General features: G+C 67.5%; 96 protein-coding genes and 1 pseudogene (1 of these 97 cut by a window edge). 58 read left to right on the top strand and 39 right to left on the bottom strand.

Annotated elements, in window-relative coordinates; translation table 11 throughout:
* The first annotated feature begins 176 nt into the window (after positions 1-176).
* On the top strand, positions 177-1,181 hold the full coding sequence (locus ABD104_RS19580; RefSeq protein WP_087838701.1) for an aldo/keto reductase: 1,005 nt from the start codon (positions 177-179) through the stop codon (positions 1,179-1,181).
* A gap of 15 nt (positions 1,182-1,196) precedes the next feature.
* Here the strand turns inward: ABD104_RS19580 and ABD104_RS19575 are convergent, their stop codons facing one another.
* Complete coding sequence (locus ABD104_RS19575) at positions 1,197-2,135, bottom strand: LysR family transcriptional regulator (RefSeq protein ID WP_176400718.1); 939 nt, start codon at positions 2,133-2,135, stop codon at positions 1,197-1,199.
* Between the two features lie 134 nt (positions 2,136-2,269).
* Here ABD104_RS19575 and ABD104_RS19570 point away from each other — a divergent pair, with 134 nt between their 5' ends.
* The 5 genes from ABD104_RS19570 to ABD104_RS19550 all read left to right on the top strand — a co-directional run bounded on the left by ABD104_RS19570 (position 2,270) and on the right by ABD104_RS19550 (position 7,228).
* A complete protein-coding gene (locus ABD104_RS19570; protein ID WP_087838699.1) occupies positions 2,270-2,797 on the top strand; it encodes a carboxymuconolactone decarboxylase family protein in 528 nt (175 codons plus the stop codon).
* Positions 2,798-2,837: 40 nt separating this feature from the next.
* Positions 2,838-3,920, top strand: a complete 1,083-nt coding sequence (locus tag ABD104_RS19565; protein ID WP_087838697.1) for an NAD(P)-dependent oxidoreductase — start codon at positions 2,838-2,840, stop codon at positions 3,918-3,920.
* Positions 3,921-3,977: 57 nt separating this feature from the next.
* Positions 3,978-4,946: a Bug family tripartite tricarboxylate transporter substrate binding protein gene (locus ABD104_RS19560; protein ID WP_087838696.1), complete on the top strand. Its 969-nt coding sequence runs from the start codon at positions 3,978-3,980 to the stop codon at positions 4,944-4,946.
* A gap of 237 nt (positions 4,947-5,183) precedes the next feature.
* On the top strand, positions 5,184-6,161 hold the full coding sequence (locus tag ABD104_RS19555; protein WP_176400717.1) for a Bug family tripartite tricarboxylate transporter substrate binding protein: 978 nt from the start codon (positions 5,184-5,186) through the stop codon (positions 6,159-6,161).
* Positions 6,162-6,235: 74 nt separating this feature from the next.
* Positions 6,236-7,228 carry a substrate-binding domain-containing protein gene (locus tag ABD104_RS19550; protein ID WP_087838694.1) on the top strand — a complete coding sequence of 331 codons (993 nt, stop codon included), beginning with the start codon at positions 6,236-6,238 and terminating at the stop codon, positions 7,226-7,228.
* Positions 7,229-7,244: 16 nt separating this feature from the next.
* Here ABD104_RS19550 and ABD104_RS19545 read toward each other — a convergent pair whose 3' ends face one another.
* The 3 genes from ABD104_RS19545 to ABD104_RS19535 all read right to left on the bottom strand — a co-directional run bounded on the left by ABD104_RS19545 (position 7,245) and on the right by ABD104_RS19535 (position 10,143).
* A complete protein-coding gene (locus tag ABD104_RS19545; protein ID WP_254914589.1) occupies positions 7,245-8,057 on the bottom strand; it encodes an amidohydrolase family protein in 813 nt (270 codons plus the stop codon).
* 13 nt (positions 8,058-8,070) lie between these two features.
* Complete coding sequence (locus tag ABD104_RS19540) at positions 8,071-9,042, bottom strand: Bug family tripartite tricarboxylate transporter substrate binding protein (protein ID WP_176400716.1); 972 nt, start codon at positions 9,040-9,042, stop codon at positions 8,071-8,073.
* A gap of 114 nt (positions 9,043-9,156) precedes the next feature.
* On the bottom strand, positions 9,157-10,143 hold the full coding sequence (locus ABD104_RS19535) for a LysR family transcriptional regulator (protein ID WP_243724487.1): 987 nt from the start codon (positions 10,141-10,143) through the stop codon (positions 9,157-9,159).
* Positions 10,144-10,225: 82 nt separating this feature from the next.
* Here ABD104_RS19535 and ABD104_RS19530 point away from each other — a divergent pair, with 82 nt between their 5' ends.
* Together ABD104_RS19530 and ABD104_RS19525 are read left to right on the top strand one after the other, a co-directional pair.
* Positions 10,226-11,215, top strand: coding sequence for a Bug family tripartite tricarboxylate transporter substrate binding protein (locus tag ABD104_RS19530; protein WP_132979568.1), 990 nt, complete (start codon positions 10,226-10,228; stop codon positions 11,213-11,215).
* 11 nt (positions 11,216-11,226) lie between these two features.
* Positions 11,227-12,135, top strand: coding sequence for an amidohydrolase family protein (locus ABD104_RS19525; protein WP_343928052.1), 909 nt, complete (start codon positions 11,227-11,229; stop codon positions 12,133-12,135).
* 76 nt (positions 12,136-12,211) lie between these two features.
* On the opposite strand, the gene ABD104_RS19520 is transcribed toward ABD104_RS19525, so the two are convergent.
* Positions 12,212-12,682, bottom strand: a complete 471-nt coding sequence (locus tag ABD104_RS19520; RefSeq protein WP_343928051.1) for a MarR family winged helix-turn-helix transcriptional regulator — start codon at positions 12,680-12,682, stop codon at positions 12,212-12,214.
* A gap of 255 nt (positions 12,683-12,937) precedes the next feature.
* On the opposite strand from ABD104_RS19520, the gene ABD104_RS19515 reads away from it, so the two are divergent.
* The 4 genes from ABD104_RS19515 to ABD104_RS19500 are packed head-to-tail and all read left to right on the top strand — an operon-like array spanning position 12,938 to position 16,836.
* Positions 12,938-13,903 (top strand): Bug family tripartite tricarboxylate transporter substrate binding protein, encoded by a 966-nt coding sequence (locus tag ABD104_RS19515; RefSeq protein ID WP_343928050.1) that lies wholly within the window; start codon positions 12,938-12,940, stop codon positions 13,901-13,903.
* Positions 13,904-13,948: 45 nt separating this feature from the next.
* Entirely contained in the window at positions 13,949-15,715 is a 1,767-nt protein-coding gene (locus ABD104_RS19510) for an FAD-dependent oxidoreductase (RefSeq protein WP_343928049.1), read from the top strand.
* Positions 15,708-16,010 (top strand): 4Fe-4S dicluster domain-containing protein, encoded by a 303-nt coding sequence (locus tag ABD104_RS19505; RefSeq protein WP_343928048.1) that lies wholly within the window; start codon positions 15,708-15,710, stop codon positions 16,008-16,010. Before ABD104_RS19510 ends, ABD104_RS19505 begins: the two co-directional genes overlap by 8 nt.
* Positions 16,000-16,836 (top strand): alpha/beta fold hydrolase, encoded by an 837-nt coding sequence (locus tag ABD104_RS19500; protein ID WP_343928047.1) that lies wholly within the window; start codon positions 16,000-16,002, stop codon positions 16,834-16,836. The genes ABD104_RS19505 and ABD104_RS19500 overlap by 11 nt, the downstream gene beginning before the upstream one ends.
* 23 nt (positions 16,837-16,859) lie before the next feature.
* Here ABD104_RS19500 and ABD104_RS19495 read toward each other — a convergent pair whose 3' ends face one another.
* The 6 genes from ABD104_RS19495 to metK form a co-directional block, all read right to left on the bottom strand.
* On the bottom strand, positions 16,860-17,750 hold the full coding sequence (locus ABD104_RS19495; protein WP_343928046.1) for a LysR family transcriptional regulator: 891 nt from the start codon (positions 17,748-17,750) through the stop codon (positions 16,860-16,862).
* A gap of 59 nt (positions 17,751-17,809) precedes the next feature.
* Positions 17,810-18,772, bottom strand: coding sequence for a Bug family tripartite tricarboxylate transporter substrate binding protein (locus ABD104_RS19490; protein WP_343928045.1), 963 nt, complete (start codon positions 18,770-18,772; stop codon positions 17,810-17,812).
* A gap of 31 nt (positions 18,773-18,803) precedes the next feature.
* Positions 18,804-19,805, bottom strand: coding sequence for an FAD-binding oxidoreductase (locus tag ABD104_RS19485; protein ID WP_343928044.1), 1,002 nt, complete (start codon positions 19,803-19,805; stop codon positions 18,804-18,806).
* A gap of 4 nt (positions 19,806-19,809) precedes the next feature.
* Positions 19,810-20,298, bottom strand: a complete 489-nt coding sequence (locus tag ABD104_RS19480; protein WP_343928043.1) for an aromatic-ring-hydroxylating dioxygenase subunit beta — start codon at positions 20,296-20,298, stop codon at positions 19,810-19,812.
* Positions 20,295-21,629 (bottom strand): aromatic ring-hydroxylating oxygenase subunit alpha, encoded by a 1,335-nt coding sequence (locus ABD104_RS19475; protein WP_343928042.1) that lies wholly within the window; start codon positions 21,627-21,629, stop codon positions 20,295-20,297. Before ABD104_RS19475 ends, ABD104_RS19480 begins: the two co-directional genes overlap by 4 nt.
* Positions 21,630-21,894: 265 nt before the next feature.
* Complete coding sequence (gene metK / locus ABD104_RS19470) at positions 21,895-23,058, bottom strand: methionine adenosyltransferase (protein WP_343928041.1); 1,164 nt, start codon at positions 23,056-23,058, stop codon at positions 21,895-21,897.
* Positions 23,059-23,323: 265 nt separating this feature from the next.
* On the opposite strand from metK, the gene ABD104_RS19465 reads away from it, so the two are divergent.
* Positions 23,324-24,169, top strand: coding sequence for a lysophospholipid acyltransferase family protein (locus ABD104_RS19465; protein ID WP_087838689.1), 846 nt, complete (start codon positions 23,324-23,326; stop codon positions 24,167-24,169).
* 10 nt (positions 24,170-24,179) lie between these two features.
* Here the strand turns inward: ABD104_RS19465 and ABD104_RS19460 are convergent, their stop codons facing one another.
* The 4 genes and pseudogenes from ABD104_RS19460 to ABD104_RS19450 all read right to left on the bottom strand — a co-directional run bounded on the left by ABD104_RS19460 (position 24,180) and on the right by ABD104_RS19450 (position 25,323).
* Positions 24,180-24,581, bottom strand: a complete 402-nt coding sequence (locus ABD104_RS19460) for a cupin domain-containing protein (RefSeq protein WP_087838688.1) — start codon at positions 24,579-24,581, stop codon at positions 24,180-24,182.
* The gene (locus ABD104_RS19455) at positions 24,565-24,984 is read right to left on the bottom strand and encodes a nitrilase-related carbon-nitrogen hydrolase (protein ID WP_343928040.1); all 420 of its coding nucleotides are present in this window, start codon (positions 24,982-24,984) and stop codon (positions 24,565-24,567) included. Before ABD104_RS19455 ends, ABD104_RS19460 begins: the two co-directional genes overlap by 17 nt.
* Positions 24,983-25,057, bottom strand: a pseudogene (locus ABD104_RS30345) (hypothetical protein); the annotation flags it as partial. The pseudogene ABD104_RS30345 and the gene ABD104_RS19455, both read right to left, overlap by 2 nt.
* A 104-nt stretch (positions 25,058-25,161) precedes the next feature.
* Positions 25,162-25,323, bottom strand: coding sequence for a 3-keto-5-aminohexanoate cleavage protein (locus ABD104_RS19450; protein WP_279815779.1), 162 nt, complete (start codon positions 25,321-25,323; stop codon positions 25,162-25,164).
* Between the two features lie 68 nt (positions 25,324-25,391).
* On the opposite strand from ABD104_RS19450, the gene ABD104_RS19445 reads away from it, so the two are divergent.
* From ABD104_RS19445 to ABD104_RS19425, 5 genes are all read left to right on the top strand, one after another.
* Positions 25,392-26,213, top strand: coding sequence for a Bug family tripartite tricarboxylate transporter substrate binding protein (locus tag ABD104_RS19445; protein WP_343928039.1), 822 nt, complete (start codon positions 25,392-25,394; stop codon positions 26,211-26,213).
* Positions 26,183-27,385, top strand: coding sequence for a CaiB/BaiF CoA transferase family protein (locus ABD104_RS19440; protein WP_279815783.1), 1,203 nt, complete (start codon positions 26,183-26,185; stop codon positions 27,383-27,385). The genes ABD104_RS19445 and ABD104_RS19440 overlap by 31 nt, the downstream gene beginning before the upstream one ends.
* The gene (locus ABD104_RS19435; protein WP_279815785.1) at positions 27,382-27,831 is read left to right on the top strand and encodes a hotdog family protein; all 450 of its coding nucleotides are present in this window, start codon (positions 27,382-27,384) and stop codon (positions 27,829-27,831) included. The genes ABD104_RS19440 and ABD104_RS19435 overlap by 4 nt, the downstream gene beginning before the upstream one ends.
* A 7-nt stretch (positions 27,832-27,838) precedes the next feature.
* Positions 27,839-28,171 (top strand): MaoC family dehydratase, encoded by a 333-nt coding sequence (locus ABD104_RS19430; protein ID WP_279815786.1) that lies wholly within the window; start codon positions 27,839-27,841, stop codon positions 28,169-28,171.
* Between the two features lie 207 nt (positions 28,172-28,378).
* On the top strand, positions 28,379-29,167 hold the full coding sequence (locus ABD104_RS19425; RefSeq protein ID WP_279815788.1) for a citryl-CoA lyase: 789 nt from the start codon (positions 28,379-28,381) through the stop codon (positions 29,165-29,167).
* A gap of 45 nt (positions 29,168-29,212) precedes the next feature.
* Here ABD104_RS19425 and gcvA read toward each other — a convergent pair whose 3' ends face one another.
* Positions 29,213-30,142, bottom strand: coding sequence for a transcriptional regulator GcvA (gcvA, locus tag ABD104_RS19420; RefSeq protein ID WP_279815790.1), 930 nt, complete (start codon positions 30,140-30,142; stop codon positions 29,213-29,215).
* Between the two features lie 200 nt (positions 30,143-30,342).
* Between gcvA and ABD104_RS19415 the strand changes: the two genes are divergently transcribed.
* Positions 30,343-31,326 (top strand): Bug family tripartite tricarboxylate transporter substrate binding protein, encoded by a 984-nt coding sequence (locus tag ABD104_RS19415; protein ID WP_279815792.1) that lies wholly within the window; start codon positions 30,343-30,345, stop codon positions 31,324-31,326.
* A 153-nt stretch (positions 31,327-31,479) separates the two neighbouring features.
* On the opposite strand, the gene ABD104_RS19410 is transcribed toward ABD104_RS19415, so the two are convergent.
* On the bottom strand, positions 31,480-33,126 hold the full coding sequence (locus ABD104_RS19410; RefSeq protein ID WP_279815794.1) for a DEAD/DEAH box helicase: 1,647 nt from the start codon (positions 33,124-33,126) through the stop codon (positions 31,480-31,482).
* A gap of 89 nt (positions 33,127-33,215) precedes the next feature.
* Between ABD104_RS19410 and dapF the strand changes: the two genes are divergently transcribed.
* The 11 genes from dapF (at position 33,216) to hslU (ending at position 42,483) form a co-directional block, all read left to right on the top strand.
* Positions 33,216-34,091: a diaminopimelate epimerase gene (dapF, locus tag ABD104_RS19405; protein ID WP_087838675.1), complete on the top strand. Its 876-nt coding sequence runs from the start codon at positions 33,216-33,218 to the stop codon at positions 34,089-34,091.
* 70 nt (positions 34,092-34,161) lie between these two features.
* Positions 34,162-34,830 carry a DUF484 family protein gene (locus ABD104_RS19400; protein ID WP_279815796.1) on the top strand — a complete coding sequence of 223 codons (669 nt, stop codon included), beginning with the start codon at positions 34,162-34,164 and terminating at the stop codon, positions 34,828-34,830.
* A gap of 65 nt (positions 34,831-34,895) precedes the next feature.
* A complete protein-coding gene (gene xerC, locus ABD104_RS19395; protein WP_087838753.1) occupies positions 34,896-35,855 on the top strand; it encodes a tyrosine recombinase XerC in 960 nt (319 codons plus the stop codon).
* A gap of 119 nt (positions 35,856-35,974) precedes the next feature.
* A complete protein-coding gene (locus ABD104_RS19390) occupies positions 35,975-37,168 on the top strand; it encodes a class I SAM-dependent rRNA methyltransferase (RefSeq protein ID WP_087838673.1) in 1,194 nt (397 codons plus the stop codon).
* 306 nt (positions 37,169-37,474) lie between these two features.
* On the top strand, positions 37,475-37,963 hold the full coding sequence (locus tag ABD104_RS19385; RefSeq protein WP_132979578.1) for a Fur family transcriptional regulator: 489 nt from the start codon (positions 37,475-37,477) through the stop codon (positions 37,961-37,963).
* Between the two features lie 35 nt (positions 37,964-37,998).
* The gene (locus ABD104_RS19380; RefSeq protein ID WP_279815800.1) at positions 37,999-39,129 is read left to right on the top strand and encodes a CobW family GTP-binding protein; all 1,131 of its coding nucleotides are present in this window, start codon (positions 37,999-38,001) and stop codon (positions 39,127-39,129) included.
* Positions 39,130-39,359: 230 nt separating this feature from the next.
* A complete protein-coding gene (gene dksA, locus ABD104_RS19375; RefSeq protein ID WP_370282629.1) occupies positions 39,360-39,785 on the top strand; it encodes an RNA polymerase-binding protein DksA in 426 nt (141 codons plus the stop codon).
* Between the two features lie 104 nt (positions 39,786-39,889).
* Positions 39,890-40,120 (top strand): hypothetical protein, encoded by a 231-nt coding sequence (locus ABD104_RS19370; protein ID WP_087838667.1) that lies wholly within the window; start codon positions 39,890-39,892, stop codon positions 40,118-40,120.
* Between the two features lie 3 nt (positions 40,121-40,123).
* A complete protein-coding gene (locus ABD104_RS19365) occupies positions 40,124-40,504 on the top strand; it encodes a type II toxin-antitoxin system death-on-curing family toxin (RefSeq protein WP_087838666.1) in 381 nt (126 codons plus the stop codon).
* A gap of 120 nt (positions 40,505-40,624) precedes the next feature.
* Positions 40,625-41,161 carry an ATP-dependent protease subunit HslV gene (gene hslV, locus ABD104_RS19360; RefSeq protein WP_087782942.1) on the top strand — a complete coding sequence of 179 codons (537 nt, stop codon included), beginning with the start codon at positions 40,625-40,627 and terminating at the stop codon, positions 41,159-41,161.
* 5 nt (positions 41,162-41,166) lie between these two features.
* A complete protein-coding gene (gene hslU / locus ABD104_RS19355) occupies positions 41,167-42,483 on the top strand; it encodes an ATP-dependent protease ATPase subunit HslU (RefSeq protein ID WP_087838752.1) in 1,317 nt (438 codons plus the stop codon).
* Positions 42,484-42,486: 3 nt separating this feature from the next.
* Here hslU and ABD104_RS19350 read toward each other — a convergent pair whose 3' ends face one another.
* Positions 42,487-42,780 (bottom strand): copper-binding protein, encoded by a 294-nt coding sequence (locus ABD104_RS19350; protein WP_087838665.1) that lies wholly within the window; start codon positions 42,778-42,780, stop codon positions 42,487-42,489.
* A gap of 98 nt (positions 42,781-42,878) precedes the next feature.
* Entirely contained in the window at positions 42,879-43,310 is a 432-nt protein-coding gene (gene cueR / locus ABD104_RS19345) for a Cu(I)-responsive transcriptional regulator (RefSeq protein WP_087838751.1), read from the bottom strand.
* A 416-nt stretch (positions 43,311-43,726) separates the two neighbouring features.
* Between cueR and argB the strand changes: the two genes are divergently transcribed.
* From argB to slmA, 3 genes are all read left to right on the top strand, one after another.
* A complete protein-coding gene (argB, locus tag ABD104_RS19340) occupies positions 43,727-44,656 on the top strand; it encodes an acetylglutamate kinase (protein WP_087838664.1) in 930 nt (309 codons plus the stop codon).
* A 149-nt stretch (positions 44,657-44,805) separates the two neighbouring features.
* Positions 44,806-45,528 (top strand): pyrimidine 5'-nucleotidase, encoded by a 723-nt coding sequence (locus ABD104_RS19335; protein ID WP_254914585.1) that lies wholly within the window; start codon positions 44,806-44,808, stop codon positions 45,526-45,528.
* A gap of 69 nt (positions 45,529-45,597) precedes the next feature.
* Positions 45,598-46,176 carry a nucleoid occlusion factor SlmA gene (gene slmA / locus ABD104_RS19330; protein ID WP_343928038.1) on the top strand — a complete coding sequence of 193 codons (579 nt, stop codon included), beginning with the start codon at positions 45,598-45,600 and terminating at the stop codon, positions 46,174-46,176.
* 21 nt (positions 46,177-46,197) lie between these two features.
* On the opposite strand, the gene ABD104_RS19325 is transcribed toward slmA, so the two are convergent.
* The 5 genes from ABD104_RS19325 to gpmA form a co-directional block, all read right to left on the bottom strand.
* Positions 46,198-46,593: a VOC family protein gene (locus ABD104_RS19325; RefSeq protein ID WP_087838662.1), complete on the bottom strand. Its 396-nt coding sequence runs from the start codon at positions 46,591-46,593 to the stop codon at positions 46,198-46,200.
* A 31-nt stretch (positions 46,594-46,624) separates the two neighbouring features.
* Positions 46,625-47,395 (bottom strand): HesA/MoeB/ThiF family protein, encoded by a 771-nt coding sequence (locus ABD104_RS19320; protein ID WP_087838661.1) that lies wholly within the window; start codon positions 47,393-47,395, stop codon positions 46,625-46,627.
* Positions 47,392-48,906 carry a S41 family peptidase gene (locus ABD104_RS19315; RefSeq protein ID WP_132979583.1) on the bottom strand — a complete coding sequence of 505 codons (1,515 nt, stop codon included), beginning with the start codon at positions 48,904-48,906 and terminating at the stop codon, positions 47,392-47,394. Before ABD104_RS19315 ends, ABD104_RS19320 begins: the two co-directional genes overlap by 4 nt.
* Positions 48,907-49,038: 132 nt before the next feature.
* The gene (locus ABD104_RS19310; RefSeq protein ID WP_087838659.1) at positions 49,039-50,397 is read right to left on the bottom strand and encodes a murein hydrolase activator EnvC family protein; all 1,359 of its coding nucleotides are present in this window, start codon (positions 50,395-50,397) and stop codon (positions 49,039-49,041) included.
* Entirely contained in the window at positions 50,394-51,146 is a 753-nt protein-coding gene (gene gpmA / locus ABD104_RS19305) for a 2,3-diphosphoglycerate-dependent phosphoglycerate mutase (RefSeq protein WP_132979584.1), read from the bottom strand. Before gpmA ends, ABD104_RS19310 begins: the two co-directional genes overlap by 4 nt.
* Positions 51,147-51,497: 351 nt before the next feature.
* Here gpmA and ABD104_RS19300 point away from each other — a divergent pair, with 351 nt between their 5' ends.
* The 6 genes from ABD104_RS19300 to ABD104_RS19275 all read left to right on the top strand — a co-directional run bounded on the left by ABD104_RS19300 (position 51,498) and on the right by ABD104_RS19275 (position 55,562).
* Positions 51,498-51,845, top strand: coding sequence for a rhodanese-like domain-containing protein (locus tag ABD104_RS19300; protein ID WP_132979664.1), 348 nt, complete (start codon positions 51,498-51,500; stop codon positions 51,843-51,845).
* Positions 51,846-51,849: 4 nt separating this feature from the next.
* Positions 51,850-52,125 (top strand): glutaredoxin 3, encoded by a 276-nt coding sequence (grxC, locus tag ABD104_RS19295; RefSeq protein WP_087838657.1) that lies wholly within the window; start codon positions 51,850-51,852, stop codon positions 52,123-52,125.
* A 116-nt stretch (positions 52,126-52,241) separates the two neighbouring features.
* Positions 52,242-52,748 carry a protein-export chaperone SecB gene (gene secB / locus ABD104_RS19290; RefSeq protein ID WP_087838656.1) on the top strand — a complete coding sequence of 169 codons (507 nt, stop codon included), beginning with the start codon at positions 52,242-52,244 and terminating at the stop codon, positions 52,746-52,748.
* Positions 52,749-52,762: 14 nt separating this feature from the next.
* Positions 52,763-53,920, top strand: a complete 1,158-nt coding sequence (locus ABD104_RS19285; RefSeq protein ID WP_343928037.1) for an NAD(P)H-dependent glycerol-3-phosphate dehydrogenase — start codon at positions 52,763-52,765, stop codon at positions 53,918-53,920.
* 11 nt (positions 53,921-53,931) lie between these two features.
* The gene (locus ABD104_RS19280) at positions 53,932-54,516 is read left to right on the top strand and encodes an LOG family protein (RefSeq protein WP_132979586.1); all 585 of its coding nucleotides are present in this window, start codon (positions 53,932-53,934) and stop codon (positions 54,514-54,516) included.
* Between the two features lie 44 nt (positions 54,517-54,560).
* Positions 54,561-55,562: a Bug family tripartite tricarboxylate transporter substrate binding protein gene (locus tag ABD104_RS19275; protein WP_087838653.1), complete on the top strand. Its 1,002-nt coding sequence runs from the start codon at positions 54,561-54,563 to the stop codon at positions 55,560-55,562.
* 234 nt (positions 55,563-55,796) lie between these two features.
* Here the strand turns inward: ABD104_RS19275 and ABD104_RS19270 are convergent, their stop codons facing one another.
* Positions 55,797-56,573, bottom strand: coding sequence for a DUF899 domain-containing protein (locus ABD104_RS19270; RefSeq protein ID WP_087838652.1), 777 nt, complete (start codon positions 56,571-56,573; stop codon positions 55,797-55,799).
* Between the two features lie 120 nt (positions 56,574-56,693).
* Between ABD104_RS19270 and ABD104_RS19265 the strand changes: the two genes are divergently transcribed.
* Positions 56,694-57,914, top strand: coding sequence for a helix-turn-helix domain-containing protein (locus ABD104_RS19265; RefSeq protein ID WP_087838651.1), 1,221 nt, complete (start codon positions 56,694-56,696; stop codon positions 57,912-57,914).
* Between the two features lie 50 nt (positions 57,915-57,964).
* Entirely contained in the window at positions 57,965-58,603 is a 639-nt protein-coding gene (locus tag ABD104_RS19260) for a Vgb family protein (protein ID WP_279815822.1), read from the top strand.
* 39 nt (positions 58,604-58,642) lie between these two features.
* Here ABD104_RS19260 and ABD104_RS19255 read toward each other — a convergent pair whose 3' ends face one another.
* Positions 58,643-59,359, bottom strand: a complete 717-nt coding sequence (locus ABD104_RS19255; RefSeq protein WP_087838650.1) for a FadR/GntR family transcriptional regulator — start codon at positions 59,357-59,359, stop codon at positions 58,643-58,645.
* 260 nt (positions 59,360-59,619) lie between these two features.
* Here ABD104_RS19255 and ABD104_RS19250 point away from each other — a divergent pair, with 260 nt between their 5' ends.
* From ABD104_RS19250 to ABD104_RS19235, 4 genes are read left to right on the top strand one after another with little or no spacing between them, the layout of a single operon-like run.
* Positions 59,620-60,606: a Bug family tripartite tricarboxylate transporter substrate binding protein gene (locus tag ABD104_RS19250; protein WP_087838649.1), complete on the top strand. Its 987-nt coding sequence runs from the start codon at positions 59,620-59,622 to the stop codon at positions 60,604-60,606.
* Entirely contained in the window at positions 60,603-61,583 is a 981-nt protein-coding gene (locus ABD104_RS19245) for an ornithine cyclodeaminase family protein (RefSeq protein WP_087838648.1), read from the top strand. Before ABD104_RS19250 ends, ABD104_RS19245 begins: the two co-directional genes overlap by 4 nt.
* A gap of 24 nt (positions 61,584-61,607) precedes the next feature.
* Positions 61,608-62,636: a dihydrodipicolinate synthase family protein gene (locus tag ABD104_RS19240; protein ID WP_087838647.1), complete on the top strand. Its 1,029-nt coding sequence runs from the start codon at positions 61,608-61,610 to the stop codon at positions 62,634-62,636.
* Between the two features lie 19 nt (positions 62,637-62,655).
* A complete protein-coding gene (locus ABD104_RS19235; protein WP_087838646.1) occupies positions 62,656-64,101 on the top strand; it encodes an NAD-dependent succinate-semialdehyde dehydrogenase in 1,446 nt (481 codons plus the stop codon).
* A 37-nt stretch (positions 64,102-64,138) separates the two neighbouring features.
* On the opposite strand, the gene ABD104_RS19230 is transcribed toward ABD104_RS19235, so the two are convergent.
* The 5 genes from ABD104_RS19230 to ABD104_RS19210 form a co-directional block, all read right to left on the bottom strand.
* Entirely contained in the window at positions 64,139-65,263 is a 1,125-nt protein-coding gene (locus tag ABD104_RS19230; RefSeq protein ID WP_132979590.1) for a cobalamin-independent methionine synthase II family protein, read from the bottom strand.
* Between the two features lie 27 nt (positions 65,264-65,290).
* Positions 65,291-65,761, bottom strand: coding sequence for a tRNA (cytidine(34)-2'-O)-methyltransferase (locus ABD104_RS19225; RefSeq protein WP_087838644.1), 471 nt, complete (start codon positions 65,759-65,761; stop codon positions 65,291-65,293).
* 62 nt (positions 65,762-65,823) lie between these two features.
* On the bottom strand, positions 65,824-68,166 hold the full coding sequence (locus tag ABD104_RS19220; RefSeq protein WP_343928036.1) for a cytochrome P450/oxidoreductase: 2,343 nt from the start codon (positions 68,164-68,166) through the stop codon (positions 65,824-65,826).
* A gap of 90 nt (positions 68,167-68,256) precedes the next feature.
* On the bottom strand, positions 68,257-69,096 hold the full coding sequence (locus ABD104_RS19215; RefSeq protein WP_087838642.1) for an IclR family transcriptional regulator: 840 nt from the start codon (positions 69,094-69,096) through the stop codon (positions 68,257-68,259).
* 66 nt (positions 69,097-69,162) lie between these two features.
* Positions 69,163-69,603: a MarR family winged helix-turn-helix transcriptional regulator gene (locus ABD104_RS19210; protein ID WP_087838641.1), complete on the bottom strand. Its 441-nt coding sequence runs from the start codon at positions 69,601-69,603 to the stop codon at positions 69,163-69,165.
* Between the two features lie 118 nt (positions 69,604-69,721).
* Here ABD104_RS19210 and ABD104_RS19205 point away from each other — a divergent pair, with 118 nt between their 5' ends.
* The gene (locus ABD104_RS19205) at positions 69,722-70,075 is read left to right on the top strand and encodes a DUF1428 domain-containing protein (RefSeq protein WP_087838748.1); all 354 of its coding nucleotides are present in this window, start codon (positions 69,722-69,724) and stop codon (positions 70,073-70,075) included.
* A 14-nt stretch (positions 70,076-70,089) separates the two neighbouring features.
* Here the strand turns inward: ABD104_RS19205 and aac(6') are convergent, their stop codons facing one another.
* From aac(6') to ABD104_RS19175, 6 genes are all read right to left on the bottom strand, one after another.
* A complete protein-coding gene (aac(6'), locus tag ABD104_RS19200) occupies positions 70,090-70,560 on the bottom strand; it encodes an aminoglycoside 6'-N-acetyltransferase (protein WP_087838640.1) in 471 nt (156 codons plus the stop codon).
* Entirely contained in the window at positions 70,557-72,113 is a 1,557-nt protein-coding gene (locus ABD104_RS19195; RefSeq protein WP_087838639.1) for an efflux transporter outer membrane subunit, read from the bottom strand. Before ABD104_RS19195 ends, aac(6') begins: the two co-directional genes overlap by 4 nt.
* On the bottom strand, positions 72,110-75,226 hold the full coding sequence (locus ABD104_RS19190) for a multidrug efflux RND transporter permease subunit (protein ID WP_132979593.1): 3,117 nt from the start codon (positions 75,224-75,226) through the stop codon (positions 72,110-72,112). Before ABD104_RS19190 ends, ABD104_RS19195 begins: the two co-directional genes overlap by 4 nt.
* Positions 75,223-78,339 (bottom strand): MdtB/MuxB family multidrug efflux RND transporter permease subunit, encoded by a 3,117-nt coding sequence (locus ABD104_RS19185; protein ID WP_087838637.1) that lies wholly within the window; start codon positions 78,337-78,339, stop codon positions 75,223-75,225. Before ABD104_RS19185 ends, ABD104_RS19190 begins: the two co-directional genes overlap by 4 nt.
* The gene (locus tag ABD104_RS19180) at positions 78,336-79,655 is read right to left on the bottom strand and encodes an MdtA/MuxA family multidrug efflux RND transporter periplasmic adaptor subunit (protein WP_087838636.1); all 1,320 of its coding nucleotides are present in this window, start codon (positions 79,653-79,655) and stop codon (positions 78,336-78,338) included. The genes ABD104_RS19185 and ABD104_RS19180 overlap by 4 nt, the downstream gene beginning before the upstream one ends.
* Positions 79,656-79,794: 139 nt before the next feature.
* Positions 79,795-80,595, bottom strand: coding sequence for a ComFC family protein (locus tag ABD104_RS19175; protein ID WP_140416858.1), 801 nt, complete (start codon positions 80,593-80,595; stop codon positions 79,795-79,797).
* 102 nt (positions 80,596-80,697) lie between these two features.
* Here ABD104_RS19175 and ABD104_RS19170 point away from each other — a divergent pair, with 102 nt between their 5' ends.
* The 7 genes from ABD104_RS19170 to ABD104_RS19140 all read left to right on the top strand — a co-directional run bounded on the left by ABD104_RS19170 (position 80,698) and on the right by ABD104_RS19140 (position 86,606).
* Entirely contained in the window at positions 80,698-81,645 is a 948-nt protein-coding gene (locus ABD104_RS19170) for a methyltransferase domain-containing protein (RefSeq protein ID WP_087838635.1), read from the top strand.
* A 190-nt stretch (positions 81,646-81,835) separates the two neighbouring features.
* Entirely contained in the window at positions 81,836-82,996 is a 1,161-nt protein-coding gene (coxB, locus tag ABD104_RS19165; protein ID WP_087838634.1) for a cytochrome c oxidase subunit II, read from the top strand.
* 111 nt (positions 82,997-83,107) lie between these two features.
* Positions 83,108-84,709: a cytochrome c oxidase subunit I gene (ctaD, locus tag ABD104_RS19160; RefSeq protein WP_087838633.1), complete on the top strand. Its 1,602-nt coding sequence runs from the start codon at positions 83,108-83,110 to the stop codon at positions 84,707-84,709.
* Positions 84,710-84,820 carry a cytochrome oxidase small assembly protein gene (locus ABD104_RS19155; protein ID WP_217896306.1) on the top strand — a complete coding sequence of 37 codons (111 nt, stop codon included), beginning with the start codon at positions 84,710-84,712 and terminating at the stop codon, positions 84,818-84,820. It abuts the gene before it with no gap.
* A 25-nt stretch (positions 84,821-84,845) separates the two neighbouring features.
* Complete coding sequence (locus tag ABD104_RS19150; RefSeq protein ID WP_132979595.1) at positions 84,846-85,445, top strand: cytochrome c oxidase assembly protein; 600 nt, start codon at positions 84,846-84,848, stop codon at positions 85,443-85,445.
* A complete protein-coding gene (locus ABD104_RS19145) occupies positions 85,442-85,657 on the top strand; it encodes a DUF2970 domain-containing protein (protein ID WP_087838631.1) in 216 nt (71 codons plus the stop codon). The genes ABD104_RS19150 and ABD104_RS19145 overlap by 4 nt, the downstream gene beginning before the upstream one ends.
* A gap of 73 nt (positions 85,658-85,730) precedes the next feature.
* Positions 85,731-86,606 (top strand): cytochrome c oxidase subunit 3, encoded by an 876-nt coding sequence (locus ABD104_RS19140; RefSeq protein WP_087838630.1) that lies wholly within the window; start codon positions 85,731-85,733, stop codon positions 86,604-86,606.
* A gap of 270 nt (positions 86,607-86,876) precedes the next feature.
* Here the strand turns inward: ABD104_RS19140 and ABD104_RS19135 are convergent, their stop codons facing one another.
* A complete protein-coding gene (locus tag ABD104_RS19135; protein ID WP_087838629.1) occupies positions 86,877-87,077 on the bottom strand; it encodes a twin transmembrane helix small protein in 201 nt (66 codons plus the stop codon).
* A 93-nt stretch (positions 87,078-87,170) separates the two neighbouring features.
* Between ABD104_RS19135 and ABD104_RS19130 the strand changes: the two genes are divergently transcribed.
* From ABD104_RS19130 to ABD104_RS19110, 5 genes are read left to right on the top strand one after another with little or no spacing between them, the layout of a single operon-like run.
* Entirely contained in the window at positions 87,171-87,956 is a 786-nt protein-coding gene (locus ABD104_RS19130; protein ID WP_087838628.1) for an SURF1 family protein, read from the top strand.
* Positions 87,928-88,572, top strand: a complete 645-nt coding sequence (locus ABD104_RS19125; protein ID WP_343928035.1) for an SCO family protein — start codon at positions 87,928-87,930, stop codon at positions 88,570-88,572. The genes ABD104_RS19130 and ABD104_RS19125 overlap by 29 nt, the downstream gene beginning before the upstream one ends.
* Positions 88,573-88,581: 9 nt before the next feature.
* Positions 88,582-89,631 carry a COX15/CtaA family protein gene (locus ABD104_RS19120; RefSeq protein WP_087838627.1) on the top strand — a complete coding sequence of 350 codons (1,050 nt, stop codon included), beginning with the start codon at positions 88,582-88,584 and terminating at the stop codon, positions 89,629-89,631.
* Between the two features lie 15 nt (positions 89,632-89,646).
* Positions 89,647-90,531 carry a heme o synthase gene (gene cyoE, locus ABD104_RS19115; protein WP_087838626.1) on the top strand — a complete coding sequence of 295 codons (885 nt, stop codon included), beginning with the start codon at positions 89,647-89,649 and terminating at the stop codon, positions 90,529-90,531.
* Between the two features lie 60 nt (positions 90,532-90,591).
* Positions 90,592-91,191 (top strand): SCO family protein, encoded by a 600-nt coding sequence (locus ABD104_RS19110; protein ID WP_343928034.1) that lies wholly within the window; start codon positions 90,592-90,594, stop codon positions 91,189-91,191.
* Positions 91,192-91,803: 612 nt separating this feature from the next.
* Here the strand turns inward: ABD104_RS19110 and rpoH are convergent.
* A protein-coding gene (gene rpoH / locus ABD104_RS19105; protein ID WP_087838624.1) for an RNA polymerase sigma factor RpoH crosses the window boundary here: on the bottom strand, positions 91,804-92,207 show its final stretch. 511 nt of this gene lie beyond the right edge of the window; only the last 404 of its 915 coding nucleotides appear in the window; its start codon lies beyond the right edge, outside the window; it ends in the stop codon at positions 91,804-91,806.

The following is a 92,207-nucleotide window of genomic DNA, read 5'->3' as shown; positions in this document are numbered from 1 at the left end:
TCGGTGTTCGGCAGGCGATGATCTTGGCGGCTCCCAGCGGCCTGGGGTCGGTCAGCAGCGGCTTCGTCTGCGAAAATGAATAAATCAGGTCCGACTACTTCGAACGATTGGTTCCAGGAAGCGCCGGGGTGTTCTAGCATAGTCGGTTCCTTCCATTCTCCACCGACGCATCCATCATGACCTTGGCCACCACCCGCCTGGGCCGCACCGGCCTGACCGTCAGCCGCCTCGCGCTCGGCACCATGACCTTCGGCCTGCAGACCGAGGAATCCGTCGCCCGCCAGATCCTGGACAAGGCGGCCCAGGGCGGCATCAACTTCCTGGACACCGCCGACGTCTATCCGCTGGGCGGCGGCTTGAACACCATAGGCGCCACCGAGGAAATCCTGGGCCGCTGGCTGCGCGACGCGCCGGGCGGGCGCGCCGGCTTCGTCGTGGCGACCAAGGCCTTCGGCCGGACCGGTCCGCACCCCTGGGACCAGGGATCGTCGCGCAAGCACCTGTTGGATGCGATCGACGCCTCGCTCGCGCGTCTGCAGACGGACTACGTCGATCTCTACCAGCTGCATGGCGACGACACGCGCACGCCGCTGGACGAGACCCTGGAGGCCCTGGATACCATCGTGCGTTCCGGCCGCGCCCGCTATGTGGGCGTGTCCAACTTCCTGGCGTACCGCCTGGCCCGCGCGCTGGGCAAGTCCGAGCTGCATGGCCTCGTGCGCTTCGTCTCGGTGCAGCCCCGCTACAGCCTGCTGTTCCGCGAGATCGAGCGCGAACTGCTGCCGCTGGCGCAGGAAGAGGGCCTGGGCGTGATTCCGTACAACCCGCTGGCCGGCGGCCTGCTGACCGGCAAGCATCGCCGCGGCGCGCCCACCGAAGGCACCCGTTTCACGCTGGGCACCGCGGCCGAGCGCTACCAGGAACGCTACTGGGCTGACCGGTATTTCGACACGGTCGATGCGCTGCAGGCGCTGGCCAAGGAGGCGGGCGTGTCGTTGACGACGCTGTCGGTGGCGTGGGTGCTGGCCAACCCGGCCGTCACCGCGCCGCTGCTGGGCGCGAGCCGGCCCGGTCAACTGGACGATACGCTGGCGGCGGCGGACTACGTGCTGGACGCGGACCTGAAGCAGCGGCTGGACGAACTGACCCAGGTCTATCGCTGGGGCGATTCGGCGCGTTAGCTCCGGCGCGTTTGCTCAGGGGGCGCGCACCGCCTGGGCGATCGTCTGTATCGCTTGCCGGAACCAGATGTGAGCCGGGTCCCGGTGGTTCAATTCGTGCCAATACATGCTGATGTCCGGGTTGGCGATCTTGAACGGCGGCTGGACGGCCTTGATGTCCAGCCGCTTGGCGGCTTCGCGGGCGATGCGCAGCGGAACGGTGGCGATCATGTCCGTGGCCGCCACCACCGCCGGCACGATAAGGATGTTCGGCACCCGGATGGCGTGCCTGAACGGATGCCTGGCGTTGCCCAAGGCGCGTGCGACCGACGTCTCGATGGACCGATAGGAGGTTTCGTCGGCGCCCCAGACCACGTGGGGATACGCGAGGAACTGCCGCAAGGTGATGCGCCCGTCGATCTCGGGGTGCCGGCCGCTGACGATGCAGCACGCGCTCTGGGGATAGATGAGCTTCTTCCTGAGGTCCGACGGCGGATGCAGGATGTGGCCGATGGTCAGGTCGCATGCCTGGTCCCGCAGCGCTTCGACCGTGCCACGCATGTCCGAGGGCTGGATCGTGAGCCGAATGCCGGGCGCATGCTGCCGCAGATGGCTGGCGATCGGGGGCGCGAGCAATAGCGCCAGGCCTTCCGTCGTAAGGATGCGAAAGTGCCTCTCGGATGCCTGCGCACGGAACGTGCGTTCATGCAGGCGGCCCGGTTCGAGCAATTCCAGTGCGACCCGGGCGCGTCTGGCCAGTTCCAGTGCCTTGGCCGTGGGTACCATGCCCTTGGCCGTCCTGATCAGCAGCGGATCGTCGAACTGCCGGCGCAGCCTGGCCAGCGCCGCGCTCATCGTGGACTGGCTGATGCCCATGCGCTCGGCGGCACGGGTGACGTGGCGCTCCTGTATCAGCGCTTCGAACTGCACGAGCAACTGCAAGGTGACGGGAGAAACCGGGGAGCGGCCAGGCATGCGAGGCCTCCTGCCAAGGTCGGAATCATGGAATGGAATGAATAATGCCATCGATTCGACGCTATCGATCATCAGGCTTCCGGCTGCTTAAATCTGCTCCATGAAAAGACCATGAAACGGGACGGAGACAGACGATGGCCAGGGTTTCCTATGTGGATGAGCGTTCTCATCCCGAGCTGGCGGCGTTGATCGGACAGATAAGACAGGAGCGCCGGGGCAAGCTGATTCCCGTCTATGGGCTGCTGTTGCACAGCCCTGACGTGGCGCGCGCCTGGATGGCGCTGATCAACGCGGTGCGCTGGAGCACGCGGCTCGATGCCCGCGTGCGTGAACTGGCGATTCTCCGCGTTGCCGCCTTGAACGGCGCGTCTTACGTAATCGACGTGCATCGCCGTCATTTCACCGACGCGGACGGCCTGGCCGCCGCCGAATGCGATGCCCTGTGCGCGCCACGGGTGCCGCCTGGCGTGTTCGGCGCGGCGGATACGGCGGTCATTGCCTACGTGGATGAATCGACCTGCGGTGCGAAAGTGCCGGCGCAGGTGTTCCGCCGCGCGCGGGAGTTCCTGGACGAGCGCCAGATGGTCGAGCTGACGGTGTTGGTCGGCGCCTACAACATGCACACCCGCGTCATCAACGCGCTGGAAATCGATCCCGAATAGCCGCAGGCCGGCGCCTATCCACCTCATCATCGGAAGTCACATGTCCAGCCCTCGCATCGTCGTCGAAGAAGACGTATTCACGCGCGTCCTCGGCGTTATTCTCGACCCTTGCACCGAGGCCGCACGTATCGCGGCCTTCGAAGATTTCTTCGCCCACGACGTTCCCGATTTCCGTGCTTGGCTCGACACCGTGCGCGCGCGCTGCCAGCGGGTGTTTCCCGCTACGGTGGTGTTCGTGGCCTCGCCTTCGGAACTGCAAAGGGAACTGCCGCAGGCTGACGCGGTGCTGGTCGAATCGCTGACGGTGGGGCGTCGGGAACTGGAACTCGCGCCACGGTTGCGCGCCGTCCAGAAGTACGGTGTGGTGACCCGCAACATCGACGTGCAAGCATGCGGGCGCCAGGGGGTTGCGGTGCTGACCTTGCGCAGGCGCGCCAATATCGCCTGCGCGGAGCAGGCCATGATGATGGTGCTGGCATTGGCCAAACGGCTGCCGGAATTGAACGGGCGCACGACGGTTCGTCGTCTGCGCGACGCAGGCTTCAAGCCCGGGCCGTTCGACCGGGCGCATACCCCGAGTTCCAACTGGGCTCGTGTCTCGGGCATTTCCATGCTCAACGGCGCGACCATGGGCATCATCGGCATGGGCGAGATCGGGCGGGAAGTCGCCCAGCGCGCGCGGGCCTTCGGCATGCACGTCGTCTACACCCAGCGCACTCGGCTGGCGGCCGGGGACGAAGCGGCGCTGGGGGTCCAGTATCTGGAGATGGATGAGTTGCTTGGCCGAAGCGATTGGCTCGTGCCGCAATTGCCGGCCACGCCTTCCACCGAAAGGCTGCTGGATGCGGCCAAGTTCGCCAGGCTCAAGAAAGGCACGCGCGTGGTGAACGTGTCCCGTGCGCAGGTCATGGACCGGGAAGCGACGCTGGCCGCTCTACGCGACGGAACCCTGGCGGGCCTGGGCCTGGACACGCTCTGGAGCGAGCCGGGCGAGGACGACGACGAATTGCTGGGGTATCCCCAGGTCGTGCTGACGCCCCACATGGCGGGCAGCCCTCGCTTGAACGCCACGGCCGATTTCGAGGAACTGGTCGCCGGGCTTGACCGGGCGCTGGCGCGCTGAGGCGGTCGGGGACGTTTGGAACAAACAGGCGCCTACTGCGCCAGAGGAGGAGATTCCATGAGTCGATGCACAGCGGGTTGGGCGGCGGCACTGGCAGCGGTTTGCACGCCGGCCCTGGCCCAGGATGCCTGGCCGGAGCGGCCCGTGCGGATGATCGTGCCGTTCCAGGCCGGCAGCGCGACCGACTCGGCGGCGAGGGTGGTGGGCCTGCGCATGGGGGCGTTGCTCAAACAGCCTGTCATCGTCGAAAACCGGGTCGGAGCGAGCGGCCTGATCGGGGCCGAGGCGGTCGTGCGCGCGGCGCCCGATGGCTACACGATCCTGCTCGGCACGGTCAGCACTCAATCCGTGTCGGTCGGATTGGGCAGCAAGATGTCCTTCGATCCGGTCCGGGACCTGGCGCCTGTGGGCCTGATAGGCGCCTCTCCCTATGTGTTGGTCAGCGCCTCGCGCATCGCGGCCAAGGACCTGAACGCCTTTGTCGCCGAGGCGCGGGCCCAGCCCGGCAAGCTCACCTACGCCTCCGCGGGCAACGCCAGCATGGCCAACCTCGCCGCCCAATTGCTGGCTTATCAGGCGGGCATCCAGTTGGCGCACATTCCCTACAAGAGCTCGGCGCAATCGGTCACCGACACGATCAACGGCACCATTGCGTTGCAGTTCGGGTCGGTCATGCCCGTCTTGCCCTACGTCAAGAACGGTGCGCTCAAGGCCTTGGCGGTAACCGGCGCGCGGCGGCTGCCTCTGCTGCCCGATGTGCCGACGGTGGCCGAATCCGGATTGCCCGGCTATCGCGCTGAATTATGGATGGGACTCTTCGCGCCCAAGGATACGCCGGCGGATGTGCTGGACAGGTTGTCCCGCACGTTGAACGCCACGCTGGCCGACAGGGAGGTGGCAGACAGCCTGCTCGCTCAGGGCATACAGGCAACTCCCCTGGACCGCCGGGCCTTTGCCGGCTTCGTCCAGGCCGAGACAGCGAAGTGGAGCAAGGTGGTCAAGGATGCCGGCATCACAGGCGAATGACCGCCGGCCCCCTTCCCCGGTACGGGGCAGGGGGCAAACAGATGGCCCGCAATTTGCTTGGATGGCCGTCGGGGGATGAAGCTCCGGCTGGTCCCCGCAGGTGCACCACATTGGAATTGCCATGCCTGCGGCGTCGTGCGCATTGAGCCGACATGGGGCATTTTTTTGGCATGTTCAGTCTCAAAAAAGAGATTCATGAGAATTTCTTTAACACCGACTCTTGGGGATTCAGATATCATGAACCGCGTTTTCCGCCTTTTCTATACGGCCGTGGCCGCGTCGCTCCTGCCCTGCCTGGCCAGTGCGCAGACGTATCCCAATCGTCCCGTCAAGATCGTGGTGACGTTCACCCCCGGAGGCGCGGCCGATGTCACGGCCCGTGTGTTCTCCGAGAAATTGGCGGAGCTTTGGAAGCAGGGTGTGGTGGTCGAGAACCGCCCCGGGGCCGGCGGCTCGATCGGCGCCGAAGCGGTGCTGCGAGCGCCGGCGGACGGCTACACCTTGCTGCTCGCGACCAATACGCACGTCATCAATCAGGTCGTCTATCCCAACCTGGCGTTCGATTTCACCAAGGACTTCGCGCCGTTGGGGCTATTGACTTCATCACCGATGATGCTGGTGACCAATCCTTCCCTGCCGGCCAGGAACATGAAAGAGTTCACGGCACTCCTGAAGGCCAATCCGGGCAAGTATGAGATTGCCAGTTGCAATGTCGCCAGTCCTCATCATTTCGGCCTGGAGATGTTCAAGCATGCGATGAACATCAAGGCGTTGCATGTTCCGTATCGCGGCTGCACGCCCGCCGTCGCCGACGTGCTGGCAGACCATGTCCACGCGGCAGCGGTATCGGCCCCGGCCGCCATCGCTTTCACCAAGAACGGCAGGCTGAACGCGCTGGCGCTGTTTTCCACCGAGCGTAGCGAGTCGGCCGCCGGCGTGCCGACGATACGCGAGTCGGGCATTTCCGAACTGAAGGACTTTTCGCTGGACAACTACTATGGACTGATGGCGCCTCCTGGCACGCCGGCTCCTGTGCTCAAGAAGATAGAGGAAGATATGCGCCGCGTGGCCGCGATGCCGGACGTACAGAAGCGCTTGAGGGACGCGGGGCTGGACATGCTCGTGATGAATCCCGAGGAGATGATGAGGCTGGTGCGCGCGGATTACGAGAAGTACGCGCGTGTCGCCAGGGACGCGAATATCCAGCCCGAGTGATCCGTCCGTGCCGCCGCCATCACCGGCCGGGGCGGCCCGGTTCTTCCCATTGGATTTCGAAACCAGGAGACCACATGTCCACCTTGCAGCTCAGCCTAGGCTGCTGCGACTACGACCGCACGCGCGCATTGTTCGATGGCCGGGTGGCCGTCGAAGGATGCGAGCTCGTTCCGCTCGCCCTGCATCCCGAAGAGATCTTCCATCGCGCCTTCAACGGCCAGGAGTTCGATATTTCCGAACTTTCCTTGAGCAGCCATACGGTCATGACGGCGCGCGGCCAAACCGACTACGTCGCCATTCCCGCGTTCGTCTCGCGTGTATTCCGTCATTCCGGCATCTACATCCGGACCGATCGGGGCATTGACAGTCCCGCGGCGCTCAAGGGCCGGAAAATAGGCGTGCCTGAATACCAGATCACCGCCAACGTCTGGATCCGGGGCATGTTGCAGGACGAGTTCGGGCTTCATCCGCGCGACGTGCATTGGCGCCGGGGCGGAGTGGAGCAGCCAGGCCGCGAAGAGCGAGCACCGATCGATCTGCCGCCCGACATCGACGTGCGCCAGATCGGCAATGACGAGACCTTGTCGGGGCTTCTGGAGTCGGGGGAACTCGATGCGGTCTTCAGCGCCAAGGCACCGTCTTGCTTTCAGCGCGGGGCGCCTGGCGTGGGCCTGATGTTTCCCGATTTCCGCGCGGTCGAGCGGGATTATTTCGCCCGTACGCGCCTTTTCCCCATCATGCACGTGGTGGGCATCCGCCGCGCGCTGGTGGAGAAGCACCCCTGGCTGCCGGTCAGCGTCTACAAGGCGTTCGTCCAGGCCAAGCGCCTGGCCATGGAAGAGCTTGCCCAGATCGGGCATCTCTATGCCTCGCTGCCCTGGGGCGTGGCCGAGTACCAGGCATCGCGCGAGTTGATGGGGGACGATTTCTGGAGCTACGGACTCGAGCCGAACCGGCACGTCCTCGAGACTTTCACTCGCTATCATCACGAGCAGGGACTCTCGCCACGCCGCGTGGCCCCGGAGGAACTGTTCCACCCTGGCGTGCTGAACCTCTCGAAGAACTGACGTACCAGATGGCGGCTCAGGAGAAATAGAAGCGCAGCGCGGTGTCGCCGAATATCCGGCGACGGATGGCGGGATCGGCAATGGTGTCGACCAGCCAGTCGATCGCGGCCGGGTAGCTCATGGTCGATTCGGCGCCAACGAAGGGGCAGTCGCTGGCCCACATCAGGCGCTCGTGGCCCGCTTCGCGGCACAGGGCCTGCGCGCACTCGCGAGCGTTGGCGCCCAAGCGGTAGGCGCCCGACAGCTTGACCCAGGTCCTCCCCTTTTCCACCGCGCGCAGCATGGCCCGGAAGCCTTCGCTGTCGACGCCGGCGACCGGATCCGGTCGCCCGATGTGGTCGATGACGATCTTGACGCCCGAGCGTTGCAGCGCAGGCAGCACTTCAGGAAGACGCGGTCCTTCGATATGGACGTGAACGTGCCAGTCGAGATCGGTCAGGCGGCGCAGGAATTTGCGGTAATCCCAGGAATCCAGGTCGGGCAGGCGGTCCAGGCTGATGAAAGGCAGGCGTACGCCGCGCATGCCCGCCGCATGCATGGATTCCAGAACCTGCCGTTCGATCGAGGGTTGCACGATGACCGTACCGCGCAATCGCGCCGACTTGCCCAGAGACTCGAGCACGTAGTCGTTGTAATCCCCCCAGGGACTGGCGGCGGCGATGACGGCGTAGTGCACGCCATGCCGGTCCATGGTGTCCAGCAGTTGCTCCACCGTGAAGCTGTAGTCCGGGCTGTGCCGCGGGTTGGGCACGAGCGGCATGTCGCGCGTGAAGACGTGGACGTGGGCATCGACCAGTACCGCGTCGGCCGGGGAAGTCGCGAAGGTCACGGAAAAGCTCCTGCTAGTTCTGTTGCATGGGAATGCCCGCCTTGCGGATGACGTCGGCCCACTTGGCGATGTCACGCTTGAACACGTCCGCCAGCTCCTCGCGCGTGCTGCCCTGGGCCTGCGTGCCGAGTTCCTCCAGGCGCTGGCGGATGGCGGGTTCGCGCAGTACTTCGTTCAGCGCGGCGTTCAGGCGGTCCAGCCTGCGGGGCGGCGTGCCGGCCGGTGCGAACAAGGCGTTCCAGCCGGCGACTTCGTAGCCGGGCACGCCGCTCTCGGCCACGGTGGGCACCTTGGGCAGCCAGCTCGAGCGGCGGCTGCCGGTGGCCGCGATCGGCGTTGCCTGGCCCGACGTGATGGCGCCCTTGAGCGCCGCATAGGACTCGAACATCACGTCGACGTCGCCGCGCAGCAAGGCGGTCAGCACTTCGGGCGTGCTCTTGAAGGGCACGACCATGGCATCGATGCCGGCCATGGACTTGAACAGTTCGGCCGACAGGTTCTGCGTGCTGCCCGGGTTGATGGTGCCCAGCACCAGTTGGCGTTTCCTGCCCTCGGCCAGCAGCGCGGGCAGGGATTGCAGCTTGCCCTTGGCGTTGGTCAGCAGCACCAGGTCGAAGTAGGCGACGGTGGAGACGGGTTCGAAATCGGCGACGAGGTCGTAGGGCAGCTTGAAGAGGGTCTTGCTGATCGCCGTGCCGTTGGCGAACACCGCGAGCGTATAGCCGTCGCGCGGCGCGCCCAGTACGGCGTTGGCGGCCACCACGCCGCCCGCGCCGGGCTTGTTCTCGACCACGACCTGCTGGCCCAGGCGTTCGGACAGGCGCTGCGTGACCAGGCGCAGCGAGATGTCGGCCAGCCCGCCGACGCCGAAGGGCACGACCACGCGTATGGGCTGCTCGGGGTAGCGGTCGTCCTGCGCGTGTAGCGGGGCGGTGGCGGCGAACATCAGCGCGGCGGCAATGGGCCGCGCGGCGCGGTGGAACATGGCGGTCTCCTCGTGGCGCGGTCCGGGCCCGTGCCGAGGCATGCGGGAGGACCGTCGATTCGCCGCCAGTCTAGGCAACCGGGGTGGCGCGGACAAATGAATTGTTTGGCGGATTCATGCGCGCCGTTCATGGACGGCCGTCAGGCGGTCCCGGATCTCGGCCACCAGCAGGTCGCGCATGGCCTGCGCGGCCGGAGCGAGCACGGCGCCGTGGCGCGTGACCACCGCCAGATGACGTGCCACCGAGGGACCGGCCAGCGGCCGCGTGACCACGCCGGGCGCCCTGGTGGCCGACAGCGCCGGCACCACGGTCAGCCCCAGCCCGTTGGCGACGAAGTCCAGTGCGATCGACGTGTGCTGGGCCTCGTAGGCCCAGCGGAACTGCAGGCGGCGATCGCCCAGCGCATCGTCGATGGTGGCCGCGTTGCCGGCGGGCAGGCTGATGCGGATCAGGGGTTCGCCGCGCAGGCGCTCCCAGTCCACTTCCCTGGCTCGCGCCAGGCGGTGGCGGGGCGGGCAGGCCAGCACGAACGGTTCTTCGGCGAACACGTCCATGTCCAGCCCGAACCGGTTCGAGCTGGCCAGCGACACGCCGAAGGCCGCGGTGCCGTTGTGCACGTGCTCGGCGATCTCGCCGATGGAATCGTCCAGCACGCGCACCGAGATGTCCGGATGCTGCGTCGCGAAGCGCAGCAGCGCCGGCGACAACTGGGTGGCCGCCAGGGTCGGCAGGCAGCCGAACACCAGCCAGTGCGGCGCGCTGCCCGCGTGCTGGCGCACGGTATCGTAGGACAGCTCCAGCTCCTGCATGGCCTTGCGCACGCGCGGCAGCAGGGCGCGGCCGGCATCGGTCAGCGTGATCGCGCGCGTGGTGCGCGTCAGCAGCTTCATGCCCAGGCTGTCCTCCAGCTTGCGCAGGCGATGGCTGACCGCCGTCTGGGACAGGTTCAGGTGCGTGGCGGCCGGCAGGAAGCCGCCTTGCTCGACGATGCAGAGAAAGGCCTGCATGCCGAGGAAATCGATTTGCATGGATGCCTCGTCGGAAGGAAAACGGCACAGCGACATCATCATCACGAGCGGGGCGGCATGCAAGGAATTCATGGACTGGTGCAAAACAATCATTTGAGGCGGGTCGGCCACCGCCTCTAAGCTCAGCGTCCCGCAAACCAGGAGGCGAGACCCGATGCCGTGCCCATACCCTGTCCGTCGCGCGTGGCTGCATGCCACCGCCTGCCTCGGCGCCAGCCTGGCACTGGCCGCGCCGGCCCAGGCTTCCCGCTATCCGTCCCGGCCGGTCACGATGGTGGTGCCGTTCTCGGCCGGCGGTTCGGTGGACGCCGTGGCGCGCATGCTGGCCGCGCAGCTCGGCCGGCGGCTCGACGCTCAGTTCGTGGTCGAGAACGTTCCTGGCGCCGGTGGCGTGATCTCCACCCAGCGCGTCGCCCGCGCGGCGCCCGACGGCTACACGCTGCTGTTCACCACGCCCAACCACACCATCAATCCGGCGATCACGCCACGCCTGTCCTTCGATACGGAAAAGGACTTCGCGCCCATCGGACTCATCGCGCAGATCCCCGAGCTGCTGGTGGCCAACGGCCAGCAGCCCTTCGACGACTTCAAGGGCTTCGTCGATTTCGCCCGCAAGAACCCGGGCAAGCTGACCTACGGTTCGGCAGGCAACGGCACGCTGCCCCACGTCACGATGGAACTCCTGCTGGAGAGACTGGGCATCCAGGTCGTGCACGTGCCCTACAAGGGGGCGGCGCCGGCGCTCAACGACCTGCTGGGTGGCCAGATCGCGGTCAAGATGGACACCGTCACCACCTCGCAGCCGCATTTCGCCAGCGGACGGATCAAGCCGCTGGCCATCGCCAGCGCGAAGCGCTCCGCGTTGCTGCCCGAGGTGCCGACCATCGCCGAGTCCGGCGTGCCGGGCTACGAAGGCATCCTGTGGCTGGGCGTGCTGGCGCCGGCGGGCACGCCGCGCGAGGTGATCGACGTGTTGCACCGGACGATGGCGGATATCGGCAAGGACCCCGCCTGGAACAGCCAGTTGCAGGCGGCGGGCGTGGAGCCCAGGACCAGCACGCCCGAGGACTTCGCCGGCATGATCTCGGCCGAGATCCGGCAATGGAAGGACGTGGTGCGGCGTGCCCGCATCACCGCGAACTGATGGAGAACCCCATGTCCGGCCAGGACGCGCTTCCGCTGACGCCGCCGCCCGACCCGCACCCGCGCAAGCCCCGGCTGGCCGCGCCGGCGGGCGCCATCGATTGCCATGTGCACTTGTTCGGACCCGCCAGCCGCTATCCGTTCCACCCGGGCAGCAAGTACCGCTCGGCGGACGCGCTGCCCGAAACCAACATCGCCTTGCAGGACACCTTGGGATTGTCCGGCGCGGTGGTGGTCAGCGGCGCCGGCTACGGCCAGAACCCGGACCACCTGGCCGAAGTGCTGCGGCGCTTCCCGGACCGCTTTCGCGGCGTGGCGCTGCTGCCCGACGACGTGGACCGCGCGCGCGTGGCCGAGCTCGACGCGCTGGGCGTGCGCGGCGCCCGCTTCGTCAGCCACGGCCATCGCGGCGCCTTGCCCCGATTGTCGTCGCCGCGCATCCCCGAGCTGATCGCCGAGTTCGGCTGGCACGTCCAGTTCTATCCGCATGGCACCGACCTGGTCGAACATGCCGATGCGCTGCTGCGGCTGCCCAACCGCATCGTGCTGGACCACTTCGCCTGCATTCCCGCCGCGGGCGGGGTGGAGCAGCCGGCCTTCCGGCGGCTGCTGGAGCTGCTGGATACCGGGCGTGTCTGGGTGAAGATCTCCGGCCCCATGCGCTGCACGGCACAGGACTACCCCTATGCCGCCGTCACGCCTCTGGCGCGCGCGTTGGTGCGGCACGCCCCGGAGCGGCTGCTGTGGGGCAGCGATTGGCCGCACACCAACATGCAGGGCAGGGCCATGCCCAACGACGGCGACCTGTTCGATCTGCTGGGGGAATGGGTGGACGAGCGCCCGGTGCTCGAACGCATCCTGGTGGGCAACCCGCGCGAGGTCTACGGCGAGTTCGGCCAGGACGCCGCGGCGCGGGACTGACGGGCCCGCCCGGGAGCGCTTGCGCGAGCGCGCCGGGCGGCGCCGGCGGACACCCCCTGGACGGGGCGCAGACCGCTCATTCCAGATTGCGCTGGATTTTCAGCAGCAGCTCCATCAGCTTGTCGGTCTCCTCCCGCGATATGCCCGCCAGCGATGCCTGGTTCACCTCGATCGCGAACGGGATCAGTTCATGGGCCAGTTGCTTGCCGGCATCCGTCAGATAGACGTGGACATTGCGTTTGTCCTCGATGCTGCGTTCCCTTCGCACGTAGCCGTTTCTTTCCAGGATGCTGATGGCCGGCACGGCGGTGGTCTGGTGAACACCGACGCGCTCGGCCACGTCCTTCTGATTGAGCCCGTCTTCGTTCCATAGTATTCGCAGAAAGATCCACTGCGCGGAGGTGACGTGACGCTCGCGCAGCTTCTGGTGCAGCTTGTTCTTGAAGGCCAGGTGGGTGCGGCGGATTTCCGCCCCGACAGGGGGCAGATCGCTCGCCCGCCGCGTGCGTTTCGAGGCGGGCGAGCGGCTGGCGGAGGGCAACTCCATGTAAGGCAGTTGCGGGTCGGCGGCTTCGGGCCGGGGTCCGGTCTGCCTGCTTCGACGAGGAGGGGTCATGGATCGGGATGAACGAGGGTTGCTGGCGGAACGCCTTGTTATACCAGCTCGCCTCGTCCGTTGCTCCCGGCTGGCCAAGGCTTGACGAGCATGAGTCGCGGAATTAAATTGATATTAAATCATTTGATATAAATGTAATTTCGAGACCGGGTCGAAGCCTTTTCACCGGCACACAGGAGACAACAGATGAAGCGCATTCTTTTCCGGGGGCTGCTGCTGGCAGCCGCGGCAGTCGTCCTGCCGGCCCATGCTCAGCACTACCCTTCCAAGCCCGTCAAGATCGTCGTGCCCTTTCCGCCCGGCGCCCTGACGGATACGCTGGCGCGGTTGCTGGCCGGACGGCTGCAGGAAAAATGGGGCCAGTCGGTGATCGTGGACAATCGGGCGGGCGCATCGGGCAATATCGGCACCGAATCGGTGTTCAGGTCCGACCCCGACGGCCACACGCTATTGTTCACGCCCCAGGCGCCGCTGGTCATCGCCAAACTTCTGAATCCCAAGCTCGCCTTCGATCCGGACCGCCTGGCGCCGGTTGCCGTGGTCACGCGCAGCACGGTGGTCGTGGTGGCCAACCCCAAGACGCCTTTCACCAATATCCGGCAGTTGATCGACTACGCCAAGGCCAATCCGGGGCGGCTCAATTTCGCGTCGACGGGATTCGGCAGCACGGCCCACTTGTCCAACGAGCTGCTGTTCGAGATGAGCGGCATCAAGGGTGTCAACGTCCCGTATCAGGGCATCACGCCGGCGTCCACCGCCCTGCAAGCCGGCGAGGTCGACGTATTGTTCGATGCCATGGGCCACGCGCTGACCAGCATCCAGGCGGGCAAGCTGCGCATTCTCGCCGTTGCCGGAGCTGCCCGCAGCGACGCCCTGCCCGACGTGCCGACGGTCGCTGAAACCCTGCCCGGCTTTCTCTCCACCCTGTGGACCGGCGTCGTCGCGCCGCCCGGCACGCCGGCCGGGATCGTGAACAAGATTTCGGCCGATATCGCCGAGGCGCTCAAGCATCCGGAGTTCGCGGGGCGGATCGACAAGCTGAACGGCATCGAGGCCGTAGGCAGCACGCCTGCCGAGATGAACGAAGTGATGCGGGAAGAGCGGGAGCGTTGGGCGCGCGTCATCCGGGTCACCGGAGTGAAAACGGAATAGACCCGCGCACGATGCCGATCCCATCTTTCACCCGCCGGAATTTCCATGTATCCCATCGATTCGATTGACGCCGACGTGCTGGTGGTCGGCGGCGGCTTCGCCGGCGCCTGGGCCGCCTTGCGAGCGGCCGAATCCGTCCCGCGGGTCGTTCTCGTCGAGAAAGCCTATGTGAGCCGTAGCGGCGCCTCGACGATGTCGGGCGGCGTGACGACCTGTCCGCTGCCCGGCGACGACCTGGACGAATGGGTGCGCGAATTCGTCGAGCGCGGCGACTACATGTGCGACCAGGACTGGACGCGCAAGCTGCTGGAGGGACAGCGGCAGCGCGTCGCCGAACTCGCGCAGTGGGGCGTGCCCATATCGCGGGACGATCGAGGCGCCATCCGGCAGTTTTCCAGCCGCGGCATGGTGGCGGTCCGCTGCATGCAGTACAGCCCGAAGCAGGCCATGGAGGCGCTGCGGCGGCAAGCGATGGCGCGCGGCGTGCGTATCGTCGACCGCTGTTGCGTGACCGAGCTGATCTCGAGCGATGGCGCCTACCCCACCGGCGGCGCGGTCGCCGGCGCATTCGGCTTCGACGTCAAGACCGGCCGGTGCATGGCTTTTCGTGCCAAGCGGACGATCGTGGCCACGGGCCAGCTCAGCATGAAGGGCGTGCACCACGTCGACAACGATACCGGGGACGGCGTCGCGATGGCCGCGCGCGCCGGCGCGCGGTTGCTCGATCTGGAGTTCTCCTTCGGCGGCACGTTTTCCGTGCTGATGAAACGCTACAACCTGGGCAGCTACAACGTCGCCATCGCGCATGGTGCCAGGCTGATCAACCGGCTCGGCCAGCGCTTCATGGAGCGCTACGACCCGGTGCGCTTCGAGCGCAGCGAACTGTCGCGAGTGGTGGCGGCTTTCGTCAAGGAGGTCGTGGACGGCAACGGACCGGTATGCCTGGACCTGCGCCACTGCGACGAATCGTACTGGACGGATCTGCGCGGCATGTCCATGGCCAGCGGCGGCACCGTGCTGCTGTCGGACCGCATTGCCGATCCCCGGGTCCATCCGATTCCCATCGAGCCGACCTGGGGCCTGTGGAGCGGCGGCCGCGGCGGCGTGGAAATCGACATCCACTGCCGCACGACGCTGCCCGGCCTGTACGCGGCCGGCGCCACCGCCAAGAATCCGGCCACCGGCACGCATGCCAGCGCGGGCGCCCCCACCGCGTTTGCCATGAACTCCGGCTACTACGCCGGCGAACATGCCGCCCGGGAGGCCCGGCAAAGCGCGCTGCCGGCCATTCCAGCGGCCACGCTCGAGCAGCTCGCGCACCGGGCGGTCGGCCCTCTGGCGCACGCCGGCGCGGGTCCGGGCGCGGACGCGCTGCACGATCGCCTCGGTATGCTGGGCGGCTCCATCGTCGAGTCGATGGACCTCCACCAGGCCAAACTGGAACGGTTGATCGGCCGCTCGCTCGAACTGCACGCCGACGCGCTGGCGGCGGGCGCCGCGAACGTCCATCAACTGATCAAGGTGCACGAAGCGCGCAACATCGCCGAGAACTGCCTGATGCTCTACCGCTGCGCGCTCGACCGCACCGAAAGCCGGGAGCAGTTCTACCGTTCCGACCACCCCGAAACCGATGACGAGAACTGGTTCTGCCTGCATGGCATCAGCCGCACGCCGGCCGGCGACAGGCTCGAGCGCATTCCGATCCGGATCGACCGGTTCGCGCTGCAGCGCCGCCCCAAGCCTCGCCGCCCCAGCCCCAGCCCCATCGCCGCCATCTTTGCCGGCACGTACGACCCTGCCGACTATGACTGACACGAACGTACGCCCCGTCACGCTCGACGCGAGCGTCTGCACCGACTGCCGGCGATGTCTGGATGCCTGCCCCACCGGGGTCTTCCAGCCGGATCCGGAAAGCGGCCGTGTCCGCGTCGTGTATCCGGACGACTGCCACGTATGCTTCTTGTGCGTGCCCGATTGCCCGGCCGGCGCCATCGCCGTGTCGTGGGATGCTCCCAATCCCCGCCTGCGCAGCATCTACGACACCCTGGACATCGTGCTGGCCGAGCCTGCCCGCCACGAACGGAGGCTTGCCGACGATGAAAACTGAGTCGCCCTGGGTAGGGCTGCACGTGGCGGTGGCCGGCTCGAAAATGTTCGTCCGGGTCCAGGGAAACGGCCCGCCGGTCCTGTTGCTGCATGGCGGCGGCCCGGGCACCTGCGGCGAGGGCTGGACTCCGTTCGTCGCGGCCTGCTCCGGGCAGCGGCAATATCTGGCGCCCGACCACCTCGGGTTCGGCTACAGCGATGTGCCGGATATCGACTACGGCGGCAACATGCTTGCGCAGCGCGTCATCGAGCTGATGGATACGCTGTGCCTCGGACGGGTTGCGCTCGTGGGCCATTCGATGGGGGCCGCCGTTGCCGCCGCCGTCGCCGCCGCGCGCCCGGAATCGATCAGCCACCTGGTGCTGATCGCGCCGGGGGGAGGCACATATGGACTCGCCTATCGGTCGCCGGGCATCGAGCAGATCGCGCGTATCGTCGACATCCCGTCTCGGGACAACATGCGGGCGCTGGTGCGGTTGATGAGCAATTGCCCCGCGAGCCACGATCGGCAGGTGGAGCAGCGCATGCGGCTCGTCGCCCGTCCTGGGTTGATGGACGTGCAGCGTCGCCTGCTGCAGGCCCGCAGCGGCGTGTCCGCCGCGGAACGGGCGGAGCTGGCCGGGAAGCTGCGGGCCCTGACCCAGCCGGTCGCGCTGGTGTGGGGGGAAGAGGAACGATTCAACCCCGGCGGCCTGGGCCCGCTCATCAGGGAAAAACTGCCGCCCCAGACCACCTACCATGTGATTCCCGGGGCGGGGCACAACGTGCAGTACGACGAGCCGGAGCGCGCGGCAAAGGTGCTGGACGAGGTGCTCGGCGCATCGTAGCGCCGAGCCGGCGGTCTGCGTCGTCAGCGCGCTGATCTCGCCCGCGCCACTCTGGGGACTTCGTCGAACAGGGCCGCCGCCGCTGCCGACATCGGCAGAATGGATGATGCACACAGCCACAGCGTGCGCGACAAAGCGGGCTTCACGATGCGACGGGCATGAGCAGCACCCAAACCTCCGTGGATTCCGAGCGCGCATGCGGGCACGATGGTCGAGATGGCGCCCGATGATGCCGCCACCAGGAGTGAAATGACGGATTCGAATTCCGCCACCACTTTCGCCTGGTGACCAATGGTGTTGAAGGACCGGTCTATCTGATCGCGGATCGCGTTGCCCTTGACTGGCAGTGCCAGAGCTTGGCCGGCCAGAGCCGCCAGTGAAATGTCGGAATCATTCTCGGTACTGCACGAAACAAAGAAGAAACGTTCGGCCCGCAAACGGATGGACCGGGTATCGGCGGGTGGTGTGTCGGCCGTGATCAGGCCCAGGTCAAGGTTGCCGCGGTGCACCCCTTCCAGAATCGAGGCGGTCGGTGCTTCGACGACCTGGAACTGGACCTGGGGCCATTTTTTCAATATGTGGGCTACCAGCGGCACACCGAGCGACTGTGCAAGGCTCGGCAGCACCCCCAGCGCGACGATGCCGGCCGGTATGCTTGGCAGCTCGCGCGCCGCGCTCAACAGTTCCCGTTCCTGACGCAGCATTGCCTGGGCGTGATTCAACACCCGTATCCCCGCGGGTGTGAGGCGTACGCCGCGGGCGTTCCGTGTGAGCAACTGCGCGTGCAATTCGGATTCGAGCAGCGCAATCTGTTTCGATAGGCTGGGTTGGACCATGCCCAATTGGCGTGCGGCAGCCGAAAAGCTGCCGCATTCCACGATTCGCACCAGGTATTTCAGCTGCCGCAGGTCCATCTCAAGGGAGCGAGTGACGTTGGCGCGTATTCTAGCCTGCCCATGTCGGGTTCATGAGTTCAGTCGGCGCGCATATCCGCCTGTTCGGCCACTGCTTTCCAGTGTGCCCGGGTGCGGTCGAGCCAGGAACGGGAGGACGCGGGATCGAGGCCCGCGGCACGCCAGTCGTTGGAACGCAGGCGTTCGACCGCCTCGGGCGTCCGCAGGGCTTCTATTGCCTTTGCGCTCAATAGCTGCATCGTCTGGTTTGGAACATTGCGTGGTGCGAACAATACGAAAGCAAAGGCGACCTCGTAGCCGGGATAGCCGAGTTCTGCGACTGTCGGCACTTCGGGCAGCAGCGCCGAACGTTCGTGGCCCGAAGATGCCAAAGGCCTGACCCGTTTCGCGGTGATATGTGGCATCGCACCCGCCGTCACAACGAACGAGGCGTCGACGCGTCCTGCCGCGACATCAGTAATTGATTGCACGGCCCCTTTGTAGGGGACGTGGATGCCGCGCAATCCGGTCACTTGCTGCAAGCTTGCCATGGCCAAATGGGCGGGGCTGCCGACTCCCGCAGTCGAGTACGAGATGGGGCGTTGCTTGGACAACCCGACGAGTTCGGCGAGAGTGGCTGCGGGCAGCTTCTCATGCACAATCAGTGTGTGCTCGTTGGTGGCGAGGATGGATATCGGCACCAGGTCGTCGCGTGGATCGAACGGCAGCCCCGTATATAAGCTTGGATTGACGGTCACGGTGGTGTCCACTGCCATCAATAGGGTGTAGCCATCGGGCTGTGCCCGGGCTAGCGCCTGCGCGGCGATGTTGCCTCCGGCTCCTGGCAGATTCTCGACTACGACGGATTGCCGCAATGACTGTGACATGCCGGCAGCGATCGTTCTCGAAAAAGTGTCGAGCGGACCGCCGGCTGTCGTGGTGACCAGCATCCGTATCGGTTTGGCCGGGAATTCGCTCGCCCCCACGGGCGCGAGACAAACACTGCCAATCAGCAGGGTCATGCCAAGTATTCTTTCAAACATGTGCGTCTCCTCTTGTTGGTATGCCTGCCGGTCAGCTGGGCAGAAATTTTTCGGTGAAGATACGAAGCGGCCCGCCCTGCCATTGCGTTAACCGTTCCTGGGCTGCATCCAGCATGCCCGGCGGGCCGCAAAGATAGGCGTCGCAGGGGCCATCCGTAGCAGTTCGGACATGGTCAGTCACGAGTCCAGATTTACCTTGCCAGCCGGGGCTGGTCTCGGTGGGTACCAGATGGATGCTCAGGCCCGGCAACGCAGCCGCCAACACGTCGAGCCGGTCCAGCCCGAACAAATCGGCCTGCGTACGGGTGCCGAAGTACAAGTCCACCTGCGGGGCCGTCTCTTCAAGCACTGGAGACGCCAGCATGGCAAGCATCGGTGCCAGCCCGGTTCCGCCGGCAACCATCACTATTCGCCCGGCAGGCCGACGTAGGTAGAAATGTCCGAATGGTCCGGCAACTAGCATGAGATCGCCTGGTTTGGCGCGCTGGAGGTATTCGCTCATCGCACCGCCGGGCAGCGCTCTGATGAAGAACTGCAGCGGGCCATGGCTGGTGCATGGCGTGGCGAACGAATAGCTGCGCCATAGCGATGTGCCGGGCACTTGCAGATGGGCGTACTGGCCTGGCAAGTACGAAAGCGGCTGCTCCGCAGTTTCGAGATCGAGCCGGAAGACCGAAGCTCCCGTCCGCTCCACGGCAACGACCCGGGCCTCGAATTCTTTTACCGCCGCACCGCTCAGGGCGAACCGCGCAGCGTACGGCACCTCGATCACACAGTCTCCCAGCGGCCGCGCTTGGCAGGCCAGCAGCATGCCAGCCTCTGCTTCAGCGGGCGACAGTGCGTCGGCGGAGACGTCGCCGTGATCCCAGTTGCCGTCGGCGCAGCGCATTTTGCAGGTTGCACACGCGCCTTCCAGACAATCAGTCTCGAGCCTTATGCGATTGCGCAGAGCAGCCGAATAAAGCGTTTCACCGGATAGCGCCTGGATGCTGCGCATGACGCCGTCTTCGAATACGAAGTTGACAGTCGGCATGCGGTTATCCAATGTGATAGAGATCGATGGGACCATCGATGCGGTCGTCGATCAGTTTCATGACCTTGCGTACGATTACCAATGTGTTGTTCTCGCGCGCCAGATCATGGCGGCAGGTCCCGGCGAGTATGCGTTGCCCGCGTGATCCGAAAGCATGGTTCGACCAGTTGCTGTGAACGCGCAGGACATTTTCGGTTTCGACTTCGAGCTGGATGTTGGACGTGATACGGACAGTGCGGTCCAGCGGAAACGACGCGAATGAGTCTCCGGACTCGATTCGGAAGATCCGATCCCGAATCTCGCCCTTGCCGGTCAGGTAAAGCAGCGAAAGCTCCGTAGCGGGATCGCTGGTCAATTCTTCCTCGCTGGCCCATGCAGGCATCCAGATCACGGCATCGTCGTCGAACAAATTCAGCCAATCGTCCCATTGACGCTTGTCCAGGTACGAGGCTTCCTTCAGAAGAAAGGCAGTTACCTCATCGAGCGGATTCATTGTGCAGCCCCCCCGATTGCCGAAAGCCAGTGTCGATAAAAGCCATAGAACGGCGTGTCGTGATCCCAGCTCGTCTCACTGGCGATGGGCTCGATGCCCAAGGCGAGCGCTTCGTCGTCGGGGCCGTTCATGCTGCTGGCCAGACCCCGCACGTAGTCATGCCATTCTTGCGCCAGGCCGTTGGCGCCTTCTTGAGCAGCGTCGAGCGAAACTACGTCATCCGAGGTAGCCATGCCGGTCACCAGGAAGAAATCTTCGAATTTGCGCAGTCGGGCTGCACGTGCCTCGGAGGTTTCTCCGCGCGGTGCGATACACCAGAGATTGATCTCGGTCCTATCGTGTCCCAGTGGCCGCAAGGTACGAAGATGAGTGGATGCGAGGTCGTTCAGGACCAGATTCGGGAAGATCATCAAGTTGCGGCCGCGCCGGAGTATCCAGTGGCTCTTCGTTCCGGGGAAGCGTTGCTCAAGCGCTTGCGTTTCCGGATAGATGGGGGCGACATGTGGAGAGGCGCGGTCGGCCCAGGTCAACATATGGCCGTTGCCGAGGTCGTAGCCGCCCGTCTTCACGACTCCTCGGATGCGGCCGGTCTCCGTGCCCAACAGGCCGTCGTAACCGCCTCGCGCCTCGCGTTGGACAATGGTCGTATTGAAGACGCGATGCACGGTCGGGACGTGATAACCGTCGTTGACATTTTCTGCTTCGATTTTCCAGTTGTGACGAACGACGTAGGTGGATTTGCCGCGTAGCAATTCCAGGCCATGTGGCGACTGGTCTGCCAGCATATCCATGAAGGTTGTTGCCGCCCCCAGGTGATCTGTGAGCGCCGGTACGTTTTCGGCCAGGCTGCCGAATATCCAGCCTCGATAATCGTCCACGCGTGCCAGGGACTTCAGTCCATAGTGTTCCCGATCGTGATCGGCCGGGTAATTGCCGCGCTCTTCGGACTTGATCTTCTGGCAGGCGCCGTCCAGTCCGAATACCCAGCCGTGGAAGCGGCAGGTTACGGCGCTTTTTGCTTTGCCCTGCGCGAGTGGCAGCAGTATCGAAGCTCGATGCGGGCAGGCGTTGAGGAATGCTTTGACACTGCCGTCACGCTGCCGGATTACGACGACAGGCTGTCGGCCGACGTACGTGGTTGCGTAAGATCCCGGCTCCGGCAACTGGCTTTCATGGCAGAGGTAGACCCAGCGGCGCTCGAAGATTTCGCGCATTTCGCGCTCGAACGTGTCCGGGTCGGTGAATGCCCGCCGATTGACCCGGAATATGCCTTGATCCAGCCGGTCGTCGACTAGGGCGCCGGTGGCCGGCGTCATGGTATTGCCCATCATGTCTCCCAAAATTCAATGACTGTGGGGGCATGATAGGCAGCGCCGATTATGTTGAAAATTGCATGCGCAAGGCATAGGTATTCCCTGCGGCGATGGCTGGAGGCTCACAAAACGCCCCCATGCCAGGCCTTGCAGGCCGTCGCTACCCCCCCGGGGGGGGGGGGCGTTTTTTTGTCTTGGAACGGCCTGGCGACAAAAAAATTGCGCCGCAGGGAGCCGCGGGCGTTGACGAGTCGAGGTTACGGTCGCCTACCCTCGGATCTCGTCAGCGCGCCACGGCGCGCAGCGCCGCCGCCTTGTCGGTGGCTTCCCAGCTGAACTCGGGTTCGGCGCGGCCGAAGTGGCCGTAGGCGGCCGACTTCTGGTAGATCGGACGCAGCAGGTCCAGCATGTTGACGATGCCCTTCGGACGCAGGTCGAAGTGCTCGCGCACCAGCTTGGCGATCTGGTCGTCGGGGATGACGCCGGTGCCGTAGGTGTCGACCGTGATGTTGATGGGCTCGGCCACGCCGATGGCGTAGCTGACCTGGATCTGCGCGCGCGCGGCCAGGCCCGCGGCGACGATGTTCTTGGCCACGTAGCGGGCGGCGTACGCGGCCGAGCGGTCCACCTTGGACGGATCCTTGCCCGAGAAGGCGCCGCCGCCGTGCGGGCATGCACCGCCGTAGGTGTCGACGATGATCTTGCGCCCGGTCAGGCCGCAGTCGCCCTGCGGGCCGCCGATGACGAAGCGGCCGGTGGGGTTGACCAGGTAGCGCGTCTTGTCGGTGATGAGGCCGTCGGGGAAGGTCTTCTTGATGATCTCCTCGATGACCGCTTCGCGGATGGTTTCCTGGCTGACTTCGGGCGCATGCTGGGTGGAGAGCACCACGGTGTGGACCTCGACCGGCTTGCCGTCGGCGTAGCGGAAGGTGACCTGCGACTTGGCGTCGGGACGCAGCCACGGCAGGCGGCCGTCCTTGCGCAGTTCGCTCTGGCGCTGGACCAGGCGGTGCGCATACCAGATCGGGGCGGGCATGAGGTCGGGCGTTTCGGTGCAGGCGTAGCCGAACATCAGGCCCTGGTCGCCCGCGCCCTGGTTCAGGTAGTCGTCCGAGGCGCGGTCCACGCCCTGGGCGATGTCGGGCGACTGCTTGTCGTAGGCCACCAGCACCGCGCAACCCTTGTAGTCGATGCCGTAGGCGGTGTCGTCGTAGCCGATGCGCTTGATGGTGTCGCGCGCGACCTGGATGTAGTCGACGTTGGCGCGCGTGGTGATTTCGCCCGCCAGCACCACCAGGCCGGTATTGCACAGCGTTTCGGCGGCGACGCGCGAAGTCGGATCCTGCGCCAGCAGGGCGTCCAGGATGGCGTCCGAGATCTGGTCGGCGACTTTGTCCGGGTGTCCCTCGGAGACGGATTCCGAAGTGAAGAGGTAGGAATTGGCCACTCGATAGTCCTTTGAAAGCTGACCGGCAGGCACGCCGGCTATCGGTTCCGCGGCGTGTTGCACGTTGCTGGGTCTTGGACCTGTGGCGAGCAGCGACGCTTTAGCGGCATTTATGCGCGCACCGGACGGGCCGGCGCCGCGATCGCCCCGCAAGTTGTCTGTTAACTCGGCGATCTTTTCCATTTTAGGGGAAAATCCCGATGGAGCCCACCCCCCAGCCGGCAACGTGGCCGCGGGGCCTGTTCTTCGAGGTTCGGATCGTTCGATGCTGCTGACTTTCTATCGTTTGCTCGCGCGGCTGCCGCTGGGCTGGCTGCACCGCCTGGGGCGCTGCCTGGGGCTGCTGGTGTATCGCAGTTCCGCCGACTATGCCGCGCGCCTGCGCGCCAACGCCGCCCTGGGCGGCTATGAAGGCGAGGATTTCGCGCGCCGCTCGGCCGCCGCCGCGGGGGAGGGCGCGCTGGAGATCCCGCGCGTCTGGTTCCGTCCCGACCGGGCGCTGGCCGAGTGCCGCACCGACGACTGGGACGCGGTGCAGGGCGCGCTGGACGAGGGCAAGGGCATCCTGTTCCTGACGCCGCACCTGGGCTGCTTCGAGGTCGCGGCGCGTTACTACGCCCACCGGGGCGGCCCCATCACGGTGCTTTACCGGCCGCCGCGCAAGGCCTGGGTATCGCAGCTGGTCGAGGGCGGCCGGCGCGGTCCGAACCTGGACACCGCGCCCGCCAACCTGCAGGGCGTGCGCCAGCTGGTGCGGGCCCTGCGCCGTGGCGAGGCCATCGGCATCCTGCCGGACCAGGTGCCCGGCAACGGCGAAGGCGTCTGGGCGCCGTTCTTCGGCAAACCCGCTTTCAGCATGGTGCTGCCCGGCCGGCTGGCGGCGCAGACCGGCGCCGCCGTGGTGCTGGCGGCGGGCGAGCGACTGCCCGGCGGGCAGGGCTGGAAGGTCCATTTCGTGCGGCTACCCGGCCCGGTGCCCGAGACGGCCGAAGACCAGGCCGCCTGGGTCAATGCCGGCATGGAGGCCATGATCCGGCGTTGTCCCGAGCAATACCTGTGGGGCTACAACCGCTACAAGGCGCCACGCGGCGAGACCCCGCCGGCGGCATGACGCGCGGGCATCACTCGGTGAAGAACTTCGCCCCGCCGAAGAAGCGGTTGGGCTTCATGAAGACCGAGAGGAAGGTCGCCCCTTCCGGGGCGCGGGCGATGTGGATGTTGCCGCCCGGCCGCCAGACGAAGCCCCCCGGACCCACCTCGCCCTCGTCGTCCACCAGGCGTCCGGACAGGATGTAGGTTTGCTCCAGCGCCGTGTGCTCGTGCAGGGGCACGACCGAACCGGGCGCCATCCGGAACAGGATGGTCGACATGCCGCTGTCGGCATCGGCATACAGGATCTTCATGTCGATGCCGGGGAAGTCCGTCGGGTGCCAGGCCATGGCGGCGGCATCGACGTAGCGCGAGCGAAGGTTCGGGGGCTGGCTCGGCCGGGCGGGCGAGCGCTGTTCATGCGGTTGTGTCATGAGGCATTCCGTCGGAGGGAACAAGTGGGGAAGGGCCCGCCAGCCGCAGGCTGAACGCGCGCTCGTGGGACAGGCCGGGCAGCTCCGCGCGGACCCGGGTCACGGCGGCCAGGTCCAGCGGCACGGTCAGGCAGTCGGGCTCGTCGCCCAGTTCGCCCAGCGTGTCGCCCCAGGGGCCCAGCGCCAGGCTGTGGCCGTAGCTGGCCCGGCCGCCGGGGCTGTCGCCGCAGGTCGCGGGCGCCAGCACGAAGGCGCCGTTCTCGATGGCGCGGGCGCGCAGCAGCGCATGCCAGTGGGCGGCGCCGGTGGCGCGGGCGGGGGACCACGAAGATGCGCGCGCCGGCCAGCGTGGCGTCGAACAGGTGGAGCTTGTCGTAGCGGGCGGCCAGGCGGCCTGCGGCATCGAACAGCAGGCTGCGGTTGAACATGTGGCGCGGTCCGTCGGGAACCACGAGCGAGCCCAGCAGCACCCACATGTCCAGCTCCCGCGCGAGGTTGCGCACGGCGGTTTCGACGTCGTCGGCACGGTCCGGACCCGGCCGCACCTGCGCCAGCGCGACGCGCAACGGTTCTTCCGTGGTCATCGCGGCGGCAGGCCGATCAGGCGCCGCGCCTCGTCGGGCGCGGCCGGGTCCATGTCGAGCGCGTGCAGGATCTGCACCGCGCGCTCGACCAGTTCCGCGTTGCTGCGGGCCTGCACGCCTTGCGACAGGTACAGGTTGTCCTCCAGCTCCACGCGCACGTGGCCGCCCTAGCCCCAGGCGTGCCACCAGCCCGGCGCAACCGCCGCCTGGCGACGAGGAGATCTTCATGCATTCCCTGCTACGCTACGTCCCGCTTGCCTGCGCCATCGCGTTCGCCGGTCCCGCGCCGGCCCAGAATGGTTATCCCTCCAAAGCCGTGCGCATCATCGTCGGCGCCGCGCCCGGCGGCCCGACCGATCTGGTCGCACGGCTGCTTGGGGAAAAGCTGTCGCAGGACATGGGAGTTCCTTTCATCGTGGAGAACCGCGGAGGGGGCGTCGGCGTGATCGCCTCCGAGACCGTCGCGCGCGCCGAGCCCGACGGCTACACGCTGCTGATGGGTTCAGTCAGCACGCATGGCATCAATCCCGCGCTGTATCGCAAGCTCAATTACGACGCGTTGAAGGATTTCGCGCCAATCTCCCAGGTGGTGTCCTATCCGCTGGTGCTGCTGGTCAATCCGACCACCGTGCCGGTGTCCAATATGGGCGAGTTCCTGGCTTACGTCCGCAAGCATCCGGGCAAGGTGAATCGCGGTTCGGCCGGCAATGGCACCTCGATGCACATTGCCGGCGAACTCTTCAATAGCCTTGGCTCAAGTCATGCAGCCCGTGGGCGATTCGCCCGAATCCTTCAGCCGCTTCATCCGGAGCGAGATCGCCAAGCGGGGGGCGGTGGTGAGGGAGTCGGGCGCGACGGTGGATTGAAGACTTTCGCTCCGCTGCCGGGCACGAGGCCGCCAGCCCCTCCACGTGAGTTTTCCTCACGCCCCTCCCCGACTTATTCGATTGAGCGCGGCGTCCGCCCTGCGCATGATCTCTCCACCGGCAAGCCATCGTGCCGGAGCACGGAGAGAGCATGCTTTCATCATTCACTGTCCTGGACCTGACCTGGGTGCTCGGCGGCCCGTTCGCCGGCCAGTTGCTGGCGCAGCTCGGCGCCGAGGTCATCAAGATCGAGCCGCTCGAAGGCGACATGGCGCGCCAGGTGTCGCGCCATGCCATGGAGTTCGAGGGCGACCCGGGCTTTTTCCTGTCGGTCAACCGGGGCAAGTCCAGCCTGGCGCTGGATCTCAAGAACCCGAAGGGCCGCGAGGTGTTCTACGATCTGGTGCGCCGCAGCGACGCCGTGCTCTACGGCTTCGCGCCCGACGTGCCCAGGCGGCTGGGGCTGGACCGCGACACCTTGCTGGCCATCAACCCCCGGCTGTGCATCGCCCAGTTGATCGGCCTGCATGACCAGCCCCCCTATGCCAGCGCGCCGGCCTTCGATCTGATCGTTCAGGCGCTCAGCGGCGTGATGAGCGTGACGGGCGAGCCCGGCGGCCGGCCGGTGCGGGTGGGCTACCAGATCGCCGACCTGGCGGGCGGGCTGTATCTCGCGCTGGCCTGCGTGGGCGGCATGCTCAAGGCGCTCAAGTCGGGCCGCGGCGATCTGGTGCAGGTCTCGCTGCTGGATTGCCAGCTCGCGCTGCTGACCTGGCAGGCGCAAAACTATTTCCTGTCTGGGGAGGTGCCAACCGCCAACGGCGCGCGCCACCCGGTCATCGCGCCCAGCGACATCTACCCGTGCCTGGACGGCCGCTTCATCGCGGTCTCGCCGACCGGCCAGCAGTTCTGGCAGACCTTTTGCGCGGCCATCGGCCGCACCGATCTTGCCGAGGATCCGCGCTTCAAGCTGGCCAAGGACAGGGTGGAGAACGTCGAGGCGCTGACCGCCATCCTGAACGAGGTATTCGCCGCGCGCGCCTCGACCGAGTGGGCCGAGCATTTGTTCGCGTCGCGCGTGCCGGCGGCGCCGGTGAACAGCGTCGCCGACGCGGTCGAGCAGCCGCTCGCCCGGCTGCGCGCCATGGTCGAGGAACTGCCACATCCGCGCTCGGGCAAGACCTTGCGCTTCCTGGGCAATCCCTTCAAGTACGCGGGGGCCGAACCCCTGTCCTATCCCCCGGCGCTGGGCGCGGACTCGCGCGCCACGCTGCGGCGCCTGTGCGGCTACGACGATGCCGCCATCGACCAGCTCGTTCAACAACGTGTCATTTCCGAAGGAGGACCAGCATGACGCGACCCAGCGAAGTCAAGCCCCGCGAAGGGGACCTGCCCGCCGCCCTGTTCAAGGATTGGCAGATCGGCGCGGAGTTTCCCGAACTGCGCTTCACCATCACGCCGGACGTGATCGACGAATACCTGTCGGTGGTCAGCGGCACGCCCGAAGCCTACGTGATCGACGGCCGCCGCGCCGCGCCGCCCAATGTGGTGGCGGTCTACCTGATGGCGGTGATGTACCGCAAATATCCGCCGCAGCAGGGCGGCATCATGATCGGCAATACCTTCTCCTTCCATCACCCGATCTGGGCCGACGAGGAAACCGAAGTCATCGGCTCGGGCCGGCTCGAAGACAAGTACGAGAAGAAGGGCCGCAAGTACATCTGCTATTCGGTCGACTTCCGCCGCGCCGACGGCCAGAAACTGACCAGCATCGTACACACCTCCGCCTTTCCCGAATGAGGACGCCATGGAACGCACCATCCCGCAGACCCAGGAAATGTTCGACGCCTACGGCCGCCTGAACGGCGACAACGACATCCTGCACTACGACGACGAATACGCCAAAGCGCGCGGCTTTCGCGGTACGCTCGGGCACGGCCTGATGTACCTGGGCTACGTGGCCGACCTGGCCGCGCGCAAGTACGGCAAGGACTGGCACACTCGCGGCGAGATCTCGGTCAAGTTCGTTGCCCCGGTCTGCCCCGGCGACGAGTTGAAGGTCTCCATCGACGACGATGGCCATGCCCAGTGCGAGTCGCAGTTCGGCAAGACCTTGGTGGGCTACGCAAAACTGGTATAGCCCTGGAGATGACCTCCCCTACGCGCTGACGCGCGGCCCCCAGAGGGCGGCACTGGCGGACCGGAAGGGAAGCCCACCTCTACGCGGCTACGCCGCGCCCCTCAAGGGGCGGCACTGGCGGACCGGCAAAGCCGGATCCGCGGTGCCCTGGGAAACCATACAGTGCATCGCGTGGCTAATGAGGGACGAACGGAAAAGGGAGTCGTGATGGCTGACCGGGGTGCCGAGGGGCCTTATACGCATACGGGGTATTCGGATGCGACGTCGGTGCGGGTGCGGGGCAAGGACCTGATCAATGAGCTGGTGGGGCATTGCAGCTTCACCGAGATGCTGTATTTCCTGACTTGCGGGCGCATGCCGCAGGCGGGGCAGGTGCGGGTGCTGGATGCGTGCCTAGTGACGCTGATGGAGCATGGGCTGACGCCGAGCGCCGTGATCGCCCGGCTGATGGCCGATAGCGTGCCGGAGGAGCCGCAGGTGGCGGTGGCGAGCGGGTTGCTGGCCATCGGCAGCGTGTTCGCGGGCACGACCGAGAATTGCGCGCGCCTGTTGCTGGAGATCGAGGCCGCGGCGCCGGCCGAGGAGCTGGAGCAGGCCATGGAGACGCGCGTCGCCCGGTTGCGCGGACAGCGCCTGCCAGCGCCGGGTTTCGGCCATGCCACGCACAAGCCCGACGATCCGCGCACGCCGCGCCTGCTGCAGGTCGCCCGCGAGGCCGGCCAGGCCGGCCGCTACGTGGCGCTACTGGAGCAACTGGGCGGGGTGGTCGATCGCGTCTACGGCCGCCACCTGACCATCAACGCCACCGGCGCGATGGGCGCGCTGTTCCTGGAGATCGGTATCCCGGTCGAGGCGATGCGCTGCTATTCGGTGGTGTCGCGCGCCGGCGGCCTGGTCGGCCATTTGCTGGAAGAGCGCGCCGTGCCCTCGGCGCGCATGATCTGGCGGATGAGCAAGCAGGCCGTGCCCTATCGCGAGCCGCCGGAAAGCGTGTAGCGCGTGTCGCGCCGGCACGACCCGCGTGTCCGCCGACGCATGGCCTTAGCGGCGATGCCGCTGGCCCAGCACCTCGACGCACAGGCGATCGGATTCGTCGCCCTGCTCGCACAGCCACTCGGTGAAGTCGTCCAGCAGCGCCCGGTGGGTGGTGTGCGGCGACGCGATCAGGTAGTAGCTCGGGTCGTAGACGCGCGGTGCGCCCAGCGGCGCCGCCAGCCTTCCCGCGGCGATGTCGTCCACCGCCAGCGGCTCCGGCACCAGCGCGATGCCCAGACCATCGACCGCGGCCTGGAGCGCGAAGTACATCTCCTCGAACATCAGCAGCCCGCCCGGCGTGATCGCTTCCAGGCCGGCCGCCGCGAACCATTGTTCCCAGGCATGCGGATGCGTGGACGCGTTGATCAGCGTATGCCGCGCCAGGTCCTGGCTGCCGCGGATGGACGCGCGCTCGAGGATCTCGGGCGCGCATACCGCCACGAGGTTGGTGCGCAGGAATTCGCGGCTGTCGAAACGGGCCAGCGGCGCGGGCAGCCGGCGGATCACCGCATCGAGTTCGGGCAACGCCATGGACTCCACCGGCGCGATGCTGGTGGTCAGGCGCAATTCCACCTCGGGATGCCGGCGCTGAAAGCCCGACATGCGCGGAATCAGCCATTTCATCGTGAACGTGGGTGGAGCGTTGATCGAAAGCACCACCCGGCCGGCCTTGCGGGTCAGCGCATAGGTGGACAGGGCGATGCGGTCGAGCGCCGGGCCGACCTCGGCCAGCAGCGTGCGGCCCTCGTCGGTGAGCTGTATCTGGTGGTTGAGCCGGCGGAACAGCTGCAGGCCCAGGTGGTGTTCGAGCGCCGCGACCTGCCGGCTGACGGCGCCGTGCGTGACGCAAAGCTCACTGGCGGCCTTGGTGAAGCTCAGATGCCTGGCGGCGGCTTCGAAGGCGCGTATGGCGTTCAAGGGGGGCAGACGGCGCATCGTTTGTGATGAAAACTCACGCTCCCATGAGCTTAAATGGATTGTGCCCGCATCGCTTATTCAACACATTAGGGGCTGACCCTGGCCGGATGCCGATGCCGTCTTCGTCGGCCCGCATTTCGCACCCGGCCGGCCCGCGCGGTGCGTTCCGGCCGAGCGGGCGGGCTCTCACGATAACAGCCATTCCGGAGACACCGATCATGACGGTTCGCACCCTTTTCGCCAGGCGGATGTGCCTGCTTTCCGTATGTGTGTTCTCGTGCGCGGCGCTGCCCGCGGCGGCGGAGTATCCCGACAAGCCCTTGCGCATCATCTGCGCGCACGCGCCCGGCGGGGCGGCAGATCAGCTGTCTCGCATCGTGGCCGACCGGCTGGGCCACGAACTGCACCAGACGGTCATCGTCGAGAACCGACCCGGCGCCAGCACCATGCTGGCCGCCGAGCAAGTCGCCCGATCGCCGGGCGACGGCTACACACTGCTGATGGCCACGGTGACGACGCTGTCGATCAACCCCTATCTGTACGGTCAGTTGCGCTACGATCCGGTGCGGGATTTCGAGCCGGTCACCGTGGTCGCTTCCACGCCGTTCTTCCTGGCGGTAAACGCCGGTGTCCCGGCCGCCAGCGTTTCGGAGCTGGTGGCGCTGGCCAAGCGCGAACCGCGCAAGCTGAACGTGGGCTCGTCCGGCAACGGCACCTCGTCGCACCTGGCGGCCGAGCTGTTCAACGACATGGCGGGCGTGCAGACCGTGCACGTGCCCTATAAGGCGACCGCCACGCGCAACAACGAACTGGCGGCGGGCGTGATCCAGATGGTGTTCGGCAACGACGTCATGCCCATGGTCCAGGCCGGCAAGGCGCGGGTCCTGGCCGTGACATCCAACAAGCGCCTGTCCGGCTATCCCGACATTCCCACCGTGGCCGAAAGCGGGGTGCCCGGGTTCGAGGCCAGCGTCTGGTACGGGCTGGTGGCGCCAAAAGGCACGCCGGACGCCGTCGTGCAGAAACTGCACGCGGCGCTGGCCAGGGTTCTTTCCACGCCGGACGTCAGGCGTCAGGTCATGACCTCGCTGGGCGGCGACGTCGTTGCCAACACGCCTGCGGAGTTCGCCGCGCTGATCCGCAGCGACGGGGAAAAGTGGCACCGGGTGATCCAGCGGGCCGGGATCAAGGTGACGGAATAGCGCCGCGCCGCCGGGAAGAGATCGCGTTACCGCGGCGCGGCCGATTTTGCCAGCCCGTCCCGGACCGCCGCCATCAGCGATCGCACCCGGATAGGCTTGGCGCAGTGGGCCTCCAAGCCCACCTCCATCGCCATCTGCAGATCCTGCCGGCTGTCAGACGACGTCCTGCAGCAGCGCCCCCAGTCCATGTTCCATCGCGTGTCGCGAAACGACCAGCTCCAGCCGCAGCATGGCCCGGGTCGCTCCCACGAACAGCTTGCGCGCCGTGCGCTCGTCGAGCTGGTCGAAATCCACTTCGGTGAACACGATGGCCGGCGCGGCCTGCCCCTTGAAGCGATAGACCGAGTCCATGAGCACTTCTCCGGCCGAGAACTCGGGTTTGCCGAACAGGTCGTAGCGGCCGCTGAAGGTCCGCATGGCATGGGGTCCGAGTTGCGGCTGGCCGAGCAGCGCGGAACTATCGCGCCCGCGGAAACTGACGACGGCGATGTCCGAACGCTGGAAGCCCGCGGCCAGGCATTGCGAGATGGCCTTCTTGGTTTGAGCCAGCAGTTCCGCTTCATTGCCGTAGACCTGCACGTGCAGGCCGCCGGCCGCGATGGGGCCGCGCGCCTCGATGCGTTGCCCATCGGGCGCGAGGCGGTTCAGCAGCTTGACGATGCTGCGCGGGCTTCGATAGTTGCTGTCGGCGCGCAGCGTGACCCACCCCGGCAGATGCACGGGCGGCTTGCCATACAGGTTCTGCATGGGGTCTTCGAGCCAGATCATGCGGGAGTGGGGCCGCGCGTGGCGCAGTACCTGGTCACGCCACTCGTCGGTGAAGTCCTGGCCCTCGTCGACGATGATGGTGTCGAAGCGCAGCGAATCGGGAACTTCTTCGCGCGCCGCGCGCGCCACCAGGGTGTCGAAGGCGTCCGGACCGGAGAAGTCCACGGGTTGGCCGGCGGCGTGCAGCACCTTGTCGCACAGCGTGTGGAAGGTGCAGGCCAGGCCGCCTTCGGGCGCGATGCCGTTGAAATGATCGGCCAGGGGCCGGTTGAAACACACGTACAGCGGCCGGCGCCCGGCATCGATCGTCGCGCGGAATTCGGCTTGCGACAGCTGGGTCTTGCCCGAGCCCGCCGTACCCACCACATGCAGCCGGAACGGCTCGAACTCCAGCCGCCGCGCCCAGTGCGCCAGGCCGCCCGAAATGCGGGTGACCAGCGCCCGCGCCTGCCCCACCAGGGCGTTGGCGTCGGGTTCGAGCTGGATGATGTCGTCCAGGAAGCGCCGCACGGCCGGCGCGGCCTGGGTGGCGGGCGCCTGCGGCAGCGCGAGCTGGATGACCGCGCACAGGCGGTCGCGTTCGGCGGCATCGACGATGCGTTCGGACGACAGGCCGGCGGTTTCCGGGTGGCGCACCGAGTAGTCCGGGCAGTACAGCAGGTATTCGACGCGGATGGCGTCCAGGTGCGGGCGCCGGGCCAGCCGGCCGCGCAGCACCGCCAGCTGGCGGGCGATCTGTATCGGCACGTTGGTGCTGTGGCTGGGGTATTTCTTGCAGAGCCCCTCGGGCGTTTCCTCCAGAAACCCGCTGACCTGCTCGATCAGCAGCAGGTCGCCGGCGGCGTTGACGATGGCGAAGTCGATGTCGCCATAGACGGAGAAGCCGTGCTCGACGTTGGTCCAGTGGACGGCGTGGTAGACGGTGTAGGAATCGGGCAGGCCGCGTTCGAGCGTGGCCAGGGTTTCGATTTCCCGGCGGGCGGCGCCGGTGGCGTTGATTTCCCGCCAACCGTCGGGGACGATACGAGCCATTGCGAGTTCCAGTAGACCGGCCAGTCGCCAGAATACCAAGCTCCGCCCCCGGCGGCGCGTGGTGCCTGGGCGCGGACTATAATTCCGGCATGACCTGGCACTTCACCAAAATGCATGGCGCGGGCAATGATTTCGTCGTCCTGGACGGCGTGCGCCAAGATATCCGGCTCACCCCCGAGCGGGCGCGCAAGCTCGCCCATCGGCAGTTCGGGATCGGCGCCGACCAGATCCTGCTGGTCGAGCGGCCCACCCGTTCCGATGCCGACTTCCGCTATCGCATTTTCAACGCCGACGGCGGCGAGGTCGAACACTGCGGCAACGGCGCCCGCTGCTTCGTGCGCTTCGTGCACGAGCAGGGGCTGACCGACCGCAATCCGGTGCGCGCCGAGATCTGCACCGGCATCATCGTGCTGAACGAACAGGACGATGGCGAGGTCAGCGTCGACATGGGCCGCACCAGTTTCGATCCGGCCGCCGTGCCGTTCGATCCGGCGGGCCTGACGCCGCGGCGTGAAGGCGCGGACGACGTCTGGCCGCTGGATGTGTCGGCGCCGGGCGAGGCCGAACGCATCGTCTGGGTGTCGGCCGTGGGCATTTCCAACCCGCATGCGGTGCAGGTGGTCGACGACGTCGACGCGGCGCCGGTGGCGTCCGTCGGTCCGCGGGTCGAGAGCCATCCGCGCTTTCCCCGCCGGGTCAATGCCGGCTTCATGCAGGTCGTCGGTCGCCACGACATCCGGCTGCGCGTCTACGAGCGCGGCGCGGGCGAGACGCTGGCCTGCGGCACGGGCGCTTGCGCGGCGGTGGCCGCGGGCATCCGCCGGGGGCTGCTGGAGTCGCCGGTGCGCGTGCAGACGCGGGGCGGCGTGCTGACCATCGCCTGGGACGGCGAGCAACTGCTGATGACCGGCCCGGCCGTGACCGTGTTCGAAGGCACTGTCGACGTCGACCGCCTCCTGGGCTAGAGGGGGGGAATCCACCCCCCACGCGCTTCGCGCGCCCTTGCCTTAATCAACAATGAATTCCGGAACGTACATGGACGCCAACGAAGTCGCGCAATACCTCAAGGACAACACCGATTTCTTCGAACGGCACGCCGAGCTGTTCTCCACCATGAAGGTGCCCCATCCCCACGAGGGCAAGGCCGTCTCGCTGGCCGAGCGCCAGGTGCTGGCGCTGCGCGAGCGCGTGCGCGGCATGGAGCTGCGGGTGTCGGAACTGGTGCGTGCCGCTTCCGAGAACGAACACATCTCCGACCGGTTGTTGCTGTGGAGCCGGGGCCTGCTCAAGGAGAGCGATCCGCAGGCGCTGCCCGCCGCCGTTGCCGGCGGCCTGGGCGAGATCTTCAGCGTGCCCGACGTGGCGCTGCGCATCTGGGCCGAGACCGCCCCGGGCGATGCCGAGGCCCCCTGGCGCGGAGAAGTCTCGGCCGATGCGCGAACCTTCGCCAATGGACTGATGTCGCCGTACTGCGGCCCCAACTCGGGCTTCGAGGCCGCGGCCTGGCTCGATCGCGAAGTGCGTTCGCTGGCCCTGATCCCGCTGCGCGTGGGCATCGCGCCCGAAGCCTTCGGCCTGCTGGTGCTGGCATCGCCCGACGCCGAGCGCTTCACGCCCTCGATGGGCACGACCTTCCTGACGCGCATCGGTGAACTGGCCAGCGCGTCGCTCTCGCGCCTCCTGACCGAGGCGCCGCGCGCCTGACCCATACCGTGGCCGACGATCCCCGTCCCGGTTCCGAGGCCACGGGGCCGGCGCTGGCCCGGCCCATGCTGGAATGGCTCGAACACCTGGGTTCGGGCCGCCGCTATTCCCCCCATACCCTGGCCGCCTACCGGCGGGACCTCGTCCACCTGGTCGAACTGGCCGATGACGTGCCGCTCGAGCGCGTGTCGCAGGGGCACGTGCGTCGCTACCTGGGACAACTGCACGCGCAGGGCATGAGCCCGCGCAGCCTGGCCCGCCTGCTGGCCAGCTGGCGCGGCTTCTACCAATGGTGGGCGCCGCGCGTGGGCATGCCCGGCAATCCGGCCGCGGGCGTACGCGGCCCCAAGGCGCCGCGCGGCCTGCCCAAGGCCTTGTCGGTGGACCAGACGCAGGCCCTGCTCGATCACACCCCGCCCGTCGCGGCGGAAGTCACCGGCCAGAGCGCCGAGCAGCGACATGCCATCGAATTGCGCGACACCGCCATGTTCGAACTGTTCTATTCCAGCGGCCTGCGCCTGTCCGAACTGGTGGGCCTGGACCTGGCCTACGCGCGCGAACCCGGCTACGAATCATCCAGCTGGCTGGACCTGGCCGAGGCCGAGGTCAGCGTGCTGGGCAAGGGCAGCAAACGCCGCATCGTGCCGGTCGGCACCCAGGCCTGCGAGGCCCTGCGCGCCTGGCTGGGCGCGCGTCCCGTTCTGGCCGCGGGCGGCGATGCCCACGCGCTGTTCGTCGGACTGCGCGGCCGCCGCATCTCGGCCCGCGTCGTCCAGGCGCAACTGGCCAGGCGCGGCCAGGCCGCGGGCGTGCCCACCCACGTGCATCCGCACGTGCTGCGCCACAGTTTCGCCAGCCACGTGCTGCAATCGGCCGAGGACCTGCGCGCGGTGCAGGAGATGCTGGGCCACGCCAGCATCTCGACCACCCAGATCTATACCCGGCTGGATTTCCAGCACCTGGCCAAGGTGTACGACAAGGCGCATCCGCGGGCGGGTCGCAAGGAACCCGGGAAGAAGGAATAGGGCGGATCCGTTCCAGGCCCTGCCAGGCGTGCGCGGGGAGCAATTTGGGCCTGGCGCCCGGCGGCGGTACCATGGCGGCCTGCCATCCGGCCCCATCCCTCCGCTTTGAAGAAGTCCCGATGAACGACGTCGTTCTCAAGCCCGGCAAGGAAAAGTCCCTGCTGCGGCGCCATCCCTGGGTCTATGCCACGGCCGTGGCGCAGGCCGTCGGCCGGCCGCTGGCCGGCGATACCGTGCGCGTGGTCGACAGCCGCGGCAATTTCCTGGCCTGGGGCGCCTACAGTCCCGATTCGCAGATACGCGTGCGCTGCTGGACCTTCCGCGAGGATGAGCCGGTGGATGCCGGGTGGATGGCCGCCCGGGTGGCCGACGCCGTGGCTCGCCGCGCGGCGCTGGCCGGCCGCACCGACGCGGTCCGGCTGGTGTTCGGCGAGGCCGACGCCCTGCCGGGTTTCGTGGCCGATCGCTATGCCGGCCAACTGGTGGTCCAGTTCCTGGCTGCCGGGGTCGAGCGCTGGCGCGAGGCCCTGGTCGATGCGCTGGTGGCCGCGACCGGCTGCGCCGACGTGTACGAACGCTCCGACGCCGCGGCGCGGGAACGCGAAGGCCTGGCACCCCGCACGGGCGTGCTCCGGGGGGCGGAGCCGCCCGCCGAGGTCGAGATCGTCGAGGATGGCGTGCGCTACGGCGTGGACGTGGTCCATGGCCACAAGACCGGCTTCTACCTGGACCAGCGCGAGAGCCGGCGCCGGGTGGCGGAGCTGGCCGCGCTGGTCGGGCCCGGCGCCACGGTGTTGAACTGCTTCTCGTACACGGGCGGTTTTTCGCTGGCGGCGATGCGCGCCGGGGCGGCGCGCGCCGTGTCGGTCGATTCGTCGGCCGACGCGCTGGCGATGGCCGCGCGCAACGCGGTCCGCAACGGCCTGCCGGAAGCGGCCTTCGAGTGCCGGGTGTCCAAGGTGGCCGAGGCGCAGAAGGCGCTGGCCGCCGAGGGACAGTTGTTCGATATCGTGGTGCTGGACCCGCCCAAGTTCGCCCCCTCGGTGCACCACGTGGACAAGGCGGCGCGCGCCTACAAGGACGTCAACCTGAAGGGCATGAAGCTGGTCAAGCCGGGCGGCTACCTGCTGACCTTCTCGTGTTCCGGCGCCATCAGCGTGGACCTGTTCCAGAAAATCGTGGCTGGCGCCGCGGTGGATGCGCGGCAGGACTTCGTGCTGCTGGAACGGCTGGCGGCCGGCATCGACCATCCCATGCGCATGACCCACCCCGAAGGCGAGTACCTGAAAGGGCTGCTGCTGCAGCGGGTCTAGCGGCGCGGCCGGAGCGGGCCAGGTGCCTGCCCGGATGGCCCGTTTCAGGGCGTATGTGCCCGCTGCCGTCGCAAACGGTTACCAAAATCGGCCGAAAGGCTTGAATTCCCCCAAAACGACCCCACATGTCGCGTTTGCCGGTGGCGATTCGTGGTACACCGTCCGGTGCTTTTTGTCTGGGGTCGCCTCCAGCGGAAAGCAATTGCGCCGCGGGGGCCTACCGGGGGTTAGTCCGGGTTTGCCCAGGCAAAGCGGCTTGTGCTGTAATCCGGCCCCGCTTGGCGGGCCGAACGGAAGGAGCGACGCGTGGAGGATCTGGCCCGCGAGGCGATACGTGCCCAAGGCGCACGAGTCACCGCGACACGGGTGCATGTCTTGGCAACCCTGATGGAGGCGGCAAGCGCGCTGTCGCACCAGGAGTTGTTCGACCGCATCGGGTCGTCGGTGTCGGTCGACCGGGTCACCGTGTACCGCGTGCTGGAATGGCTGGTGCAGTCCGGCCTCGCGCACCGCATCGCCGGGGAAGACCGCGTCTGGCGTTTCAGCGTCGCCCGGCCCGGCGACGAAGCGGGAGCGCCCCATGCGCACCACCACCACGGCGAGCCGCATGGGCACTTCCAATGCGATGTCTGCCGACGCATGTTCTGTATCGATGCACCGGTGGGTATCCAGCAGAATCTCGATCGCCTGCCCGACGGTTTCGAAGGGCGCGATGTGGAAATGGTCGTTCGCGGGCGCTGTCCCGCCTGCGTCCAGGCCGGCCGCGAAGCCGGCGACGAACGCAAAACGCATTGACGCGTCCCCGGACGCATGTGCAAGGAGCTGTATAGATGAAGGCTGCGGACAAAACACCGAAGCAGATTCCGGTAACTGTCCTGACGGGGTTCCTGGGCGCGGGCAAGACGACGCTGCTCAACCGGATTTTGAACGAGCATCATGGCCGCCGGATCGCCGTGATCGAGAACGAGTTCGGGCCGGAAGGCGTGGACAACGATCTCCTGATCCAGGACCGCGACGAACAGATCATCGAGATGAACAACGGCTGCGTGTGCTGCACGGTGCGCGGCGATCTGGTGCGCATCCTGATCGACCTCAAGGACAAGCGGCGCGCGGGCGCGCTGGACTTCGAGCGGGTCATCATCGAGACCACCGGCATGGCCAACCCCGGCCCGGTGTGCCAGACCTTCTTCATGGAAGACGAGGTGGCCAGCTACTTCAGGCTGGATGCCGTCATCACCGTGGTGGACGCCAAGCACGGCATGCAGACGCTGGACGAGCAGCCCGAGGCGCTCAACCAGGTTGGGTTCGCCGACCGCCTGCTGGTTTCCAAGGTGGACCTGGTCGAGGACGCCGACTACCAGGCCCTGCGTTCGCGCCTGGTCCACATCAACCCGCGCGCCACGATCACGCCGGTCAATTTCGGCGAAGTCGACCTGAAGGAAATCCTGGACATCAATGGCTTCAACCTGAACGCCATCCTGGACATCGATCCGGAGTTCCTGGCCGACGAGCATCCCGATGCCGCGACGCACGACCACGATCATGACCATGGACACGACCACGATCATGGCCACGGCCACGAGCACGGCGAGCACTGCGCGGTAGACGGCTGCGACGATCCCAGCCACCATCATGCGCACGGCCATCACCACCACCATCACGACGACGCCATCGGCGCCTTCGTCTTCAAGTCGGACAAGCCGTTCGATCCCATGCGCCTGGAGGAATTCCTGGGAGGCGTGGTGCAGGTGTACGGAACCGATTTATTGAGGTACAAGGGTATTCTGTACATGAGTGGCGTGAACCGCCGGATGCTGTTCCAGGGCGTGCACATGCTGATGGGCGCCGATGCCGGCCGGGCCTGGGCGCCGGGCGAGAAGCGCGGCAGCAAGCTGGTCTTCATTGGTCGCAACCTGCCTCGCGACGTCTTCATGCACGGCCTGGAGCAATGCCTAGTGTAGGTCGCCCCCCTACGCGCTGACGCGCGCCCCCAGGGGGCGGCGCTGGCGGACCGGCGGAGCCGGATCCGCGGCGCCCATGGTGGGATACCCGGCTCGCCGGGAGCGATTGGAATATGCGGTGCTGTGTGGGAATTGGAAAGCCTTATTGATTCGCGCGGAGCATTTTCATGGCAACGAAAGCGTCGAGCAAAACCTTAAAAGTCACTCAGGAGGACGCGTTGGAAAACGTGATGACCAAGCCGGCCGAGGCCGTGCTCTCTGAAAAAGAGTTGTTGGCCATGCCCGAGGCCGACTATATGAACGAAGCGCAGCTTGCCTTTTTCAAGAGCCGGCTCCAGGAAATCGAGCGCGAACTGCTGCAGAACGCCGGTGAAACCACCGAGCACCTGCGCGAGACGCCTTTCGTGCCGGATCCGGCCGATCGCGCCACGATCGAGGAAGAGCATGCGCTGGAACTGCGCACGCGCGACCGCGAGCGCAAGCTGCTGAAGAAGGTCCAGCAGGCGCTGGGCCGCATCGAGTCGGGCGAGTACGGCTGGTGCGAGGAAACCGGCGAGCCCATCGGCGTCGCCCGGTTGCTGGCGCGGCCCACGGCCACGCTGTCGCTGGAGGCGCAGCAACGCCGCGAATTGCGGCAGAAGCTGTACGGCGACTGACGCGATCGTCCGCGCGATCCGTATGAACGGCGCCTCTGGCGCCGTTTTTTTCGCGAAAACTTGCTTTATCATGAAGTATCAAGATGAATCATGATGGAACGGCCATGACCACAACCGTTCGGGAGAAATTCTCCTCTCAAGCCGCCCCTGAAGTGCTCGCCGCCTTGCGCCAGATCGCGGAAACCCAGGGACGCCAATTCCAGGCAGTGCTGGATGACGCATTGCGCGATTACATCGACAGGCAGCAAAAAGAACGTCCCCGCCGCCACGTCATGGCTGCGTTCGCGTCGAGTGTGGACGAATTCGACAGTCTGTATCGCGAACTGGCCAAGTAGACCGTGTCGCACGATTATCTGACCGTGGCGGACGTGCTGGGCATGCATGCGCTATTGATGCAGCGCTACGGTGGCGCGCCGGGCGTACGTGATCCGGGTGCAATCGAAGCGGCACTGTTTCGGCCGCAAACCGGCTATTACGAGGATATCGTGGCCGAAGCCGCGGCCCTGATGGAAAGCATGGCGATCAATCATCCGTTCGTGGACAGCAACAAGCGCATCGCTTTCGCCGCGGCCGACGTGTTCCTGCGCATCAATGGCTGGCGCCTGCAACGGCGACCGGCGCGTATCCACAAGGAGACGATGCAGATGTTCGAGGCAGGAACGTTCGATATTGCCCATCTCGATCCGTGGCTGCGCGGGTTTGCGGTTTCCGGGGAATAAGGCTCAGGGCGGGAGACCCACCTCTTGAATCGGGCCCCGTCGCCCCCACTATCCAGAAGTCGTTTTCGCTCGCCGGCCCGGCGCGCCAGCGCGGGGCCTCGGGCCCATCAGGAAGAGCAAATGGAACAATTCCACGGCACGACCATCATCAGCGTGCGCCGCGGCAACCGCGTTGCCCTGGGCGGCGACGGGCAGGTCACCCTGGGAAACATCGTCATGAAGGGCAGCGCCCGCAAGGTGCGGCGCCTGTACAAGGATTCGGTGCTGGCGGGTTTCGCCGGCGCCACGGCCGACGCCTTCACGCTGATCGAGCGTTTCGAAGGCAAGCTGGAAAAACACCAGGGCCACCTGCTGCGCGCGGCGGTAGACCTGACGCGTGACTGGCGCACCGACCGCGTGCTGCGCCGGCTCGAAGCCATGCTGATCGTGGCCGACCGGGAATCGACGCTGGTGCTGACCGGCAACGGCGACGTGCTGGAGCCCGAGCACGGCCTGGCGGCCATCGGTTCGGGCGGCGCCTATGCACAATCGGCCGGCCTGGCACTGCTGCAGAATACCGACATGGCACCCGAGGACATCGTCAGGAAGTCGCTGGCGATCGCGGGCGATCTTTGCATTTACACCAACCAGCATCACACCGTCGAGGTACTGGAATGAACATGATGACCCCCGGTGAGATCGTCTCCGAACTGGATAAATACATCGTCGGCCAGGACCGCGCCAAGCGTTCCGTGGCCATTGCGCTGCGCAACCGCTGGCGTCGCCAGCAGGTGGCCGAGCCGCTGCGCCACGAGATCCATCCCAAGAACATCCTGATGATAGGCCCGACGGGCGTGGGCAAGACCGAGATCGCCCGCCGCCTGGCCAAGCTGGCCGATGCGCCCTTCGTGAAGGTCGAGGCCACCAAGTTCACCGAGGTGGGCTACGTGGGCCGCGACGTCGACACCATCATCCGCGACCTGGCCGAGGTGGCCGTCAAGCAGGTGCGCGAAGCGGAAATGCGCCGCGTGCGCACGCAGGCAGAGGACGCCGCCGAAGACCGCATCCTGGACGTGCTGGTGCCACCCGCGCGCGACGCGATGGGCAACCCGCAGCGCGACGACAATGCCGCGCGCCAGACCTTCCGCAAGCGTCTGCGCGAAGGCCAGCTCGACGACAAGGAGATCGAGATCGAAGTGGCCCAGCCGGTGCCGCAGATGGAGATCATGTCGCCGCCGGGCATGGAGGAAATGACCGAGCAGATCCGCGGCATGTTCGCCGGCCTGGCCCAGGGCAAGAAGAAGGCGCGCAAGCTGCGCATCAAGGAAGCCTTCAAGCTGCTGGTGGACGAGGAGGCCGGCCGCCGCGTGAACGAGGAAGAGCTGCGCACCAAGGCGTTGGCCAGCGTGGAACAGAACGGCATCGTGTTCCTGGACGAGGTCGACAAGATCGCCACCCGCCAGGAGACCAGCGGGTCGGACGTCTCGCGCCAGGGCGTGCAGCGCGACCTGCTGCCGCTGGTCGAGGGTACGACCGTCAACACCAAGTACGGCATGGTCCGCACGGACCACATCCTGTTCATTGCGTCGGGAGCCTTCCACCTGTCGCGGCCGTCCGACCTGATCCCCGAGCTGCAGGGGCGCTTCCCGATCCGGGTCGAGCTCGATTCGCTGTCGGCCAAGGATTTCGTGCGCATCCTGTCCGAGACCGATGCGTCGCTGGTCAAGCAGTACACCGCGCTGCTCGAAACCGAGGGCGTCAGGCTGGAATTCACCGACGATGGCATCGAACGCCTGGCCGAACTGGCCTTCGCGGTGAACGAGAAGACCGAGAACATCGGCGCGCGCCGGCTGTACACGGTGATGGAAAAACTGCTGGAGGAACTGTCGTTCGACGCGACCCGCAAGAGCGGGGAAGTGGTGCGCATCGATACCGACTACGTCAACCGGCAGCTGGAAGAAGCCGCGGCGCACCAGGACCTGGCGCGCTACGTGCTGTAAGCCTTATTTCGGCTGGATGGCCGTGATCGTGTATTGGCCGTTGATTTTTTCGGCGGCGAACCGCACGTTGTCGCCGGCCTTGATCTGGCTCAGCATCGAGGGGTCGGCCACCTTGAAGACCAGCGTCATGGCCGGCAACTGAAGGTTGGAGATCGGGCCGTGCTTGAGGGTGACCTTGCCGTTCGCCGCGTCGATGCGGCGCACCTCGCCTTCGGCATTGAGCGCCTGCGCAAGCGCGGCGCCCGCGGTCAGCGCGAGCGCGGCGACCGTGGCGATCAGGGCGAGTAGACGTTTCACTGCATTCTCCTTCTTGCGATAGACGCGGCGGGCAAGCCGCCGATACCCGAAATGCTAACAGGGTCGACCGGCGGGCTACCCGGGCATGGGGATTGGTTTCATCCGTTGCAGGTATGCTCGGCCAGGCCGCGCGTGCCCATGCCCGGGGTCGCCAGCCCGCTCAGGATGGGGCAGTCCGGACGGTGGTCCCCATGGCAGTGGGAAGCAAGCTGCTCCAGCGTGGCCTTCATGGCCTGTAGACCCCGGATCTTCTCGTCCAGTTCATCGATGTGGGCGCAGGCCAGGCGCTTGACCTCGGCGCTGGGTCGGCCGCGGTCATTCCAGAGTTCCAGCAGCGTTCCGATCTGCGGGATCGAAAAGCCCAGGTCGCGCGCATTGCGAATGAACTGCAGCGTATGGACATCGCTTTCGCCGTAGAGCCGGTAGCCGGATTCGGTGCGGTGGGCGGGCGGTATCAATCCTATGGATTCGTAATGCCGGATCATCTTGGCCGAGACGCCCGATGCCTCCGAAGCCTGTCCGATGTTCAACGCCTGCATGGTGATCTCCTGACCTGGAATGGGACGATTCTAGACCTTCCCATCATGTCAAGGTAAATACGGCCAATCCGCGGTATTTCAAGCTTCGCGCCTTTTGTGGACAACCCTGGGGGCAAGGCTGTGGAAGACCGTTGGAAACCTATGTGGACAACATGTGGGCAACCTTGTGGAAAGGCTGTGGGCAAGCTGTGGGTTTCCTGGGGAAATGCAGTGGAAAACCGGGGGCGTTCATGTGGAGAAGCTGTGTGGAACCCTGTGGGGAAGCCGTGGACAGCCCTGCGGACAAGCCTGGGGAAAAGGCCGGGACAAGCGGGGGATAACGGCGGGATATCCTGTGGACGGAATCCGGCTGGCGCAGTGGCTACAATTGAGCCTGTTTGTCCATTCCTTCCCTCAGGCGCGCCGCCATGACCGACACCCATCAAGCAGATTCCTCGTCTCCCGAACACGGACCGCTGGCTACGCTCACGCCCCGGATCAAGGCCGGCGTGCTGGCCGAAGCCCTGCCGTACATCCGCCGTTTCCACGGCAAGACCATCGTGGTCAAGTACGGCGGCAACGCCATGACGGAAGAACGCCTGCAACGCAGCTTCGCGCATGACGTGGTGCTGCTCAAGCTGGTGGGCCTGAACCCCATCGTCGTGCATGGCGGGGGCCCGCAGATCGACGACGCGCTCAAGCGCGTCGGCAAGCAGGGCAGCTTCGTGCAAGGCATGCGCGTGACCGACGCCGAGACCATGGAAGTGGTGGAGTGGGTGCTGGGCGGCCAGGTCCAGCAGGACATCGTGATGATGATCAACGAGTTCGGCGGCAAGGCCGTGGGCCTGACCGGCAAGGACGGCGGCCTGATCCGCGCCCGCAAGATGCTGATGCCGGACAAGAACAACCCCGGCGCGCAACTGGACCTGGGCTTCGTGGGCGAGATCGCGTCCGTCGACCCGTCGGTGGTGAAGGCGCTGCAGGACGACCAGTTCATCCCTGTCATCTCGCCCATCGGCTTCGGCGAGGACGGCATGGCCTACAACATCAACGCCGACCTGGTGGCGGGCAAGATCGCCGAGGTGCTGCACGCCGAGAAGCTGATCATGATGACCAACACTCCGGGCGTGCTGGACAAGAACGGCAACCTCTTGACCGGCCTGACCGCCAGCAAGATAGACGAGCTGTTCGCCGACGGCACCATCTCGGGCGGCATGCTGCCCAAGATCTCGTCGGCCCTGGAAGCCGCCAAGAGCGGCGTGAATTCCGTGCACATCGTCGACGGCCGCGTCGAACACTGTCTGCTGCTGGAAATCCTGACCGCGCAAGGCGTGGGAACCATGATCAAAAGCCACTGATGGGGGCCATGTTCGCCGGTCCGCCCGCATCGCCCCCTGGGGGGCGCGCGCAGCGCGTAGGGGGGGACCTCTACGTAAGTGAAGTTGCCGCGGCGGTTACTGGGGTACCTTCGGTGGCGTCGGCGCCGCGGCGGCAGGTGCGGCGGCCGTTGAGCCGCGTGCGGGTGACGCGGCGGCCGGCGGGCGCGGGGAAGGGGGAGCCGGTCTGGTTCTTCGACCTGGACAACACGCTGCACGATGCCTCGCACGCCATCTTCTCGCACATCGACCTGTCCATGACCCAGGCGGTCATGGAGACACTGAACGTGTCCGAGGAAGAGGCCCACGTGCTGCGCAAGCGCTACTGGCAGCGCTACGGCGCGACGCTGATCGGCATGGTCCGGCACCACGGCGTGTCGCCGGCGGAGTTCCTGCACCGCAGCCACAGCTTCGACATCCGCCCGCTGGTGCGCGCGGACAAGGATTTGCGTAACCGGTTGTCACGGCTGCCCGGACGCAAGATCCTGTTGACGAACGCGCCACACAATTACGCCCGCACCATCCTGCGCCATCTCGGCATCCTGCACTGCTTCGACAGCCTGTGGGCGGTCGAGGACATGCGCTTCCATGGTGAATTCCGGGTCAAGCCTTCGCCGGCTTTGATGCGCCACGTCATGGCCATGGAGGGAGTAAGCGCTAACAATTCAGTGCTGGTCGAAGACACGTCCGCCAACCTGCGCGGCGCTCGCAAGGCCGGCATGCGCACCGTCTACGTCCGCCATCCGGGCACGCCGTTCGCCAAGACGCATCGAGGACGCCCGCTTTTCATCGACCTTCAAGTAAACTCCGTCAGTCACTTGTTGTTACAGCGTCGCGCCCTGCGCCGTAGTTAGCCGTTTCCGTCTGGGGCGGCCCTGCGAAGCGGGCGATTTTTCCTCCTTTGCACGGAAACCCACCGCGACATGGCCTCTAGCAAGACGAGCGAGCGCAAGACCCAGATCCTCCAGATGCTGGCCGAAATGCTCGAGCATCCCAAGGGCGAACGCATCACCACCGCGGCGCTGGCCGCGCGTCTCCAGGTTTCCGAAGCCGCGCTGTACCGGCATTTCGCCAGCAAGGCGCAGATGTTCGAGGGCTTGATCGAGTTCATCGAAAGCTCGGTGTTCGGCCTGTTCAACGTGATTTCCGAATCCGAGACCAGCGGCCTCGCGCAGGCGCGCAAGGCCATCGTGATGCTGCTGACCTTCGCCGAGCGCAACAAGGGCATGACGCGGGTGCTGATCGGCGATGCGCTGGTGTCCGAGGACGAACGCCTGCAGGAACGCATGAACCAGTTCCTGGACCGCATCGAGGCCTCGCTGCGGCAGCGCCTGCGCAACGCGCTGGCCTTGAACGAGCTGCCTCCCACCGACGACATCCATGCCCGCGCCAGCCTGATCCTGCATTTCATCCTGGGACGCTGGCAGCGCTACGCCAAGAGCGGCTGGAAGAAGTCGCCGTCGGAATTCCTGGACGTGCAGATCCAGATCATGCTGGCCTGACCGCCGCCGTCCGGTGGCCAGTCAGTCGCGGCCGGTGCCTTCCCAGCCGCTTTTCGAGATGTCGAACACCACGCCGAAGGGGTCCTTGAACTTCTTCTCGAAGTTCTTCTTTTCCGGATCGTTGCCCAGCGAGAAGAAGAACTTGCCGCCGGCCGCCTCGATCCGGCGCTCGGCCTCGGCCAGGTCGTCGACCTGGAAGCCGAAGTGGTGCACGCCCGCAAAACCGCTGGACGGCGCCAGCGGATGGCCTTCTTTGTACTGCAGCAGGGCCAGGTTGGTGCTGCCGTCCGACAGGTAGATGCCCGAGCCCATTTCCAGGTCGTCGCGCCCGACGCGCTTCATGTCGAACGCGGTTTCGTAGAAGGTGGCGGCTGCCTCGAGATCGGGGACGACCAGCGCGATGTGCTTGATCTTCATGGGGACCTCCCAGGGCGGGCGCCGATACCGTTCAGGAGGCGGGTGGATGCGCGGGACGCCCGCCGCACACCGGGCAGCCCGCGTCCCGGCCCACCCGCACTTCGTGCCATTTCATCGCCAGCGCGTCCAGCATCAGCAGGCGCCCCGACAGGCTGGTGCCGATGCCCGCCAGCAGCTTGATCGCCTCGGCCGCCTCGGTCGAACCGACGATGCCCACCAGCGGCGCGAATACGCCCATGGTGGCGCAATTGACTTCGTCGACGTCCTCGCCGTCGGGGAACAGGCAGTGATAGCACGGCGCATCGCCGCGCCGCAGGTCGAACACGCCGACCTGGCCGTCGAACCGGATGGCCGCGCCCGAGACCAGCGGCTTGCGGTGCCGGACACAGGCGCGGTTGATGGCGTGGCGGGTGGCGAAGTTGTCGGTGCAGTCCAGCACGATGTCGGCGGCGGCCACCTGGGCGTCCAGCGCCTCGTCCATCAGCCGCTGGGTCAGGGCCTGGACGGCGACCTCGGGGTTGATAGCGGCCAGGGTCTGCTTGCCGGATTCGGCCTTGTAGCGGCCCACGCGGTCGGTGGTGTGCAGGATCTGGCGTTGCAGGTTGGTCAGGTCGACGGTGTCGTCGTCGGCCAGTACCAGGTTGCCCACGCCTGCCGAAGCCAGGTAGAAGGCGGCGGGCGAGCCGAGTCCCCCCGCCCCGACGATCAGGGCACGCGCCTCCAGGAGGCGCTGCTGCCCTTCGATGCCGATTTCGTCCAGCAGCACATGCCGCGAATAGCGCAGTAGCTGCTCGTCGTTCACTTGGCCGGCGCGGGAACGGGTTGCTCGGGCGGCGCGGGGACGGGCGCGGCGGGCTTCTCGTCCTTCGTGGCGTCCTTGGCCTTTTCGGCGGGAGTCTTGTTCCGCTCGGCCAGTTCGGCGGCGGCCTTGGCCACGTCTTCGGCCTTGGCCAGCTGCACCGGCTTGCCGGCCAGCAGGTTCAGCGCCTGCGCGAGCTGGAAGTCGTCGGCGCTGCCGAACTCGATCGGCTTGATGGTCTTGCGCTCGGCGGCCTTGGCCGGATCCTGGGCGGCCGACTTGATCTCGCCGTTTGGATCCTTGTCGTTCAGCAGGTGCTTGGCCAGGTCGGCTTCGCGCGGCCGCTCGTACAGGTCGCCCTCGGGCGTGTCGGTGACCGGGTAGTCGGGCACGATGCCCTTGGCCTGGATGGACCGTCCGTTGGGCGTGTAGTAGCGCGAGGTGGTCAGCTTGATGGCCGAGTCGCGCGAGATCGGCAGGATGACCTGTACCGAGCCCTTACCGAAGGTCTGGGCACCCAGCACCCGGGCGCGCTTCTGGTCCTGCAGCGCGCCGGCCACGATTTCCGAGGCCGAGGCCGAGCCGGCGTTCACCAGCACCACCATGGGCACGGTCTTGGTCCAGGCCGGCAGGCGCTTGATGTAGTCGTCGCTGCTGCGCAGGTAGTCGGCCGGATTGGTCTGGTACTTGCGCTTGGCGTCGGCGGTGCGGCCGTCGGTGGAGACCACCAGCGTGTTCTGCGGCAGGAAGGCGGCCGAGACCGCGATCGCGCTGTGCAGCAGGCCGCCCGGGTCGTTGCGCAGGTCCAGCACCAGCGCCTTGGGCGCGCCGCTCCTGCCCAGGCGTTCGAGGTGCGTGGCCAGGTCGGCGCCGGTCTGCTCCTGGAACTGGGCGATCCGCACGTAGGCGGTATTGCCGTCCAGCATCTTGCTGCGCACGCTCTGGACCTTGATGATGTCGCGTTCGATCTTGACGACGATGGGCTGGACCTCGTTCTTGCGCACCAGCGTCAGCGTGATCGAGGTCTTGGGCTTGCCGCGCATCAGCTTGACCGCATCGTTCAGCAGCAGCCCCTTGGTGGACTTGTCGTCGATCTTGACGATGAGGTCGCCGGCCTTGACGCCCGCGCGCGCGGCGGGGGTGTCCTCGATGGGGGAGATGACCTTGACGAAGCCGTCCTCGGTGCCGACCTCGATGCCCAGGCCGCCGAATTCGCCTTGCGTGGCGGTCTGCATTTCGCGGTAGGCGTCGGCGTCCAGGTAGGCCGAATGCGGGTCGAGATCGGACAGCATGCCGGCGATGGCGCCGTCGATCAGCTTCTTGTCTTCGACCGGCTCGACGTAGTTGTTCTTGATGGTGGCGAAGACATTCGAGAACTGCCGGAGTTCTTCCAGCGGCAAGGGGCCACGGGTTTCCCGCTGCGCCACGGCGGTGATGCCCAGGCTGACCAGGACACCGGCGACCACGCCCAGGCTGACCAGGCCGATACTGCGAACTTTACTCTTGCTGCCCATGTATTCCTCCGGGCCCCGGTTCGGGACGTCAAGCTTTGACATCCCAGGGCCTCGCGGGTTCTCGTCGATAGGTTGAATGTGCTGGGGAAGGCGCGCAAGCGCGCGTGCGATCAGGATATCCGGGTAGGGGGGTCAGCGCAACGAGGCCCACCGCAGCGGGTCGAACGGCGCGCCTTGATGCCGCAGTTCAAAGTATAGGCCCGATTCCGCCTGCCCTCCGGTGGCGCCCACGCTGGCCACGACGTCGCCGCCCTTGACGTCGTCGCCGACGTGGCGAAGCACCGACTGGTTGTTGCCGTAAATCGACAGGTACTGGCTGCCGTGGTCGATGATCAGGAGATTGCCGAAGCCTCGCAGCCAGTCCGCGAAGACCACCTTGCCGGCGGCGACCGCCCGTACCTCGGTGCCTTCGCTGGCGCGGATGAAGACGCCCTTCCAGGTGCCGCCTTCGCCGCGGGCGGCGCCGAAGCGGCCCACGATGTCGCCCCGCACGGGCAGGCGCAGGCGGCCGCGCAGCTTCTCGAACTGGCCCGCCAGCGAGGCGTCGGGCAGGGTGTCGTTGCGCGCCACCGCGCGCTCGGGCGGGGGCTCGGGGGGCGGTGGCGGGGGAGGCTTGCCGGCCTCGCGCGCGGCCTGTTCGGCGGCGCGCTGCGCGGCGGCCCGCCTGGCCGCTTCCTCCGCCCGGCGGGCGAGTTCCGCCTTGCGCGCCTGCTCGGCCTTGCGGCGGGCTTCCTCGGCGCGCCTGGCCAGCATGCGGGTCAGGTCCTCGATCACGCGCGACAGGCGCTGCTCGTCGCGCGCCAGGCTGGCGGCCTGGCGGCGCTGGCTGTTCAGCTTGGACGAGATGTCGGCCAGGACCTTGCGGCGCTGCTCGGACTGCTTGAGCAGTTCCTGGCGCTGGTTGTTCTCCTCGGACGCCAGTTGTTCCAGCTCGCTGCGCTTGGTGTCGGCCTGGGCCCGCAACTGCGCCAGTTCCTCCAGCTCGCCCTGCAGCTCGGTCACGGTGTTGGCGCGGGCCTGGGCGATGTAGCCCAGGTAGGCGAGATTGCGGTTCAGCCGCTGCGGGTCGTCGCCCGACAGCAACGCGCCCCAGGGCGTGAGGCCACCCACCGCGTACTGGCGGCGCAGCAGGTCGGCCAGGTGGGCCTGGCGCTGGGCCAGGTTCTTTTCCTTTTCGGCAATGGCCTGCTTCTGGCGCTCCAGCTCGGCATTGGCCCGGCGCTGGGCGTTGCCCAGCTCGACCAGCCGGCGGTTGACCTTGGAGATGGTCTGCTCCGACTCCTTCAGGGCGTCGGCCGCGTCGGCGTGTTCTTCCTCGCCCTCGGCGATGTCCTTCTTGAGCGCTTCCAGTCGCTTGCGCAGGGCTTCGCGCTCGCGCGCCACGGCCGCCGGGTCGGAGGGCGCCTTGCCCGCGTCGGCGGCGGCCGCGGCAAGCGGCCAGCCCGCCGCCGCGGGCAAGGCGATCAGAAGTATCGCCGCGAGCCGCTTCACTTGGCCTTGGCCTTTCCTTGCGCAGCCACGGCGGCCATGGCGGCGGCGATTTCGTCCGCGTTGCCCAGGTAGTAGTGGCGGATCGGCTTGAGGTCCTCGTCCAGCTCGTACACCAGCGGCTGGGCCGTGGGGATGTTCAGGCCGACGATGTCGTCGTCCGAGATGCCGTCCAGGTGCTTGATGAGCGCGCGCAGGCTGTTGCCGTGGGCGGCGATCAGCACCCGCTTGCCGGCCTTCAGCGACGGGGCGATGGTCTCGTTCCAGTAGGGAACGACCCGGGCCACGGTGTCCTTCAGGCACTCGGTGGCGGGCAGTTCGTCGGCCGGCAGGCCGGCGTAGCGCGGATCGAAGCGCGGGTGGCGCTTGTCGTCCGCGGCCAGGGGGTTCGGGGCGATGGCGTAGGCGCGGCGCCAGACCAGCACCTGTTCCTCGCCGTACTGGGCGGCGGTCTCCGCCTTGTTCAGGCCTTGCAGGGCGCCGTAGTGGCGCTCGTTCAGGCGCCAGCTGTGCTCGATCGGCAGGTACATGTGGTCCATGGCGTCCAGGGCGATCCACAGGGTGCGGATCGCGCGGCGCAGGACCGAGGTGTAGGCGAGGTCGAAGTCGTACCCTTCCTGCTTGAGCAGTTCGCCCGCCTTGCGGGCTTCTTCGCGGCCCTTGTCCGTCAGGTCGACGTCGGTCCAGCCGGTGAAGCGGTTTTCAAGGTTCCATTGGCTTTCGCCATGACGCATCAGTACGAGTTTGACCATGTCCCGGGAGCGCAGGGGCGCTGCGCGTAAAGGTTGAATACAATTCGGCTGCCCGCCCGAAAACGGCGGGGACTGACGGCAGCAGCCCGTTGAAAAAGCGGCTGCCTATCCCGACATTTTATAATCCTGCGGCATTGTCTTTGCCGCGGGGCCGGAATCGGGCCGCCGCAACGGCAAAAATCCGGCGGATCTTGTGGTTTTCCCGCCGTTTTGCGAATTCGTAAGCGCGCGTAACGCCAGGCTGTCCGGCCGGCGGGGCGTGTGTTCCTCCCACCAGGTTTCCAGGGTCCGCTCGTGAAATTCATCCTCGACAACATTCTCCTGATCGCATTGGCCCTCGTGTCGGGCGGCATGCTGCTGTGGCAATCGCTGCGGGGCGGCCAGGCCGGGGGAGCCATGAGCGCGGCCGAAGCCACGGCCGCGGTCAACCAGCGCCAGGCGGTGTTCGTCGACGTGCGCCCGGCGGCCGATTTCGCGGCCGGGCACATCGCCCAGTCGCGCAGCGTGCCGCTGGCCGACCTGGCACAGAAGGCGGCCGGCCTGCCCAAGAACAAGCCGCTCATCCTGGTGGGCAGCAACGGCCGCGACGCGGCCAAGGCGGTGGCCCAGTTCAAGGCCCAGGGTTTTGCCGAGGTCAGCAGCCTGTCGGGAGGACTGTCCGGCTGGGTGCAGGCGGGCATGCCCATTGCGAAGGGATAGCGCCATGCAGAAAGTCCTGATGTATTCGACGGGGTATTGCCCCTTTTGCATGCGCGCCGAGATGCTGCTCAAGCAGCGCGGCGTGCAGGAGATCGAGAAGGTGCGCATCGATGCCGAGCCCGAGCGCCGGGCCGAGATGATCGAGCGCACCGGCCGGCGCACCGTGCCGCAGATCTACATCGGCGATACGCACGTGGGCGGTTTCGACGAACTCGCCGCGCTCGACCGCGCGGGCGGGCTGCAACCCCTGCTTGCCGGCCAGGCGACGCAGGACCAGTGATTTCGTTGTAGCCGGGGCGCGTCCCCGGCGTGTTCTTTTGGTGCATACGTTTCGGCTCCGCGCGTACCGGGGGCCGGGTTCAGCCAGCAGGCTTTCCGTTTCCAGACTTTCTCCCCATGTCCGACAATCAAGAGCAGCAAGCCCCCGTGTTCAACATCCAGCGCGTCTACCTGAAAGACCTGTCGCTGGAGTTGCCCAACGCGCCCCAGATCTTCCTGGAAACCGAGCAGCCCGGAGTCGAGGTCGCCATCGACGTCGGCGCCCAGGCGCTGGCCGAGACCGTCTTCGAAGTGACCGTGACCGCCACCGTGACCACCAAGGTCGGCGACAAGGTCCTGTACCTGGTCGAAGGCAAGCAGGCCGGCATCTTCGAACTGGCCAACATTCCGCTGGAGCAGCTCGACCCCATCCTGGGCATCGCCTGCCCCGGCATCATCTACCCCTACCTGCGCAGCAACATCGCCGACGCCATCACCCGCGCGTCGATGGCGCCGCTGCATCTGGCCGAGGTGAACTTCCAGGCCATCTACGAGCAGCGCGTGGCCCAGGCCGCCGCCGAGCAGCAAGTCGCCCAGGCCGGCAACGATGCCGGCCTGATCCTGCCGCCGGGCACCAAGCACTGAGCGGCCGCGGCATCATGGCGGACATGGCGCCGGGCCTGCGCGTCGCCGTCCTGGGGGCGGGCAGTTGGGGCACGGCGCTTGCCGCCGCCTGCGCCCGCGGCCATGCCACCATGCTGTGGGCGCGCCGTCCCGAACTGGCGCGCCGCATCGCCGATACCCACGAGAACGCCGATTACCTGCCCGGGGTCGCGCTGCCGCCGGATCTGCGCTGCACGAGCGAACTGGACGACCTGTTCGGCCACCTGCGCGGTGCCCCGCGCCCGCTGCTGATCCTGGGCGTGCCGGTCGCCGGCATGGAGCAGGCCTGCCGCGACGTGGCGGCAGGCGTGGCCCGCCACGGCATCAGCGACCTCGCCGTGGCCTGGACCTGCAAGGGCCTGGACGCGGGCACCGGCCGGCTGCCGCACGCCATCGCGGAGGCGGCGTTCGCCGGCGCGGCCGGTATTTCCACCGGCGTGCTGTCCGGCCCGTCCTTCGCCCGCGAGGTGGCCCGCGGGCTGCCGGTGGCGCTGACCATCGCCAGCGCCAGCGCGGAACTGCGCGACCGCGTGACCGATGCGCTGCACGGCGGCGCGATCCGCGTCTACGGCAGCGAGGACATCGTCGGCGTCGAGGTCGGGGGCGCCGTCAAGAACATCATGGCCATCGCCTGCGGCATCGGCGACGGCCTGGGCATGGGCGCCAACGCCCGTGCCGCCCTCATCACCCGAGGCCTGGCCGAGATGACGCGCCTGGGCGTGGCCCTGGGCGCGCAGGCCGACACCTTCTCCGGCCTGACCGGACTGGGCGACCTGATCCTGACCGCCACCGGGGACCTGTCCCGCAACCGCCACGTTGGCCTGGAAATCGGCCGCGGCCGGTCGCTGGACGAGATCCTGGGCGACATGACCCAGGTGGCCGAGGGCGTGCGCTGCGCGCCGGCCGTGCGCGACCTGGCTCGCCGCTGCGGGATCGAGATGCCGATTACCGAGGCCGTCTGCTCGGTGCTGTTCGACCGCGTGCCGCCGGCGCAGGCGGTGTCTCGCCTGCTGGCTCGTGATCCGAAGGTGGAAGCCCCCCCTACGCGCTTGCGCGCGCCCCCCCAGGGGGGCGATGCTGGCGGACCGGCGGAGCCGGATCCGCGGCATCCTGGGGCGGAGGTGCCTGGGGCCGGGGGCGGTAGGGGTTCTTAAGGGAATTTCAGATGGATGCGGTTTGTGTGTATTGCGGCGCCAGTGCCGGGAACGATCCTTTCTTCGCCGAGGTGGCGCGCGACTTCGGGCGCGCGGTGGCGGGGCGGGGAATGCGGCTGGTGTACGGCGGCGGCAGTGTCGGGTTGATGGGGCACGTGGCCAATGCCGCGCTCGAGGCGGGCGGGCAGGTGACCGGGGTCATCCCCGAGCGGCTGTGGGAAAAGGAAGTCGGGCACAAGGGCCTGACCGACATGTACGTCGTGCCCACCATGCACGCCCGCAAGGCCCGCATGGTCGAGCTCTCGGATGCCTTCGTCGCGCTGCCCGGCGGTTTTGGCACGCTGGACGAACTTTTCGAGGTGCTGACCTGGCAACAGATCGGCTACCACTCCAAGCCGGTGGGGTTGCTCAACGCCAACGGCTATTACGATGCCTTGCTTGCCTTCGCGCGCCATGCCCATGAACAGGGGTTCGTGCGCGCCGTGCATCTCGAGGCGCTGATCGTCGACACCGATATCGACCGCCTGCTGGACCGCCTGGCCAGCGCGCAGCCGGTACATGTGGACCGATGGGTCAAGAACAGCGACGCGGTGTGAAGCAGTCCCGCCCGCCAGTCCAACATCCAATAACGGAGATATCCATGCATTCTTCCGCCTCCTCCGCGCCGGCCCTGCGCCGCCGCCTGCTCGGCGCGGCCGTGGCCGCCGGCCTCATGGCCGCCACCCCCGCCTTCGCCCAGCACGACTGGCCCAGCCGGCCCATCAAGCTGGTCGTGCCGTTCCCCGCCGGCTCGTCGCCCGACATCATCGCGCGCGTGATCTCGCAGCCGCTGGCCAAGCAGCTCGGGCAGGCGATCGTGATCGACAACAAGCCCGGCGCCGGCGGCAACATCGGTACCGGCACGGTGGCCCATGCCGCGCCGGACGGCTACACCATGCTGTTCACCATCAACGGACCGCTGGCCACCGCCCCCGCGCTCTACACCAAGCTCAACTACGACCCGCTGAAGGACCTCGCGCCCGTCACGCTGGTCGCCACCAGCCCCAACGTGCTGGTCGTGCCGCCCTCGCTGAACGTCGACTCGGTCGGCGCCTTTACCTCGCTGGTGAAGAAGGAGCCCGGCAAGCTTAACTACGGCACCGTCGGCGCGGGCAGCTCCGCCCACCTGGCGATGGAATTGCTCAAGGGCAAGGAAAACCTGGACATCCTGCACGTGCCGTACGCCGGCTTCCCGCAGGTCGTGACCGCCATGCTGGGTGGCCAGGTGCAGGCCGGCTTCATGGTGCCCGCCATCGCCATGCCGCAGGTGCGCGACGGCAAGCTCAAGGCCCTGGCCGTGACCAGCACCAAGCGCAGCCCGGCGCTGCCCGACCTGCCGACCATGGGGGAGCAGGGCGTGCCCGATTTCGAGGTCATCTCCTGGCAGGCCATCCTGATGCCCGCGGGTACGCCGCAGCCCATCATCGACCGGCTGAACAAGGAGCTGGTGCAGATCATCAAGAGCGAGGAAGTGCAGAAGCAGCTGACCGCCCAGTACTTCACCGCCGCGCCGTCCACCCCGGCCGAACTGACCGCGCTGATCAAGAAGGAACAGCAGACGCTGGGCGCGGTGATCAAGCGCTTGAACCTGACGCTCGATTGAACGGGGCCCGTCCTCTTCAAGCCAAGGCGCTCTCCGGAGCGCCTTTTTTCCAAGATGAGAACGTCCCCTGGGGGACAGCGCCGCCGCACAGCGGCAAGCGCGGGGGCTATTTTCCATCTGGCGCTTCAGGCCAGATGCACCGCTCGTGCCAGCATGAACGCGCCGGTCGCGGCCAGGACCAGCGCCGTGCCGCCCACGAAGCGCCTGCCGGCATGCCGCCACGCCGCCCGCATCTCAGCGCCTGCCGTATTCATCGCGCCGGCGCCACCAGACTCCCTGCTCGTTGCGCCCCAGCGGCGCGCGGTCCAGCCACTGGTACATGCCCCAGAGTCCGTCCAGCCCGCGCGCGTAGGTGGAATAGGTGTGGTAGACGGTGCCGTCCTGGATCGCGAAGGCGCTCATGCCTGGGCGTTCGCGCAGGTAGGTGTTCGTGTCGGTGCCGCACATCGCGGCCAGGCGGCCATCGACGCGCTGGCCGGTGTCAGCCGGGGCCGGGTGGCAGCCGCAGGCGGGTTCGCGCCGGTAGTTGTAGGCGATGCCTTGTTCGAACTGTTGGGCCTCGGTGTGCGAGACGCTGAAGTCGAAGTTGAAGTCGGCGTCCTGGGACGAGGCCCAGGGAAAGCGCCAGCCCATGCGCTGCCTGTACGCCAGCAGCCTGGCCAGCGGCGCGCGCGAGACCGCCATCAGCGTGACGTCGTGGTTGGCCAGGTGGACGGCGAAGCCGTCGAAGCTGTCGGCGATCGACGAGCAGGACGGGCATCCCGCCTGATAGTCGGGACCGAACATGAAGTGATAGACGAGCAGTTGCGATCGTCCCTGGAAGAGGTCGGCCAGCGATGCGCTGCCTTGCTCCGTGTCGAAGCGGTAGTTCTTGCCGATCGCCACCCAGGGCAGCGCCTGCCGCTGCCGGGCCAGTGCGTCCGATTGGCGCGTCAAGGCCTTCTCGGCCTCCAGCAGATCGAGCCGCGCGGCCAGCCATTCTTCCCGTGTGCCTGTCGTATGTCGCATCATCGTTTCTCCTTGGATTTCCCGCGGGTCGGACCCGATCGGCGCGATCGGCATGCGGGAGGCGTGTGCTAGATTAGGATCGGGCCGCCGGACGGCGGGAGTGACAAATGTGGCGGGATTCGGATGGATGCGCTGATAGCCGAGGCCGCCCGGGCGCTGGCCGCCGGTGATCCCTTCGGGGCCTTGAACCGCGTGGCGCTGCGCGACGATCCGCCGGCACTGGCGCTGCGCGGCATCGCGATGGCCCAGCTTGGCGAATTCGTCCGCGCCAGGATGCTGGTGCGGCGGGCGGCTGGCGCGTTCGGACCCGGGCAGGCCCTGGCCCGCGCGCGCTGCGTCGTGGCCGAGGCCGAGATCGCGCTTGCGTCGCGTGAGCTGGCCTGGCCGGACAAGGCGCTGGCGGCCGCGCGCGCCACGCTCGAGGCGCATGGCGATCTGACCAATGTCGCGCACGTGCGCCACCTGGAAATCCGGCGTTGCCTGTTGATCGGCCGCCTGGCGGAGGCTGAACGGCTGCTGGCCGGGGTCGATGCCGGTCCGCTGACGGTTGCCGCGGCGGCCATCCATGAACTGCTGGCGGCGGGGATTGCAATGCGGCGCCTGCGCACCGCCGACGCCCGGGCGGCGCTGGCACGGGCGGAACAGGCCGCGAACCGCGCCGGTATTCCCGCCCTGCAAGCCGAAGTCAGGCAGGCCGCCGCCGTCCTGGACATGCCCGCGGCCCGGCTGAGATGGCAAGGGCAGGAGCGCCTGGTCGCGCTGGCGGAGGTGGAAGCGATGTTGGCCTCGGATGCGCTCGTGGTCGATGCCTGCCGCCATGCGGTGCGCGAGGGGAGGCTGGTGGTGCCGCTGGCGCGGCGCCCGGTCTTGTTCACGCTCGCGCGCATGCTGGGCGACGCGTGGCCCGCCGACGTGGCCCGCGAGACGCTGATCGAGCGCGCCTTCCGCACGCGGCATCCCGACGAGACGCATCGTGCGCGACTGCGTGTGGAGATAGGCCGCCTGCGCAAGGCGCTGGCGGGACTGGCGGACGTCGGTGCGACGCGGCGCGGCTTCGCGCTGGCGCCACGCCGGGCGCGCGATGTCGCCGTGCTGGCCCGGCCCGTGGAGGGGCCCCACGCGGCGGTGCTGGCCCTGCTGGCGGACGGCGAATCGTGGTCGAGTTCGGCGCTGTCGCTGGCGCTGGGCGCCAGCCAGCGTACCGTGCAGCGGGCCCTGGACGAACTGGCCGGAGCGGGCAGGGTGCAGGCCACCGGCCGGGGGCGGGCTCGCCGCTGGCTGATGCCGCCGGTGCCCGGGTTCGCGACAACCTTGTTACTCCCGGCCGCGTTGCCGGAGGGCTAGGATGCCTCCATGGACATCCCGTTCCTTGACCCTACCAGCGAGCAAAAGCCATGAAGACATCGACAGCCCACATTCTCCGCGAGTACGGCCCTTTTCCCGGTGCCGAAGGCGTGCACGGCGTGACCTACGACGGCAAGAACGTCTGGTTCGCCACCGGCGACCGGCTCAGCGCCATGGACCCGGCCAGCGGCGAGGTCCAGCGCTCCATCGAGATCCCGGCGAATGCCGGCACCGCGTTCGACGGCCGGCACCTCTACCAGATCGCCGACGGCCACATCCGCAGGATCGACCCGGAAACGGGGCGGGTGCTGGCCACCATCCCGTCGCCGGCCGGCGGCGAGGACTCGGGGCTGGCATGGGCGGAAGGATCCTTGTGGGTGGGCCACTACCGCGCGCGCAAGATCCACCAGATCGATCCCGAGACCGGGAAGATCCTCCGCTCCATCACGTCCGAGCGCTTCGTCACCGGTGTGACCTGGGTCGACGGCGAGCTTTGGCACGGCACCTGGGAAGGCGACGCCAGCGACCTGAGGCGCATCGATGCGCGCAGCGGTGAAGTCCTGGCGAAGCTGGAGATGCCGCCGGGCACTGGCGTGTCGGGCCTGGAGTCCGATGGCGCCGACCGCTTCTTCTGCGGCGGCGGCACGAGCGGGACGCTCAGGTCGGTACGGCGCCCGGCGCGTGCCTGAACGCCCCCCGGTCCTGGCTTGCCGCCCGGGCCGGGGAAGTCAGATCCGGCCCAGCAGATTGGTCCGCGCGTGCACGATGTGTTCGAAGATTTCCCGCCGCGCGGTGTCCGCATCGCGATGCTTCAAGGCTTGCACGATGCGGCGGTGTTCCGCCTCGTATTCCCTGCGCCGTTCGGGCGTCACGATCTTCTTTTTCAGGAAGCCCCATTCCCCGCTGTTCCGCACCTCCGCCAGCAGCCTGAACATGCCGACGAACAGCGCGTTGTGGGTGGCCAGTGCCAGCTGCTCGTGCAGCGCGTTGTCCCAATGCTCGAACTCCTCCAGCGTGTCGGCGGCCTCGGACCGCGCGCAGCAGGACTCGAGCCGTTCGAAGTCGGCCAGGGTGGCGTTGCTGACGATGAGCTCGACGATCATGGGTTCCAGCAACAGCCGTGCTTCCATGATCTCGGCCGGGCTGGCCGACGGAATCGCCAGCAGCTTGCCCGCAGCCGCCACGATGCCCGGTGCGGCGCCGGACGGCGTGTCCGAGACATAGGTTCCGCTTCCCACCTTCTGCACGATCAGGCCCTGGTCCCGCAGCTCTTGCAGCACCCGGCGCAAGGCGGACCGGCTGACGCCGAAATCCGCGCACAGGCTGCGCTCGGTCGGCAGGCGGCTGCCGGGCGCCCATTTTCCCGTACGCAGGCCGTCTAGCAATTCCGCGCGCAGCGCCTGGACAGGATCGGCGCGGACCTGGAGGCTGGGAGACGGGAGCATGTCTGGTCCTATATTGGTTCAAATTGGTTTCATTGTAAGGCGCTGAACGGTATTGAATCTAGGTGAAAACACCGGGAATGTCGCGGGAAGAATGGCTTTATAGTTCGACAAATCAATACCATTGAAAACCAAATAAAACCAATTGGTCGGATGAAAGGCAGATCCGGCCATCCAGCCAGGATGGCGGGCCCGGCAGCCGGGCCGCCTGCAAGGCGCCGCCAGAGCGCCGCCAGACCACTTTCACATGGAGACAGACCATCATGAAAACCACGCTGTGGGCCGCGGCATTCGCCGCCCTGTCGCTGGTCGCCGCGCCCGGCGCGCGGGCGGAGTATCCCGACCGGCCGGTCAACCTGATCGTTCCCTTTCCCCCGGGCGGCACGGCGGACAACATGGCTCGCGCGCTGCAGCCCGCGCTTCAGCGCGCGCTCAAGCAGACCGTGGTGGTCGTCAATCGCCCGGGGGCGGGCGGCGCCATAGGCGTGAGCCAGGTCGCCAATGCGCCGGCCGACGGCTATACGATCCTGTGTTCGCTGCTGAGCGTGGCCAGCCTGCCCGAGCAGGCGGTGGTCAACAAGCAGAAGCCGCCGTTCACGCTGGAGCAGCTCACGCCCATCGCGATGCTGAGCGCCGAGCCGGTGGCCATGGTGGTGCCCGAGGCCAGCCCCTACAAGACCTTTCCTGACTTGATCGCGGCGGCCAAGGCCAGGCCCGACGCCCTGACCTACGGGTCGACCGGCTTCTTCGGCGAGGTGCACGTGCGCACCGCCGCATTCGCGGACACGGCGCACATCAAGGTCCGGCACATTCCCTACCAGGGGGGAGGCCCGCTGGTGACCGCGCTGGTGGCCGGCGAGGTCGATTTCGCGCTGCTGTCGCGCTCGCTGTCGCTGACCCAGGTCAAGGCCGGGCGGCTGAAGTACCTGGCCACCGCCGGCGACGAACCATGGACCGATCCGGCCGGCCTGCCCCGGATGAAGGATGGCGGCGTGGACTTCGACTCGGTCGCGGGCACGGCCATCTTCATTCCCTCCGGCACGCCGCAGACGGTGGAGCGCAGGATCCGGCAGGCGGTGGAGGCCGCGGCCGGCGATCCCGAGTTCAAGAAGATCGTGTCCAGCGCGGGCGGCGAGGTCAAGTATTCCGCCGGAACCCAGTTCGCGGCGTTCTGGGCCTCCTACGTGAAATCGATCGCGGCCATCACGCACCGCATCGCCGCGACCGAGACGCGGGAGGTGGCCAAATGAGCGGCACGGCGCCGGTCTTCATCGGCACCGACGCGGTCGAGCGGGTGCTGACCTGGGACGCGTTGGTGGCCGCGCTGCGCGAGGCCTATGCCCAGCGCCACGACGAGCACATCAGTCCGCCCCGCACCTTCGCCCGGGGCGACGGCGCGTCGCTGCGCGCCCTGGCCAGCGTGCCGCCCGGCAAGCGCTTCATGGGCGCCAAGGTGTTCGGCCGCGGCCGCAACCGCGGCATGAACTACCTGATTTCGCTGGCGGACCAGGACACGGGCGAGATCCGCGCGCTGCTCGACGCCAACAAAATCACCGCCTATCGCACCGCGGCCACCTCGGCGCTGGCGGTCGACTGCCTGGCGCCCCGGCGGCCGGTGCGGCTGGGCGTGCTGGGCAGCGGCGCCGAGGCGCGCGCCCACGTCCAGGCCATCGCCTCGCTGCGGCAGGTCGAGGGCTTGCGGATCTACAGTCCCACGCCGGCCAACCGCGAGCAGTTCGCGCGTGATTTCGAAGCGGCGCTGGGCGTGCCGTGCCGGCCGGCGGCTACCGCGGCGGCGGCAATGGAAGGCGCCGACATCGGCATCGCGGCCGCGCGGTCGCGCGACGAGACGCCCATCCTGCATGCCGACGCGCTGCGCGACGGCATGGTGCTGGTATCGGTCGGCTCCACGCTGCCGCAGCAGCGCGAGATCGACGCCTCGGTGGTCGAGCGCTGCGACCTCATCGTCTGCGACATGCCCGACGAGGTCAGTGCCGAGTCCGGGGACATGCTGGAGGCGCGGGCCCGCGGCATCGATTTCGCCCCCAGGCTGCGCTCGCTCAACCAGCTGGTGCGCGGCGAGATCGCGGCCGGCGCCCGGCTGCCGATGTTCAAGTCGGTGGGCTCGGCCTTGCAGGACATCGTCGCGGCCGAGCTCGTCTTCGACCTGGCCACCCGCGCGGGGCTGGCCGTCGAGCTGCCCATCGCCTTCACCTACAAACAATAGATTTCTTCGCACAGGAACTGGAACATGGCCTCCTACCAACGACACGAAGCCCGCGACTGGGCACACGAACACCTGCGCGGCGTCGCCAACGTCGTGATCCCTTCGTTCACCGCCGACCTCAAGGGCCTGAACGAGCAGGGCATCCGCCACGACATCCGCCATGAGATCGAGCTGGGCTTCTCCGGCACGCTGATGGTCTCGGAAGTGGCCATCACGCTGCCCGAGTACGAGCAGTTCTTCGCGTGGGCGAACGACGAATCGCGCGGCCGGCTCAAACTCATCCACCATGCCAGCTTCAACACGCTGGAAGAGAACATCGAGGCGGCGAAGATTGCCGAGCGCAACGGCGCCGAGCTGATCCTGCTGTCCTATCCGGCCAACTTCTACGCCCGCACCTCGCAGGACATCTACGACTACACCAAGGCCTTCTGCGACGCGACGGACCTGGGCGTGATGCTGTTCCAGGTGCCCCACTGGGGCTTCGAGCGCGTCCACCCGTCCGACCTCGAGGCGCCGCTGATCCGGCGCCTGCTGGACGACTGCCCGAACATCGCCGCGCTGAAGGCCGAGGGCGGCATGCCCAGCATCATGGGCTGGGTCGAGGCCTATCGCCTGTTCAGCAAGGACGTGGTCGTGACCATGCCGCTCGAACAGTACGCACTGGCGCTGGCCCAGCTCGTGCCCATCCAGTTCATCGGCACCAGCGACACCGAGTACTACGGCGGCATGATCCCGCGCATCTTCAACCTGATCCAGGAGAAGAAATACGACGAGGCCACGAAGCTCTACTGGCAGCTGACGCCGGCGCGCAAGGCGCGGGCCGCGGCCAATTCGTATTCCTCGCAGACCCAGTTCCTGAACCGCATGCTGTGGAAGTTCGAGGGTTGGCTCAATGGCTTCAACGGCGGCCCGGTGCGCCAGCCGACCATGCGCATCAACGAGAACACGATGAACAGCCTGCGGCAGGCGCTGGTCAAATCGGGCCTGACGCCCACCGACTCGCCCAACGGCGATTTCTTCGTCGGCCGTCATCCCATGGATACCGCCGCCTGACGCCATGCGCGAGATCCCTATGCTATCCATCGCCAATCTGCCCACCGGTCTCTACATAGACGGCAACTGGGCGCGGCCTTCCCAGCCACGTTCGTTCACGGTGTCGGACCCGGCCACGGGCGAGTCGGTCGCCCAGGTGGCCGACGCCGGCCTGGACGACGCGCGCGCGGCCGTCGACGCCGCCGCGGCGGCCTTGCCCGCGTGGCGCGACACACCGCCGCGCACCCGGGCCGAAGTGCTGCGCAAGGTCCACCTGCTGATGCTGGAACGGCTGGAGGAACTGGCGCGCATCATCACGCTGGAGAACGGCAAGCCGCTGGCCGACAGCCGGGCCGAGATCCGCTATGCCGCCGAGTTCTTCCGCTGGTATTCGGAAGAGGCCTGCCGCAACCTGGGATCGGTCAGCCAGGCGCCGGCCGGCGGTTACCGGATCCTGGTCCAGCATCAGCCCATAGGCGTCGTCGCGCTGGTCACGCCATGGAACTTTCCCTCGGCCATGGGGGCGCGCAAGATCGCTCCCGCGCTGGCGGCCGGCTGCACGGTGCTGGTCAAGCCGGCCTCGCTGACGCCGCTCAGCATGCTGGCGCTGGCCGGCATCCTGGCCGAGGCGGGCGTGCCGGACGGCGTGGTCAACATCGTGCCGACGTCGCGCTCGGGCCCGTTGGTGGACCTCTGGCTGCACGACCCGCGCGTGCGGCTGGTGTCCTTCACCGGTTCGACCGAGGTGGGACGCATCCTGCTGAAGGCAGCCGCCGACCAGGTCCTGAAGACGCCGATGGAACTGGGCGGCAACGCCCCTTTCCTGGTGCTGGACGACGCCGATGTGGAGGCCGCGGTCGACGGTGCGATGATCGCCAAGATGCGCAACATGGGCGAGGCCTGCACGGCGGCCAACCGCTTCTATGTCGGAGCGGGGGTCTACGACGCCTTCGTCCGGGCCTTCGCGCAGCGCATGCGCGAACAGAAGATCGGCCATGGCCTGGACGAGGCCAACCAGGTTGGCAGCCTGATCGACGCCGCGACCCGCGACAAGGTGGAGGAATTGGTCCAGGACGCCGTGTCGCGTGGAGCAAAAGTATTGTGCGGTGGGGAAAGGCTGCCCGGTCCGGGCTACTTCTATCCGCCCACCGTCCTGGGCGACGTTCCCGCCGACAGCCGCGTGCTGAGCGAGGAGATCTTCGGCCCCGTCGCGCCCATCGTGCGCGTGGCGTCCGAGGACGAGATGGTGGAACTGGCCAACGGCACGGAATACGGCCTGGCCGCGTACCTCTACACGCGCGACCTGGCCAAGGGCTTGAAGCTGGCGGAGCGGCTGGAGTTCGGCATGGTGGCGCTGAACCGGGGGCTGGTGTCGGATCCGGCGGCGCCGTTCGGCGGGGTCAAGCAGAGCGGGCTGGGCCGGGAGGGCAGCTGGGAGGGTATGCAGGAATACATGGAGACCAAGTACGTGTCGGTGCAGTGGTAGGCGGCCCGCCTGCCCGGGCCGCTCCTTCCGTGTCCGCCTATCGGGCGGCGCTGGCCCGGTCGGCGCCGTCGCGCAGCGCCGACAGCTTCATCCAGGTCACGGCCGGATCGATCTTGCCGTAGTTCGCGAAGGTGCCGAAGCCGCAATCGGTACTGGCCACCACCCGGTCTTCGCCCATGAACGAGACGTAGCGCTCCAGCCGCTGGCGGATCAGTTCCGGATGCTCGACGTAGTTCGAGCAGCTGTCGATCAGCCCGGGGGCTAGGATCTTGTTCTCGGGCCGGGCCGCGCGCCAGATTTCCCATTCGTGTTCATGGCGCGGGTTGGCGGCTTCGAACAGGATGGTGGCCGGCCGGGCCGCCAGGATCAGGTCGATGACCTTTTCCAGCGCGATGTCGCAGTGGTGGGGGCCTTCGTAGTTGCCCCAGCAGATGTGCATGCGCAGCTTCTCGGGCGGGATGTTGCTAGTGGCGGCGTTCAGGGCCTCGACGTTCTGCCATGCCCGCTTGATGAACTCGGCCTCGCTCAGGTTCTGGTAGCCGGTGTGGGCGGCCATGGCCAGGTCCGGGCAGTCCAGTTGCAGGTCGAAGCCCGCCGCCACGATGGCCTCGTATTCGGGGCGCATGGCCTCGACCAGGTCCGCCAGGTAGGCCTCGTGCGTCGGATAGTGCTTGTTGGGCTGGAACGCGGTCACCAGCCCCGGCGAGGCCGCGTTCATGAAGGCCCGACGGCCCTGGCCGTGGCGCTCGACGGCGGACTTGAAGCGGCGGATGTCGGCGTGGCAGGGCTCCATGGTGCGCAGCTTCACCGGACCGACGCAGGCGGCGCGCACGAACTCCTGGGAGCCCATGATGGCGGCAAGTTTCTTGCGCAGTTCGGGAAAGTCGGCCAGGTCCTTGGCGGGCTGCCGGTCGATGTGGCCGCCGAAGCCTTCCAGCCGTTCGGTGATGTAGGTGGCATAACCGACCTTGCCGAGTTCGCCGTCGCTCATGATGTCGACGCCGGCCTGGACCTGTTTCTGCACCGCGCCGTCGATGGCCGCTTGCACGGTCCGCTCGAACTGGTCGAGATCGACTTCCTGGCCATGGTCGCGCGCAAGCAGCAATTGCGCCAGTTCGTCGCCGCGGGGAAGACTGCCGACGTGGGTGGTCAGAATGGGCATCGCGTTCCTCCTTTTCGTATCCGTATCTTACAGGCCGCCTTCGTAGCCCGACTGCCGCCAGGCCTCGAACACCGCCACCGCGACGGAGTTGGACAGGTTCAGGCTGCGCTGGCCCGGTCGCATCGGCAGGCGCAGCCGCTGGGTCTCCGGAAAGCCGTCGCGGATGGCGGCGGGCAGTCCCGCCGTCTCGCTGCCGAACACGAAGGCGTCGCCGGGCTGGAAACGGACCGCGCCGAACAGCCGGGAGCCGCGCGTCGTGAAGGCGAACACGCGGTCCGCCGCCGCGCCGGTGGCGGCGATGGCGGCGGCGAAGTCGTCGTGCACCTGGACCTGGGCCCATTCGTGATAGTCCAGCCCCGCGCGCCGCAGCTTGGCGTCCTCGAGCTCGAAGCCCAGCGGGCGCACCAGGTGCAGCTGCACGCCGGTATTGGCGGCCAGGCGGATGGCGTTGCCGGTGTTGGGAGGGATTTCCGGGTGGACGAGGACGACGTGGAACACGGTGCGCAGTGGAGCGGGACTGGGTTGCGCCGATGGTACCGCATCCGGCTCCCCCAGGCGCGCTACAGCTCCAGCACCAGCTTGCCGCCACGCGCTCGCGAACAGCAGGTCATCATCCTGTCGTTCGCGTCGCGTTCGGCCTTGGTCAGCACCATGTCGCGATGGTCGACCTGGCCGGCCAGCACGCGCACCTCGCACGATCCGCACAGGCCTTCCTCGCAGTCGCTGGGCACGTCGATGTTGGCCGCGCGCAGCGAAGCCAGCACGGTGCGGTCGGCCGGGACCGTCACGGTGATGCCCGAGTCCTTCAGCTCGACCTCGAAGGCGTGCTCCCTGGCCGGGTCGAGCTGGGCGAGGTTGGACTCGAAATGCTCGATGCGCAGCGCGTCGTCGGGCCAGGCCGCGCAGTGCGCTTCCAGGGCTTGGAGCATGCGCTTGGGGCCGCAGGCGCAGATCTTCCAGCCTTCCCGGGGCTGGCCCAACAGCGCGGCCAGGTCGTTGCGCCGGCCTTCTTCCGAGACGTACACGTGCAGGCGCTCGCCATGCAGGGCGGCCAGTTCGTCCAGGAAGGCCATGCCGGCGCGACTGCGGCCGCTGTAGTGCAGTTCGTAGTCCATGCCCAGTTCGCGGGCGCGCCGGGCCATGGCGGCGATGGGCGTGATGCCGATGCCGCCGGCGACCAGGACCAGCTTGCGGGCCGTCTCGTCCATGCGGAAGTGGTTGCGCGGGCCGCGTATGCGCAGCTTGTCGCCCACGCGCACATTGCCGTGTATCCAGGACGATCCGCCGCGTCCCCCGGGTTCGTGCAGCACGGCGATCTCCAGCGCCGTCGCGTCGGCGGGGTCTCCGCACAGCGAGTACTGGCGCGAGCGTCCGGGTTCGCCGCATTCGACGTCGATGTGCGAACCGGGCGTCCAGCGCGGCAGCGCGCGGCCGTCGGGCGAGACCAGGCGCAGCTTGAGGACACCGTCGGCCACGGGCGTGGCGCTTTCCACCACCACGCTGCGCGCGATCGCGTGGCGCGAGGGCTCGCCTATGCGCACCGGCGCCTGGACCCGCAGCAGCGCGGCATTCCGCCGCTCGGGGTTCTGTGCCGGATCCCACTCCACCCACAGGTGCTCCGGCCCCCGGAACGAGGTGTTGGGCACATAGGTGAAGCGCTGGTCGGCCAGCCGCATGTGGGGCAGCCGGCGCGTGAGTTCCTGCAGGAATATCTGCATCTCCATGCGCGCGAGGTTCTTGCCCATGCACTGATGCGAGCCGTAGCCGAAGGTCAGGTGGTCGCTGGCGTTCTCGCGGCGGATGTCGAAGAAGTCGGCGTCGGCGAAGTGGCGCTCGTCGTGGTTGGCCGACGAGGTCACGATCAGCAGCTTCGAGCCGGCCGGGACGTCCATGCCCTCGATGCGCGTGTCGCGGGTGACCAGGCGGCGCCAGGCCGCGACCGAGCCATTGTGGCGCAGGCATTCCTCGACCGCGCTGGGGATCAGGCCGGGATCCTCGCAGATCTCGCGCCAGGCGTCGGGGTGCTGCAGCAGCAGCTTGATCGCGTTGGCCGTGGCGTTGGCGGTGGTTTCGTGGGCGGCGACGATGCCGGCCATCATCATCGAATGCAGATAGGAGTCGGTCACCACGTCGGGGTGCTCTTTCTGCTTGCGGATGCCGTAGCGCATCCAGCCGGGCTGGTCCGGCGCCTGGCGCATCTTTTCCAGCACCTTGCCGGCGTATTGCCAGAAGTTGCCGACGGCGTGGGCCACCGCCACCTGCTCCTCGGGCCTGGGCCGGCCCCAGGTGTTGACCGTGTGCGCGATGGAATACCGCCGCAGCGTGTCCATGTCTTCCTCGGGCACGCCCAGGAAATGCAGCGCCACGGTCAGCGGCACTTCCCACAGCATCTGGTCGACCAGGTCGGCGCGGCCGTCGTCGATGAAACGGTCCACGTACTCGCGCGCCAGCCGCCGCACCATGGGCTCGTGGTGCTTCAGGTGCTCGGGCGTGAAGGGCTCCATCAGGATGCGCCGGCGCGGCATGTGCGCCGGTTCGTCCTCGTTGACCAGCGTGCGGTTCATCGCATAGCCGTACTGTTCGAGCACCGCGTTGGCCTCGGGGCCGGTGGGGGTGATCTTCTCCAGCGCGATCGAGGGGCTGAAGGTGATGTTGTCGCGGAAGATGGCCTTGATGGCCTCGTAGCGCGTGACCACCCAGTAGCCCAGCCGGGGACTGTAGAAAATGGGTTCCTGCTCGCGCGCCCAGCGTACGTACTCGGGCGGATCCTGCTGGTAGCCGTCCTCGAAGGGGTCGAACTCGGCCGCGCGCGCGCTGACGGGGCAGCCGGTGGGGCCGACGCCGGCGGGCGCGGCATCATGGTGGATCGGGCAGCCTGCGGCCCGGGTCGAGGGTGCGGCCATGGCATGTCTCCTGTTGCCGGATCCCGGGAAGGGGATCAATTTGCGTAATTATTGTACGCAATGCGTAAAAAAGAGAACTGCCGATTACACCTAGATACCGTAGCCCAGCCGCTTGCTGACGGCGTCGGCCGCTTCGCGGACCCACCGGGCGACCTCCCCGCCCGGTTCCGGATCGAAGGCGCCGGTCGGGCCCAGCGCCGTGATGACCACGGTGACGGCACCGTCGGCGTTGAACACGGGGGCCGCCACCGCGCTGATGCCGTTCAGCATCACGTCGCGCACGGGGGCGCAGCCCATGGCGCGGACGGCGGCGAACAGGCGGTCGGCGGCCTCGCGGTCGGGAACCTGGCGGCGGTGCTCGGGCGTGGCGCCGGCCAGTTCGCCCGCGACCAGCGCGTCGAGCACCGCCGACCGCGCAAAGGCGCCGAAGGCCCGCCCGGTGGCCGACCACAGCACCGGCATGACCGAGCCGACACGCACATTCACCGCCACCGGCTGGACCGGCTCGCTCCAGCGGACGATGGTCGGGCCGGCGTTGCCCAGCACCGAGACGAAGCAGGACAGGTTGTGCGATTCGCCCAGCCGCGCCAGTTCGGCGGCGGCCAGCGTCAGGGCGTCCGACTGCCGCATGGCGGCCAGCCCGATGGCCAGCGATTCGGGGCCCAGCACGTAACGCGAGGTGGCCGGGTCCTGGATGACGAACCCGGCCTCGACCAGGCTGGCCAGGTAGCGGTGGACCTTGGCCGGGCTTTCCCCCAGCCGGCCCGCCAGCGCGGTCAGCGGCGCGGCGCCCCCCATGGCGGCCAGGGTCTTGAGCACCGCCATGCCGGTGCCGGCCGACTGCACCTTGCTGCGGCGGGAGGCGGCCCTGGCGGGCGCGGTATCGGCAGGGGACGAAAGGGGCGTGGCGGTGTCGCGCTTGCTGGGCATGGGATGGGGAAGAGAAAGGGATGCGCGCTATGTTACGCAAAAGGCGGTTGCGCGCCTTGTCCCGTATCAGGACAGCGCCGCCAGGCCCGCCCGCAGCGCGGCGGCCGGGTGCTCGCCCAGGTCGGCGTCGATTCCAGCATGGGTGGCGCGCCAGATGGGCAGTGCTCGCGCCAGGGCCGCATGTCCCTTTTCGGTCAGGACCAGCAGGCGGCTGCGGCGGTCGCCGGGGTCCACGTCCACCCGCACCAGTCCCTCGCGCTCCAGCGGCTTCAGGGCGGCGGTCAGTGTCGTCCTGTCCATGGCCAGCAATTGGGCCACGGGCGCCATGGGGGGAGGCTCGGGCCGGTTCAGCGACATCAGCAGCGAGAATTGCCCATTGGTCAGGCCCGCCGGCCGCAGGGCATCGTCGAAGCGCTTGGCCAGCGCCCGCGCCGCGCGCTGCACGTGCAGGCACAGGCAGGTGTCGCGCACTTCCTGCGTGGTGTCGAACGGAATTTTCTTTGACATGATGAGGCTATTATGTTGATATCAACATAAATGTCAAATTGGCGAGGCATGATCGCCAACGAAGACCGGTTCGCCGCGGGGCGGACCGCCACACCCGCAAAGGAGATCGACGATGGCGATGAAATACGTGGAGGGTTTCCTCGTGGCCGTGCCGGCCGCCAACAAGGAGCAGTACATCAAGCACGCCGCCGACGCGGCGCCGCTGTTCAAGGAATTCGGCGTCACGCGCATGGTCGAGTGCTGGGGCGACGACGTGCCCGACGGCAAGCTGACCGATTTCCGCCGGGCCGTGCAGGCCAAGGAAGACGAAGTGGTCGTCTTCAGCTGGTTCGAGTATCCGTCCAAGGAAGTACGGGATGCCGCCAACCAGAAGATGATGTCCGACCCACGCATGAAGAGCATGGGCGAAACCATGCCTTTCGACGGCAAGCGCATGATATTCGGCGGCTTTGTTCCCGTCGTGGACGTCTGACGGGCGGGCGGCGTCTAGCCGCGTTCGGCCAAGGCCTTGCGGAAGTACACGACCCTCTCGGTTTCCTCGAAGCCCAGGGCCCGGTGCATGTGCTGCGAGCCAACGGCGTCGGCGGCCGCGTCCGAGGCGAACTCGGTGCAGCCCAGCGACCGCGCCCAGGCCTCGGCCGCCGCGCACAGGCGCCGCGCGACACCCTGGCGTCGCGCGGCCGGGTCCACGTAAATGCCTTCCAGGAAACCCACGGGCGAGGTCTCGCAGCCGTTCACGTAGTCCCGCCGCAGCGACGCCTCGGCCAGGCCGATAGCCCGGCCGGCGGCGTCGCGCGCGATCCAGGCCGCCTCGGCGTCGGGTGGGCCGTCCAGGATGCCGCGCACCTGCTCGGTCTTGGCCATCGTGCCTTCGCCGGGCCAGAGGGCGTCGCGCAGGGTGGCCCAATCGGCGACGTCGGCGGGGCCGCAGCGCCCGATGGTGTGGCCGTCCGTCATTGCGTGGCCGTATCGGCCTTGGCGCCGTCCTGCTTCGAAGCCAGGGCGTCGGCGTGCCAGCCGCCGCCCAGCGCTGCGATCAGGTTCACGCTGGCGGTCAGGCGATTGCCCAGCAATGACAGCGCGGTGCGTTCGTTGCTGAGCGCCGAGGTCTGCACCGTGACCACGCTCAGGTAGTCGATCAGGCCGGACTCGAACTGGTTGGTGGTGAGCCGCAGCGATTCGCGCGCCGCATCCAGGGCACGCTGTTGCACGGCCTGCTCTTCCTCCATCACGCGCAGTTGCGACAGATAGTTCTCCACCTCACCCAGCGCGGACAGCACAGTCTGCCGGTAGGCGGCCACCTGCTGGTCGTAAGTGGCTTCGGCCTGGCGGGTCTGCGCGCGGCGCAGGCCGGCGTCGAACAGCGGCGCGGCCAGCGAAGGGCCAAGAGACCAGAAGCGCGCCGGCGCGGTCAGCCAGTCCGAGAACTGCGAACTGCGATAACCCAGCGAGGCCGACAGCGTCAACGACGGGAAGTAGGCCGCCTTGGCGACGCCGATGCGGGCATTGGCCGCCTGGACCTGGCGTTCGGCCGCGGCGATGTCGGGCCGGCGTTCCAGCAGCTCCGAGGGCAGGCCCACCGGGATGGCGGGCAGCATGGCCCGGAATTCCGTGGGCGCCAGGCTGAACTCGGACGGCGGCTGGCCGGCCAGGATGGCGATGGCGTGCTCGAGCTGGGCGCGCTGCCAGCGCAGGTCCACGGCCTGGGCCCGCGTCGATTCCAGCTGGGTGCGCGCCTGGGCGATCTCGGCCTTGGCCGAGACGCCCACCGCATAGCGGTTCTCGTTCAGGCGCAGCGAGCGTTCATAGACCTTGATGGTGGTTTCCAGCAGGCGCTGTTGCTCGTCCATGATGCGCAACTGGAAGTAATTGCGCGCCAGTTCGGCCTGTGCGCTCAGGTGGGCATTGGCCAGGTTGGCCGCGCTGGCCTGGGCGCTGGCGGTGTCGGCCTCGATGCTGCGGCGGATGCGGCCCCACAGGTCGGCTTCCCAGCTGGCCGTGGCGCTCATGCTGTATTGGTTGCGGATGCTTTGCGAGCCGCCCTGGCTGATGACGACGCCGCTGCTGTTGGTGGTGGTGCTGCTGCTGGTGCCGGTACCGCTGCGCGTGGCCGAGGCGCTGCCGCTCAGCGTGGGGAACTGCCCGGCGCGCGTGGCCTGCACGGTGGCCAGCGCCTGCCGGTACTGCGCCTCGGCCTGGGCGATGGTCTGGTTGGCGGTCTCGACCTGCGCCATCAGGCGCGACAGCTCGGGGTCGCCGAAGACCTCCCACCACGGGCCGCGGCGGACGTCGTCGCGAGGCTCGGCGGCCTTCCAGCCGGCGGCTTCCTTGAACTGGACGCCGCTGTTCACGGTCGGCCGCACGTAATCGGGCCCCATGGCGCATCCGGCCAGCAGGGCGGCCAGCGCGGCGCAGACGGCCAGGCGCGCGCCGCCGGTCCGCGGCGGGCGGTCATCGGAAAGCGGCGAAGGGCGGGGCGTGCCCGCCACGGCGGGCCACGTCTTGGTCATAGATTGTCTCCGGGTAGCGCAAGGCCCGCCGATCGCGGCCGGCCCCAGCGCCGTTGCGCCCGCCAGTGCAGGCGGTCGAGATACAGGTAGACCACCGGGGTGGTGAACAGCGTCAGCAACTGGCTGACGACCAGCCCGCCGACGATGGTGATGCCCAGCGGCTGGCGCAGCTCGGCGCCGGCGCCCGTGCTGATCACCAGCGGTACGGCGCCCAGGATGGCCGCCATGGTGGTCATCAGGATGGGACGAAAGCGCATCAGGCAGGCTTCGTGGATGGCCTCGCGCGAACTCAGCCCGCGCCGCCGCTCCGCATCCAGCGCGAAGTCCACCATCATGATGGCGTTCTTCTTGACGATGCCGATCAGCAGGAACACCCCGATCAGGGCGATCAGCGAGAACTCCCGGCCCAGCATCATCAGCGCCAGCAGGGCCCCCAGCCCGGCCGAGGGCAGGGTGGACAGGATGGTCAGCGGATGGATGTAGCTTTCGTACAGCATGCCCAGCACCAGGTACATGGTGACCAGCGCGGCCAGGATCAGCCAGGGCTGGGCGCTCAGCGACGATTGCAGCGCCTTGGCGCTGCCGGCGAAGCCCGCCTGGATCTCGGTGGTGGGCAGACTGATGCGGGCGACTGCCTCGTTGACCGCGCGCGTGGCCTGTTCCAGCGATACGCCCGGGGCCAGGTTGAAGGAGACGGTGTCGGCGGCGAACTGGCTCTCGTGCGAGACGCTCAGCGGCGCGTTCGTGGTGCGCCACTTCGCGAAGGCCGACAGCGGCACCCGCGCGCCGGTCGAGGTGACGACGGTGACCTGCTGCAGCGCGTCCGCGTTCTGCGCGAAGCGCTGGTCCACCTCCATGACCACCCGGTACTGGTTGAGCGGGTTGTAGATGACCGAGACCTGCCGCTGGCTGAACGAGTTGTTCAGCACCGCGGCGATCATCGACATGTTCACCCCCAGCCGCGTCGCGGTCTCGCGGTCGATCTCCAGCGAGATCTGCCGCCCCTTGTCCTCGACGTCCACGTCGACGTCGGCCAGCTCGGGCAGCGCGGCCAGCGCGCGCGTCACGCGCGGCATCCAGGTGCGCAGCGCCGACAGCTCCGAGGCCTTCAGCGAATACTGATAGCTGGAGTTGGACATGCGGGCCCCGATGCGTATGTCCTGGTTGGGCATCAGGAACATGCGCGCGCCGGGCACGTTGCCCAGCCTGCCCCGCAGCCGGTTCATCACCTCGTCCACCGATACCTTGCGCTCGGCCAGCGGCTTGAGCTGGATCATCATGAAGCTGGTGTTGCTGCCGCCGCGTCCGCCGCTGTAGCCGACCATGCTCTCGACCGCCGGATCGGCCAGCACCACCTTGCGGAAGTATTCCAGCTTGGGACGCATGGCCTGGAAGGACGTGCCCTGGTCGGCGCGGATGAAGCCCATCAGCTGGCCCGTGTCCTGCTGGGGGAAGAAGCCCTTGGGCACCTTGACGTACAGGTAGACATTGAGCCCGATTACCACGCCCAGCACGATCAGGGTCAGCAGCGAATGGCGCAGCACCCAGTGCAGCGCCCGGCCGTAGCCCCGCGTCATGCCGGCGAAGCCGGCTTCCATCAGGCGGGAGATCCGCCCCGGGGGCCGCTGCTCGCGCACCGGGCGCAGCATGCGGGCGCACATCATGGGCGTCAGGGTGACGGACACGATCAGCGACATCAGGATGGCGGCGGACAGCGTGACCGAGAATTCGCGGAACAGCCGGCCGACGATGTCGCCCATCAGCAGGATGGGGATGAATACCGCGATCAGCGACAGGCTCATCGACAGCACCGTGAAGCCGACCTCGCGCGAGCCCACGAGGGCCGCCCGCAGCGGCGACATGCCGGCCTCCAGGTGCCGCGAGATGTTCTCCAGCACGACGATGGCGTCGTCCACCACGAAACCGGTGGCGACGATCAGTGCCATCAGCGACATGGTGTTGAGCGAGTAGCCGCACAGGTACATCACGGCGAAGGTGGCGATGAGCGAGACCGGCACCGCCACGCTGGGGATGATGGCGGCGCGGACGTTGCGCAGGAACAGCAGCACCACCAGGATGACCAGGATGACGGCGATGATGAGCGTGTGCTCGGCCTCGGCCAGCGAGGCGCGGATGCTGGGCGTGCGGTCCTGCGCCACGGTCAGCGCCACGTCGCCCGGCAGCAGCGCCCGCATCTGCGGCAGCGCTTCGCGGATGCGGTCCACCGTCTCGATGATGTTGGCGTCGGCCTGGCGCCCCACCACCAGCAGGATGGCCGGGCTGTTGTTCAGGAAGCCCATGTTGAAGAGGTCTTCCACCGAATCCTCGACGCGCGCCACGTCGCTCAGCATCACGGGCGAGCCGTTGCGGTAGGCCACGATCAGCCCGCGATACTCGCGCGCCTTGCGCAACTGGTCGTTGGTGGCGACCTGCCAGCTCGTCTCGTCGTTCTCGAGCACGCCTTTCGGGCCGCGCGCGTTGGCGTTGTTCAGCGCGGTGCGCACTTCGTCCAGCGCGATGCCGTACTGGTTGAGCGCGGTGGGGTTCAGTTCCACCCGCACCGCGGGAAGCGAACTGCCGCCCACCTGGACGTCGCTGACACCCTTGATCTGCGCGATGCGCTGCGCCAGGATGGTCGAGCCCACGTCGTAGAGCTGGCCCTGGTCCAGCGTGGGCGAGGTCAGCGCCAGCACCATGATGGGCGCCGAGGCAGGGTTGCGCTTGGTGTAGGTCGGATTGCTGCGCAGCGCGCTGGGCAGCATGGTGCGCGCCGCGTTGATGGCGCCCTGCACGTCGCGCGCAGCGCCGTCGATGTCGCGGCTCAGGTCGAATTGCAGCGTGATGCTGGCCGAGCCCTGGGTGCTGCGCGAGGTCATCTCGCTGATCCCGGCGATGCTGCCCAGCGCGCGCTCCAGGGGCGTGGCGACGCTGGAGGCCATGGTCTCGGGGCTGGCGCCGGGCAGGCTGGCGCGCACCGATATCGTGGGGAAGTCCACTTGCGGCAAGGGCGCGACCGGCAGCTTGACGAAGGCCAGGGCGCCGGCCAGCACCACGGCGATGGCCAGCAGCACCGTGGCCACCGGCCGCATGATGAACGGCGCGGAGATGTTCATGGCGTGCCGCCCGGCTGGCCCAGCGAGGCCGTGCGCCGTTCGCGCCTGCGGTTCATCGCGTGGCCCAGGCGGTCGAACATCAGGTAGATGACCGGCGTCGTGAACAGCGTCAGCAACTGACTGAACAGCAGGCCGCCCACCATCACGATGCCCAGCGGCTGGCGCAGCTCGGCGCCGCTACCGGTACTGAGCATCAGCGGCACGGCGCCGAACAGCGCGGCGCAGGTCGTCATCAGGATGGGCCGGAAGCGCAGCAGCGCGGCCTGGTGGATGGCGTCGCGCGGCGCCATGCCCTGCTTGCGCTCGGCCTCGAGCGCGAAGTCGATCATCATGATGGCATTCTTCTTCACGATGCCGATCAACAGGATGATCCCGATGATGCCGATCATGTCGAGATCGCTGCCCGCGATCATCAGCGCCAGCAGCGCGCCCACCCCGGCCGAAGGCAGGGTGGACAGGATGGTGATGGGGTGGATGTAGCTTTCGTACAGCACGCCCAGCACAATGTACATCGTGGCGATGGCCGCCAGGATCAGCAGCAGCGTGCTGTTCAGCGAGGCCTGGAAGGCCTGGGCCGCGCCCTGGAAGCTGGTCTGGATGCCGAGCGGCATGCCGATCTCGTGCTCGGCCTGCAGGATGGCGTCCACCGCGCCGCTGAGCGAGGCGCCATGGGCCAGGTTGAACGAGACCGTGGCCGAGGGGAACTGGCCCAGGTGGCTGATCGACAGCGCCGTCGTCCGTTCGGATACCTGCACGATGTTGGTCAGCGGCACCTGCTTGCCGTCGGCGGTCGCCACGTAGATCTGTGACAGCGACGACGGGTCCTGGCGGAACTGCGGCGCCGCTTCCAGCACCACGCGGTACTGGTTGGCCTGGGTGAAGATGGTCGATATCAGCCGCTGGCCCAGCGCGTCGTACAACGCGTTGTTGATGTCGGCCGCGGTCACGCCCAGCCGCGAGGCGGCATTGCGGTCGATCTCGACGTAGGTCTGCAGGCCGCGGTCCTGCAGGTCGTGGGTGACGTCGGCCAGCTGCGGCAACTGCCTGAGCCGGTCGACCAGCTTGCGGGTCCAGGTGCCCAGGGTGTCCAGGTCGGGGTCCTGCAGCGTGAACTGGTACTGGGTGCGGCTGACGCTGTCCTCGATGGTCAGGTCCTGCACCGGTTGCATGTACAGCCGCAGGTCCTCGAGCTTGTCCAGTTGCGGCTGCAGGCGGGCGATCACCTGCGCCGCCGACGCGCTGCGTTCGGCATGGGGCTTCAGGTTGATCTGCAGGCGGCCGGTGTTGAGCGTGGCGTTGGTGCCGTCCACGCCGATGAAGGACGACAGGCTGGCCACGTCGGGGTCGCGCAGGATGATGTCGGCCGCGGCCTGCTGGCGCCGCGCCATGGCGGCGAAGGATACCGACGGCGAGCTTTCGCTGATGGCCTGGATGACGCCCGTGTCCTGCTGGGGAAAGAAGCCCTTGGGGATGACGGCGTACAGCAGCACCGTCAGCAGCAGCGTGCCCAGCGCGACCAGCAGCGTCAGCGGCTGGTGCGACAGCACCCAGCGCAGCATGCGGTCGTAGCCGGCGATGATGCGGTCGAACCATTCGCCGCTCTTGCGGTAGAACCGGCCCTGTTCCTCGTCGGGTATGTGCCGCAGGTACTTCGAGCACATCATGGGAGTCAGGCTGAGCGAGACCACCAGCGAGATCAGGATGGAGACCGCCAGCGTGATGGCGAACTCGCGGAACAGCCGGCCGATCACGTCGCCCATGAACAGCAGCGGGATCAGCACGGCGATCAGCGAGAACGTGAGCGAGATCAGCGTGAAGCCGATCTGCGCCGCGCCCTTCAGGGCCGCCTGCACCGGCGTCTCGCCCTGCTCCAGATAGCGGGCGATGTTCTCGATCATGACGATGGCGTCGTCCACCACGAAGCCGGTGGCTATGGTCAGCGCCATCAGCGTGAGGTTGTTGATGCTGAAACCGGCCAGGTACATGACGCCGAAGGTGCCGATCAGCGACAACGGCACGACCACGCTCGGGATGATGGTGGCCGTGAGGTTGCGCAGGAACACGAAGGTGACCATGACCACCAGCGCGACCGCCAGCATCAGCTCGAACTGCACGTCCTTCACGGACGAGCGGATGGATTCGGTGCGGTCCGACAGCACGGCCACGTCCAGCGTGCTGGGTAGGGCCGCCTGCAGGTCGGGCAGCAGCTTGCGGATGTTGTCCACCACCTGGATCACGTTGGCCCCGGGTTGGCGCTGCACGTTCAGCAGGATGGCGGGCTGGCCGCCGGCCCAGGCGGCCTGGCGGGTGTTCTCGGCGTCGCGCTCGATCTCGGCCACGTCCGACAGCCGCACCGGCGCGTTGTTGGCGTAGGCGATGATCAGGTCGCGGTACTGCTCGATGGTCTTCAACTGGTCGTTGGCGTCGAGCGTGGTGGCGCGCGTGGGACCGTCGAAGTTGCCCTTGGGCTGGTTGACGTTGGCGCCGGTGATGGCGGTGCGGATATTGCCGAGGTTTAGCCCCACCGAGGCCAGGGCGCGCGGATTCGCGCGGATGCGCACGGCCGGGCGTTGGCCGCCGGCGATGCTGACCAGGCCCACGCCCGATACCTGCGAAATCTTCTGCGCCATGCGCGTGTCCACCAGGTCGCGCACCTGGTAGAGCGGCAGCGTGGGCGAGCTGATCGCCAGCGTCAGGACCGGCGTGTCGGCGGGATTGACCTTGTTGTAGATGGGCGGCGCGGGCAGGTCGTTGGGCAGCAGGTTCGAGCCGGCGTTGATGGCGGCCTGGACCTCTTGCTCGGCCACGTCCAGCGGCAGGTCGAGGTTGAACTTCAGGGTGATGACCGAGGCGCCGCCCGAACTGATGGACGACATCTGGTTCAGGCCCGGCATCTGGCCGAACTGGCGCTCCAGCGGAGCCGTCACCAGCGAGGTCATGACGTCGGGGCTGGCGCCGGGATATTGCGTGACCACCTGGATGGTGGGGTAGTCGACCTCGGGCAGGGCCGAGACCGGCAGCATCTTGTAGGCGATCAGCCCCGACAGCAGGATCGCCACCATCGCCAGCGACGTGGCGATGGGGCGCAGGATGAACAGCCGCGACGGATTCATGGCGCGGCGCGTCCGTTGCCTCGGCGGCGCGCGCCCTGGCCGGCGCCGCGCTGCAACTGCGAGCCGGCGGCCTCGGGAACGGCCTCGCTGCCTGTCACGACCTGGACCTGGGCGCCGTCGCGCAGGCGGTCCACGCCCTCGACCACGATGCGGTCACCGGGCTTGAGCCCCTCCTGCACCGACACGCGCTCGCCATCGCTCGGGCCGAGCTTGATCACGCGCAGCGACACGGTGTTGTCGTCGTTGACGACGTAGACGAAGGTGCCCGGCGTGCCCCGCTGCACCGCCCCCGCGGGAATGACCGTGGCGCCGGCCAGCGTGCGCACGTGCAGCCGGGCGTTGACGAACTGGTTCGGGAACAGGCTTTCGTCCTTGTTCTCGAAGCGGGCCTTGAGCTTGACCGTGCCGGTGGTCGTGTCGATCTGGTTGTCCACCGTGGTCAGCACGCCGTCGGCGATGTGGCGCACGTCGGCCCGGTCGTAGGCCTGGACGGCCAGCGTCTTGCCCGCGCGCAACTGGGCCAGCACGTCGGGCAGGTCGGCCTCGGCGATGGTGAACAGCAGGGAAATGGGCTGGGTCTGGGTGATGATGACCAGGCCGTTGGTGTCGCTGCTGCGCACGAGGTTGCCCAGGTCGACCTGGCGCAGGCCCAGGCGGCCGGAGATCGGGGCCACCACGCGGGTGTAGTCCAGCTGCAGCTTGGCGTTGTCCACCGCGGCCTGGTTGGTCTTGAGCGTGCCTTCGTACTGGCGCACCAGGGCCACCTGGGTATCCACCTGCTGGCGCGCGATCGAATCCTGCGCGTACAGGGTCTGGTAGCGTTCGAGGTCGCGCCGCGCGTTGTCGAGCTGCGCGCGGTTCTGTTCCAGCGTGCCCTGGGCCTGGGCCAGCGCCACCTGGTAGGGGCGCGGGTCGATCTGCACCAGCAGGTCGCCGGCCTTGACGAGCTGGCCTTCCTGGAAAAGGATCTTCTGCAGCTCGCCGTCGACCTTGCTGCGCACGGTGGCCGTGTTGTATGCGGTAACCGTGCCCAGCGCCTTCAGATAGACCTTCATGTCCTCGGCTCGGGCGGGCGAGACCCGGACCGGCGTGGCCGCCTGGAAGCCGCCGGGGCCGCCCGGGCCGCCGGGTCCGCGCGGTGCGCCGGCCCCCGGCTTGCCCGCGTCGGGCGCCGCCTGCTGGCGCGCATGCCACCACCAGTATCCGCCGCCGGCCAGGGCGACCACGACCGCCAGCCAGAGCCAGCGCAGTTTTTTCTTGCCGTTCGACGTGGAAGAAGACGGAGCCCGTTCGGGCTGAGGGGGAATATCGGCCATGGAGTTCCAGAAAAGGCTTGCCTGATTCGCGCCGCGAGGAAAATGCCCCGGATCGCGGCGCCCTCTAAGGTATTCCAGTTGCGCCGCAATGTGTTGACAAGAAGCCCGGGTTTGAAATCGATCGAAATCGTTTGTTGCCTCAGTCCCGACATTCTGCCCGTGGCCTTGCGCGCGAACCGGCTGGGAATTGCCCTGGGGTGCGCGCGACGGCCAATGCGACCACCGAGGCGGCCCCGGCCATCCGCAGCGCGGCCGCCGCCGCATGCAGGGTGCTGCCCGTGGTCATGACGTCGTCCACCAGGCCGATGCGCAGCCCGCCGGCCCGGGGAGCGCAAGCATACAGTCCCCGCACCGCCTCGCGCCTGCCCAGGCGCCCCAGGCCGCTCTGCTTGGCCTGTTCGCGGCTGCGGCGCAGCAGGTCGTGCCGCACCGGCAGCGCCAGGTCGCGGCCCAGGGCGCGGGCGATCTCGGCGGCGGGGTTGAAGCCGCGCCGCCGCAGCGAGGCGTAGGACGACGGAATGGGAACCAATACGGTCCCGGGCTCCAGGGGTCGAGCCTGGTGGCGCACCGCTTCGGCCAGGAGGTTGCCCAGCAGGTCGGCCCGGCCATAGCGGCGGCCGTTCTTCAGTTGCAGCACCAGGGCGTCGGCCGGCGGCGCATAGTCGAAGGCGATGATGGTGCGGGTGAACGCCGGAACCTGGCCCGCGCAGTCGGGGCAGGCGGTGTCGTGCTCCGGCAGGGGCAGCGCGCACCGGGCGCAGCGCCACGGCAGGCCCAGCCCCGGCGAGGTGCGGGCGGTCCAGCAGACGGCGTCTTCGCAGGCGGCGCACAGCATGCCGCCCCGGCTGCGGCCGGCGCACAGCGGGCAGTCGGACGGCACGAGCGCCCGCAGGCGCGCCGCCAGGTGCCGCCAGCGCGGCATGGGAAAGGGTCCGGGCATGAAAAATCTGTCGGTGGCATCATGGAGGGTGGGCGCGGCCCGTGCGCCCGGGCGCTTTTGCGCCGCAGTTTAGGGATTCCTTGGATTTTCGTGCGTGTTGCAATGACAGAAAGCTCCCATCCAGACCGCCTGCCGTCGCTGCCGCTGGCGCGCGAGCACGTCGCGCTGCAGTTCGGGCGCCGGGGCGACCTGGAGGCGGCGCAGTTCCTGTACGGCGAGATAGGCGCCCGCATGTTCGAGCGCCTGGAATACATCCGGCTGGCGCCCAAGGCCATGCTGGATGCGGGCTGCGGCGCCGGCGCGGCGCTGGAGCGCCTGCAGGCGCGCTATCCCGGGGCCGCCTATACCGGCGTGGATCTCAGCGCCGCGGTGCTGGCCCATGCGCGCCGGCTGCACCTGCCCTCGTCGGTGGGGGCCCGGCTGCGCCATTCCGCGCTGAAGCTGGCCGGCCGCGGCGCGCCGCAACTGCCGGCGTTCGTCCAGGCCGACATGGCCGGAACGGGCCTGCCGCCCGAGTCGCTGGACCTGGTCTGGTCCAACATGGCGCTGCACTGGCATCCCGAGCCGCACGCGGTGCTGGCCGAATGGCGCCGCCTGCTGCGCGTGGGCGGGCTGGCGATGTTCAGCTGCCTGGGGCCGGCGACGTTCCGCGAGCTGCGCGAGGCCGTGGCGCGGGCGGGCCTTGCCACGGCCACGCCAGAGTTCGTCGACATGCACGACTTCGGCGACCTGCTGATCGAGAACGGTTTCGCGGATCCGGTGATGGACCAGGAGGTGCTCACCTTCACCTACCGGCATGCCGACAGCCTGCTCGACGACGTGCGGCGCCTGGGCGGCAATCCCGCGCGGGGCCGCAAGCGGGGGCTGGCCACGCGCGCATGGCGCGCCCGGCTGGTCGAGGCCATCGAGGCGGGACGAGGGCCGGACGGCCTGATCCGCCTGACGGCCGAGGTCGCCTACGGCCATGCGTGGCGGGCCGCGTCGTACCGTTCGGCGCCAGGCGAGACGCACGTTCCGGTCTCGTCCATACGGCGTGGCGGAGTGCGTTGAGCCTGCTCGGAAGCGGGTCGGGTTGCTGGTCCTGTCTGGCACCCCGTATAATCCTGCGATTCTATGCGCTAGCAACATAATTATTTTCCAAGGCGCATGGTAAGGAGTTTTGTGGCGGTGGGGGCCCGCGCAAGCTGCGCACGGTGTCGGCTGCCTGAATAACACTAAACGCTGTTCTTCGAGGTCGGACATGAAGAAGTGGTTGGGTGGGTCGTTGGGGGCGTTGATGGTCAGCATGCTGGCCGGCAACGCAGCATTTGCCGTCAACGACAGCGTGGGCGGCCCGAAAGTCAATCAGCTCAATCTGCACGAGCCCGTCACCAGCATCGCGGCGCAGATCGAGTGGCTGCACTGGATGATGCTGGCCATCTGTTTGGTCATCTTCATCGCGGTGTTCGCGGTGATGTTCTATTCCATCTGGGCGCACCGGAAGTCGCGCGGCGCCAAGCCCGCGTCGTTCCACGAGAGCATAGGCGTCGAAGTCGCCTGGACCGTGATTCCGTTCCTGATCGTGATCGGCATGGCCCTGCCGGCCACCAAGACCGTGGTCGCGATGAAGGACACGTCCAATGCCGACCTGACGGTGAAGGCCACCGGCTACCAATGGAAATGGGGCTACGACTACCTGAACGGCGAAGGCGAGGGCATCTCCTTCCTGTCCAACCTGTCCACCCCGATGGAGCAGCGCAACGGTACCGAACCCAAGGGCGACAACTACCTGATCGAGGTCGACAATCCCCTGGTCGTGCCGGTCAACAAGAAGGTCCGCGTCATCACCACCGCCAACGACGTCATCCACGCGTGGATGGTGCCGGCCTTCGGCGTCAAGCAGGACGCCATCCCCGGATTCGTGCGCGACACCTGGTTCCGCGCCGAGAAAACCGGCGAATTCCGCGGCCAGTGCGCGGAACTGTGCGGCAAGGACCACGCCTTCATGCCCATCGTCGTGAAGGTCGTCTCCCAGGAGGACTATAGTAAGTGGGTCGAGGAGCAGAAGGCCAAGCTGGCCGCGCAAGCCGACGATCCCAACAAGACCTGGACGGCCGACGAACTGAAGACCCGCGGCGAAAAGGTGTTCGCGTCCAATTGCGTGGCCTGTCACCAGGCCAACGGCAAGGGCGTGCCGGGCACCTTCCCCGCGCTGGATGCCGACCCGACCGTACTGGGCCCCAAGGACAAGCAGATCGAAACCGTGCTGAAGGGCCGTCCCGGCACCGCCATGGCCTCGTTCGCGCACCTGTCCGACGTCGAGATCGCCGCCGCCATCACCTATACCCGCAATGCCTGGAGCAACGCGGGCAAGGGCCAGGATCCCGTCGTGCAGCCCGCCGATGTGAAGTCGGCCCGCTAAGGACGAGCGGCCGCCCCGCGGGGGCGGCCTGCAGTACCGGTTCAGTTTTCACATATTGAGCGCCTTCGTCACGATAGCGAAGACAGCAGTACGGAGCAGCAAGGAGCCATCATGAGCAGCACCGCGATCGATCACGCCCACGGGCACGATCATGACGACCACGCCCACGGCCATCCGACTGGCTGGCGGCGCTGGCTGTTCGCCACGAACCACAAAGATATCGGTACGATGTACCTGATCTTTTCCTTCACGATGCTGATGGAAGGCGGACTGCTGGCGCTGCTGCTGCGCACCGAGCTGTTCGAGCCGGGCATCCAGTTCTTCCAGCCCGAGCTGTTCAACCAGTTCACCACCATGCACGGCCTGATCATGGTGTTCGGCGCGATCATGCCGGCCTTCGTGGGCTTCGCGAACTGGATGATCCCGCTGCAGATCGGCGCCTCGGACATGGCCTTTGCGCGGATGAACAACTTCAGCTTCTGGCTGCTGCCCGTCGCCGCCATCCTGCTGACGGTCTCGTTCTTCGTGCCGGGCGGCGCCACCGCCGCGGGCTGGACGCTGTACGCGCCGCTGTCGGTCCAGATGGGCCCCGGCATGGACTTCGCGATCTTCGCCGTGCACATCATGGGCGCCTCGTCCATCATGGGCGCGATCAACATCATCGTGACCATCCTGAACATGCGCGCGCCCGGCATGACGCTGATGAAGATGCCGCTGTTCTGCTGGACCTGGCTCATCACCGCCTACCTGCTGATCGCCGTGATGCCCGTGCTGGCCGGCGCCATCACCATGGTGCTGACCGACCGCCATTTCGGCACCTCGTTCTTCAACGCGGCCGGCGGCGGCGATCCGGTCATGTACCAGCACATCTTCTGGTTCTTCGGGCACCCCGAGGTCTACATCATGATCTTGCCGGCGTTCGGCATCGTGTCGGCCATCGTCCCGGTTTTCGCCCGCAAGCGCCTGTTCGGCTATGCCTCCATGGTCTACGCCACGGCCTCGATCGCCATCCTGTCGTTCATCGTGTGGGCCCACCACATGTTCACGACCGGCATGCCCGTCACCGGCCAGCTGTTCTTCATGTACGCGACCATGCTGATCGCGGTGCCCACCGGCGTGAAGATCTTCAACTGGCTGGCCACCATGTGGCGCGGCTCGATGACCTTCGAGACGCCGATGCTGTTCGCGATCGGCTTCATCTTCGTGTTCACGATGGGCGGCTTCACCGGCCTGATCCTGGCCGTCGCGCCCATCGACATCCAGGTGCAGGACACCTACTACGTGGTGGCGCACTTCCACTACGTGCTGGTGGCCGGTTCGCTGTTCGCGCTGTTCGGCGGCACCTACTACTGGCTGCCGAAGTGGACGGGCGTGATGTATGACGAGAAGCTGGGCAAGATCCACTTCTGGTCGTCGCTGATCTCGTTCAACGTCACCTTCTTCCCGATGCACTTCCTGGGCCTGGCCGGCATGCCCCGCCGCTATGCGGACTACGCCGCCCAGTTCACCGACTTCCACCAGATCGCCACCATCGGCGCCTTCTGGTTCGGTCTGTCGCAACTGCTGTTCCTGTACGTCGTGCTGAAGGCCTACCGGGGCCATGGCGAGCCCGCTCCCGCCAACCCCTGGGGCGCCGAGGACGGCGGCCTGGAGTGGACCCTTCCTTCGCCGGCGCCGTACCATTCGTTCGAAACGCCGCCTCAGGTCAAGTAGATGGTCACGTCCGAGCAGCGCCGCCGCAACCGGCGCACGGGCCTTGCACTCGCAGTTCTGGTCGCCGCGTTTTTCCTCGCGGTGATCCTGCGCAAGGTCTTCCTCGGCTGACCCGATACGTGTCGCAGGTGCCCGCATGACGCATCCCGACCCCAGGCAACCCGCCAAGCCCGCGTCCGACAACCGTCGGATGCTGGGCAAGCTGGCCGTCATCATCGCGATGATGTTCGGCTTCGGCTATGCGCTGGTTCCCATGTACCGCGCCATTTGCGAGGTGACGGGCATCAACGTGCTGACCAAGGTCGACGACGATGCCGCCGCCTTCGCGCGCAATACGCAGGTCGACACCAGCCGTACCGTCAAGATCGTGTTCGATGCGAACATCCACGGTCCATGGCGGTTCCGGCCGGTGCAGTCGTCCATGGACGTCAATCCGGGCGAGCTGGCGACCATCGTCTACGAGATCGCCAACCAGCAGGACCGCGAAATGGCGGGGCAGGCCATCCCCAGCTATGCGCCCATGGTGGCCGGCCAGTATTTCAAGAAGCTGGAGTGCTTCTGTTTTTCCCAGCAGGACCTGAAAGCGCGCGAGACGCGCCAGTTCCCGGTGGTGTTCGTGGTGGATCCCAAGCTGCCGAAGGATGTGCATACGATCACGCTGTCGTATACGTTCTTCGAGGTCGGCGGACGGTCGGCCGACGTGCGGCCCGCCGCCGGGTCCGGAGGCAAGAGTTGAGCGACGACCTGAAATCGGCCGCCGGCCGCAAGCTCAATTTCTTCCAGACCCTGGGCGCGGTGCTGTGGTCCTTCACGGGTTTGCGGCGCGGGGCGGACTACCGCAACGATGCCGCCAAGCTCAATCCGATCTACGTCATCATCGCCGGTGTCGTGATGGCGGTGGTGTTTGTGGTAGTGCTGCTGCTGATCGTCAGGACGGTCGTCGGCTAGAAGAACAAGGATGGCCGGGAAGGCCGTCTCCGAATCATGTGCGGTTTTGTGGAATTCGCGAAGGAGAGTTGAGATGAGTGCAAGTCACTCGGTTTCGGGCAAGGAGGCGCCGTACTATTTCGTGCCGGCTCCATCCATGCATCCCGCCACGGCCAGCCTGGCACTGCTGTTCTTCCTGCTGGGCATGGCCCTGTGGGTCAACAGCGTGAGCGTCGGCCCATGGTTCGTGCTGGCCGGCGTGCTCGGCTTCCTCTTCGTGCTCTACCGCTGGTTCGGCGATGCCATCGCCGAGTCCACCGGCGGGCTCTACAGCAAGCGTGTCGACGTTTCGTACCGCTGGAGCATGAGCTGGTTCATCTTCTCCGAGGTCATGTTCTTCGCCGCCTTCTTCGGCGCGCTGTTCTACGCCCGCGCGTTCACCACGCCCTGGCTGTCGGACCTCGACAACCGCATGGTGCTGTGGCCGGATTTCGCCGGCGCCTGGCCCAATACCGGCCCGGCCGGGACCATCGAGCCCTTCACCGCGATGGGGCCCTTCTGGATCCCCACCATCAACACCGCCCTGCTGCTGACCTCGGGCGTGACGCTGACGATCTCGCACCACGCGCTGCTGGCCAGCAACCGCGCGAAGGCCGCCTTCTGGCTGTTCGTCACCATCCTGCTGGGCGCGACCTTCATGGGCTTCCAGGCCTATGAGTATTTCCATGCGTACACCGAGCTGAACCTCAAGCTCACCTCGGGCGCCTTCGGCTCCACGTTCTACATGCTGACGGGCTTCCACGGCTTCCACGTCACCATGGGCGCCATCATGCTGGCGGTGATGCTGCGCCGCCTGATCCGGGGCGACTTCACGGCTACCCACCATTTCGGCTTCGAAGGCGCCGCCTGGTACTGGCACTTCGTCGACGTCGTGTGGCTGGGCTTGTACCTCTTCGTCTACTGGTTCTAGAAGGGAACCCCCCCCTACGCGCTGACGCGCGCCCCCCCAGGGGGGCGGCACTGGCGGACCGGCGGAGCCGGATCCGCTGTGCCCTGGTTCGGGGGGGGGGCGTGAGACGGAAGGGGGACATGTTCTCAGCGGCCTGCGACAGTTGGCCGCTTCCCGGGGTGTGTGGGGGCAGGCACACTAGCAGGCTGGGCCTTCCGGTGAGCCGGACAGGGGCCTGCCCTTCGGGGCCGCCGGGGCCGTCCAGATGCCGCGCCGCCTGGCGCGGGCCGGTCAACGCAGGCCGGTGCTCTGGATCCAGCCCATCCAATGGGCGAACAGCACGAACAGGAACAACAGCACCGACAGGCCGATCCGGGCCGTCAGCGCGTAGACCATACGCTTGCTATTGCCGGTGTCCCTCATCAGGTAGACCAGGGCGGAACCCAAGCTGTACAGAATGCCGACGAAGGCTATGCCTACTATGATGCGCATCGAATCTCTCCTCCAGCCCGCGATTATGGCAGTCCGCGCGGTGCCGTGCGCTTCTTCCGCTGCATGAAACGCTCGGCGCCCCATCCTGCCGGCATGCCGGCGCCGATCCCGCCGGCCGGCCGCAGGCATGCCGGCGGTGGGTCGGTCCCGCTGGCCCTGGTGCTGCTGGCCGCCACCGTGGCGGTCACGGTCGCGCTGGGCCGCTGGCAACTGGGGCGGGCTCACGAAAAAGCCGCCACCCTGGCCGCGCTGGAAGCGGGCCGCGGCTTGCCGCCCTTGGCCCTGGGGCCGGAGCGGACCGCCCAGGACCTGATCCCCTGGCGGTCGGCCCAGGCCTCCGGCCACTGGCTGGCCGACCGGACGGTGCTGCTGGACAACCGCATGGCGGACGGCCGGCCGGGTTTCTGGGTCGTGACGCCGCTGGCGTTCGACGACGAGGGCCGGCAGGCGGTGGCCGTACTGCGGGGCTGGCTGCCGCGTCCCGTGCCCGACGCCCCGGTCACCGTACGTACGCCGACCGGCCCGGTCACCGTGCGGGGCGAACTCGTCCCGCGCGTGCCGCGCCTGTTCGAACTGCCCGCGTTGAGCGGGCGCAAGCGCGACGAGTTGGCATCGAGCCTGCCCGGCTGGCCCGGCGCGCCGCCCCGGGTGCAGAACCTGGAGCTGGAGACCTACGCCAAGGCCGCGGGTGTGGCCCTGCTGCCCGCCGTGCTGGAGCAGACCGGCGAAGCGCCGGACGGGCTGGTCCGCGACTGGGCCGGTCCGCCTACCAATATAGACACGCACCGCGGTTATGCGTTGCAGTGGTTTTCGTTCGCGGCCATCGCCGCCATCGCCTTTGGAGTCATCCTTGTCCGAGTCCTCCGCCCGAAACGCTAGCGGCGCCGTCGTCCGGCCACGGCGCTCGCTGTTCGCCCTGTACGCGGTGCTGGCGATCTGCGCCGCGCCCGTGGTGGCGGCCGCGCTGGTCTATTTCCTGGAATGGCGTCCGGGCAGCGCCGGCACCAACTACGGCGACCTGGTCGAGCCGCAGCGCCCGGTTCCGCCGGCCGAGCAACTGCAATTGACGGACCTGGACGGCACGCCGTTCGACCTGCGCAGCCTGAACGGCAAGTGGGTCATGGTGGCCGCCCACGGCGGCGACTGCGGCGACGAGTGCGCCAAGAAGCTCTACATCATGCGCCAGACGCATGCCAGCACGGGCAAGAACGTGGGGCGCATCGAGCGCGTCTGGCTGATCCTGGACGACGAGCCCGTGCCGACCGTGGTCATCCGCGCCTACGAAGGCACCCACATGGTCCGCGCCCGGGCCGAGCAGGTGGGGCGCTTCCTCGCGCTGCCGCCCGGCGTCGACGCCACGCCCGCGGCGCTCGGCCAGCACATCTGGCTGGTCGACCCTCGCAACAACCTGATGCTGCGCTTCCCCGAGAATCCCGATCCCCTGCGCCTGCGCGAGGACATCGGCAAGCTGCTGCACGCGTCGCGCATCGGCTAGGGCGGGACCATGGACACGCAACGCCTCGAAGAGGGCACCACCCGGATCCGCGCCCGCTACGCCAGGCTGGTGGCGATCACGATGTTCCTGACCTTCGACCTGATCATGTTCGGCGCCTTCGTGCGGCTGACCGATTCCGGCCTGGGCTGCCCCGACTGGCCGGGTTGCTACGGCAATGCGTCCCCGATCGGGGCGCGGCATGACATCCACGCCGCCGCGACGGCCATGCCCGAAGGACCGGTTACACTATCCAAGGCCTGGATAGAGATGATCCACCGCTACGCGGGCACCCTGCTGGGCATGCTGATCATCGGCATCGTGTTCATGGCCTGGCGCCACCGCAAGGCGCTGGCACAGTCCCCCTGGCTGGCCACGGTGATCCTGCCGGCGGTCTGCCTGCAGGGGGCCTTCGGCGCCTGGACCGTCACCCATCAACTGATGCCGGCCGTGGTCACCGCCCACCTGCTGGGCGGGATCAGCCTGCTGGCGCTGCTGACCTGGCTGTCGGCCAGGCAGACCGTGCTGCCGGATATCGTGCCGGAAGCCGGACGTTGGCGGAAATACGTGGCGGTCGGCCTGGTGTTGCTGTATACGCAGCTGGCGCTGGGGGGCTGGGTCAGCACGAATTACGCGGCGCTGGCCTGCATGGATTTCCCGACCTGCCACGGCCAGTGGCTGCCGGACATGGACTTCGGCGGCGGCTATTCGATCGTGCGCGGGCTGGGCGAGCTGCCATCGGGCGAGATCATCTCGCAAAGCGCGCTGACCGCCATCCACTGGACGCATCGCAATTTCGCGTTCGTGGTCCTGATCTACCTGGGCGGATTGGCGCTCAGGTTGCGCCGATACGACGGCCTGCAGGGGCCGTCGCGGGCGCTGCTGGCCATGCTCGTGGTGCAACTGCTGACCGGGCTGACCAGCATTTTCCTGCAATGGCCTATAGTGATCGCCGTGCTGCATAACGGCGGGGCCGCCGTCCTGACCATCCTGTGCGTGACGCTGCTGGTCAGGCTGGGACGGGCCCGCCACGCGCCGGATGGCGGCGCGAGGGCCTACTGAAGTTCGGGAATCCTCATGGAAAGCATTACTGTGTCTACCGTCAGTCTGCGTCTTCGGCAATATTGGGTGCTGACCAAGCCTCGCGTCAGCCAGCTTGCCGTTTTCTGCGCGGTCATCGGCATGTTCCTCGCCACCCCCGCCGTGCCGCCGTGGCAGACCGTGATCGCGGCGACGATAGGCATCTGGCTGCTGGCGGCGGCCGCCTTCGCCATCAACTGCCTGATCGAGGAGCAGGTCGACGCGCGCATGGCCCGCACCGCGCACCGGCCCACCGCGCGGGGCGACATCGGCGCGCTGCAGATTATCGCCATGTCGGGCGTGGTCGGCGGCCTGGGCATGACCGTGCTCTACACCCTGGTCAATCCGCTGACCATGTGGCTGACCTTCGCGACCTTCGTCGGCTACGCCATCATCTATACCGTCATCCTGAAGCCCCGCACGCCGCAGAACATCGTGATCGGCGGCCTTTCCGGCGCCATGCCGCCGGCGCTGGGCTGGGCCGCCGTGGCCGACAGCGTCCCGGCCGAGGCGTGGCTGCTGGTACTGATCATCTTCATCTGGACGCCGCCGCATTTCTGGGCCCTGGCGCTGTACCGCACCAAGGACTACGAGAACGCCGGCCTGCCCATGCTGCCCGTCACGCACGGCCAGAAGCTCACGCGGCTGCACATCCTGCTGTATTCCGTGGCGCTGTTCGCCACCACGCTGCTGCCCTACGTGATCCGCATGAGCGGCCTGGTCTACCTGGCCAGCGCCGTGGCCCTGGGGCTGGTGTTCGTGGGCTATGCCTGGAAGCTCTACCGCAGCTACAGCGACGAGCTGGCGCGGCGCCTGTTTCGCTATTCGATCCTGTATCTGTCGCTGCTGTTCGCGGCCCTGCTGGTCGATCACTGGTTGTGAGGGACGTCCGCCCGTGTCCGGGCGGATTCTCCCTCCGTTTGTCGTCATTGAGGGTTAGTCATGGCCGAGTTTGCTGTTTCCCGCCGTTTCGTCCTGCGCGCCGGCGCTGCCGCCGTGGCGGCGGCGATGTTGGCGGCTTGCCAGAAGAAGCCTTCGTTCAACAGCACCGACGTGAGCGGATCGGATCTGGGAACGGATCTGTCCCTGACGGATTTCAACGGACAGCCGCGCACGCTGCAGGACTTCAAGGGCAAGGTCCTGGTGGTGTTCTTCGGCTTCGTGCAGTGTCCCGACGTGTGTCCGACCACGCTGGCCGAGTTCGTGCAGGTCAAGAACAGCCTGGGCAAGGACGGCGACAAGGTCCAGATCGCCTTCGTGACGGTGGATCCCGAGCGTGACACGCCCGAGATCCTGCGTGCGTACGTGACCCAGTTCGACCCCAGCTTCCTCGGGCTGCGCGGCGACGCCGATGCCACCGCCCGCGTGGCCAAGTCCTTCAAGGTGTTCTACGCCAAGGTCCCCGGCAAGGAGCCCGGTTCCTACACCATGGACCACACCGCCGGCGTCTACATCTACGACCCCGACGGCCACCTGCGCCTCTTCGCCCGCCACAATGCCGGCGTCGACGCCCTGGCCAGCGACATTCGCCAGCTGTTATAGCCCCCCTACGCGCTGACGCGCGCCCCCCAGGGGGCGAAACCGGCGGACTGGCAAAGCCAGATCCGCGGTTTCCTGGGTCTAGGGAAACTATCTTGGACTTAAGCACGGCTGCTACCGCTGGCAGCCAGCGACAGCACCGGTGCCGCACACTCCAAGAAACGGGTACTAGACCCAGGATGCGGTGGATCCGGCTCCGCCGGTCCACCCGCATCGCCCCCTTGAGGGGGCCCGCGTAAGCGGGTAGGGGGTGGGCTCCCCCTAAAAAAACGGGACACCGAAGGTGTCCCGTGGAATATCCGCCTCAAGTGGGGGGGAGGGAGGAGAAAAGCAGAGGCGGATGTATCGGCTGGTACCGGCAGACTGCGCCGGAAGAAACGTCGAGCGGGGGGAAGCCCGACATTCCGACACGAGGGCGTTGCACCCAAAGCGTGTCCCACCTGATGGTTAGTCCACGCCCAGGCGGGGAAGTTCACCCGCCACCCGTGTTTCCACGTAAATTTCCGCCATTTCTGTAACTTCGTGTGACGGCTGTCGCGCCCAAATAAAAAGGGCGGATCCGGTGCTCCGGAATCCGCCCTCGGGCTCGTGTCGCCCTGGCCGCTGCCTGCGGGGTCAGGCGTACTCGGCCAGCGCTCCGCGCATCTTGGTCATGGCGCGGGCCTCGATCTGCCGGATGCGCTCGGCGGACACACCGAATTCGTCCGCGAGTTCCTGCAGGGTGGCGCCACCTTCGTCTTTCAGCCAGCGCGCCTCGATGATGCGGCGCGACCGCTCGTCCAGGCTATCCAGCGCTTGCAGCAGTCCGCTGCCGTGCAGTTCGTCGCGGCGGCGTTCCTCGAGGATGGCGCTGGGCTCGTGCTGGCCTTCGTCCGACAGGTAGGCGATAGGGGCGAAATCGTTTTCGCCGTCATCGGTGCCACGGCCTTCCAGGGCCATGTCCTGCCCGTACAGGCGCACTTCCATCTCGGTCACGTCCTGCGGCCGCACGTTCAGGCTGGCGGCGATTTCCTCGACCT

Source organism: Pigmentiphaga daeguensis (assembly GCF_039523035.1).
In the GTDB taxonomy this organism is placed as follows: Bacteria; Pseudomonadota; Gammaproteobacteria; order Burkholderiales; family Burkholderiaceae_B; genus Pigmentiphaga; species Pigmentiphaga daeguensis.
Note: the sequence above shows the minus strand (reverse complement) of the source record. Positions and strands in the feature narration are given on the sequence as shown.

What these genes read in the sequence shown, in the direction of transcription:
- ABD104_RS19580 (WP_087838701.1), top strand. Translation starts at nt 177, where the DNA reads ATGACCTTGGCCACCACCCGCCTGGGCCGCACCGGCCTGACCGTCAGC.
- ABD104_RS19575 (WP_176400718.1), bottom strand. Translation starts at nt 2,135, where the DNA reads ATGCCTGGCCGCTCCCCGGTTTCTCCCGTCACCTTGCAGTTGCTCGTG.
- ABD104_RS19570 (WP_087838699.1), top strand. Translation starts at nt 2,270, where the DNA reads ATGGCCAGGGTTTCCTATGTGGATGAGCGTTCTCATCCCGAGCTGGCG.
- ABD104_RS19565 (WP_087838697.1), top strand. Translation starts at nt 2,838, where the DNA reads ATGTCCAGCCCTCGCATCGTCGTCGAAGAAGACGTATTCACGCGCGTC.
- ABD104_RS19560 (WP_087838696.1), top strand. Translation starts at nt 3,978, where the DNA reads ATGAGTCGATGCACAGCGGGTTGGGCGGCGGCACTGGCAGCGGTTTGC.
- ABD104_RS19555 (WP_176400717.1), top strand. Translation starts at nt 5,184, where the DNA reads ATGAACCGCGTTTTCCGCCTTTTCTATACGGCCGTGGCCGCGTCGCTC.
- ABD104_RS19550 (WP_087838694.1), top strand. Translation starts at nt 6,236, where the DNA reads ATGTCCACCTTGCAGCTCAGCCTAGGCTGCTGCGACTACGACCGCACG.
- ABD104_RS19540 (WP_176400716.1), bottom strand. Translation starts at nt 9,042, where the DNA reads ATGTTCCACCGCGCCGCGCGGCCCATTGCCGCCGCGCTGATGTTCGCC.
- ABD104_RS19535 (WP_243724487.1), bottom strand. Translation starts at nt 10,143, where the DNA reads ATGAATTCCTTGCATGCCGCCCCGCTCGTGATGATGATGTCGCTGTGC.
- ABD104_RS19530 (WP_132979568.1), top strand. Translation starts at nt 10,226, where the DNA reads ATGCCGTGCCCATACCCTGTCCGTCGCGCGTGGCTGCATGCCACCGCC.
- ABD104_RS19525 (WP_343928052.1), top strand. Translation starts at nt 11,227, where the DNA reads ATGTCCGGCCAGGACGCGCTTCCGCTGACGCCGCCGCCCGACCCGCAC.
- ABD104_RS19520 (WP_343928051.1), bottom strand. Translation starts at nt 12,682, where the DNA reads ATGGAGTTGCCCTCCGCCAGCCGCTCGCCCGCCTCGAAACGCACGCGG.
- ABD104_RS19515 (WP_343928050.1), top strand. Translation starts at nt 12,938, where the DNA reads ATGAAGCGCATTCTTTTCCGGGGGCTGCTGCTGGCAGCCGCGGCAGTC.
- ABD104_RS19510 (WP_343928049.1), top strand. Translation starts at nt 13,949, where the DNA reads ATGTATCCCATCGATTCGATTGACGCCGACGTGCTGGTGGTCGGCGGC.
- ABD104_RS19505 (WP_343928048.1), top strand. Translation starts at nt 15,708, where the DNA reads ATGACTGACACGAACGTACGCCCCGTCACGCTCGACGCGAGCGTCTGC.
- ABD104_RS19500 (WP_343928047.1), top strand. Translation starts at nt 16,000, where the DNA reads ATGAAAACTGAGTCGCCCTGGGTAGGGCTGCACGTGGCGGTGGCCGGC.
- ABD104_RS19495 (WP_343928046.1), bottom strand. Translation starts at nt 17,750, where the DNA reads ATGGACCTGCGGCAGCTGAAATACCTGGTGCGAATCGTGGAATGCGGC.
- ABD104_RS19490 (WP_343928045.1), bottom strand. Translation starts at nt 18,772, where the DNA reads ATGTTTGAAAGAATACTTGGCATGACCCTGCTGATTGGCAGTGTTTGT.
- ABD104_RS19485 (WP_343928044.1), bottom strand. Translation starts at nt 19,805, where the DNA reads ATGCCGACTGTCAACTTCGTATTCGAAGACGGCGTCATGCGCAGCATC.
- ABD104_RS19480 (WP_343928043.1), bottom strand. Translation starts at nt 20,298, where the DNA reads ATGAATCCGCTCGATGAGGTAACTGCCTTTCTTCTGAAGGAAGCCTCG.
- ABD104_RS19475 (WP_343928042.1), bottom strand. Translation starts at nt 21,629, where the DNA reads ATGATGGGCAATACCATGACGCCGGCCACCGGCGCCCTAGTCGACGAC.
- ABD104_RS19465 (WP_087838689.1), top strand. Translation starts at nt 23,324, where the DNA reads ATGCTGCTGACTTTCTATCGTTTGCTCGCGCGGCTGCCGCTGGGCTGG.
- ABD104_RS19460 (WP_087838688.1), bottom strand. Translation starts at nt 24,581, where the DNA reads ATGACACAACCGCATGAACAGCGCTCGCCCGCCCGGCCGAGCCAGCCC.
- ABD104_RS19455 (WP_343928040.1), bottom strand. Translation starts at nt 24,984, where the DNA reads ATGCCGCAGGCCGCCTGGCCGCCCGCTACGACAAGCTCCACCTGTTCG.
- ABD104_RS19445 (WP_343928039.1), top strand. Translation starts at nt 25,392, where the DNA reads ATGCATTCCCTGCTACGCTACGTCCCGCTTGCCTGCGCCATCGCGTTC.
- ABD104_RS19440 (WP_279815783.1), top strand. Translation starts at nt 26,183, where the DNA reads ATGCTTTCATCATTCACTGTCCTGGACCTGACCTGGGTGCTCGGCGGC.
- ABD104_RS19435 (WP_279815785.1), top strand. Translation starts at nt 27,382, where the DNA reads ATGACGCGACCCAGCGAAGTCAAGCCCCGCGAAGGGGACCTGCCCGCC.
- ABD104_RS19430 (WP_279815786.1), top strand. Translation starts at nt 27,839, where the DNA reads ATGGAACGCACCATCCCGCAGACCCAGGAAATGTTCGACGCCTACGGC.
- ABD104_RS19425 (WP_279815788.1), top strand. Translation starts at nt 28,379, where the DNA reads ATGGCTGACCGGGGTGCCGAGGGGCCTTATACGCATACGGGGTATTCG.
- gcvA (WP_279815790.1), bottom strand. Translation starts at nt 30,142, where the DNA reads ATGCGCCGTCTGCCCCCCTTGAACGCCATACGCGCCTTCGAAGCCGCC.
- ABD104_RS19415 (WP_279815792.1), top strand. Translation starts at nt 30,343, where the DNA reads ATGACGGTTCGCACCCTTTTCGCCAGGCGGATGTGCCTGCTTTCCGTA.
- ABD104_RS19410 (WP_279815794.1), bottom strand. Translation starts at nt 33,126, where the DNA reads ATGGCTCGTATCGTCCCCGACGGTTGGCGGGAAATCAACGCCACCGGC.
- dapF (WP_087838675.1), top strand. Translation starts at nt 33,216, where the DNA reads ATGACCTGGCACTTCACCAAAATGCATGGCGCGGGCAATGATTTCGTC.
- ABD104_RS19400 (WP_279815796.1), top strand. Translation starts at nt 34,162, where the DNA reads ATGGACGCCAACGAAGTCGCGCAATACCTCAAGGACAACACCGATTTC.
- xerC (WP_087838753.1), top strand. Translation starts at nt 34,896, where the DNA reads ATGCTGGAATGGCTCGAACACCTGGGTTCGGGCCGCCGCTATTCCCCC.
- ABD104_RS19390 (WP_087838673.1), top strand. Translation starts at nt 35,975, where the DNA reads ATGAACGACGTCGTTCTCAAGCCCGGCAAGGAAAAGTCCCTGCTGCGG.
- ABD104_RS19380 (WP_279815800.1), top strand. Translation starts at nt 37,999, where the DNA reads ATGAAGGCTGCGGACAAAACACCGAAGCAGATTCCGGTAACTGTCCTG.
- dksA (WP_370282629.1), top strand. Translation starts at nt 39,360, where the DNA reads ATGACCAAGCCGGCCGAGGCCGTGCTCTCTGAAAAAGAGTTGTTGGCC.
- ABD104_RS19370 (WP_087838667.1), top strand. Translation starts at nt 39,890, where the DNA reads ATGACCACAACCGTTCGGGAGAAATTCTCCTCTCAAGCCGCCCCTGAA.
- hslV (WP_087782942.1), top strand. Translation starts at nt 40,625, where the DNA reads ATGGAACAATTCCACGGCACGACCATCATCAGCGTGCGCCGCGGCAAC.
- hslU (WP_087838752.1), top strand. Translation starts at nt 41,167, where the DNA reads ATGACCCCCGGTGAGATCGTCTCCGAACTGGATAAATACATCGTCGGC.
- argB (WP_087838664.1), top strand. Translation starts at nt 43,727, where the DNA reads ATGACCGACACCCATCAAGCAGATTCCTCGTCTCCCGAACACGGACCG.
- slmA (WP_343928038.1), top strand. Translation starts at nt 45,598, where the DNA reads ATGGCCTCTAGCAAGACGAGCGAGCGCAAGACCCAGATCCTCCAGATG.
- ABD104_RS19325 (WP_087838662.1), bottom strand. Translation starts at nt 46,593, where the DNA reads ATGAAGATCAAGCACATCGCGCTGGTCGTCCCCGATCTCGAGGCAGCC.
- ABD104_RS19315 (WP_132979583.1), bottom strand. Translation starts at nt 48,906, where the DNA reads ATGGGCAGCAAGAGTAAAGTTCGCAGTATCGGCCTGGTCAGCCTGGGC.
- gpmA (WP_132979584.1), bottom strand. Translation starts at nt 51,146, where the DNA reads ATGGTCAAACTCGTACTGATGCGTCATGGCGAAAGCCAATGGAACCTT.
- ABD104_RS19300 (WP_132979664.1), top strand. Translation starts at nt 51,498, where the DNA reads ATGCTGCTGTGGCAATCGCTGCGGGGCGGCCAGGCCGGGGGAGCCATG.
- grxC (WP_087838657.1), top strand. Translation starts at nt 51,850, where the DNA reads ATGCAGAAAGTCCTGATGTATTCGACGGGGTATTGCCCCTTTTGCATG.
- secB (WP_087838656.1), top strand. Translation starts at nt 52,242, where the DNA reads ATGTCCGACAATCAAGAGCAGCAAGCCCCCGTGTTCAACATCCAGCGC.
- ABD104_RS19285 (WP_343928037.1), top strand. Translation starts at nt 52,763, where the DNA reads ATGGCGGACATGGCGCCGGGCCTGCGCGTCGCCGTCCTGGGGGCGGGC.
- ABD104_RS19280 (WP_132979586.1), top strand. Translation starts at nt 53,932, where the DNA reads ATGGATGCGGTTTGTGTGTATTGCGGCGCCAGTGCCGGGAACGATCCT.
- ABD104_RS19275 (WP_087838653.1), top strand. Translation starts at nt 54,561, where the DNA reads ATGCATTCTTCCGCCTCCTCCGCGCCGGCCCTGCGCCGCCGCCTGCTC.
- ABD104_RS19270 (WP_087838652.1), bottom strand. Translation starts at nt 56,573, where the DNA reads ATGATGCGACATACGACAGGCACACGGGAAGAATGGCTGGCCGCGCGG.
- ABD104_RS19265 (WP_087838651.1), top strand. Translation starts at nt 56,694, where the DNA reads ATGGATGCGCTGATAGCCGAGGCCGCCCGGGCGCTGGCCGCCGGTGAT.
- ABD104_RS19260 (WP_279815822.1), top strand. Translation starts at nt 57,965, where the DNA reads ATGAAGACATCGACAGCCCACATTCTCCGCGAGTACGGCCCTTTTCCC.
- ABD104_RS19255 (WP_087838650.1), bottom strand. Translation starts at nt 59,359, where the DNA reads ATGCTCCCGTCTCCCAGCCTCCAGGTCCGCGCCGATCCTGTCCAGGCG.
- ABD104_RS19250 (WP_087838649.1), top strand. Translation starts at nt 59,620, where the DNA reads ATGAAAACCACGCTGTGGGCCGCGGCATTCGCCGCCCTGTCGCTGGTC.
- ABD104_RS19245 (WP_087838648.1), top strand. Translation starts at nt 60,603, where the DNA reads ATGAGCGGCACGGCGCCGGTCTTCATCGGCACCGACGCGGTCGAGCGG.
- ABD104_RS19240 (WP_087838647.1), top strand. Translation starts at nt 61,608, where the DNA reads ATGGCCTCCTACCAACGACACGAAGCCCGCGACTGGGCACACGAACAC.
- ABD104_RS19235 (WP_087838646.1), top strand. Translation starts at nt 62,656, where the DNA reads ATGCTATCCATCGCCAATCTGCCCACCGGTCTCTACATAGACGGCAAC.
- ABD104_RS19230 (WP_132979590.1), bottom strand. Translation starts at nt 65,263, where the DNA reads ATGCCCATTCTGACCACCCACGTCGGCAGTCTTCCCCGCGGCGACGAA.
- ABD104_RS19220 (WP_343928036.1), bottom strand. Translation starts at nt 68,166, where the DNA reads ATGGCCGCACCCTCGACCCGGGCCGCAGGCTGCCCGATCCACCATGAT.
- ABD104_RS19215 (WP_087838642.1), bottom strand. Translation starts at nt 69,096, where the DNA reads ATGCCCAGCAAGCGCGACACCGCCACGCCCCTTTCGTCCCCTGCCGAT.
- ABD104_RS19210 (WP_087838641.1), bottom strand. Translation starts at nt 69,603, where the DNA reads ATGTCAAAGAAAATTCCGTTCGACACCACGCAGGAAGTGCGCGACACC.
- ABD104_RS19205 (WP_087838748.1), top strand. Translation starts at nt 69,722, where the DNA reads ATGAAATACGTGGAGGGTTTCCTCGTGGCCGTGCCGGCCGCCAACAAG.
- ABD104_RS19195 (WP_087838639.1), bottom strand. Translation starts at nt 72,113, where the DNA reads ATGACCAAGACGTGGCCCGCCGTGGCGGGCACGCCCCGCCCTTCGCCG.
- ABD104_RS19190 (WP_132979593.1), bottom strand. Translation starts at nt 75,226, where the DNA reads ATGAACATCTCCGCGCCGTTCATCATGCGGCCGGTGGCCACGGTGCTG.
- ABD104_RS19185 (WP_087838637.1), bottom strand. Translation starts at nt 78,339, where the DNA reads ATGAATCCGTCGCGGCTGTTCATCCTGCGCCCCATCGCCACGTCGCTG.
- ABD104_RS19180 (WP_087838636.1), bottom strand. Translation starts at nt 79,655, where the DNA reads ATGGCCGATATTCCCCCTCAGCCCGAACGGGCTCCGTCTTCTTCCACG.
- ABD104_RS19175 (WP_140416858.1), bottom strand. Translation starts at nt 80,595, where the DNA reads ATGCCCGGACCCTTTCCCATGCCGCGCTGGCGGCACCTGGCGGCGCGC.
- ABD104_RS19170 (WP_087838635.1), top strand. Translation starts at nt 80,698, where the DNA reads ATGACAGAAAGCTCCCATCCAGACCGCCTGCCGTCGCTGCCGCTGGCG.
- coxB (WP_087838634.1), top strand. Translation starts at nt 81,836, where the DNA reads ATGAAGAAGTGGTTGGGTGGGTCGTTGGGGGCGTTGATGGTCAGCATG.
- ctaD (WP_087838633.1), top strand. Translation starts at nt 83,108, where the DNA reads ATGAGCAGCACCGCGATCGATCACGCCCACGGGCACGATCATGACGAC.
- ABD104_RS19155 (WP_217896306.1), top strand. Translation starts at nt 84,710, where the DNA reads ATGGTCACGTCCGAGCAGCGCCGCCGCAACCGGCGCACGGGCCTTGCA.
- ABD104_RS19150 (WP_132979595.1), top strand. Translation starts at nt 84,846, where the DNA reads ATGACGCATCCCGACCCCAGGCAACCCGCCAAGCCCGCGTCCGACAAC.
- ABD104_RS19140 (WP_087838630.1), top strand. Translation starts at nt 85,731, where the DNA reads ATGAGTGCAAGTCACTCGGTTTCGGGCAAGGAGGCGCCGTACTATTTC.
- ABD104_RS19135 (WP_087838629.1), bottom strand. Translation starts at nt 87,077, where the DNA reads ATGCGCATCATAGTAGGCATAGCCTTCGTCGGCATTCTGTACAGCTTG.
- ABD104_RS19130 (WP_087838628.1), top strand. Translation starts at nt 87,171, where the DNA reads ATGCCGGCGCCGATCCCGCCGGCCGGCCGCAGGCATGCCGGCGGTGGG.
- ABD104_RS19120 (WP_087838627.1), top strand. Translation starts at nt 88,582, where the DNA reads ATGGACACGCAACGCCTCGAAGAGGGCACCACCCGGATCCGCGCCCGC.
- cyoE (WP_087838626.1), top strand. Translation starts at nt 89,647, where the DNA reads ATGGAAAGCATTACTGTGTCTACCGTCAGTCTGCGTCTTCGGCAATAT.
- ABD104_RS19110 (WP_343928034.1), top strand. Translation starts at nt 90,592, where the DNA reads ATGGCCGAGTTTGCTGTTTCCCGCCGTTTCGTCCTGCGCGCCGGCGCT.